Below are 106,278 nucleotides of genomic sequence, written 5' to 3'. Positions count from 1 at the left end.
AGGTTATAGACGAGGATGGAAACCCCTCCTGGCTCACTGCCTGCAATTGTTTTTGCTCCGTGGCACCTGAGGGTGGACATCTAGGAACCCAAACACACAGTATACCGGACCCGAATCCTGATCCGGACCCCGATCCACCATATGATCCAGGAGACTAAGCGTGTATCAGGAAAAACTACAGACCGTGTTTTGACACCGAACGAAAGCCCATTCCAGTCCAGGTTGGGCTTTCAGCGTTACCGGTCCGCAATTATTGGCAGAAGTGTGCCAAAGTCGGCTGCTTCAAGCCGCAACCTCCTGCTTAAGTGCCTGTTCATACCGCGCTCGGATAGCAGCAGCTGCAACTCGAAACGGGTTCGAACTTTGAGAGCCTCAATGGCGGCACCCCCAAAGAGCATCACGTGACCTGTCTTTAGCGATACGGCCATGTCCATCAGCCGCTTGATTATCGTCGCGCGCGGACACGTTTCATCTGCAATCCACGCGGTTTCTCCAATGAACGTGAGCGCAACGGCTTCATTCCGAACCTCGTGATCGACATCTAATCGCGTGTATCCTTGCAAATCCGGAGTTCATAAGGCCGCTGCCGCCTACTTTCTTCATCAAGCGCCCAGAGTAAGGCCGCTTCATAATCCGCCGGGCGAGGGGCATCAGGATCGTCGTAAAGGTCGATTCCGCCAGCCGTTCGAGCTGTCAGGGCTTCAATGATTGCACGCAGTTTTCGCTTTGTCAGACGTGATCGCATCGTGATCTCCTTCTATGCACATATGGCCAGCTTTGAAGGGTCATGTGCGGAGCGCGCTGCAGATTCTCCAAATCACGGTGAAATTCCTTGAAAACCTGAGCCTTCTCGATCAGCCTTTTCTGATCACCCGCTGGGAAATCTTCACCTTCATGACAGCAAAGCAAATTACCCGAGAGCAGTTTTTCGCCTGGATAGACACGACACACGGGGGTCGGCAGGCATTTGACGCGATTCTTCCAGTCAGCATGTTCCTTGACACTTCGACACTCTGCGCTGGCGAGGGACAGATCGAATTTCTAGCGGAGCTTCTTGAGTACCCTGGTGACCACAACTGGAAGCGATCCAATTCCCCTGATCCCTTGACTGAAAAGTCCGAGGCGGAACAGCAAGCCCAGGACCTGGCAATGATCGTGCGGAAGTTGCTGAAACATGTGCCCGACGATGTCCCGTTCAAGGCGAAGGCAACGGATTACTTGGTTCGTAAAGGCCTGACAGGATCGATCCTACGCGCTTCGGAGAACGAAGATTCGCAGTCGTGACCTACAAGGACGGCAACTACCCGTTCTATGGCCGTGTCGTCAGGCAGGTTGAGCCCGACAGCGTCTTATGGATTTGCAGCGGCCTTCACATTCATATTCCCCGGATCAGCGATCTTGCGGTGCAGGCCTGCAAGGGCAGGAGCGAGTACATGCCCGGCATGTCGATCACCTATTTCAACAGGCATCCGGACGGCACCCTCAACTTTTCCTCCATGAAGTTCCAGAGACCGGCCCGGTTTCTTCCGATGCCGTCCTTGCGGCGCATGAGGCAACTGGCGTCGTGCTTTCATGGGAGAGACCCCTGGAAAACGTCATTAGACTACCAGTTCATTCGACACGCGCCGACGCTGGATTATCCCGTCGGCAGCGCGCGCCGAACGCCGCGTTGATCCTTGCTGCCCGGCTTGTGAGCATCTTCGAAATAGTAGGATGTTGCCTATGCGAGCAGAACTCCAGGATACCGTAGCCGAATTTCGCCCGATCCTTCTCCAGCGTGTTGATTCACTGTTTCGAGGAACACGCGAACCTTCGGACACGACGGGCTGCTGCAGAAGCGGATCAGCAGCGCTGTTGCATACTTTGCGGCACGCTTTTCCGGATTGTGCCTGGGCGTTCACCGGAGGATACGGATCAGATGTCGGTCCTCTGAACGAACACGCTGGCGACTACCTCAACCTCGAATGCTATCCAGGCGGGCTGGTTGACCAGGAAGGTAAATGGCGAGCCCATTTCTGGGTCGAAGGAAAACTTCCGGATGGCAGCACTGTCATCGTCGATGCAACAGCGGACCAGTTCGGCCATGAACCCGTTGTGATCGCCGATGGGGCCGACCCTCGCTATCGGAAAAATATCCTGCCTCAGCACGACGAGAAGGTCTGGGTTGTTGAGCCGGAGACAACCTTTGCCCTCGGCGTATTCCATGAATGGCAAACTCTGCACACCGTGCCGCTTTGGACGCCGGGCAGATAAGCGGACACATCGCGAGGAATTCGGTCAATTCCTTTGACAGATCGATGCGGCACGGCGAAGGGCGGCAATCATTTATTGGGCAAACGCAGAGGCCCTCAGCACCAAAGGATCGCAGGCGATGGCAATCACCGATAAAACCGAAAACGAACTGCTCGCGGGGCAGCTTCGCGTCGTCCAGCAGTCCCCGGCTTTTCGGCCAATGCGCCCCCGCTCGGACAGGCAGCTAACCGAGTTTGACAGACGGTCTCTGGTCGACCCAGATCGAAGCACGCTTTGCGATATCCTCGACCACAAGATCAAGGAGCTGGGTATCGGCGAGTGTTCCTGCCAGTTCCTGACGAACGGCTTTCGCGTTGTCGACGATGGCGGCAGCCAATTCCTCAAGGCGACGAGTCACAAGAGCGGGATTCAGACCGCAATCATCGGCGAACTTTTCCCAGTTCTCCATAGTCAACGTATCTCTGTCGAAGTTTCCACCAATTGACATCGCCATGATCGGCTTCACGCTTTTGAAGTTGGTCCGGAACGCTTCCGCGTTGTTCAAATCATACAGCGGGGCGAGGCGAACCTCCCCAGACCGGCCATACAGGAGCGAATAGTTCTTGCCGTGTGCGTCAGGGTTACCGATCAGATATTGCAGGATGACGCGGTCAAGCAAGGTTTCCCGGGAGCGAACCGGATCGGAGGTCCTGCTCATCAGCTGAAAGCACAGTTGCCAGTTCGGACCGCCATGGCGCTCATATTTGCGCGAGGGCCGGAACCCGGTCGCCTGGCAAAAGTCCTCCTGGTGCAGCCGGTATAGGCGAGGCCCTGACTGTTCAGCAACCAGACGCCGGTCGTAGCGCCAGATCAACAGAAATGTCTGGTCTCCGGCGACCTTCACCTCGGATTTCGGAACATCCTGCCCGCATGACTCTGCTATACGTAAGCAAAAGTGCTCGACTTTGATGGAGTCCTTGAGGCCCGGAATATCGGTCTTGATAATGTGGGTCGAAGGGAAACCGTGCTTGGGAAGACCGATACGGTTCTTTGACGCGACGACCGCTGCCTTGTCGTTCACGCCAGCAAGTGACAGCATCACGCCATCTTCCTCGTCCACTAGCAATGGGCGGCGTGGCAACGCGGCAATGTAGGAAGCAAGCTGCTCTTCCCCGAGGTACTCCACCATTGGTTTGTGGCCGGTATCCAGGCTTTCACCAACAGGAACAATCGCCAGTGCGCCAGCGCAGTCTCGGCCGAGCTTCGCAAGAAGCTCCATATCACTTGGATCATTACCGAGATCAAGTTCAACAGCGAGAATTTCCCTGTGCTTCAGGCTATCAGGGAGGAGTCCAGCTATAAACGCCTCTGCCGCGCCAGGAGCTGGCTGCTCATTGAAAGGCAAGGATATGGACAGTGGATGGGCTTTGCCTGCTGCTGCGGCCTTGATCCATTCAGGTTTGTAGGCAAACCCAATCTGTCCGTCCTCACTTTGAGAAAAGCGGCCGGTTTCCACACCGTAGAGATAGACAGACAGTTCGGTCACGATTATTCCCCCTTCCATGCGGTCTCGATGTCCTCAATGCTATCGAGATCAATCTCCTCTCCGAGACCAATACCCTGGCTTTCGGCAGTCTGAGTTTGAATTTCGATATCGCGAGGAACCAGGGCCAGTTTGAACCCAAGGGCATCCGCAAGCTTGATAATCGTCGAGAGACGGGGATCGCTTTTGCCGCTTTCGAGATCAACAAGGGTATAGCGGCTGATGTTGACCACCGAGGCAAGCTGCTCCTGCTTGATCGCGCGGCTTGTTCTCCTCGTCTTCAAGGTGCTCCCGAGATCGGATGCAGACTGCAGATAAACCAAGTCGCTCATAAAGATCACGCTCAATGTTTGTTGCAACACACATTTAGCAAAGATGAGCCGCATTTTCAAGAGATGTTTGTTTAAACACACATTCCGCGTGGCAATAGCAACCAGAACGGTCTATGTTGCTTAAAACAAACATCAGAGACGTCTTGTCCATTTCAGGGCGTCGCATGATAAATCGACCGAGAAGCTTGTCAGGAAGAACAATATGTCGCTGCCCCATTACGACTTCGACCGCCTTGAAGCCCTGGAAGAACTGACCAAAATGCCAGGTTACGATGCCAGCTACGTACTGGCCTACTACAACGCCTGGTCCGATTTCGAAGACAACGGCTGGGTTGCCATTTTCGAACGGAATGGACAGTTCTTCCAATGTGATGGCGGCTACAGCCCGATGGTCGGGCATGTAGAAGAAAAGCTCCTCTACGAACCCATCACACTTGAGCAGGCTTTGGAGGAAATCGAGGCGATGGAGGAAACATGTGCGGAGATGGACCGAAAACACTCATTTTGACCGTTCACGCCAGTTCGTTTGAAGAATTCCCTTTAATCCGCCATTTGAGGTCCTCACATGTTTTTCGTTGGCCAGAAAATCTACTTCGCTATTAACGAAAACCTTGTGGCTGGCGTCTCTCGACTGACGCCGCAATGGTCCAGGTTTCAATTTCAGCCGGGCAGCGTTTTCCTTCAAATCGCTCATTTGGCCGATTTGCTCGGTCAGATTACACCGATGGGCCAGAGCGCATTTGAGCGTTACGATGGAACAGAGGCCTCCCAGGTGCTGGGAAAGCTTCAGGCATGGCTAGGTGCCGGATTTAAAAGCGGCGAGAACACCGATTGGATGGTCGGTCGACGCCTCGTCGCAGGCTGGAAACCCTCGGAAATGGTCGCTTTTGAAGGCTTGCAAGTGCCTCCATCCAAGTTTGGATTGAGCGCCGATGCAAACGGATCAGCCGTGTCGTATGAACTCTGGGAATTCGACGGCGTCCTGATGGAAATGTACCCGCAGAAGCTATTTCATATTCCGGAAAACGCGATCCCGAACATTGTCACAGACAGCCAGAATTGGCTCAACGATGAGAACGCCGACGGTTACGGCCGTCTCCTGGCCTCACCTGCCGGATAACGGATCAAGCTTATCGCTTGTAGCTGTGAACCGGCTGACGCATTTTCGCACCCGGGCAAGGAAATCGATGTGGAAACACTGGAGGAAATCTACACGCTTGTAAGATGGCTATTGTACTAAACATTGACACGAGCCGGGATTGCGGAAACGATTTTCCATCATTGAAAGGAAAAGTCGTCCATGAGCGCTGTTATCGAGTTTTTTGTCGAATGCCTCGAACTTCTTCTCGGAGGCAGGCGTAGACGCCATCAAAGTCAGATTGCGCGAAACGCCGATATTGGCTTCCGGCTTGTAGGGGCGGCGATGCTCATTGCCTTGGCAGTCGCGATCTTTGTGTTCTGGGCGACAATCGTCAGCTTTGCCATCATCGCCTTCTGGATCGCCGTGGTCCTTGGATTGGTGATTGGCGTCGTCAAGTTCTTTGCCGATTAGTCCTCATCGGCATATTTCAGCTTCAACGGGTTGCAGAAGCCACCTGGCTGGGAAAAAGGATCATAGTCCCAGTCAAGTGAACGTTTCACGCGGCGATAGGGTGAACGGATTCCCCGCTGCAGCGCTTCGGAATAGACGACACAAGCCTCGGCCGCTGCGAAAGCGATTGCGTGGGAACCAGCCGCCTTGGTCTCGTCTGACATGCCGCTAATGGCATCGACTGCAGCTTCCTCAAATTCCTCAACGGTGTAAGCCTTGGCCGCGTCTCCGAGACGCTCCATTAGGACGCCGCGTACCGCCCGACCCACCTCCTTGCAAAAGTCCATGCGCCGAACCGAGTTCACATGTTCATACACGCGGGCATGTGCTCCGTCGACGATGTAACGCATTTCTGCATCGAAGTGAGAGTGGGTGAGGTCTGAAGCTGGCATGACATCTCCGGCCGGTCTGGGGTTATCAACGATGGCATAACGTTGGGGCAAGTCCAAGAACTTCAAACGTTCAACCACATGAGAGTCCGCTATCACATGTATGTCAGCAATCGGCGTTGGACGTAGGCGGGTGTGCGTAGGAAGCTTGAACAATCGGCTCCTGGGTCTTCAGTCATGCATCAAAGCTCGTCACCTGAAACACGCGCTCCGCTGATCCTCCTCCACGGGCTGGGGTCCGGCGCTTGGTCAATGTACGTCCTTGCGACACGCCTTGGCCGTCTGGGCTTTGATGTCGAAGTCCTGAGTTACAGGTCCCACGGGCAGTCCTTGGCTCAAATGACTGATGAAATCCAGACCATCTTGCCCGAGCGCTTCAATGGCAGGTTTGATGTCGTGGCGCATTCGCTGGGCGGTCTCGTCGGCCATCAACTGGCGAAAAGGCTCGGCTCGACGGCCATTAGCAAGGTGGTGATGCTTGGTTCACCATTCCTTGGGACCCGCGTTGCAGGCGTTCTCGTCAAATCGTGTTTGGCTCGCTTCATCTACGGTCCCATTTGGAGCGATCTCCTCCCAGAAGAACGCCGCAGGCACGATATCCGCATCGAGGGGATCGAGATAGGGATGATTGCAGGCGTAATACCCGGCACGCAGTTCCTGCCGCGCGGCGCATCGGATGGATTGATCCCCCTGACTTCAACGAAAGGCGCGTGCTTCAACCACCATATCGCGATCCCGGCATCACACGCGACACTTCTGATCAGCAAGACAGCAGCCGACAATGTCGGTTCCTTCCTGAAGTTCGGTCACTTCCTACAGGCGAGCGAAGGAAGTCATTCCGACGGCTTTACACCAGAGCAATCTCCAGTCGCCTGCCAGCCTCAATCTTCTTTCTGAAGGCGTCGATTGCCTCTGATAGCTCTGGGCTTGTTTTTGCCTTGCTGGCCGAGAGAAGCTTGAAAAACGCGTCCTCGGCCTGGGTGAGGAAATAGACGTGGATCGTGTCCCAGTCCTGAGAGGATCGCCAAGCGACATCCGCTTCAGTTATCAGGCCTGCCTCATTGAGGACGATCTGAAACTTCACGCTATCTTTGAAATCCCACGCCGCTGTTGCAGCTGCAGTGTCCGAGCCGAAAACAGATTGAAATGCTGATGCACAATCGTCTGCGGCCGTACCCAGGTCCATGATGTTCACAACACGATTGAACGTGACAAAATCCTGTGCGGAGGGGAAGTTGTCCGCAGCCCGGTCATAATTCAGCATCTCAATCTCATCGGTATAGAATTTTCCATTCATTGTTTTCGACTCAAGGAGTTCGTTCGTCAACAATTTAATTGACCTGCAAGCCTTTTCGCGGCTAATTCCATTTTGAGAGCAAAACCCAAAGGAGTAGATGGTCGTGCAGTGGATTTTGCAACGGGGGCATACAGATTCGGAGAGACTCGGCGCGGTCTTGGAAGCGCTCGGCTTGCAGCATTCCTTCGAGCGGATGGCTCCTTTCATCGGTGACATTGATCCCGTTCCTCAGATCGACAATCCTGCAAACACGATCATCTTCGGCCTGCATTCCACGCGGAACTTTGCCAGGAAGCATGGGCTGTACCCAGGCATTATTGAATTGCGTCCGCATATTCAGGAAGTCGCATGGCAGGATTTCCTGTTGAACCCGCTCAAGACAACGATATTCGCTACGGCCGCTGAGATCGTTTCCAGACTTGCCGACGATCCGCGCGACCTGTTTTTCGTGCGCGCTTTTGACGACACGAAGGCCCTTGCGGGACAAGTCCTGACGAAGGAACAGATTGAAGCAACTGTCGCAGTGACATCAATCCTCACAAAAGAGGAATTCTTTGCGGAGAGCCTCAACCCGACCACCGAATTGATGGTAAGCAGCCCTGTCGATATCGTGGCGGAATGGCGGCTTTGGATCGTTGACGACAAGGTGGCGACGTACTCGCGCTACAAGCAAGGTGACGCGGTTCGCTGGACCTACGCCATCGACGACGACGTCATTCCCCTTGCCGACAGCTTGATCGCAAAGAACCCGGGCTATGCGCCTGCCTACGTCATGGACATCTGCAGGACCGACGAGGGGCTCAAGCTCCTGGAGACCAACAGCATTAACTCGGCTGGGCTCTACAAAGGCAATTTGACGGACCTCGTGCAGACTTTGGAAGAGAAATTCACATCTTAAGTCCTGACACAAGCGACCGTCGGCCCAAAATCAAAAGGCCCCGGATCGATCCAGGGCCTTGGCGTCACATCGAGAGACCGTTTCCGGGCTCGAAGGTCGGAAACGCGTCTAGAACCGGCGCATCATTGTCGAAGCGAAGGAGCAGGCCCCCTTCGGCCGCGCCATACTGTGCCAAGGCAATGAATTCATCCGAGAAGCCGTCGGCCTTCATCGCCGCGATCTTGTCCTCGACGATTTCAGCAGGATTGTCACCAACCAGAGACATCGTGGAAACGATATGGCCGGAGTGATAGTGAATGACTGACGTCCCGACCAGAGAGGCAATTCCTTCATCCTGCATGTCCTTGTGATCCTGCAGGATTTGGACGTCGGAGGGAGTGAGATGTGCGGTACTCACGTCGAGGAAGGTTTGGATTCCAGGCTTCATTGTCGTTTCCTTTCATAGAGGCTGTTGCCTCACGATGATGCGCAGGTCTGCAACCCGCAAGCTCACATCCGCAAACCAGCATTTTCCACTAACGGGCGCAGGGTGCCGGGCATGTCTTCAAGACTTTCGTAGGCGCAGGTCAGTTCGATCCGACCGCGCTCCGATTCAGTCTTCTGAAACCACCAGTATAGGCCATTGGAGAAGATAACCATCTCTTCCGACTTCTCGTCATCGTCCATTTCGTAGGTTGGCGTATATCCAAAGGCCTCCGAAGGAGAGCCGTCAGGTAACGAGCCATAAGCGATCACGTCGAGCTGTTCACGGTCGAAATGAACCACGTGAGGAAGTGCCTCCCGATCCTGTAGAAGCGCGGTCAGCTTTGCCTCCAGATCGGCGCGCTCGACAAAATACGGCTCTTTTACCGGTTGGTCCCAAAGCGCAACTAGCGCCTTGGCTGTGGCAATCGCGTGTTCCTTGACTTCAGCAGGGCCGAGAGGCGTCTGTTTCGGCTCCGGCTCGACAAACTGCCACGGTTCTCGACCTCCAAGCGGGTTCATCAGCGCATCGCGAGCATATGTCCGGAGGATCGGTCGTCCGACCCAGTCCAGTGCGGATACGACGAAACCGCGAGCATCCGCCCAATAGCCAATCCGAACACCGGTAAAAGAGCTGGCAAAGGGCAGGGGATCACCGGCTTCCGGCCGGAAGATCGGCTTGAGCATCGATCCCAGCCGTTCGACTTCGGCCTTCAATATCGCCTCAAGCTCGGGCTCATTCTCATGCGGATCAGCCAGCAGCACCCGCTGCACCAGCGTACGAAGCCTATCAAGGTTCATTGCCAACTCCGCCGCTGACAGGCCAGCGGCACCAATCGCCTGCTCCAAATGCTTATGCAGCAATTCCATGTTTACGCTTCCTTCTTTTTCCGACCGTAATAAGGTGCCGGTTCCAGCTTCTTGACGATGAACTCTTCCTCCTTTGGGGCCCCGTTGAGGGCGAGGAAGCTGTCCATCCGGGTGTAATCACTCCAAACTTCACCAGTGGTCGACACGACGCAGTTCTGGAATTTCAGCTGGCGCAGGAAGATGTAGCCGCCAACAGCAGTGTGATAGGAAATCCGACCATTCGGATACTGCGGGTAACGGATAATCAGATAATAATCGTGGTCGTCCTCTGCAAAGCCGATCAACCGGCCGAGGTCGAAGCCAAGGAGAACGGGCTCATTAAAGTGCTCGCGGCACATTTGTTCGATATGGTTCATGGAAACTCCTTGGTAGTGCATTCATGATACGGTCGCCTTGCAAAAACAGGCAAGCTAGATAAAAGGAAAACGAGGTTGCGCTTGCGCACAAACCTTGTGCTTTGCACGCTCTGACGATGAAGTCAGACAGCAATTAAAGGAGCCATCGATGTCAGCAGAGAAAATCAAGGTAAAGCAAATCACCCTCATCCATTCGAGTGGTGCCAATGACGTCGGACAGGGTTTGGCGAATGGGGTGATCGCTGGCACAAAGGAAATCGTTCACTCCTATGAGGAAGCCGACCAAGTGCTTGCCAAGTGGCTGGCTACTAACCTTCCAGGCCATTACAACGATGTGGACTGGGTCGTCACGTTCGAAGATGGGTTCCAAAAGTTCGGCAGTTACAATCTTGGCAAACCGCGCGATGCCGCGCCGGAAAAGCCAAACTTCATCGACGCCATCACTCACAACTCATTGCGCCTGATCAGCGACGACCCGGAGCATAAGGGCTACCAGAATTTCGTCGACAAGGACGGCAAGCATCGAGCCATGGCGCAACACGTCTTGGACACCTACGATCACGGCCTTGACGATCAACCGACGGTGGGCATGAAACTCTAATCCTGACGACTGGTGGGGCGAGGAATGTCGCCCCAACCCCGACGGGGTCTCTTCGTATGTCGGCTCCGACACTCTTTAGGCACCACTACTCTCCGGCAGTCTGCCCCGACGGGATCAGGGCATCCAGCGTACCCTGCAGTTCCCGCGCCTTTGCCTCATAGAAGATCGCTGTCTCAAGAAGGTTCTTGAACTTATGCATCGAGGGCTCCAGCGTGCCGTACTGGAACTGCAACATCATGTTCTGAAGCACTAACGGTGCAAGGCAACGCCCGCCGCCAACAACATTTTCCTCGTGAAACCACCATTGATCCCCCCTAAATGCCGAGAGGGCGGCGACCATTTTTTGAACGTCCTCCTCCCTTACCTGCGGGGGAACTTCTATCGTGAGGGATTTTACCATCGAATCCAACCTTAGTTACGGCATCTAGGCGACAAGCAACATGCCGTAGACAGGGACCAGGCAGACCAGCAGAGATGAGACGTAGTTGCGCTGCATGAGAACCCCGAACCAAGCTGCAGCGTAGCAAAGTGAAAACACAATGGCTGCGACAAGAACCTGCGCAACCGGTGCGCCAAGCGACCAAAGGTGAAAGCTAGCGAGGCCCACAGCAAAGAGAGACAGAATTGCATAAGCAATATGGGCTGTGACCATGAAGTGGTCGGAAATGGAGCGTATGTGGGATAAACTGGACAACACGGATATCTCCGAAGTTCTCGGGAATGAGCTTAAAGGTTCCTTTTGTTCTGGCGTAGTGTCAACAGTCTTTCGCCATTTCCGCCCAAGTTACGTTCCCACAACACTCGGTCATTTCAGACGGTTGACGCCATCATTGACATATACGTCGACTTTATCATCTTCGATGTCCGCTTTGAACACTTCAACCATCGAGGCAAAGCGCGCCGGATCGCGTGCTATCTCGCTTCCGATGGAATGCATTTCGAACACGGCTCGTGAGATTTCCTGGAAAGTGGACTTTCGATGCGGATTTTTCTCGTATTGAACTGAATGCTCCTGCTCCAGGGATGCATCGAGATACGAAGCCTCAGCGATGAGGCTCCTGAAGTTTTCAAGGTTCGGTTTTTCGATGAACATCTCCGCATATAAACTAATGCGACCGTAAACATCGCCAGCATCACGGCGTTTTGCCACTCGACTGAAGCCCTTTTGCAGGACGTTGACGATATCAGTCAAAGTAACGTCGGCCGTGTGCTCCCGCATGACGGACTTGGCAGCTTCCAGACCTCGATTGCTAAGAGCGATTAGGAAAGCGCTTTTGGAAGCCTCCGCGAGCGTCTGCCCGTGATCGGCACTGCCGATTTTTGCGTCGTAAGCTTCCGGAAGGATACGGCCGAGATCGACCATCGAGACATCGGCCGTTCTCAAGGCCTCCATGGCAAGAACATCGCTGACATATTTCAACTCGCTCATGACAAACAGGCGAGCATCGCGGCAAGCGCGGTCCTTGCGACCTGCTTTCGTCACAGCGATCAGCTCGGCTGCACGGGAGGCGACATCCGCCTGGAAAGCTTCGACGTTAAGAGTGCTCATCTGAAATTCCTTCGTGGTGTTGCCCGATCCTGGCAAACGCGTCGGCAAATGACAATCCGTTTCAGAGTCGTGAGCCGATCACCGCATACCGAATGCCGGAACATCTTCTTCGAGAGCCTTCAGTTTCTTTGCGGTCTTCCTGAATTCCTTCGCAAGAAAATCGTAAACACCCTGGTAATCGTCTTCGTCATAGCAGCCTTCACGGCGATCAGGCTTGTATTCTAACTCGTAAGCCGATGACGGCCGTACTTTCAATCGGTCCCGCATGATCTGCGTGCTGAACTCTCCAAGGGAGTCGAACATCTTGCCGTCCACTTGAACGACCTGATGATACCAGGTGCTGTCGACGGTCGCGCCACGATAGCAAGCTGTCACCATAGAGGGGGCAAAGCCGTTTTCGGCAAGCACGTCGTAAAGCGCCGCCGCGAAAGCAGCACAGCTGTCGATCTGCGCATCTTTGCGTTCCCTGCCGATCTTGGCCGTTTTGATGAGTTCGACGATATCCATATGGCACCTATGACACGATTTGTTCGTTCCAAGGAAGTGCAACGGCAAGCCTACGACAATGAATTCACTCAAATCGCTCACGGCGTCCAGAAATTCGGCGGCCAACACGAAATGAAAGTTTGTTGACCGACCTATGCAAATTCTTGTTGTCCAAATTGGAGATAAAGGAAATCCTTGTTCTTACGCTGAGAGATCGATGAGCTGGAAGCAGATTTCCAATCCAGCGGAGCCGACGAAAATGAACACTGGTGACACACTAAAGGGTTACGACGACAGCGCCTACCTGCAGGTCATGGCGGATGGCATCATTACGCGCAAATACAATAGCGTCGACGAAGCCGCCAAGGCCGCCCTCGGGGAAGAGGGCGGTTCGAACGTCGACCGTCTAAGAAGAAAGTATCGGGAGCAGAACTGGCACGAAAAGGGTCTTTCCGCCTATGTCGAAGCAGAGATCGCAAAGCGGGACCTGATCAAGGCCCCTGGGCATGTGAAACTGCTCACAAAATTGAGTGCACGGCTTGCAAACCCGGTGACCACCGTTCTTCAGGCATTCACGGCAACCCGGCGCGTGCTCGGCCACACCAAGCCGGACGGAAAGACTGCGCTGCCCATGGTCGTGGCAACACTCCTCCTGACCGGTGTTTCAGCGTCGGTAATCCCGATGGCATATGCCATGGCAGCATTCCTTGCCTTCACACTTTTCGCCCTGACGTCCTGGGCCGACCGGTCCTCGGAGAAATCGGACGGTCGAACAGCCGGTTTCGCCTTATCGGCTATGGCCGGGGTTATAGCCGCCCTTGTCGGAGCTTTCGGGTTGCTAAGTCCCAACTCCGCCTATTCGGTCGGATCAATGCATGGAGCGGTAACCCTCGCCATCGGACTGAGTATTATCGGCGTCTACGCCACAAGCTTCGTGTCCACCCGGGCGGTCGCGGCCGGTCGGCGAAAGACATTCGAGGTCTCAGCCTTGATCATCGCCCTGGCTATCATGAGCCAGACTGGCACCGCGATCTTGGCAAAAGATGCAGGCGTTTTCGCCACCATTCAAACGGCCCTTCAGGCTACGCACTGATTTTCAGCATTTAAAATCACACCATAGACTGAAGGAAAACGCTCATGACCTACTCCGAGCCACCCATGATCATTATCTTGACTACCTTCCTCCTGGCCGTTGCATTCATAGCCTTCGGCGAAACAGGCGACCAAGGCCGGTACAGGATATTCCACGAAGTAGCCGAGGCCACGAAAGGACTGAAGCTCACGCACACCTGCGACAACTATGGCTTCATCACCGCCCGGGCGGAGCCGAATTGCATTGAAAAGGAAGGCTTCCGCTACCTCAACACCGGCACCTCCATAGCCTTCTTCCGAATGGACGCGAATTCAGTCCCCCATCCAGTGTGGACCACCTCCCTCAACCCGTATTCGACGCAGGTTCCCGCTTCTTTGAGGGATTTGCGCATGATCCAGTCCGCATTTGTAGAACGGTGATCATCATGGGACACGACAATCTGATCGCTTTGGTCGCAGCAACGGTCGTCGGAGCCGGGATAATGATGGGATGGACCTATCTCAGCAAGCGGACTTCGGAGTACCGGCAATCAGTAGCCACCCTGACAGCACAGGTAGACAAACTTCAGTTCCCTATTTCCTGCACGCCGGAAGGTCGCCTGGACAACCTCAATCAGCGGAACTGCGTAGAACGAAACGGATATCGCATCGTCCGGTCCGGCCTCGATGCGATTGTCGTCAAAATGGACAAGGATGAGCCCGTTGTCGTCTACCATTCGTCACCGGACAGGCGGCGGATCGTCCCTGGCAATCGCGAGGAAATCATTGCAATCACGCGTGTGTTTTCAGATGAGCAACCGCTCGACTGAGACGAGATTTTAAACTGGTCGGGACCAGAGTTTAAATCAGCCACAGGACGAGCATCTGTCTATGGTCGCTTACTTGCCGCACGGCTATTCTGGTCCCGAACACGATCAAAAATGGGTTTTCATCATGAAACAAGGTATGACCGCTATCCTGGACGTAACGCCAATGCACCTCACGTTGAGCGACGTTCACTTGTTCCAGCGCATCCATGAAACATCCTTCATCCCGGACGGCGTGACGGTTTACCCATACCGAACCGGAACCATGGTGGTGACCGAAGTCCTGGCAACTGGGACGCCGGAAGAAAAAGAGGAAAAGATCAGGGCAATGAAGGCGGCTGGCTTCTCGAACGAACTGATCGCGGTCCTCCGGTACTGCGCAGAGCAGGGTGGCACGCTGGCGCGTTTTGACAACGGCTCTGCACTTGAACTCGATGATTTTCCGATCTTCGATCATGAGACAGGCCTGGAAGTGACAGCGGCTCGGCTTGGCATGTAGAACGCTTTTGGGGGGACTGGAGTGGACCGGCCCCGCCATATAATTCAGGCGAGCAATTTGGCGATTAAAGCAAGTTTTTCGTTAAAATCTTCGTAACCAAGTGAGAGGGGTTTGCTTGTATTCGACCCACTCGCCTTCTATGTGGTTTCCAATACCACTCCGTCGGCTATCGAGCTTCCGTCCCGATAGCCAGACAGGCCATTCTGAAGGATGGAGAATATGACTACGGATAATATCTGGAACGTGTCTCGGGTTCGTGTGCCAGCACGATCAGGTGAGACTGTCCAGATGATCAACGCGCATGATGAGGAAGTTCGACTGAACGCGGTCGAACTGACAGAGACGTGTGCAATCGATCTCGACACCTGCGTCGTCGACCTGGGTCAGTTTTCCGACAACATCACGGCGGGTTTGCCCCTCTTTGTTCCGGCGAAGCCGCATAGATCAGGCCTGCACGACAACGACAACGCCCCCGGTGACTACTAGCGTCGGCTCTCTACCGGCCATTTCGCTGACACTCTAACGCCCATTTCGTTTGGCTTTAACGAACATACGCGACCACATGGATCGCGGATGCACGTTGACATCACAAGCGAAAAGCGGCGCGTTCGGCCATTTTCTCTTCGAGGGTAGGGGTGGGCTCACCTTCCAGAGGGCGGCGAACACGCGCATTGAAGATCGTACCGCTATGGTTGACGTCCCAGACATGCCACGCATCGTCCTGCCCGCCCCAATACAAACGGTTGCCGCTCTCCAACTCGAAGAGCACGGCCGGATGGTTTGAATGATCAGGCGTGCCCGTATAGGGCAGTTCGCCAACAATGCGGTCTGCACAGTAGTCATGCTCTCGGTGCCAAACCATGACGGTGTCGCCAACCTTGTACATGCCGCCACGATGCGGGAAATCGTTCGCGTCGTCGATGATCTCGTAAGCACCGTTCACCATGACGTTGACATGCGGATATTTCGCAAGGAACGCGGTCATCTGGTCTTCCCACTTGACCTGGCCTTCACCGGTGCGCATCCACTGATGCCGGAAACATGTGTCGCCTGAGGGATAATGCGTGATCCGCGTGTCACGCGGATAGTCGATCATGAAATATTCAGGCGTCGTTTTGCGGTCGATTCTCGGTCTCACGGCGTCATCCTCCTGGTGGCGAGTATCTCGTCGCGGTTTTCCTCAAGCCAGTCGGCAAGCTCGCGCTGCGCTTTCACTCCAAGGACAGCGCTCTCATCTATCCCGAGCACACCTGCGGCTCGCTCGATCTCTGCTGCCGAATATTCCTCGTCAATCGTCGCCGAGAAAATCTCGAAATTGCTTGCATCGCCCAGGTTCATAGACGCTTTCCCTTGTCTGACTTCAGAAGAATAGATTTCTCAGGTCGCTTTCGACAAGCCGAAGCCGACATCAAAAGCTCGGTTTCGAAATCATCAGCCAGATAATTGCCAACACCGCCAGGAAGGCCGGGAAGCCGCAAGCAAACCAAATCCGATAGAGCCGATGATATCGCGCAGGCAACGGCTCATTCCGAGTTGCAGCCTCCCAGGCAAGTTTCTTCAGCTGCACCTGTATCCAGACAACAGGAAGCCAGAATGCCCCGGTGAACACGTAGAGGACGAGGGACCACAGAACCCAGCCTTCCCACAGATTCCAGCCGATTTCGTGCGCGAGGAGGGTTCCGGTGATGGGCTGAACCACAACGGCAGCTGCCGTGAACAGAAGGTCAGCCAGGACGACAATCGACGCGGTGTGCGCAATGACCAGGGCATTTCCCGCTCGCTGCGCCATGACCATGAAGAAGGCGATGCCTGCGCCGGTACCGAGCAGGACACAGGCCCCGATGATATGAAGCCACCGGACGAAGAAGACAAAATCGAATTCCATCAGCGCGACCTCACGAACGCACTGGCCACAAACGCCATGACGGAAGCAGGCAGTGTCTTCACGAACGGCCCGAGCGGATCAAGCCAAAGAGAAGGGGACAACAGCGAGCCAGCGACGAGATAGGATGCGGTCACCGCCACCATTCCTAGCAATGCCGGTCTCACATACGGTCGATAGACAACCGCTGCTCCGAGAACGATATCGACGAATGCACCCGCTGCGACAACCGCCATGGCAAGAGATTGGCCGATACCGGCGTCAGTCAGATGGGTTGCGGCGGCCGACACCTTCAGAAACCCGATCACGCCGGACGCGATCCAGAACAAGGATAAGGTGGCGATCATGGCCGGGAACAAAAGGAACATCCGGGCGAACCATCGCTCCTGAACGGTAGACGGCATCCCCCTCAGTGTCTCGGGCAGCGACTTGCAGGATTTCTGCATCACCTGCTTGTAGACAGTCGGATCGGCTATGACCCCTTCGGACATGACCTTCATCGAGGTCGAGCGCAGCGGCGACCGCCAGCCAAGTTCTCCGAGAATGTCAGCGCCGAAGCCAACGACACGGGCAATCCAACTTGGAAGCCGCAATGTCAGGGCAGGGCGACTTAAGCCCATCCATGAGCGGAACAGCCCCACGACTTCACTAAGCGGTCGAGCGTGCTCTTCGACAATGTCCATTTCCGTCCCAGGCGGCACTCGACCGTCGATGGCAGCCATGACGACATCCACAACATCGTCGATGCTGATTGTTCCAACCGGGCTATCCGGGTAAACGAGAGGCGTTACGAATGGGAACGAAGCAAGCATGCGAAGTAGGGCCGTGCCGCCATAGGCTGCCGGAGCAATCACGAGGCCGGGCTTGAGAATACACCAGTCGAGACCACTTTGACGCAAATAGTCGTCAGCTTCGCCCTTTGTCCGCAGAAACTCGAACTTTGCATCCCAATCGGCACCTGGAGCCGAAATCTGGATATACTTTGGGCTGTTCGCGCCTTTTCGACAGGAGTCGATCAATGCAGTGATCGACCGGCACTGCAAAGCTTTAAGGTCGTCTTTCTGTCCGGACTGCAAGGCACCGGAGGCGTTGATAATCACATCCGCACTGTCTGAATAAGGAACCCACTGTTCGGCCGTATGAAGCCTTGAGATGTCAACACTGTCCCACCGCGCACCCGGCTCCTGAACTTCAGCTTGCGAGGCGTCACGGCCGATTCCTCGAACGCTGTGACCTGCATCTAGCAATTTCTTCACTATAGCGAGCCCGATGAGACCGTAGCCGCCAACAACTAAAACTTTTGCCATTCATTCAACCTGATCTTCTTCGATACCTACATAGGGCATTGCGGTGGAACCCGGAAGGAAGTGCAACAAAATTCCTTATGAGAAACGTTTCCGGCGGTGCGGCACCAGTTTTCGGCGGGAAGCCTTCAGTCAGACGAAATCGCCATCGATCCACACAATGCACGGAAGGAAATCCAGCTTGCAGCCAATGTAATCGGCGATCAGAAACATCTATTCCCAGTGATCCGCCGGTCTGATAATCCATTTGTGGATTGCGGCAAAACGCTGATTAATTGGCCATCACATGATGTCGAGGCTACCCATGACCCCTTTTTCTAACGACGACCTCAAAGTCTTCATCCAGGCCCTTTTCGAGCGTTATTCACTTGGCAAGCTTGAGATCAAAGAGGGCTCGATAAAGCTGCACGAGCGGTGCATCGCCTTCGAGGGGAAGGGTGAACGGATGCGCAAAGACCATCACTTCGCCATCCCTTATGCTTCAACGACCTGGGGTGTCATTTCACCAAAATCGATACTTCATGCAACAAGCGCGAGCAACCTGTCATGGATGATCAACGGACAAGCCTTGGGCAAGACCGACACCCTGATCCACATCGGCAGCCACAGTGACCAGGCCACCTCGCTTCACGCCAACAAGGAAATGCTAAAGGCATGGACCCATGAAAGACTGCCAAGCGCTCCAGCCGAACGATACGAGGATTTCAAGGCTCATTACGACAAGAACTACCAAGCCGAGATTGCCAGGGGTCTTTTCCTTGACGAGGTCTCAATCGGCCATTACGTCCCGAGCGAAGAAACCGGCTACATGAAGCTCAAGTTGCAGCCGATCTCGTCGCCGAGCTTCTCATTCGATGCGGAAGAGACGCCTGCACCGGTTATGGGCCGGTAATGGCTCCGGGCCTTGAATTCGTCGCCAGTCCACCGAACAATGTGGGCTTCAGTAATTCGAGGCCCACAGATGCCAAGCACAGAAATCATGTCGAACCAGGAAATCCTGGCTGAGCTGAAGAGCGGGAGCCTGCTCAACCAGGCGCGACGAATCCTCAGCACAACCATGGCTGAAATCGACACCGGATTGAAACAGCGCAAGCCTCTGACGATATTCGAAGTTCAGAACCTCGAATTCTCAGCCGTGATCGAGATCGCTGCTCTTCTGGGTGTAGAACTGAAGACTGGACAAAAAAGTCTGACCGAGACGGCAAACTGACCTGTGGTGCCGTTGTTTCTAGCAACAAGCCTAGGGACAATTCATCACGCCTTCAGGAGCAGACTATGACGGGAAAGACGTTCGCAAAAATCGGCACGACGATTTACCAAGTCATCAAGGACGGTCACCCTGCCGAACTTGCAGACAGCTACGATACCGCCTTGAGAAGGATCGCGCTCGCTTTCACCTCCGAGAGTGAATTTGCGAGCTTGGGACGTATCAACGAGTTCCCGGAGTTAGCCACGGCAGAACTGTGCGGCACATTTCAGCAACGCCTCCGCTTTGCCATTGAGCAGACAGGCCGCCATTGTGAGGTGGCCGAACACAGGCTTACAGGCGCATATGAGAAGACTTCTCTTGTGCGCACCATTGGCGTGACCACCGAACTTGATCCGGGATACGAACTTCAGTCGGGACTCTATCGCGCAGCACTTGGCTCTGTTGACCGGGATGCCGTTGCCGACAAGCTTGCTTCGATTATCGCTGGCAAGATCGCTTTCGAACGGACCGGGAAGTCAGACGCCGAGGTCGTATCTGATATCATCGAGGCCAGCGGCCGGTTGGGCAGCGAAACTTTCGGAGCTGAAACAGCCAAGGACGCATCAGCCTTCTTGAAAGACCTGCCCAAGGTGGCGGCCGACCGCTACGAGGAACTGGCTGCCAAGGCCTTTCCGAAGCATGCGATGAGTATGTAAGACTAAGAGGAGCCAGGACATGCCAATCATCCCCGATCAGCTGAGCGAACACACCAAAGCGACGCTTGCCCTCAGTGAGCAGCCGCTCGACCCCTTCAAGTATCAACGCGAGGTATCACGAGCACACCATTTTGCTGAAGATATCCACCGCGACTTCGACAAGATCAAGTGGTTCAAGGGCCATATCAAGAAAGGATATGGCGCGCACGAGGACGGCGATTGCTACGTCGCCTGGCACAAGAAATGTGCCCTGACGGTCGTCGCGACACCGAGAGAAAACCGCAAGTACCGTGAGCCGGGCGAGCCAATCTTCGGTTATTCATTCCATTTCAGCGTCGGCGGCCATTTCTCCGGTTCATCAGCCACTTTGGCCGGAGCAATTCAGGAAGCCGCTCTGGCAGCGATCAAGCTCGATGGCGACAGCAGCGACAGTGATTGCCAATGGCTGAGAGGCAATGGCGGGAAGAAGGGCTTCTTCGAGTTCCATAGAGTGGATATCGAGCACGACACGCCCTTGACCTTCGCCGACCTGGCCACCGAGGAAAATCTCCGGCCGGTGCCGGTGCTCGAAGGTCCTTACGCTACGGAAGAGGCGACGCCCGCTCCCCGTATATAGGAGAACCGGGCCAGTGGCGGCGGGTGAACCCCGTCGCCATTCGCTACATGCCGGGTTTTGGTTGCGGTGCATTTGCCCGACGTACAATCTCCGGATCATCAGTGAGAGTAGCTCCGGTCAGTTCAAAGCCGAGCCTGACGTACCAGTTGAGCAACTCCGCGTTGCTCAGAGAGTTCTCATTCAGCCGGTCCCAGAGATCGATCTGTTCGGCAGAAAACATCCCGGAATCTTCCTGCATTTCCGTGTCGTAGAGCAGGGCATGCGGCTGGCCATAGATATCGATGTCGTACTTGTCCGCTATCTCCAACACCGCTCGCATTGCCTTGCTGGCATGGCCCTGTCCGCGTTCCTGTTCGGACCAGATCGATTCAAGCGTGACCGTGCCGCCTGCTTGCGAGAACATGATCGAAATCAGGCCCGACTTCATCTCGTGGACTTGCTGAACTTCTCGCTCAAACGCTTGATAATTTGCGGTCATTACAAACTCCGGAGCAACATGCCTGTGTAGCAAGAATGGCTTTGGCTTTGGCTTGCCACAAACTCGCATTGACCGGGTCGAAAGCCCGGACGTAGACTCACCTGAAAAGGAAAACCACATGTCATCTGATAGACCCAACCGACTTGAAAACGCTCTGGAAGCCGCTCGTGCCCGAGGCCGCATCGCGGCACAGGCCATCGTGAACTCTGACGAAATGCTGGGCGAAAAAGCAGCGGCTATGATGATGGATTGCCCGCTGGACAACCTCCTGGCTGCACACAAGGCCGGGTTTGTTCTCGGTCTTTCACATGACGGACAGCTGTTCTTCCCGGAATGGCAGTTTCGATATGATGGCCAGCCGTTTGACGAAATAGCAGAGATCATTGCCCTCTTCGATAAGAAGGCCTGGGAGGTCTACCGCTTCATGAAGGCTGAACATCCTGGGCTAAACGGACAGACCGGGATCGAGGTCATGCGGATCAGCCGCGAACCGAGGCTTCGTCCAGTTGCTGAAAACTGGATCGAAGGTGGCTTCTGCTAACACCCGGGTGTTAGCAGTGGTGCTCATGCCAAGACTTCGACGCTGCTCTGCTCATTGTAGTTGAGAAGAAATTCCCTGGAACAGCGGTGACACGTCACAAACTGCGTCGCGAACATCGTTGTCATCGGCTCTACCGAATGCCCACACTCCAACGAAATGCGCCACCGATTGGTGCGCCAGTCACTCGAAAGACCCAGGCAGGTAAACCTAACGGCATGCTTTGAGAGATCAGATGCCGCACCCGCTTCTTTTGCCATAATAACCTGCTGACGCCACTCAAAACGATTCCTGCTTATAGTTAGGTGAAGCGAGCAGGACTATCAACACGGTTCTAGAGTTTTGGCGACGCGACAGGTGTCAGATTACGCAGGACCTCAAGAACCTTTTCCGGGCCTCGATGTTGAAACAGAGCGAGCATCTCCATCTCCGCACCCTTCTTGTAGACGTTGTCGTAAAGCCACTTGTCCGTCGTCGGCCAGAAGTCGATGTATTCTTTATTATACACCGGCATCACTCGGCACGAGAAAGCGGTGTTAAAGTCGGCGTAGCTTTCCGAGATCATCTCGCCGTAGACGCCGCGACCATGCTCATTGACGAGGCCTAGCGCCTCATCGAGTTGCTCCCGCCAATCAGTCTTTTTGCCTTCAGCCCATTCGAGGAAAGCCGCACCGACTTCTTCAAGCTTCGCCTGAGGGTCATCGGGGTTCTTCGGCCGGAGCCGCTCATGGTTGAAGTGGTGGTCGCCAATCAGGTCGTTTGTCATATCTGGCCCTTACATCGTTCTCTCCGACGATAGCACCAAACGATGCAAGGGCGAATGGCTCACTCGGCTGGTGGGCCGACCCGGAGTGTCTTGAAAATAATCTCCGCTCGCACTTTGCCGATACCAGGGACTTTCAAGAGTTCAGCGACGGACGCCTGGCAAACCGCCTGGATCGATCCGAAGTGACGATGAAGCGCCAGAGCCGTTGTCGCCGATACACCTGGTATGCCTTCGAGCACAAAGGCGGCGGCAGGCGCAGGTTCTTTCGGCCCCGATCCCCGCAGGCCCAGGTCGTAGCCGAGCCCCTGAACCGCGTGCTTGATCATTGTGACCATTAGGTAAACGCTCTGGGTTTTCGACAGGGTCGGGATAATCGAGACGCCAAGTTCGACTGAAAGATATGAAAGGAGGCCGTTCAAAGCAGGTAACTGCATATTGGTCTGCTCATACATGTCCCCTTCGACCAATAAGACGGAACGCATTCCAGACCCAGCCATCCGATCTATTTGGCTAAAAATGCGCTTCTTATCCTCAATTACCGAGGCTACAAGATCGGCTGCGGTTTTTCGCTCAATGATCAGCTTCTCATGAACCAGGTAGTCACCGGTTTCCAAGGAGGCCACTTGAACATCGAGGTTCTTCACTTGCCTCAACATATCGACCATTTCAGCAGGCTCGCGGTCATCGACGTATACCGTGACCATCTGCTCCAGAGGATAGGACATGATGTTCGGATCGAGGATTTCAGTGTGCTTTGCGGTCCAGCCGCCATTCCTCGGAACAGGCTGGTCAGGAATACCTCTGCGAGCAGACGCCCTCGAACCCGGTTGCGCACCTCGACGGGCAATCGGCGCTGCTTGTACGGCCGCCACCACCTCCGCGAACACTCTCGCGTCGCAGCTCAGATGATCCGCAACCAAGTCGAGAACCTCCTGCGGAGTGAAGCCGTTGACGCCTTGCTCGAAGAAGACATTGGTCTGTCCCCGCTTTGACTGCAGCCAGATTTTCCCATCCTTGGACAGATCGTTGATATAGACGCGCTGAAAACCGTTATTTTCCCAGAAGTTCAACCGCACTGCGTGCTCTCCCCAAACAGCTTCACTGGACGGCTAAAGCCTTCCCGAGAACAATCTAGGGAACTGAACCTAACTATTGAAGTCCGTCAAGCGAAAGGAAGCGGCGACCGACAAGCCGCAGCATGGTTCACTGCTACTTGCCGTCGACCTTACGCTTCAAAACAAGCAACGCTTTTGAACACGAATTCCTGCTCGCCACTGAACGAACTGCTCATGAATTCATGATCAATCCAGCGAATGCCTAAACTGCGCGCGCCTAAGCAGTGACAGCGACAGGACATCCAGGCTCTTTCCAGAACCCATGACGACAAACTGACTTGGCGGCATCTCATCCAGGCAGACGCATAAGTGATCTGCGTTTCCACCCTTACGAACTTTCGGCATAATTGCCGGTGCCGCCGACTTCATCACCGGCCAGTTCCTGTGACCATGCGCGACAGCAACGATCTCGTAGGCTTGTCCGAGGGTCACTGTTAGACCCATGCGCTCCAAACGATCTTTGACCGCCTTCGCGCGGCTACGATTGATTTCAGTAAATTCAGGGGACACTTCGCCCATGACAACACCTTCCATCGGTGACGACATCCATTTTGAGGAACCCCACTGCTCAAAAAATCGCCACTCTGAAGAATGTTGATCTCCTACGCCGCTTTACCTGATCCTTTCGGACGGGGATGGAAGGCCCGGCAGCCCATGCATGTATAGGAAGGCAAGGAATTCTCCGCGTCAAGCGATTTTTGAATCTTGCGATGTTGGCGCATGCAGGCCAGGCTGTTCGGAGGAAAATCCACCTTTCTTCATAATACTGACATCGGTGTCGAAAACGCCCGGGTGGCTAAACGCTTTCTGATCGAGAATGGAACTCGCCTCGTCGGCAGCGATCTTGGCGGTGAAGTGGCGAGATGGGTGACATTCAATCCAACGACAGGCGAAACAAACCTTCCGAAGTCCGAGAACAACACAGAACAGGTTCTCACAATGCGGCGGTAACGCTAAGCGGTGAAACCAAGGCCTTCGTGAGAATGCCCCAATGCGCGCGACAAGCAGAATTGATGAATGTCGAGAGACGTACGCATCATCGAATATAGCTCGGCTTCAGTTGGACTTCGCAGCTGCGCCAGCCAGCCATCATTGAAAGCACTGATCGCCTTAACGAGGTCACTTGTGGTTCGCAAGTACGGGCTTGGACCTGGCGAAATGACGGCGCGATACAATTCGAAGACAGCCTGGAATTCGGAAATTGAGCCACGATCCGGCGACAATTCGACGGCAGCCTGAAGCGACTTGAGCAGATTTTGGACCATGACCTCGACCGCATGGGAACGCCCATGACGGCTTCGGTCAAGTTCCGTACCTGCTTTTAGAGCCAGTTCAGCCGTGTCCCAATAAAACTTGGCGGTTTGATAATCCATGAAGCGATAGCCCGAAGAAGGATTTCTCATATTGGATGGATGGAAATCGATAGGCAAGAGTGGCGATTAGGATTTCACAATAAAGAACTCCTTGACACCAGGCCGAATTTCCTCAGGATTCTTCTCACTTTCATCTTGCCAGGGTCTCTCGTGTCTGCTCCGCCTGTCTTCTCCAAAAACCATATGAAGAGACCATGCGCTTTTGCCATTACTGCACACGCAATGGTCCAGTACCTCGACCGGGGCACCAAGTTCGATCTCAGCGCGGCACGACATACGTTACACAAGAAACGCAAGAAGGCAGGTCAGATCGTCAAAATTACCGATAAGGATTTGCTACGGCATCTCGAAGAAGGGCAGGGCTATCTTGGCCACAAAGGGATTCTGGAGCACCGCCTGAAAAAATCATGGCGCGTGCATCAAAATGGAAATGGCTGCTTTCGTCTTCTGGAATCTGGGCTCGTCGCGGTAACAAATCCGGCAGATAAGACTGTCATCACTATCCTGACCCAGGAAATGGCGCAGAAAAAGGTTCCCTTCGACCTAACCCTGGCATTTGAAGTCTACACGGCATCTCTCACCGCACAATCTTTGAATTCGCAATCGACTAACATACCAATAGAAGGAACAGGCACTGGAGATGACGAAATGACAGGTATTTTCACGAATGTTACGAAGGACAGCTTCGACAGTTATCCGGGACAGAAACGCTGTGAGGGCGAAGGCAGCAACCTTGTCTATCAAGTTCGCAACGATGAAGATCGGCCTTTGAGCGCAAAGCAGCGTGAATTTACAGATAAGCTGCTGGAGCTGTTCAAAGAAACGGGGCTAAGCGACCAACTGGCCCTCGGCGGACTACAGGCACAGCTCGCGCTTTCAACCATCGCAGCGGCGACCGTTACGGCAACCGACGAAAGCCTCCCACAGTACGCGCGAGCCGCTGTCACAAGCCTTGCTCAGGAAGTCGGCAAACAGGCACACCATGCCAAATGCTGGAACGTTGGCGCTGTCGCCTCCATGCGAAACCACACTGTCGTTCAGGTGCGAGAAGCGGAAGCAGAAGCAACAATCTCGCTGAAAATGTAACCGAAGAAGCGGTCGATATGACGGATTACCGCCTCATCGACCGTTCGTTTGCCTGCAGATCAATCTGTTCCTGCCGATGGGCCTCATAGCCATCGCCAAGGTGTTGTATGAACCCATCGACAAGTCCGTTGACGTACCAGGTCGACACGCACGCATTCTCGCCTTCACCGGTAATGCTAAACTTCACACGGTTCTCCAGCGCAAATTCCTGGAATTGATCCGGATCGAAGAAGCGACTGGTTGCGACCTGTCTGACTGCTGTATGCATGTTTGACCTCCAAAGGTGAGCTTGAAACCTATGATGCCGACGAAATGCGCATCACACCAGCTCGTCACGGTTTCGGTGCCGATTTCAACTGCAAATCTTCGACCACGCGAGCGAACGACTTCCGATAGATTTCCTTGAACCATGAGGGCGACACCTCGAACATCGCCTCGACTTCACCTTCTTCGCAATCGAAGACTTTTTGATACGTGAATTCCTGCATTTGGGCAGCTTCCCACGGCACGCAAAAGCGAACGTCACGACGGTGCAAAGTCGCCATCAAAGCATGAAGACCCGCTTCCGGCTGCCCATCAGCAACCATGACCCACTGCCCCCGTTCCGCGAGGATCGATGCCGGAACCGCCCGATAATCCTCTTGCCAAGCCTTCCGACTGACTTCATCGACATCAGGATAGCTGCGGGCATAATGAAGCTCTCCATGGTGCAGAGCAGGGCGCTTCGGATTAAACCACGAGTATCCGGCGTAACCCCCGAAACTTCGCGCTACCAGCAGGTTCCACTCCGATTCCTCTTTTTCGGTCATGCTTGGAAGGTTCGGAGAAAACTGGAGATAGCATGTCAATGCGGTCCGACGCTCTCCAAATTCGCCTGCGACGAGAATGCCGGTCAAAGGATCAGCCCAAGCCTGATGGGTCCCGAACCTTTTCTCTTTGCGATATGCCTGCTTGAAGCCGATCTGCCGAAGAAGGGCTTCCGCGTCTGCAGCCGACAGACCTGAATGATAATCCCCCAGATGATCCCGACGGGCGTGCGCCTGTGCGCGCTTATACAGCATCGACGCCATCGCCTCTCCATCGGTGGCGCGTTCACCCTTGATATCTTCAACGACTTTGATTGCATCCCTAGCCTGGATGGTCCGGATTTCGTTCACAAGCGAAAATTCACCGGCAAGCGTCTGCTTCTCCGGGTGCTGCTCTTTCACGTCTCGACGAATGCGTTCACTGGTGAATTCATCGACACCGGGAAACTTCTTGCTCGACATGACTACCTCTGGAAAAGACCAGTCCACCTTAAGGAAGGACCACCTCCAACCATATAGCGTGTCGTCCCTCTTCTAAGGGCCGACGCACTCAAGGTCGACAGATTTTCTTCAACCTTCGTCAGTGCCTCTTTCAATTGCGTCGCAATTGCTTCGAGTGGCTCAGAGAACTCATCTTCATAGCCCGGCCCAAAGCATGGTTTGGAAGGAATTGACGAGACAGCAGCGACGACTTCATTGAGATGAAATTTAGTTACTTCAAGCGTGTTGTCGTAGTTGGCAAAAGCTGATGGCTCCAGTTTCTTCCCCAATGCATGGAGGCCCGATAGAAAAACCTGATAGCGGGCAAACATCTCATACATCGGCTCCGCGAGCTTTTCGTTACCTGAGCCGATCTCCTTGAAATAGGAACCCATCGCTCTCTTCAGCGCGTAGGCTGGGCTGGCAAAGCTGCGTGAAAACGCATTCGACACATCGGGCACGTCGATAGTCTCCCCGGCAAGGGTCTCATATGGACTGTTGACTTCCCCTCCCGTTGCGATGAAGAAATAGTCACGATCTCCCTCTCTCAGCCGCTGATGCGCATCGACCAAAATCTTGGCTGCCATCTTTACATCTTGCGCGACGTCGTGGCCTTCAAACGCCTGCTGCGATACGGCGAAGGCGGTGCTGGCATGCATGATCGCTATCCCAGGCGAAATGACTGTCTTTCCAAGGACAGGGTGCTCATCGAGCGCAACAGGCTTACCTGCGTTCAGCATATGGCGGACATCGGCCCAGGTATCAGCCTTCGCCACTTTAAGAAGGATGTCCAACGCCAGTTGCTTGCCTTTAGGAACGAAGAATCCGCCATCGTCGACGGTGCCGTTGATCATGTAGGATAGAGGCATAAAACGGTCGTGCGGATTGATGGGTGCTTTAGCGCTGTGCTCCCGGTCGCGCACGTCAACAATAATTGCGACGGCCGGTTCGCCTTCGAGGATTGATCGACCGGTCACGAAGTCAGATTCACAAGCTGGCATAACGGGCTCCACATCAGAATATCTCCATTTTGCCGGGCTGAAGGCAATCGACAAGACCGCACTTGTTGAGCAGACCGCCATCCCCTAAGTACGTGGTTCGATCTCGTGACCAGGACACTTCAATGGCATTGGCAGAACACCGTTTTCAGAAGACCATCAATCTCGCAGCTGTGTCGCTGATGAGCCAGCTCATGATCCGCCTCAAGGCAATGACTTTGAAATACCCGCACGGGCTTCCGTCAACGCGCAGTGCTGGCGTCGTCATCCGCAACGAATTGCTCTCTGACTTCTACGGCCTTGTCTCGGAGGCAGCGCTGCGACCGGTCCAGAACCTCGTTGCCGTCAACCAGGACCTCACGCCAACGACGATCAAGGAGGTCCCCGACCTCGTCATCGAGACATTCGTCGCACTTCTCGAAAATCAGAAAGCGCAGTGGCTCGAAAAGAGTGTTGCGTCGCCATTTCGTCAATTGGCGGATAATCTTCCTTACATCGTTTCCGAAATCCGCGAGATCGGCGAGCAAATCAGGCAGGCAACAGCTGGCCTTCCATTCGGCTACGGGCGATGACTCGGCCGGTCTTGCTTACGACTGCGAGATGGCGGCGTGGTTTCGACCAGAATCGTTTCTCACCCTGATCGAGAAGACGGCATTTACAGCGCCAGAGACCACGGAACCCGGCGCTGCACACTGCACAGCCTAAATTGACTGATCCGTTGGCTCGACATCGGTTTCAAGAGCAAGTTGCCGTGTCGCCGCATTCTCATGGAAACGGAAACGGCTTCGCACGAACTTTTTCGCGCCCCTGACCGATTTCGCCATGCCGCGATTACCATTGGTGAAATCGTTCGGGATGCTTGCACCCAACCGTTTGTCAGCAAGAACCGACGTCCGGCCCCACCCGTGCAAGGACTTGTCGATATAGCCGTATACCTTGCCGTTCCTTGGCCGATAACCGTTCCGAAGGCGACCGTCATACCCCACGTATTTGATGGTCTCTCCGTGATTGGAACGCCCTGGCGCGAAGATTACTTCTTCGACCATATGGAAATTCGGATACTTTTTCCTTTTCGTGCCACGGCGATGATTATGCTCTGTCATTCACTATTCCCAGATGACGTCTAGGCGAATGATGGGGCCATTATGGTCTGTTCTTCAAGTCCGAAATCTCCGGAAAGAGCGAGCAACGGGTCCTTCAGATATGTCTCGACGAACTCCCTTTGTCTCCGGATGAAGCGACGGTGACGCTGATAATACCGCGTCTGCCCAATCACCTCGGCCTCCAGCACCGCACATAGGTGATCAGCCTGATCGCCCGAAACCAGTTCCCTGATTTGCTGACATTGAAGTCGGCACGCATTCGTCTCGCCTTCGACACCAAAACCATACCCGCCATGAAGATGAGCCCAGTCGTGCCAGGCGCGAGACATGATGTTGATCGTGGGGCAGCCGTAGATCGTATCGTCAGAGTTGGCTGAATTGATCGTCACCCGACCGCGAGTGACCATCTCCGCCTTGAGAGCCTTGAAGGTCTCTGGCGCGACGGTGTCGGAAACGTCAAAGCCGTCCGGCCAGCATCGGCGACACAGATAGACGACGATCTGGTTCAGTGTCGGCGAAAAATTGGTTCTCGGCACCATCCAGAAGCGCTATGTCCGCCTGGGAAAAATGCCATGTTTGTATTGTGCGATCCGTCATGACCAATCTACCACCGCAACGCATCGCTCACATCGCGAGTGTTGGCTGATCCTCGGCTAAGTTCGCTGCCGTCCGTTTGACCCATGCCGCCGAATGAGCGGAAAGCACTTCCACCGCGTCTGCGCCGACGGGAACATCTAGCCAGCCACTGATCGTTCGCTCCAACTGCACGACCTCGGCCAGGCGAGACTTATCGGAAGCACCCGCAATCGAGGTGATGATCAGGATGCTGTGCGGCTGATCTTCGGAACGAATGGCAAAGCCTTCCACGGCAATGCTCTTCCCGAAATTCAGTTTGTCCGGGTCGAAATCGGCAGGAAGCTCAATGGACTTCAGCGGGACTGAGGCGAGCTTGTCTTCCGGGGCGCACGCCGCAAGCTGCGGATCGATGAACCTTCCGACGGCCGCGATAATCCGTTCATAGGCCTCATCAGCCTTGAACAGCTTTGTGTTGCGTTTCGCATTCCTGTCGACCAGGGACGCGTATTGATAGAGTTCCGCTTTGACGCCTTCTTCGACCGGCTTCCACCGAAGGCTGATTGCGCCCTCTGCTGTGTCACGGATAAGCCAGCTCGAACTGGCGCTAAAACCATTCCGGGATATCATTGATGGCCTCGTTCCTTTGAACGGATCATGGCCGGTAGAAAGGCAAGGGACACGCAGGCAGCGCGCCTCAGACAAAACAAAATACTGATACGGAATTTCACTCGGTATATCAAAGATATACGTTGACTTCCGAAACCATTTTTATAACCGCAAGCTCGGAGAGCAGCGGGCCCATCATGCTGCTAAGAAGGGTCACTCCAGGTCATCGATGAGGCGTAAATTACTTTAGCGATGCCTAAACATATAGATAAATCAAAGATTTACGTGATCATTATAATGCTTTTGATGACGTTGCCATTTTCGCAGGCTAGGCCGCAAACAATCGAAAAAAACTTGGATGAGGGTTTCGCTAAAAAGACCGTGTTTTCCGATGTAATTTGGCTCGGTATATCGCAACGAACGCATAGTTCATCGGCGACAACATCATGAAATCACTCAAACCCCGTTTCCGTTGATTTTCCAACATAATTGACGATTTTCGCGGCGTTCCGGTGCCGTTGACAGGACCATTGCGTTGCCAGATATACCGCCCATAGGCACTGCGCTGATCGCTTGCAAACGTGAGATTTCGGAATGGGAACTCTGGGAAAACTCAAGAAAACGGGCGTGACCTATAAGGGCTTGATTGAGGGCATCACCTTTGGTCCAGTACCCGTCGTCATTTCACCTATCGCCAAGGCAAACCCCGAGGCTCCGGACTATCGTGTCTATCGCGGCCAGTCAGAGGTCGGTGCCGCTTGGAAGAAAAGGACACAAGAAGGCAATCGCTACCTCATCGTCACATTGGACGATCCGGCATTCCCGGCATCGATCAAATGCAGGCTGGTGCCCGATGGTGAAGAGCATACTCTCTATTGGACCCGACCTTAGCGTTATACACGGCAACACTGAGCACGCCTCAACGGAAGCTGCCATGCCAAAAACCCTTGAAACCCTTCGTGCCATAGACGTTCGCAAAATCGATTTTGATGAGGCGCAACGTCATTTCGACCTTCCCATCGACGAGCAGTTCGCCTCCCGACGCGATCTGATCTCCGGCCTCTCCGCCACCAAATCTCAGCTCCTGTCACTCTTTAAGGGCAATGACACCATCGAGATTTGGCGGGGCATGTCATGTGATCGCGAATGGGCTTTGACGGTCGACCAGGGTGATGATGTCGGAGGCAGTTGGGCCTGGCGGGAGGAAGGAGCGCTCAAAGGTTCATCGCTCGACCGGACCGGAGCCACGGGCGTGATGGTCAAGGGTGTGGTGGATGAGTCCGACGTCGACTGGGAGAAGACGATTGCCGTCAGCACGTTCCATGAGGCCGAGTTCGAAATCGTCGTTGCCAACCCGTCAGCCGTGATCTTGACCGCCATCATTGAGTGGTCATCCGGAGAAACGATCCGCGATTTCACGCATGAACCGAGCGGCCCGTCCATGTGAGGTATGCTACTACTTGGTTCGCCGCTGTTTGCCTGCCGGAAGGATCGCGACGGCCTTGCCGGAGGCGCGGTCCTCGGCAACCAGCAATGTGCCCTGCTCATCGCAGGCAAACAGATCGTCGAGCGTAATCTCTGCCAAGCCGACATCCTCCCGGAGCCGGACACTATCCGATTTGCCGACGTTTGCGGTACCAGTTCTATTTCGCAGAGGCGCTTAATGGAGGCCGGGCATACCACCCATGTGTTCCCGAAGCTCTTTCATGGCGGCGACAAGTGACGGAAAAGGCTCACCTTCGTTATAGGGGTCATCATCGATCCAGATGACGTAGCCTCCCAGGAACGCGACATAGGCGATTTCAACATCGTATGACCGACCTTGCCAGTCATGCACTGTCTGGGGTCGACCTCGATTCACCGACATCCCTCAACCTCGACTTTCGGGACCAGACTGACCGCATCGGAAATCAGCTTCAAGGCAAGTCCTTTTGCTTCTTTGACACAATGTGCGACCTGCCCGGGATTATAATGCCATCTCGGGATAACCGGATTAGGCTCCACCCAAAACTGGTGTCCCTCGATCTTAACCGTCATCGTCTTATGGCGGCGATAGCGATTGATTCTGCCGATAGGGCGACCGTTCCACATGATCGCATAGCCAAGAGGTCCGCTGGCAAAGCTCACATCCTTCGTTTTCACGGTCTTGAGCATACGAATGGCCGCGTCCGTCCATTTACCGTATTCGCCGGTGACTTCTCCGGAACCGGGTGGTGACTGTTCTATCGCAGGCATGCGTCAGTCTCCCAGAATACGATAGATGCCGTCCAGGGCAAACGGCTTACCACAATCCATGTCTGGCACATCGTGCAGTTCAAGCGCACCCTCACCACGCAGGAAAGCACCAGATAGCGGGCTCGATCCCATCTTACCAGCCAAGAACTGCCGGTCGTCGCTGATATGCATGCTCCCGTTCAACCGGCACACCACGTTATCGGCATTTTGCCAGTCTGCAATCTTCAGTTCGAGGGTGTAGGCCTTGTCGACCATCTCGATTTTCAAATCGCATTGAACCAGGTCGCCGCAGTCTCCAGTCCAAGTGCCAACGAACGGATCGCGGACCGGTTCGGAAGACGAAGCGGCTTTGCTGACCCTTTGGACAACTGAGGCGACGGCGTCTTCTTGAACGGACACGATGGCCTGCTCATTGATGACAATCGGAACGTCCACAGCCTGATGCGCAGGAGCAGGCTGTGATAACCAGAACATTGCTCCGACAGCAGCGCCAGCAACCGCTAACAATCCCAATCTGAGATGCATGCCTCACTCCAAAAATGTCAACACTTAAGCTATAGCAATATATGTCAACATATGCAAGAGTATGCAGGGCGGCGCTGGAATTCCTTCTTAGTGGCGCTATATTCGACCAATATACCGGAGTGTGGAATTAGGCGATGCGTTTTGCTAGCGGAAGAGATTACTACGACAGAATCTTGGCTTTCGGCCGCGATGAGACTTTGTTCTTTGATCGCAGCCAATTTGCGAAGGCTCGATACGTCACGGGCAAGGAAGCTGGCTTCACCAAAGGCCCGCCTGGATCGCTCGACTTCAAGGGTGATATGAGCTGGCGGAAATACGCGGGTCTCACGATCAATAATCGCGAATACAAATACACGCCTTACGTCGTCTGGTTTGCCGGGGAACGGTTTGCCGGTGTTCGTTTGGAAATCCGTGAAAGCTGCTGGTATCCTCGCCCATCAGAGGAGCCGCAGTGGTTTTGGGGCAGGGATGCTTTCGTCGCGCATCTGAAGGCCCTGCACGAAGAAAATTTCAAAGAGGCCTGGGATCAGGATGCGGTCATCCGCGAGGAATCGCTGAACCGTCTTTTCGACTACGCACCAACCAAGACTGATATCGACTGGATGGTCGCAAACCGCGTGGCAATCGCAATTTCGAGCGATCATCACTATCACGGCGACCAATATTACGGGTCGACGGAGCCTGGCTGGTACCTGAATTCCGACGGCCTCAGCGCCATGGGATTTGCCAAAGCGCTTGAGCCCTACAGCGCGTTCCAGAAGCTGAGCCAATGGGTCGGTGGCGTACTGTCGGGCGACAACAAGCCGATGATCAAGATCACCGACGAAAAAGTGATCCTGAAGAAGCACGGTTTTGACAAACGGTCATTCAAGCACCGCTGATCAGTCCGCTTCCAATCTCATGCGCCTTCGACGACGGCTAGGTTCGTTCCGCCCCCATTGCTCGAAGGCTTACCGAAGAGAAAACCTTGGACTTCGGTGCAGCCTTCGTTGCGAAGGAAGTCGAGATGGGCTTCCGTCTCGACGCCTTCCGCGAGAACCGTGATGTTCAACGAGCGGCCCAGTGTGATCGCCGTTTTCACGATGGCCTGCGATTGCTGATCATCGATTAGGCCGGAGACAAACGTCTTGTCGATCTTGATCTTGTCAAACGGGAAGATACGGAGAGCAGAGAGAGACGAGTAGCCCGTCCCGAAATCGTCCATCGCGATATTGACGCCAAGCGCCTTCACCGCTCGTACAATCTCAAGCGCGTGAGAGAAATCGTTGATGATGCCGGATTCGGTGATTTCGATCTCCAGGAGATGCGGAGCCAAGCCACTCTTGTCCAGGGCACCTTTCACGATAGAAGGCAGCTTATCACCAGACAGCTGGCTTGACGCCACGTTTACCGCAACCTTGCGCGGGACGGCCCAGGAGGCTGCCTGACGGCAAGCTTCTTCGAGAACCCAGGCACCGATGACATTCACGTATCCGTCGCGTTCAGCGAGCGGGATGAAGACGTCAGGCATGATGAGTCCGCGTTCTGGGTGCTGCCATCGAAGCAGAACCTCGAAACCGATCAGGCTTCTATCATCGACCCTATTTTGAGGTTGAAATAGCAGCTGGAACTCGCCGTTGGAAATTGCATGACGTAAGTCGATTGCCAATGCACTCTTATAACGGTTGGCTTCATCGAGTTGCTCGTCGTAAAATGCGACAGAAATCTGCGGCTCCCGTTTACCGCGATACATGGCTAGATCGGCCTTGATGAGGAGTTCGTCCAAACCATGGCCATCTTTCGGATACAATGCGACGCCAATCGACGTACCGACATTAAGCGCGCGGCCTTCCCACTGGATGTCCTTAGTAATGTGATCGCGAAGCTCGCGCACAAATTCGTGCACTGAATTTTCGTTTTTGACATTCTTCTGCAAAGCAACAAATTCGTCGCCACCGATACGCACAACGATGACGTTCTCGTTCATCAACGTTTGCAAGCCAGTGGCAACCGTCTGCAAAACACGGTCGCCCGCTGCATGACCGTGAACATCATTGATGTCTTTAAATCTATTGAAGTCGAAACTGTAAACCGCGCATCGACCGCCACTGCCATCTTCAGGGAGAAACTCTCGGGCCTTCTCAATTAAAAATGTCCGGTTGGGAAGCAACGTTAGCTGATCATGATGAGCCATGAACCGATATCTCACCACCTCTTCGCGGTTCCTGAAATAATCGAGCATGTAGGTCATCAAGCCCAGCATCAGCACGACAATTACGGCGACCATCACCAGCCGGGTCAGATTCTCTTCTGAAAGCCCCTGCATCGGGACAACAATTGTTGGGTCAGGCTCGATCACGATACCCGACATAGAAACGAAATGAACCGAGCAGATTGCCAATACAAAGAACAGACCAGAAATGTAGATCGTCTTGCGATTACGACCAGAGGCGAGTACATACAAACATGCGACCGAAAACGCGGCACCCAAAGCCATTGCGATCAGTTTCGCCATAGCTTGATGGACAATGGTCCCCTCAACCAGGTAACCCGCCATCCCTGTAAAATGCATCAAGACGATTCCGGCAGCCATGATGACACCACCGACAATGGAAGCAACGCCGTTATGCAATACCGCAGCTAAAAACATGCCAGCAGACACAGCCAGGATCGCAGCAATTGACGACAGAATAGTCAAAGTCGGATCGAACGCATATTTTAGCCCCGGGTCAAACGCAACCATCGCCATAAAATGGGTTGCCCAAACAGTCGATCCACCGATCAGACCAGAATATCCAGACCATATAACGAGGCGACCTCCCCTTGCGGATCGGGTGGTCTCGAAGATGTTCATGGTCAGGAGCGATCCCAGCACGACAATGAGAATTGAAAAACTCAATCTGAGAGGGTCGTGACCTCCAGAAAGACAGGAAAGAACATCTATCATTATCGCCTCACGCGCCGGACAAGCAAAACGAGCCCATCCGAACGAAAACCTTCGGACTTGGTTAGATCAAGTGGATAGCTATAGGGAACGTGTCCGCTAAAACCTGGACCAAGAAGGAGAGCTGTCTAGCACCCCTTGCTCCGCGTGGCAACCTCCGACGGAATAGGTCAGACGAAAGGTAATCTTGAAGAAACATGCTTTGACAGGCGCTCCTTAAAAGACCGCAATTCTAGACATCCGCTGCCTTCAAGGGCGTAAAGCGAAGACCTTCACCATTGGAGCCTTCAAACTTCACCTTCTCTCGCAACCAGTTCAGGCCTTCTGCGTCGCCGTATACCGTGTAAACGGTCTGCGTTCCCGGCAAAATGACCTCGCCGAACCGTGCATAAAGCCCGCCCTTATAGTGCCTGTGCGTGGCTTTGAAATGTGACGGTGCTCTCACATTTGCATTCTGATCGCCCGTCAACGGGATGCAAACAAACGCACCAGGATAGGTTTCCGCAACCGCAAACCATTCCAAGGTCTCTTCGTGACGTGCTAACAATAACTTTGCCATCTGTTCTCCTTACGCGGCTATCGCCAGCTTGTCTTTCACCAAGGACTGAACATCAACACCATTGCGCTCAAGGACACTAATGGCGAGCTTGCGGATTCTTGACACGTCGTTTGTTACAGCTTGCGGTTGCAGGTAGGGGTTCATCACGCCGTGAGCTTGCGATGCCTTCACACCAAGAACTTCCACCATTGCAGGGTCTGAGCCGCCATCACAAATCATATAATGAGCATTCACGACATGATTCTGGCCATATCTCCTAAGACGCGCAATTAATTGCTTCAGGACCATAGGCGACCAGTCGAGTTCTCCTATGACAACGTCCGCGCAGCGATACTGAAGACCATCCAATCCCGCACCCGAACGATTTGAAATAATCATGAGATTGGTTTCGCCGTTGACGAAAGCATCCTTACTCTTCCGTTTCTGAAGTTTTGTTTCGGAGCCCGTGTAAAAGACCGGATTATATGCTCCTAATTCCTTCAAGAAGATGTCGTATACGTCTCTATGCCACCCGGAAAGAAGAACGGGCAATCCGGCTTCGAGAAGGATTTTCACGTAAGCGGTCACACCTCTGGCCTTGGCGACACCGGTTCTCAGGCGCTCCAAAGTGTCGAGCTTCATAGCCGCGTTCCCGCGCTCGATGTAGTCGGTCGCAGTAATGGCCTGAATCGCCAGCTGGACAGCCAACTCGTCACTTTTCCTTGCCTCGTCCTCATCGAACGGAATGTCGTGCGTCGTCACATTCGATGGAGGCATTGCACGATCAATATCCTCTTCAGTTCGCCGCAGCAGAACTTGCCGCTCACGCAGGTAAGCGCCAAGAGCATCAGGGTCTTTGACTGTTTTCCCGTCGCTCGTGCACCATTCTCGCTCGAACTCCGCCTGCGTTCCCAGATGGCCAGGCGCGAGATAGGACATGACAATCCACATCTCGATGCCGTAATTCATGATCGGGGTGGCAGTCAGACCAAGTGTCGCCTCGGCAGCGTTGCTGAATTTGCGAGCAGCGCCACCCTTATCGGTTCCATCACCTGTGCGCAGGTTTTGCGGCTCATCGTAGACAACAAGCTTGAAGAAGCCGCCTTTAGCGATGTCGGTCCAGCCCTTCAGCTTGGTATAACTGAAGATATAGACGTCAGCCTCTGGCAGGGTGTAGGCCGACACCGTCTTGACGATGTGAACACGCAGGTTCGAGAACTCCTCGATGCGCTCTTTCCACTGATCGGGCATATGAGCCTCGACCACGACCGCGCAGGGCAGCATTCCCGGCAACAGCATCGCGCCAATGGCCTGGTTGGTTTTCCCTAGACCATAATCGTCCCCGAGCAACATGTTCTTGACGATCCTGAACATCTCGACGAACTGGCACTGATAGTCCCAAAGCTCGCAGTCATCCTTCAGACCGACATATTCCGGCGGCTTGAAGTCAGGAACGAAGACGCCTTCGACATCCATGAGCCGCTTTTGAAAATGCTTGCACATTTTCTTCAGCTCTTTGCCGTCTGCCCTCGACATCTCCATCGGGTAGAGCTGCAGGAACCACGCGAGTCGGTTGGTCGTGTATGGCGACGTATCGAGCGTGAAGCGCTCGGTCTGAAGCAATGATATGCCTCTGAAAATATGCTTCAGCTCCAAATTGACATTCGGAGTGGTGTTGGTGATGATCCAGCGATTTCCGGCTTGGTCAAGCGTCAGCTTGCCATAGAACTTTGGCCTGAGTTGCACGAGACTTTTCCTTCGTTTTGGAAAAGTCTGTTGTCAAAATTTTCGATTGGCAAGGATTTCACAGGGCTTTGTTTCATTCATGCGTTTCTGCGATATACATGCATAACCGCGTATCGGGAGCCGACAATGAAGATCACACTAAACACCAAACCGCCTGTTGAAATCGAACTGCACGACGAGATCAGCACGGAAAGCCTGATTTCAACGTTGGCGGCTCACCCGGCAATCCAGGAAATAGCCAAGGACGTCGGCAAGGGTTCCTTTTACACCCGCTATGAGCCCTACAATGGAGTTTACGACCGCAGCCAGCTGGTGCCGATTGTCGACGCCTATCTGATAGGCGGCATCGAAGCGGCCGAGGAATACCTCGAAGAGAACTGGGCCAATAGCCCCGAGAGTGAATTCGAGCGGGCTGTCAAAGCAGACCTTGAAAGCGAGATGCGGAGTGTCGCTCAGCTCGTCACGGCCCACGAACGTTTCGACGATGCGGAAGACGAGATCACTGAAGGGCTAACTGAAGCTCTCGAAGAGTTCTGCATCGATGCAATGGTAGATGCAGACAAGAGCAAGATCACCAGTCTCTTCGGCTCCCATGACAAGTTTGAAATGAGCTTTGGCATCGATCTCGACAAGCTCGGCGTCGAAGACCTACACATGTATTACAGCCGCCAGAACTGGTTCAGCGTTGAGACACTGAACCCGGATGCCAAATTCATGCGCATGTTCAAACTGATGAACATTTCGCCGTCAGCATTCATCGAATACATCATTGAAGCGTACGGCCACGACCCTCGTAACACAGACTTGCCGGAAGGCATCAAAGCAGACGACTGGGCGGGTAGGGCGATCCTGGAGCAGGCCAATCGCTGGCAAGCTTTTTGTGATGTCGCATACGATGGCGTGGTCAGCCGAGAAACCCGCGCCAAATTCGAGGATCGCAGCGGCTTTGACCGTTTTTGCGATGACCTTGAGATTGAAGGTCGCACTGTTCATGACCTTGATCGGCCCGCAGCCATGTCGATGGAGCAACTGTGCGTGGTCATCGAGAACGCGGGCGGTGGCGGTGTGCCGGTCTATACAGCTCGTTACGAGATGAGGGACATCCTTTCCGGAAAACTTGATAAGCCTTTCATCGCCAAGAGAGGCCTGATCGGCATCCATGACTTCGTCAATGGATCGGGTTACATGGCGGACAACGATGTTGAGGTCCTCATCAATCCCGCAGTTGGCGGTTTCCGCACTATCTCGATCAATGGAACCTACGACTTCATCGGCTCGGCCTTCGATAACGAGATTACACCTGTTGATGGAGCCGACTGGGTCCACTTCGCTGATGACTGCTGGCGCACCGAGCCGGGCCTAGATGGCGCGTATGCTGAGATATGGGCAGAAGAGTCCGAGATCGGCGTGACCCACTGGCTTTCAACCTACGACAAGAACAGGGACGCTGCAGGCCTGTACGCCGAGAGCGAAGCATTCGACAGCCTGGAAGAGGCCAAGAAGGTCGGTCTCGATGTTACGCGCAAGTCTGCTGCCGAGCTTGAAGCAGTGGCCGACGCTGAATTTTCCGGCCCAACAATCTGATAGCAGGACATGGCCGACGCCGAAGACCACTTCATCAGGAATGGTCGAACGCCCCAGGACTCTGAGACCGGGCTAGAGCCAGCTCCGCCCCATGGAAACGTAATATGCGGGCTTCCCCTCGATCTCGGGTGGGAAGCCCATTATCGTTGCAGTCATCAAAACGATGATTTTCACCTGTTCATGCTCGCAGTAGCGCTTGCACTGCCTGTAAATTTCTCTCTTCTGGGCCTTTAACTTCACTTCGACGGCCACGCCTCCGGGCAGCATGAAGTCAACGATATCACTCTCAGATAACTTAACCTCACGCTTGTAATCGATGCCGTGACTATCGAGTACGACAGCTATCGCGGCCTGGACCGACTTCTCATCCTTCATCACGAACGGCGTCCGCCGCATCAAGGCCACAAATCTTTCTACGTCGGTCACGCTCTGCCCACCACTAATCGAGATCGACATTATTTCCTCAAAAATATCTGACCCTGTCAACGAAACGTGCTGACAGAAAGGAATTCTAAGGTTCTAATTTTCCCACCAGTGGTGCAAACCGCCAAATCCCGGGTTGATCTCCTTGTAGCCGAATGGTCCCAAATCGATGATCAAATGCAGGATAACGAAGGTGAATACATGCGAAGGATTTTCTCAGGTACGCAGCGCAACGCGATTATCAATCACGATGGGTGCTGCGTCAGTTGCGGCTTTATCGAACAAGGCCTTTTCGCAACCGAGACGAAGGATGGCTCCTTTGAAACGCTATGCGAAGAATGCCTTGCGCCAAAACACCTGGAAACTTTCTCCGACACCACGTTCCAGGCAGCTTATTTGCCCGAGCTTTCAGGTCCGGTGGTAGCTCATTTCTCCAGAGTAGCAGCCTGGTTCTACTTCGCATCGAGGATAGGCAAAAATATCGAAATGGAGTGCGGTTTCGACGGCCTTCTCCCTGCCGAAACCAGTCGCATAACCTGGTGGGAAAGCCCCCTTGCGGTTCAATCGTATAAAGCCGCCAAAGCTGACATGAAAGTGGAGGTAAGCAAAATCCGTCAGATGCGCAAGGGATCGGAAGCTTATGCGTTTCTAAGAAATCGGATCGACGCGACAAAAGCCCGATTTGGTGCAATGACGTTCCAGGGACTTGAACGCGCTGTCGGCTGCGATGTCTTCGCGAGAGATTTTCGCATGATACCGGTAGCCATTCCCCTATCGCGCGTTCGGTCCTGGAGCAAAGGAAGTACCTTTTCCAATCATCCCGTTGCCTCGAAAGACGTGGTTGAATCCCCTTCGTTTGACGATCTTTTCAACGGCAAAACGGAGGAATAAGATGAAAAAACGACATGAGATTGGCAACGTCAAAGACGCGGAATTCCTGAAATTTTCTGATGATTCATCCTGCTTCCTCGGGAAATCTGAAAGCGGGAAGGAAATCTGGCTGACAAAGCGCATGATGCGACAACATATGCTTGTTTCCGGGACAACGGGGTCCGGGAAAACAGAATTCCTGCTCACACTTCTTTTGAACAGCTTTGCCAACGGCGGCGGCGGCATCTTCGTAGACGGGAAAGGCGACTTGAATGTCCATGCCCGCGTTCTCGCAATGGCCGATCAATTCGGGCGCAGCGACGACGTCTATGTCTTGAATTTCATGAACCGGAGCAACGATCAATCTGTCTGCTCTAACACGATCAACCCATTCCAATACATGGCTTCCGACGCCATAACTAATCTATTGGTTTCACTTATGGATGATGTCGACGGCGACGCTCAGATGTGGAAAGGCCGAGCGGTGGCAATGTTCACCGGCGTGATCAGAGTTCTTGTATGGCTCCGGGATCACGAGGGACATCAGATGGATGTTGGGGTTGTCCGTGACAGCATTAGCCTGAGGCAAATCATCGATTTTTGCGATCCGTCGAAGTATCCAACCTTGCCTGTAGAAATTCGGAGATCAGTCCGAAGCTACCTCGGATCGCTGCCGGGTTATCAAGAAGACAAGCACTACAAACAGAGCCAGACCACCCTTGATCAACATGGGTACCTGGAAATGCAGTGGACCAAGGTCTTGGGGATGATGGCCGACGTCTATGGCGACATCTTCAATAGCGCCAATGTCGATATCGATATCAGGGATATCATTGAAAACCGCCGTATCCTCGTCGTTCTTCTCCCTGCACTGGAGAAGTCGGGCGACGAAGTTGCCAGCCTCGGGAAATTCATCGTCTCGATTGTGAAGGCGATGGCGTTCACAAGCCTTGGATCGGATGCGGCTTGCTCATGGGAGGAGGTCCTGAACAAACGTGGAAAGCGCCAGGCTTCACCGTTCATGTGCATCTTCGACGAGGTCAGCCATTACATGGTTGACGGGCTCGATTTGATGGCCGCGCAAGCACGATCCCTTAATTTTAACCTGGTGTTTTCGACACAGGAAATCGGGATGATGCACCGCAGAAACTACAACGTAGCCAACAACATAATAGCGAACTGCGCGACGAAAATCATGTTCCAGACCAATGAGCCGAGGGTAAATGCAGCTCTCGCGTTCCTTGATCTCTATAACAGTCGACATTTAACGCGCCACGGCGGTTTAGGGGGCAGAATTCTATCTGCTTTCCGCAATGGCTTCAGCGATCCCATACCCGTTCACGACCTGTTGCGTAACCTTTCGACTGGAGAATTCCTTATCACCCATCGGGATTGTGCGGTGTTTGGGAAAGGAGTTGCTTCCAATTTCGAACTTCGTCTACCTCTAGCTCCTGTCAGCTATTTCAACCATCGCACCGCCGGACAGAATATTGTTGCGGCGCTGCGACCCGACGAACCGGCTGAACTGTCCGAGCCCCTTGGAATGGCTCTGCCAGAGGAGTTCGCCCCTCTAGTGGCGATCAACGACCTGGAAGCGCTTCCCGGTGGGCATGCGTTCATGAGCGCGTCCCTTCAGGTTCTCGCCGCACTGACGGAGGGCAGCAGATTTGCTTTCCACAATCAGCGAAAGACAGACGAAATTATGGAAATTGGAGTGTAACGATGAACTTGTTTCCAAAGGAAATCATGGCCGTCGCCACGCGAAACCGAACTTTGGCGACCAATCGAAGAGACTACGGCGTTGCCCCCATCGTTCTGACGAATGAGATCGACGTCAGGGAAACCTTACGCGCGATTCCGGGGAGAGAAAAGTTTCTCCTGTTGCTAGCCTTGCTCGCGACGTCGAAGGACAGCGTTTTCCTGAGGTCGTCCGATCTGGAGAAGCTCGCAAAAGAACCCGCGACAGCTCAAATGAAGCCGTCCAGCGAGCAGGTCGCTTTTCTGGCGAAGATATCGGAACGTCATGGGCATTCGACCACCTTCACCATCGCGGCGATCCACGGGGCGTCCCGTTCCCCATATTTCGAGAAGTCCATCTTCAGTCCAGCGCGCGAACAAGACCCGCACTTGTGGTCGCTCATGTGGAATTTCGGTCGTCCCCGAATGCCAGCATCGGTGTTTGCTCCCTACGCACTGTTCGAGGCCGAGCGGCTTCTGGGAGAGCCTATCAGGGATTTAACCAAGATCGCGTCCTACCTGGTCCCGGCCGATGAAGCGGTGGATGGCGCATGATGAGTTTGGTTTGTGGTTGCGGACATCAAATGCATCGCCATGGCTCCAGAAATGTCCTGGTGACAGACCACCAGGATGGAACCTATTGCGAACATTTCGCCCGCATCCAGAGATTCAGGTGCCCGAACTGTCTTTCCACCGACGGCATCGAAACGCCGGAGATCGAACAAGGGTTTAAGCTTACGAAAGCAGCTGCCGATAAACTCGTCACAGCGGCACTATCCAATGACGTACAAGCCTGCTCCGACGCCAGCGGGGTCGACAAATCTACCATTTCTCGCCTCCTCACTTCCAAGGCAGACGCGGTCATGCTTCAGCACAGGGATATCAAGACCTGCAGACTGCAGCTTATCCGCCCAAGCGTCCTTGCCCTTCTTGATCAAAGGCACTCTTCTACCCTTGGATTTTTGCCCGGCATTGCAAGCAACGTGGTCGAGAACTGCCTTGAGCGAATGGGTGTGGAAACTGTGATACCGTGTCCGGAGACAGCTCCCTATTCGTTCCCCTGGATAAAGAAAATGTCAGTTACCCTCTCGGGAGCCGATTTCGCAGTCATGCTGAAGGGGTTGATCAAGAACGCCGCAAGAAAAGTAATCGAAATGACAAAGCTGCCCGAGAGCCTGTCGCCCAGCAGCGCCCTTCAATTGCTCACCTCTGATCTGACAACCTTGTCTGTAAACGATAACGTTGCCTTGTCACAACTGGCTCCGGCAGGGACGCCAGCACGCGGCTTTATGCGTATGCGCGACAGGCTACTTGCAGTCCATAAGGCGTCTGACCTAACAGCAGCACGCGCCCAGCTAGAGAAATGGAAAGAAGATTGCCGGGACCTGTGGGGCATCGTCTTCTCTGGTGTTGTTCGGTTCCTGGACACCTATAAGGACATGATCCTTACGAACCCTTACGCCCTTCAGGCTGCAGCAACCTACTCCGGCCCACCCGTAATGCGGCCAGCCAATGTCATGACGCTTCAGCTGCATCACGCTGGCTCAGCCTATCGAAATCAGTTGACCTTGCGCCAATAGCGATTGCTACGCGGTCTGACAGTTGTCGTTTGCAAACATCTCGCGATGGTTGATTGGAAAGGGCAAAGGCGGCGCATGAGCAAGTTTAGATATTCAGGCATCATTTTGAGGAGGGACGACGTCGGATACGGCGTTTTGTCCCGTGAACGTCAGATGAGCGTCGTCATCGCCGCGTTTCCAGATCGCTCGTATCACTGCCTCTCGGCCGTTCAAGTGATTGATTTCGAAAGTGAGACTACAAATCGATTGCTGGAGATAGCAGCATCGAGTCACTGCAACCAGGCCTTCAAGCTCTATTGCGAGAACATTGCCGTCCGCTTCGTTCCGGAGATGGTCGCCTACATCCGGAGCCTACCAGCCCCTTACAGGGCAGCCCAAATCGAACCAGAATGCGTGCGAAATGCAGTCATCAATGCACTCAAGCACGAGGACGCATTTCGAGCAGCTGTATCGTTCGAGACTTGCATCCCTTACCTTCTGGGCGATGAACGCCTTGTCGGCTCCATGCGAGACGTCCTGAAAGAAGCTCGCAGGGACTATGATCCTCAGAGTTGGCTCAAGGAAGCTGCTATCACGGCGGAGACTGACCTCATGTCCAAGAACGGCCCTATCGGCGGGATGATTCAGCAATATCGCCAGAGTGACGAGGCAGTCAAACAGACCGCATACGCTTAGGACTATTTTCCCAGATGCGGAAAAGCGCCCTTGCACCCTCAAACGGGATGTGCTTTAAGCATGTTCTCGTTTTGTTCTCATTTGGAGGGTTCATATGATCGCAAAAAATTTCGTTGATGAAATCATTCCAGACTGGCAGCTTCAGCTCGATGAAACGCATCGGATCACCGTTCACTCGACCATTATCTATCGGGTGCCCGTGAGTCAGGCACAGTTCAACAAGGCTCTGGCTTCATTGGAAGCTCGCCAGACCGCTTATGCGGACGAGCTTACACAGTTGGCCGGACGAAAGGGAAAACTGCGTGTAATTGACCATAACACAACGTTAGCGGCGCGGCAGGCGTTGTCGAAAAAGCACGGTGAAAACTTCCTCGACAAGTTCATCTATGACACGGAGCGAGCAATCGTTCCTGAATTGGGCGCTGCCGTCAGGCGCATTAACGATAGGGGCGTAAGGACTTCTCCCGAGCGGGCAGGAGCTGCTATCTCCATTTCCCCGGCTCGGTCCTTTCGCTCGGCAACCGACCTGGCGCGGTTTGAGCAGAAGAGAGGCAGCACGTGGTCTCCGACAGTACGGCTGGAGGTGATCATCAGCTTAGAGGGCCCGCGTGAACAGGTAGAGTTATCCGTTGAGGATGTCAGGACCGCAATGCTTTTCTGCGGCCCTGTAACAAGCTTTACCGAGATCGCTGGTGTGCCGCACCACCACGATGAGCCCGCGATGAAGCTCCCGCTGGCAGCGCCCTGATCTGCTGGCCCAGGCCCACTTTACGAGCCGCCGTGTAGATTACGGATGCGATAAGGGTTAAGGACGCTAGCTGCCAAGGAATTGTAGGGGGCAAGATGAAACCCAAGATGAATAAAAAAGCCGCCGCGACTAAAGCCACCTGATCCAAGCTGTGTTTCGCATTCAAAGTGGTGCGATGCGTTTTTAGACCCATGGGATAACTCCTTTGCCGGTAATCCACTACAAGAAGTTTTAACACCTTTGTGCGGATCAAAGAAGGAATTTAATTTCCCAACCGGAAATGTAAAGGAAACAAGCGGGCAAATGTGTGGCCGCCCACAATGTTTGCCAGAAAATTTGCGCAAGAAAAAAGGGCCGGAGAACCGACCCTTTCTGAAGTTTCTGAATTCAAGTTATTAGCTGAAAATCCAGACGATGGTGTTGGTTGCCGCAGCACAGGCCGTAGCGGCAGATGCCGGGTCGAACGGAGGAGGCGTACCAGAACCAGCGGTGCGGGTGGTGGAGCCGACGGTCACGCTGTAGACGCCACGACCGAAGTCCTGAGCAGCCAGTTTGGTGCAGGCATCCTGGGGTACAGCAGCGAAGCTCACCGAGAAGCCAGAAGCCGTGCCACCACCAGAGTTAGCCGGAACAACCGTGATTGCGCCAGAGAACGAGTTACGCAGGCCTGCGGTGCCGGAAACCATGCGGCCCGGAAGAGCCTTCGTATTGACCAGAATAGTGTTGGTCAGACCGGTGTAGGTCGACTGGCCGCCGTAGAGCGAACGTACTGCCTGCTGGATAGCACCGATTTCGATGACGGCGTTCTGCGTATTACGGCTGGTGTTCGCCTGGGTGTAAAACATCATGACGCCGACAGCGATCAAGACACCGAGAGCCAGAACCATTGCAAGTTCTAGAAGCGAAAAACCACGGCGACGGCGCTTCGCCACCATTCCACGATAGCCCAATTCACGGCTATCCTTGAGCATTTCCTTGACGTCCATAGTTCTTCTCCTGACACCAAAAATTTTGTTCGAGAATTCCATTGGCGGGCCGAATTACTGGCGCTGCCGCAGGACTGATACTAAAAATTAACGCTCGCGGAGAAATCCTTGTAAAGCGCCGAAACCGCGCTGCTTTCAAGGCTTTAGCCAAATACGTGGACGGCACCAGCAAAAGCGCGTGAATATATTTTTCTGTAATTTCGCATGTGGCTTTTTTACATCGTTTAAATGGCGAGATTGTCCGCCACGAGCCGCCGATGAAAAAGGGCGGCGTGATGCCACGCCGCCCTTTGAACAGTTACAGTTTGATGTGGAAATTACGCTTCAGCGCGGCGTTCAATCTGAGGCCTGGCCTGCTCACGTTTTGAGGCGGCTTCAGCGAGACCGGAGGCGACCTTCAGAAGGGCAACGGGATTCGGGACGATCACCATCGCATGAAGCGCCAGAAGCTCTTCGCCGAATACAACTCCTTTACCGAAGCAGCTCTCAATTTTCTCATCGATGAGCGGGCCGCGCTTTACAAGTTCCGTCTCTTTCAATTCCTTAAGTGCGCCGAAATACTCACTGATCGCCCGCGAAATTGCCAACCTTGCAACGGCGGCTTCCTTCGACAGGTAACTGACAGCACTGTCGAAATCCAAACCGCCTTCAAGAAGGGCTGCGAGAAGATTGTAGAGTGCGGCTCGCTCACTATCAGTGGGTTTCTTTACAAATTTTCCACGATTGATTGAACTGACGTTCGAACCAACAAAATCCTCGTCGTCACCAAAATTCACGGTATCACCCTTACGTTTGCCCGGCTTCATGTCGTTACCCCTTGTGAGTGAGAGCTATTGCTGTTGATATCAAGCCCAGAGCGATCAAAGGCACCGCGAGGTAGATAAAATCTTGTTCGGCGGGTGATCTAATGGCAATGACGAGCGACAACACGCCCGCAGTAACAGCGCCCAGGCAATCCCCAATACGGCGCGCAAAGAAGGCGGCGAGCTTATTCATCGTTATTCCGTTTATTCGAGACACATATTCGATGGTTTCTCGTGGCTCGGCGGAAATCAAGCGGCTCCATAGTTTACGACTTCGATTTTCCGTGCCTACAATTCCGTTCACAAGGAGTTCCCATGCGCCAATTTCTCACAGCATCCGCCTTCCTCTTGCTTCTAACAACTACAGCATCGGCCCAAAGCAGCGAGGCTGTCGGCGTCGAGTTTGCGGAGAAGGCAATCGCTAAAGGCTATGGCACCACCTGCGACCTTTCCATGCAACCATCCAAGCAAGATGGCTACTATCCGTGCATTGATTTCGGTCCTTATCGGTATGTCCGAGAATACCAGAAGGTTAGCGCATATGTCGTCGGCCCAGGGCGTGCGCCATTCAAAATCATGGCGGGGTCACCGCAATCACCAAGCTTCATCCTCGGCGGTCCCTGGGAGCAGGACTTTGCAGCGAGAGCTGTCATGTTTTGGAATGACGTCGTAGAGGGTGGCGAGGCCAAAGCAAAGGAACAGATGCAATCCTCGAAGGCACGCAAAGACGCGGAAAACTATGTGAAAGGCATCATTGGCCAGCCAGAAGCAGCCGAAACGAAGAAGGCAGATTCACCTTCTTCTCAGCCACAGAACCCCGATACGATCACGACTGAAGAGCTTCGCATGAGATCGGTCGGGCCGCGAGAGATGCTCGACGTAGACGAGAACGACATCCAACAAATCCTGTCTCAGCAAAAACCCTGAGAAACCCTGCGTTTTCTGCATTGCTGCAATGCACCAATTCCCCTTGTTGGCGGCGGACCCACCGCACACAATTTTATTGTGAACATAAGGAGAAAGAACGTGATCACTCAACTCAGAAACGCCATCAAGCGCCACGCCACCATTCGCCGCACAACCGCTGAGCTTTCGCGCCTCTCGGATCGTGAACTTAGCGATCTCGGTATTGCACGTTGCGATATCAATCGGGTAGCAAGAAGCGCATTTTAATCCGCTACGAACCATCCAGTAAAAAGCCGCCCACGGGCGGCTTTTGCTTTTCTTTTGAAGAACTCGATCTCAAAGAGTTGCGGTTGCCGTTGCTTCAGCGCGGATAGCTTCCAAAGTTTGATACTAGGCATCAGCACTCGAAACGATATCTGCCATCCCTCGTGACGGCGTCCCTTTGCACGGCAATTTGCGGCGACCAACTGGTGACGATGAGATCAGCTACCAAGGAACGGATGACTGGCTCATGCAGATGCGGAACACCGCTCAAAAAGGGTCCTCACGCCCTGATTAAGCTTCGTGCTCGGCAATGATGTCGAGCACATTCATTACATCTTCGATATCCATCCCGGAAATTGGCATGTATCTGGGAGAGAATGATCGGCACAGGCCGTTGCCTTGAACACGATAAACAAAGTCTGGCTTTAGGAAATGAACGTCATAGCCATTGATCTGTCCCATGCTTTCGACAGATGGGGCAGGGCGGTGAACATCATCGAAGCGCTCCATTCGCCTCAAAAGCTGTCGATAGAGGGCGGGTCCGACAATTTCAGCTGTTCCGCCGTCAAAGTCGCCACCCCAAATGCGAGATGCAGCTTTTGTCATGACGCGAATTTCTCGCCCGGCATCAACCATCGCCAATAAGAGTTTACACTCGGCGTCACTGAGGTTTTCGACATTGTTCCGGATTAAATCGCACCAGTTCTTGGCAACTTTTGTGGCCTCGACTGGAGAAATCTCAACCTGAGAAACGTTAGGGCGTGCACAAGCGGCAGACTCGTGGACTATCTGTTCTGCCTGCATTGTTGCTTTTCTCGCCTTTGAACGCTTCATTTTTCAACCAATTGCGGGGAATAATTCCTTACGTTTCAACGCATAAAAGGAATTATGGCTGTCACAGTCAATACGAATGTTGCGAAATGACAGAACCCGGGCCATATTTCATAAAAATTCCACCGAAGCCACGGATGGCAAATGCACGCCTCTCCTACACTCAAGGAAAAAATTGACGCGATTGCCAGCTGCATCATAGAGCGCTTGATCAAGTTTCACATTCGCGAATGTGCGAGCAAGCCGATCACCTATGAGTTCAAGGAACACTTCGACCGGCGCGACGCTGAACTACTCTTTGAACAGGCAATCGACCCATTAATTCCTGCCGCTCATGATGTCATCAATACCCTGGCACCTATACCAGACGTGCGCCTGGACGGTCGTGCTCTGAAGAACAATGGCATACGGCACCTCACCATCAAATGGTGGAACGTAGATGCGATCACCTTTGAAGGGGAGATGGAGGTATCCGCCCTCAGAAAGATGGTTGCCGACGCGAGATTGACCCGCATCGACAGCATTCAACAACTCGGCCTGACCTACCTTGATTTGATCACAGAGATCGAGGGCGTGCGGATTCCAGCCTACGGACCTATCTGCCTTCAAAATTCGGAAGGTGAGGCAACAGATAGCCGTTATTCAGGGCGACCCTTTGTCTCCCTCGGATTCCAATGGCCAAAAGATCAGGCCGCAAGGCCGATGAAGTTCCTTGCGCAATTCAGAGAAGACCAGTTACCCAAGGAAGTCCGTGAAACATACGGCCTCGGCACGAGCCTCATTTCGATCTTCACCTCTGTACAAACGCAAGATGACGAAGAATTCGACGCAGAGACACCCTCGCGCGACTTTGCGGTGTTTCGGTTTCCTTTGTCAGGCGAAGGTCATTTGGCAGAACAAACCGCTGAAGGACAGACGCCAGCTATGGCAATCGTAGGCTGGAAGGCGGTTCAGGACACCCCCAGTTGGCCCGACCTCCTGTCTGGAGAGCTTTCCCTGTCGGCCGCCGCCCAAGATGCGCTCCACGCCGTAAACGACGGCGTACTCGGATGCGTGAACGCCAGGAGGATTGGTATCGCCGTCGACGAAGCGGACCAAGCCTTCGTGGCCAGAAATGTCGATTACTTCTGGGGCGTTGGCAACTTGCCGCCTACAGCAGCTTTCAGAGGCGCGTCGCTCGAAACATTCGCAGAGAACAAGCTTTGCGGATGGCCGCTCTGGAGCAGAGAGCGCCTTTGGATGACCAGCGACGGTAAACGAATGCACCCGCTTCTTCATATCGCGGTCGGCGATGGAGATTTCGCAAATCTGGGTCTGAACGCCATCCGAACGGCCCACCTTTTCATAGACCCCAAGAATCCCGATATCATGAAGATCACACCATGGACCTTAAGCGCACTTTGACCCGACAAAAGACACCAATCAATGGCGAAATCGTCATCCTTCTGCATGGGATCGGCGCTACACCTCGAAGCATGCGCCCTTTGGAAGGGTTTCTGCGTGCCGAGGGCTACCTGGTGCGAAATTTGGCATATCCGTCGACAAAACATCGACTGGACACCCTTGCAGGTATCGTCATCGAGGCGATACGCGATGACATCAGGGAAACGGCTGGGCCTGTTCACTTTGTCGGTCACTCGATGGGAGGGTTAGTAACCCGAGCAATCATCAAACGAGACCGTCCCGCTAAACTCGGAAGGGTCGTCATGCTCGGCACTCCCAACCACGGAAGCGAGGTTGCTGATCTCTTAAAGAACCTGACAGCATTCAAGCGCATCTATGGCCCTGCTGGGCAGCAACTTCTGACTTCCACTTTAGCGGACGTTCAAAGACAAGACCCTACTATTGATTTCGAGCTGGGGATCATCGCCGGTACCCGAACAATCGACCCATTTGGTTCATATGTAATAGGCAAGCCCAGTGATGGACGTGTCTCGGTTGAAAGCACTAAATTGCCAGGAATGTCTGCCCACCTGATCCTGCCGGTGACCCACACGTTCATGCCAAGGAACCGGCTGGTAATTCGCGAAGTAGCCAGGTTCTTGAAGACGGGCAAATTTGAAGCGCTGGGTACCCCTAACTAACCCCGGGATGCTCCATGCCTTCCAGATTCCGACAGGTCGATCAAAGCTTTTTCCATCAGACTGGCTCGCGTTCACTGACCCGGATCGCGTAGACATCCTTGGCCCCTGGGCCGAAATGAGGGTGCTCCAGACTGATTTCCCGGTATCCTCGCCACGGCAAAAGAATTTCACGATCTGCATCACCTGCTTTGGGATAACCTTTGCGAATGATGACCGAATCGTAAATCTTGCCTTTAATCCGCTTCTCCCAATAAGGAGTTCTTAGCCGAAACTCCTCCAACTTAGACCCGTCACGGATCGCATCAAAATACTCAGCTTTGAGATTCAGCACCAAAGTCGACATGGCATCATTCCGGAAAATGTAATGGCTCTCAAGAACTGTTCAGCCATTACCTCAGGCTGTCAACCGTTAGCCGTACGCCCAGGCAAGCGCCTTGGCCGCATTCGGGGCGACGGGCTCAACCTTTGAAGACTCGATTATATCTGAGAAGTACGCTTCTAGTTCGCGGGCGATAATTGAATCGTTCACATATCCCGCTTGCCTGACAATTTTTTCGATTTCTAATCTAGCATTGATCAGCGCCAGGACATCGGCCTCATTGTCACAGATAAAGCCATTAAAGGGCTCCGAGCGCTTCAATAGGAGATCGTCCTTTCCACGGAGAACCCGCATAGTGTGGCAAGCACCAGCGTCATTGAAATGAAGCCTGATAGGCCACACTTGTATTTTCGACTTATCGTCGGCGGCATTTTCGACGTAAATAGGCGTTCCTGGAAACATGCTGCGATACGCGGTCATGGGCAGCGACATAACCATGTACTTCCCTTTGATAGCACTGGCGGTTATGGGGCGCTGCGAACGTACCATTTCTATCATTGCTTTGCTCCTCGGATGTTCTGCGAAGAGTCTAGCGCTTCTCAATGCAAGCCGTAAAAATGGCGATGCGACCGCCGATTACGTCGCTCGTCGCCAAACGCCCGACCAACACTTAAGGCTTGCACCATGCGCCTCGCTTTGATCTGATACTGAAGACGCTTGAAAGGACTTGCCGTGCACATCGAAGACCTCGGCTTCATCGCTAAAAATCAGGATCAAATCAAGGAATCTGTGAACACCCAGCAGCGCTACGGTGTGTTCCTGGACGCCTGGAAGCGCAAAGAAGGCTACAAGGGTTCGATGAGCTTCGGAAAGAAGGCAAATATCGAGTATCTCCTCCGCGACTACTACGATAACGGCGTGCGGAAGCAAAAGGTGCTAGGCCAGCGCTCACCTGAAACTGAAAAAGTGCTGGCAGACTATCTCGCGGGCAGAGAGGATGCCGAACAACGGCTGAAAGCAGCTCAAGCGAACGTTGCACGCCAAGCCGGTATCAATCGTGCACTTGGCCTCGGTCGCGTTCCCGCGATAGGCGCAAAGATCATCAGAGCGGTGGACAAGGCGGGCCTTCTCGGCAAGGGGGTCAAGGTTATCGGCACGAACGCGATGTTCGCTTATGAAGCCATCACTGAGGTCTATTTCCCCCAGTCCGTGACGTCGACAGAGGACATCGACATGATGTTCGACGCGCGGGCGAAGATCAGGTTCGCCTCTGCGGACGAAACAACTGCGCCGACCATCATCGGCCTTCTACAGCAGGTCGACAGGTCTTTCATCCGAGCCCCAAATCGCTTCTCTGCCAACAACAACGATGGATACATCGTCGATCTGGTCCGTCCGCAAATCAACCCACCGTGGAAAGACCTTCCTTCCAGCATCAGCAACAATTCAGACGACCTCGAAGCCATACAAATCGGCGGCCTGTCGTGGCATGAGAATGCTCCAAGCTTCGAAGCTGTCGCCATCGACACGCGAGGTGAGCCCGTCAGGATCGTGGCTCCCGATCCCAGAGCATTCGCGGTGCATAAGCATTGGCTTTCAAAGCAGCCAGACCGGCGGCCGGACAAACGCGCCCGAGACAGATGCCAAGCAGCGCTTGTCGCAGCAATGGTTGCTCAGCATATGCCGCATCTGCCATTTGATCCTGACCAGATGAAGTCTTTCCCCCGAAAGGTCGTCGAAGACGCCGCTCACCTCTTCGCGGCCTCGGCAGACCCTGCAGACCAGTTTTCATTCTAGGTTGTTTCAGCAATTTCGTTGAATATGCACTTTGATTGCTGAACTATCTGATTTTACACGATTGTACCGTGGATTATGGAACTTAAACGCTACCTTAGCGAGCTTTCCAGAGATTTTCAGCAAAACAAAGGCAACTGCCTCGCAACTGCTGAACTAATTGTTTTTGCTCGATAAGATGCATTGTTATGGAACTCGACCGGTAGCCGAACATGACCGGATTGACAGTTATTGAAACTGTCTTCCATCCTGTTTAGCACCATCCCCTCGCGCGAGGTCTTCCATGCACAAGCGAAACATCATCAATCTTACTGATCCCCGTCTGCGCCAAATCAGCGAACCGGTTTTAGTTTTCGATGCCGCTCTCCAGGAACTCGCCAAAGACATGATCACCGAAATGGAGCGGGCGAGGGGTATTGGACTTGCGGCTGTGCAACTTGGCGAACTCAGGCGCGTAATCGTTACCTGCGCTGCGAACAGCGATGGGAATGGGACGACACACGTGCTCGTCAATCCAGTGATCACAAGTCGTTCGGAAGACCGCACGGAAACAAGCGAAGGGTGCCTTTCAATTCCTGGGGTGAGGTTGGCCTTTAGCAGACCTTCAACCATCACTGTTGACTACGTCGATTTAACCGGGGCCCCACACACCCTCGTGGCGACAGGGATGCTTGCGACATGCATCCAGCATGAAATCGACCACTTGGATGGAATTCTGATCCTTGATCATGTGTCCAAGCTCAGGCGTGACCGTGCCATTACTGCGTTCAAAAAAGTCTCGCGAATGAGGTAATCTAATTTGTTGACATTATGCGTTTCGGTCATTAAATCCTTGGAAGAGAATTGGAACCAAGGAGTTCATGGTGGCGAATACCAACTTTGCAGAGCGCGTTTATTCTCACAATTGGAAGATCGATCCGATTGTGCGGTCGCTGTTCGATACGGATTTCTATAAACTCCTTATGCAGCAACTGATCCTCGCGAAATTTCCCACCACCAAGGTGAAATTCCGCCTGGTCAATCGCACGAAGGCCGTTCGCCTTGCCGATATCATTCCGATGGAAGAACTCCGCGCACAGCTTGACCATGCCCGCACGATCAGGTTTGAGAACAAAGAACTGATCTGGCTGCGAGGTAATACCTTCTACGGCCGCACCAACATGTTCAAGCAGGAATACATCGATTACCTGCGAACCTATCAGCTCCCGGAATATTCCTTGTCGGTCGAGGACGGCCAGTATGTCCTGGAGTTCTACGGCAACTGGGCTGATGCCATGCTCTGGGAAATCCATGCGCTGACCATCATCAATGAGCTTCGCGCTCGTGTCGCGATGGCGGGGATGTCGCGATTTGAACTCGATGTCCTCTACTCTCGCGCAAAGGCGAAGCTGTGGGGCAAGGTTGAGCGTCTGAGAACACTCAAAGCTGAAGGCCTCGGCCCGCTGAAGGTTACCGACTTCGGGACACGGCGCAGGCATGGCTTCCTCTGGCAGGAATGGTGCATCGAGGCTCTTCAGGAAGGCATCGGTGAATCCTTCACCGGAACGAGCAACGTAAAGCACGCTATGGAGCATAACCTGGAAGCAATCGGCACCAATGCCCATGAACTTCCGATGGTCATGGCTGCACTCGCCAACAGTGACGAAGAGCTGCTCCATTCCTCCTATAAGGTTCTGGACCTTTGGGAAGAGTTTTACGGCGGCAACCTCCTGATCGCGCTTCCTGACGCATACGGCACCACCGGATTCCTGCGACGGGCACCGAAGAAGCTCGCAGATTGGCTCGGCTTCCGACCGGACTCGAAGGAGCCCATGGAAGGCACGCAGGAAATCATCGACTGGTTCAAGAGCCAGGGCCGCGATCCTCGTGAAAAGCTGGTCATTCTGTCGGACGGGATGGAAATTGACAGCATCGAGGATACGTTCAGGCACTTCGCCGGTCAGGTTCGACTTAGCTACGGGTGGGGGACAAATTTGACCAATGATTTCAAGGGCTGTTCCCCTATCGGTAACGACGCCGACTTCCGCTCGATCTCGCTCGTCTGCAAAGTTGTCGAGGCGGATGGCAAACCGGCAGTGAAGCTCTCGGACAATCCTTCGAAGGCAATGGGGCCGGAAGCCGAGGTGGAGCGTTATCTCCGCGTATTCGGCACGGAAGGAATGGTACGACACAATGTCGTCGTCTAAAAACGGTTGAGCCGGAGGAACTGTCAAGTTCGCTCCGGCTCAAATTCAATCAAGCGCTGTCCAGGGCTTGTCGATTTACTTGTCTGAGAATGTCCAGACCATGGCTGCGATCCAGCCAATGACAGTCCAACCAACGACAACGTTGAGCAGACCGATTAGCCCCACCTTTTCGTGCTTGCGCACGATAGCTGTGAGCGTCGGAACCATATAGACGAGCAAGCCGCCGAAAATTGCGAGATACCAGAGAACGAGAGTCCCGAAATCCATTTTATTTTTCCTTAAGGTTATGGATGGCTGACCCTTATTCCAGCTCGATTTTTAAACGGCCGCTAGTCCCTTTTTCACAGGGACGTGAAGGAATTTCTTAAAATATTTTGACTCCGGGGTGGTTAAATCCATTGACTTTGCATTCTTCTTCAATGGACGGCTTCTGGTTCGCTAGCTTCAACCGCAGCAAGAGGCTTGCGCCAAGAATTGCGTGGGCCTCTGAACGATAACCATCGAAGCCCTCTGGCCCAACCACAGGCTTCGGGGGGACGACTTTATGCTGTTCATCAGCGAGATCGAAAACATACCCGAGTGACGATCCAGCGATTTTGCACCCGTCATCCCGCGAAATCTTGCGCGCAACTCTTAGCGCTGCTTCTTGATCATTCTGCCTGTAGGCAACCAGGAAATCCTTAGCTGCATCGACGCCGTATTCCTTCTTGATCTTCTCGAAAGCCGGTGAGACATGCAAACCAGCGCCCGGCGTAGGCAAAGCGGTCATGAAATCCTCAAGCGGATCGGTGGAAAATTTACTCATACACTCGCTCTCCATCTAGCGTGATGAGCAAATATGGACATCGGCGAACGCAAGACGCAAAAAGCGCCGCCTTTCGGCGACGCGCAACCTTTACCCGCACTGCTCGCTTGAGCTTACGACGACGCTTCGATGTCGGAAAGCTCTGCACCTGGGAACAAGCAGACTTCCTTGCTCCAGTCGCCGTCTTCTCGCGCTTGTCGCGTCCGGATCAGGTCAACCTGATCGTCTGCGACGGTCGCGCTGGCAATTCCAGCTCCCGCGACAATGTCCGCAGCATTCGCGGTCCATCTGCGATCTGCTGCGCCAACACTCGATAGGGCGGCACCGACTTCATCGTCTGCCAACTGCGTGTATATCTTCATATTCAACACCTCTCACGTGATAGAAGCTTCCATATGGCCTGCAAGGAGCCTTCATATCTAAGAACTCCTTTAACATGAAGATTGTTTACGAATTGTAAATCGGAGCAAGCCAGGAATTCCTTACATTGTTCGTTGCGGTTCTTTCGCCGAAAGTAGGTGAGCAAGGGGATAGCTCAATGGACATCCAATCTCGCCTTAGAAATCGCATATTGATCGCAACCCTGGGGGTATCAGTCGCTACGGGCGCAAACGCCTTTCCCCGAGTCAACATCAATGTAGCACATCAACCGATAGCGCCCTGGTCCGATCAGGCTAACCCGGTAAGCCTGCGGGAATGAGCGCTAAACCGGTTTCCAGGCTTGCATTCGTTTCGAACCCAGACGTCGAGGCGATCCTGGTCGAAACCGAGGTTCTTGACGCGGACGCGTTCCAGCTGACGTTCGATCTGGTGGAGATCGTCAGCAAGGATGGAACGATCACCGCACGCGGCGACCCCGGGATTTATGGCAGGAAACTTCTTGAGGGGCGCTCAGAAATTCGCATCGCCAGTCTCCCCATGTCATTCAGAAGAACCTACGAGATCATCCCCAAGCGCCTTTCAAGCACTCAGGCGTGAGACACCTTTGCATCTTCCCAGTCCATTAGTGCGCGCTTTACTGCTCGCAACCTTACGGCTGCCCGCGCATTCACATGTGATATGTGGGAAATGACCTCGTCGGCCCAGCACAGCATTTTCCAGATCACCATGAACCCGACATAGAGGCCGACAAACGCTGAAAACAGGGAGGCGAAAGGCGAGCCGAATCCCTTGTTGTACAAATCATAGGACACGGTTGCTGCGGCAATCAGTGGAAGGAAAAGCATAAGGCCGTTGAAAGCAGCTTTGGCAAAAAATCTCGAAATCTGCATGCGAATAATACCAGGAACAGTCATAACCTGGCACTCATGATGCAGACTTATACATGAACGCGAACTGAAGGGATTGTGGTGTTTTCAAGGAGTTATTGCGGCGCAGTGAGAAAACTATGCCGCAATTACATCAAATCAATTGCGTTGGAGACGCAAACGTTGGAATTTCAGATTCCCGGCGATGTACTGACGTTTGGACCGAAGAGAAGAAAGTCGCCATTGATAGCGCTTCCAGAGCTTCTTAATCCATCGCTCTGACCGGCCGAAATACAGGACATGAGCCTCAAGGTCGCTGTTCTCATCTTGAAATTCAGCAATTTCTCGCTCGACAGATGAAAGGTCTTCCTCCAACGAGACGATCTGCACTTCCGGATCGATCTTTGCCAATTCTGCGCTTGCGAGGAGAAATTCCATAGCGGCGACGAACTCAGCACGACTTTTCGGCAATGAAGTTTCCGCACCCACGGAATTCGCCCATCGATCAAAATAGCCGTCGCAAATCTGAAGAAGACCAAGGTGGGGCAGGGCGCGAAAATGCCTGACGGGACTTCCACAGCCTTTTTTCAGGTTTCTGCGAACACCGTATCCTGTCCCGCTCTGCGGATCGAAAGCGACGCCATATTCACGGAACCAGTGCACCATTGTCTTAGGCAGCCGAGCTTCCTCATCGACAGCGTCACGCGAGCCATAACGCACCTGGATGCGAAGGTTATTCTGCAAGTTGCTCATGCGGTGTTCCTGTTTTGCAATTCAATGATGGCATGCAGGTACTCCTGGGGCGTTCTATTTTCGATCAAGAGCATAAGGCAACCGCCACTTGCCGGGTCCACCGGATTGATGCCCTGGTAGATCAAGACATTTCCGACTTGAGCCTCACTCGCGATATCACGCAAGAACGAGACGCTTTCGGCGTCGCGAGCAGAGAGGATGAAGTTCTTCCGGTCCCAGGTGCCGTTGAGAGGTTTTTCGCGATCTGCCACTTCGGCAACGTAGCTAGGGCTCAAATCTGAGGGATCGCCGATAAGCAACGTCGCACGCAACTTCGTTTTCCGGCCGACACGCCATCCATAAACATAGCCTTCCTTTACCTGCAGGACCTGGTTATTACCAGGCGAAACCCGATAGCGTTCGAGACCAGCACTGTCCGGCTTGCCGCCTACGGAACGAAGAAGATCGTCGATACCCCACTGATGTTCTGCAACATAGTCAGCTCTCATCGAAACCGCATACGGGACGTCGAGCGTCCCTTTATAGAGGTTTACAAAAAAACTATCTTTCATGTCGGCGCGCTCTATTCAATGGCACAATTTCTACAGCTTCGAATTTACACTTACGCGGATTAATGTCAACATTAATGACGATTTGCAATGCCCCGGTTTTCCATCTAAATAGACAGGGACGAAGGAGTTGCTCAATGTCAGACGATATTTTCGGGATCACCCTATTGATCCTTTGTGCCGCGATAGTGTTCTGCCCACCAAAATACGACCCCGCTATCCGGCTTAAGGAGATGAATGAAAAGTGGTCTCGCCGAAAGCGCGACCACAACTGAAGACTACCGAAAGGCCGTCATGACGGCTTCTGCATCGTGTTCGGAGCGGACCGGGATAGCCTTCCGGTCCAGCTCGAAATGCGGATTTGTCGACCAGCTTCTTCCAGTTTCCGGCCCACTGGATCGGCACTCCCAGCGCGTTTGCAGCGGCCTCCATCGCATCGCGGATAGCATCAAACCCCTTCATGTCTTTGAAGTTTGGCCTACCGCGACTATCCGTCGGGACCAGGTCAATGGCCGGGTCCCGCACCGCATTCCTCCGTATCAGAAACTTTGAGCCTTGCGCCCTAACGTTCAAGTAGGCCGAACAGATAGCAGTTCCAATTCTCGATGGCCGCTTCGAAGAAAGCACGCCCTTCAGCTTCATCGTCAAAAATCCGGTCACTGACTTCAGCATCCGCAAACCTGACTAAAAACTTCGGCTGCGTACCATCGCCGTCGTAACACGGCTGGCAATATACAGGCCGACCATCAGAAACCCGCATGGAAGAACTGCTCGAACTGGGAGCTGCTTTTTTGATGATATCTCCTCTGATCAGGCCTCGCGACAGCAAATCCATGACCAGATCAGCGACCTCATCGACTTGTGAATCGTCAGTGAGGATGCAGCTCCGACGAAGCTCTTCTTCCAACAGCAATCGCCCGGTCATGAGGTCTTTCCATAATCAGTTTCCTTCAATTCTTGTCGATATTTCCCGTATTTCAAAATGCCAAATCGTCAATCCTGGACAGCTGTGACAACTCTCCTTAACTTGTTTGCGGAAACGGGCCAATCGTGCGTTTAATTCCACAACTGGTTTTTGCCGTCCGCAGCTAGGCTGCAAGAGGAAGGAACCTCACCTCCGGTTCCCAATCCTTGAAGTAGGGATTGGTCTCCCTTGGATCAGACGGCGACCCTCGTCTCCGTTTATTTCGCTCAATCTGCTCGTCAACGAGCATATTGAGGACAGCCTTTTATCTTTCGCTGGGAGAGCGCAGCCGCAACCCTTAGCTTGACCCTTTTAGGGAAGGGGAACGTGACAGATTTACCGGATGAGCGATAAGGACAGGCAGCCTGCCTGGAAGCTGCCTGTCGACGAGGAACACCGGCTGATGTGGCACCTGGTCTCGCCAGCCAACCTTGCCGTCACCGATAAACCTGACGAAGCACACCCCTAGCGTCGAGAGCGCTCGCGCGCTCGACGCTCATTCCGGGCCTGGGAATTTTCCCACTGCATGGACTGATGCGCCGCGTCCATCGGCATGATTTCCATCGTTTCAAACGAAAGACTGTCGAATGTTGCGGCTAAGGCATCGTCGAGGTGATCAGCTGCCAAGGGCGAGTATGCAAGATAAACGAAGCTCTTCTCGCCACCACTTTCCTTTACACACCTCTTGTAAACCGCATCCTCCATTGCGACGAAAAGCTGGTCACACTCAGGATCATCGATCTCCGCACCACGCTGTCTATAGGCCAGCACAAGAGCATCGTCGCCTTGTCCAAATTTCAGGAATGGAATGCCTCCCTGGAAAGAAGAAATAATTGCTCTGACTGCTTTAAACCTTTGTTCCTGGGTTGCCATCTACATCTCGCTAGAATTTTGGTTTGGCATATGCTCGCCGCAAGGATCGACAATTACAAGTAAGCGAGCAAAGAAAATGGGCCGTCTCAGCGGCCCATTAAACCTTACCCCAAAGCCTCACAACGAAGTTGGGAGGTTCCAGCCTCATACCGCCGCAGGTTCCCCATCCGCATATCCTTATGCCTGGGGCAATTACCGTTCGCCTTATGCGGTTTACACATCAGGCAGCCGCTGCGGCGGTTTTTAGGTCGTTTACGCTTATGATGCATTTCAGCCTCCGAAAAACCGGTGCGCCCCTATGGCGCACGCGTATCTTTCGGAATTCCTGATTTCTCTTCATGGAAGTCGCTCCATTCCCTGCGCTGAACAATATAGACCCGTTAAACGTGAACGCGCAATGCTCACATTTTATTGATGTATGCAGCCCGACATTCCACCAAAAATCCAGGTTTGTTCCATTTCCGTTCGTGTCAGTTTTAGGATACGCTAATTCAGTCGCTCACCCTAAAGCTTATTAAATATCTCTGGGTGCACCTGTCTGAAATAGGACATCACCTTCGCGACAGAATTCGAATTTAGACCAAAGGAGACGCCGATCTTCCCGTTCTTGATCCATCTTACCGAACCTTCGATAGCCCCGATCTGGGCACAACGAATTATCAAGGTCGCTCCAACCGGGGGGATGAAAATCTCTCGAACTTCCAGGCGCAAGCCAGTTTTCGAAATATCCAGAATCTTACCCTCAACCCTGCGACCCTGCAGCTCAACGGTCACCAGCACACGCGAATTGATCCTCACGGCGCGTCGGTGCTCACCCTTTGGAATTGCTACTTGGGAAGATGCCTGCATAAATCACCTGTCACCGCACCTGCGGTTCTTTGGCTCCAAGGAGTGCCGTTGAAAACTCATTGCTCTTGGGTCAGAAAACTCATTTTTCCTGGTGAGCACAAACAAAAATAAGTTGTCGCAAGGAGTTTTCAACCAAAGGGAATCCGAGTGGTTACTAAGTCTTTAACCAGTTTCAGGCCGCTCTGAAACGCGAATTCCTTTGTTCAAATGCCGCCGCTGTTGTCAGGCTCAATTCGAAGCAAACCCAAAAGGAATTTCAATGTCTCTCTCCCACGAAAAAGCTCATGGACCTGGCCTCGGCCGTCTTCCAATGGTATTCGCTTCCCGATTATATTGTTGTCGAAGACACAAGTGGTTTTTCATCAGAGACCACGTCTACGACCGTCGATCTCAGCAAGCCGGTATTCTACTACAACAAAGAAGGTGACCACTTGCTCCACACCGACGACTACAATACGTCAACCGCCGATTTCAACATCAAGATTGAACTCGAAACCGGCGAGATCACCGACGCCTACTTCATCACGCAGAGTGGTGGTAACATTCTGGGCGAGTTCACTGAGGATAACCGGCGCGAGGCTTACGAAGGTGCTGGACTTGCAGACCTCTTGCGGCTCACCTGCGGCTCAAAACGGGTCGTAATAAAGATGAACAAAGAGAGGGGGCACAAACGGTTGCCCCCTCAAGAAATTCTCATCGAATTTATTCAACCGGCTCCGGCGTCTGATTTCGAACCTTGAGGACTTCAATGGCTCGACCGTTTGTTTGAACGATTTCGAACTCGATACCATTATCGTCCACCACCTTTTCCCCCACCTGCGGCTGATGCCCAAGGTGATGGAGAATGTAGCCTGCCAGCGTATCGTAGCGATTTTCGTCGTCGACCAGGTCTGCGCCACCAAATGCTTTGGTGAACTGCCTGATCTCGATCCAGCCGCTCACTGTCCAGCTGCCGTCCGAATGCTGTTCCAGCTGAGGCTGCTCATCATCCTCGTCGGGAAACTCACCGGCGATGCTCTCCAGGATGTCCGTGAGCGTCACGATACCTTCCAGAGCGCCATACTCATCAAGAATAAAGGCGACCTGTTCAGCCTTGCTCTGCATAGCGTTTTTCAGCTTGAGAACACTCATGCGCTCATGAGCGACGAACGGCGGAGACATTACAGATTCGATATCCAGCGCCCGACCAGAAGCGATAAGACGCAACACATCCATGGTTTCGGCGATGCCGACAAAGTTGTCGATGCTACCGTTCGCAATCGGCATTCGCGAATATTCAAATGCCAACACCTTTTCCCTGATTTGCTCTTCGGAATCTGTGAGATCGATAAAAGCAATTTCCGTGCGATGGGTCATGATCGATGTGGACGGACGCTCAGCAAGTTGCAGAACTTCCTGGATCATCGACTTTTCCTGATCACTGAAGAGTGCGTCCTCGCCATTCTGTTCGGCAATCATCGCGGCACCTTCGCCAAGAGGGACCTGAGTGTTTTGTCCCCCGAGCATCGCAAGGACGACATCCATGGTGCTTTCGCGCATGTCCCGCTTCTTAATAAAGCGAGCCTGCCCACGCTTGGCGAGCTGATTGAACACCTCGATCAACACCGAGAACGCAATTGCAGCGTAGAGGTAACCCTTCGGAATGTGGAATCCGAACCCTTCGACAACGAGCGAGAAGCCGATCATCATCAAGAAGCCCAGGCAGAGCACGACAACGGAAGGATGACGGTTCACGAATACCATCAGCGGACGGGCAGCAAGCATCATGACGCCCATGGCAACAATGACACCCAGCATCATGACCGGCAAATGGTGGACCATGCCTACAGCAGTGATAACGCTATCGAGTGAGAACACGGCGTCGAGCACAATAATCTGGATAATCACCTGCCAAAAGATCGCATGTCGAAGCCCCTTAGCCTCATGGTGATGCGCTGGCTCCAGGCGTTCATGCAGTTCCATGGTCCCCTTAAACAGCAAAAAGAAGCCACCAAGGAGCATGATGAGGTCCCTGGTTGAAAAGTCGTGCCCAAAAACTGAGAACAAAGGATTCGTCAGCGCGACAATGTAAGACATCAGCGACAACAGGCCGAGACGCATCAAGAGAGCGAGGGTCAGGCCGAGGTTGCGAGCCTTTGCACGCTGCTCTGGCGGAAGCTTTTCCGCGAGAATTGCAATGAAAACGAGATTGTCGATACCAAGGACAATTTCGAGAAGTATAAGGGTCGACAAACCGACCCAAACAGTGGGATCGGAAATCCACTCAAACATTTATGTTCCAAAGACGGCCCAATGCCGTTCCTTTCCAGATTGCCTATGTTACACGGGAATTCCATGTCGCCAAGACATTTTGCGATTATTTCCTTTCCATCCCTTATCGGGTCAACTAAATCGACGCAACGCCTTATGCGAAACTCACGGGACAAAAGGTGTTCTTATGCGAAACTGACGGACAAAATCGGCTGAGCGACCCTTCTTATGCGAAATTTCTTCACAAAATTCCTCGGCCGAGCGGATATCTCCTTGCAATTTCGAGAAACAAGCATTTTTTAGAAGGTAAGGCTCATCCGCGCGCAAGGAGTTCAAGGTGAACAAACCGCAGTCTTCGATCTATCGTATCGGTCTTTGGGTATTCCATGCCCTGGTCGCCACCATCCTTGTTGCGGATGCTATCGCCAAGCCGATCTACAAACCCGTAATTGCTTGGGCTGCCAACCTAAAGGTCATGGCAGCGCTAGAAGCCCAGATTCGACGAATGCCGCGTTTCGCGGTTCTTTTGCTTTTCGCCGTTCCCTTTGCCGTGGCCGAGCCGCTGAAGCTTTACGCCCTAGTCCTGATGGCCAGCGGCTATTTTCTCGTTGGTCTCGTGCTTCTGGTCTTATCCTACCTGATCACGTTCATTCTCGTGGAACGCATCTATCATGCGGGCAGGGACAAGCTTCTCACCTATGGCTGGTTCAGCTGGTGTATGAGCCATGTCTCATTTGTTCGGGAAAAAGCCATCGCTATTCGCGATCAGGTCTCAGCAGAAGCAAAGCGTGTATTCGGCTCTTTCTGGAAGTCACCGCCTCGCCAGTGAACGTGAGGTCTGCACAGGCCTCATCTCCCACCGGTCCACGATACGTTTACCAAGCTCCAGAGTCTCCCGCTCTGGGGCTTCCAATTTTTTGACGGCGTCATTATTCACGGAATCCAGAAACCTCTGAATAAACGTGCACATGCTTGTTGCGACATGGGGCGACATCTTACCCCTCGCAGCCTTCAAGCCATCCCTGAGATCGTACCACGCATCTGCAGTCGGCCTGGAAACGAGGGGCAGCAACTTGCCCGCATCCTCTGTGAACTGCTTCACACCCCGCTTGACTTCTTCCAAATCTGTAGAAGGCGTGAGAGCCTCTGGCTTGAAAACGCGGAGGTCCGAAAGGGTCACTGTGATGGCTTTGGGCTTCCAATTCGCAGCCATAAACTCCAGCGCGCTCTCATATTCACAGAAGCTGAAGATCATTTCGTAATCCGCCGTGCGGTATTCGGCCTTGCGACCTAAACATAGCCGAGAACCAGTAGGCTTATTGCGAACAACCAGACACGGCTCCGATATTTCGCTCCACAGCATCCCGTCTACGAACAGGAAAGGGGCCACTAAATCGCGGACCCGCCTCAACTGAATATCGAGATCATCACTCTGCAACGCGAAACCATCCGGAGGCAATACCGCCTGCACCGCATATCCGTTCCAGCCTTTGGCGGCGCTCACGGCACGGTTGTAGCCGTCGAACATATGATCCAGGTTTTCACCCAGAATGGTTTGGCGAGAACCCCGACCCAGCATCTGGTAATAAAGGTCCTTAGCGACTATGGGATGAGTGAAATCCCGGGAGGAGGGTGCCTCCTTCTGGCGCATGGGACTGTAGAATTTGCCGTCAACCATGATCAATCTGGCGAGCGACGGACTCTGCGCGAAATCATCAAGCCAGGTTTTCGCCGCTTTGTAGGGGACGATTTCCACTGCCGCGCTCGCCGAACGCCAATTCTGATGCCATTCGGCGATCAGGTGCACATCCTGTGAGCTGCACTCCTCAATTTCCACCTCCAGCAGATGACACCCGCTGAATGGGCGCGGGTCTGCGGTCCTTGCGTTCTGGCGATAAATTTTTCCCGAGTACCCAACAGGCAATGTGATTTTCATGCTCTCACCCCAAACTCCTAGACGGATCGTATGTGGGAAAGCTGCAACCTACACCGCGCAGTACGATCCGTCTCCGGTCAAATTCATGTAGAAGTGGATGTCGGCACAATCGAATTCGCCTTCCGGGCCGGTATAGAAACTGTCATCACCCACGCCATCCCAGAGCTTGCGCAGGTCCTCCTTGGAAAAACCCCGAAACAGGTCCTTTACACGCTGTGTTGCGAGTTCTGCGCGGATCACGTCACCTAAAGCCTGGCTCAGCGGGTGGCCCATTATCAATCTCCTCATCAGGAATAAGTCTGACAAGAGTTGTGTTGCGCACGCTCGCTGTCAATCGACATTTTTCTCGATTTCCGCCTTGCGGCCCTTGCCAGAGAGAATTCCTTCGCTCACCATGGGATACGAGATGCAGGCATGCTCTCTTTTTCGGGGCGCGAATGCGCCGCCAAGTAGACCCTCGGACAGGCAGTGCAGTGCCGGTTCCACCTCTGCACAGGAATGGGGTCTTGATTACGGGTGATAGGCGTAACCAGATGCCTCTGTCTGAATGCAGGACATGCGCTGGGAGGCGATACGGAGTCCGGTCGGCAAAGATCGGCCGGACTACCAACTCCCTAAGAGACTGTGATCTTCTCCGTTCCCAACACACCGATGTTCTTAACACGCCTCAGCGCTGAGGTGATCGCACTCTTCACCCGGACAACGCCGATGCGGAAGGGCTTATCCTTCCACCTTGCGTGTTTGGTGACCCAAGTCATTCCCATCAGCGGGTTGCCGTCCTTATCAAACCCATGCCCGTTCGGAGCCAGGCGGCGATAGTATCCGTCAACTTCCACTCTAAACCTTGGTGGCGTGAAGCTCTTTGGCTTTGATCCGCCGGTAGGCCCGTAATCAAGCGTCGAGACCACCCTGGTCTGGATGCGCATGATCGGCGGAGCCTTCAAGGCATATTTAGCTCTCTGGTCTTTCGGGTTTGCGAGCTGCGTCTTCATTTCCTGTTTCTTGACGAACTGGACCCTGGCAGCGAAATAGGCAGGCAACGCAAAGGCAACCTCAGCGACTTCGAAAAGCAGCTTGTCTCGTTCAATATGAGCCATTGCCTTATCAACCAAACGTCGTGCCGCGTCATCGACGTCATATAGATCGGCCAAGCGTTCCTCGAACTGGTCGGTGAAGACCGCCTGAGTGATCGTCCAGTCCCGCGTACTGGCTCTTATCTCATGTGACTGCGTTGATAGATCGAACATTCCAAAGGAAGAACAGTCCCAGACGCCTGGCGCTCCCGGCAGTGCGCGAGCCGTCGGGTTCAAGATGTCGCGGATCATCTCATCGGGAGCAGTCGGGTTGGCAGCACGAACTTTCTTTTCACCTTTCGCAAGTTCAGCGCGCCGAGCCGCCGTCACTTCCGCAAGGTCTACGACATATCCGCCACAGGACTGCCAGTAGAGATGGTTACCATGACGAATGAGCGCGATACCGAGCAGGATGATCGGATCACCGTCCTCCTGCTCGAATACCACGTCCTTCGGATCGGTCAGTATGCTATAATTATGGATGACGCCTTCAGGGAGCGCCTGCAGCTTTGCGATGGTGGCTTCCTTGATGGCGGGGTCGGAAGCAAATGCAAAGAAGTCATTCGCATCGAATGCGTGATCCCGCTCTGGCCTCAGACGCAGGATTGTCCCAATGGCGCATTCCTCTGGGAGAACAAAGGCGCGGAAAACATCCCATAGATTGCGAAGCGGATAGTCCGAGCCCCGGATGGCGTCGTCGTTAGCCATTTCCAGAATGCGGCGTAATTGCTGGTCCATCGGATAACCAGCTCCGGACAGCTGATCCGCTGCCATCATGTTGTCGACGCGCTTCTTGTCTTCCTGCAAAAGCTTCAGGGCAGCTTTTCGCTGGCGCTGGTCCAGATGACCATCAGAACTACGCAGTAACCGGTCTAATTTTGCCTTCGACATTCAAGCCTCCGTTGCCCTTCACATACACCGAAAGGCAAAAGAGGTCGAGAAGGTCAGGCCGTTTTCACCCGACTAACGCGGCCGAACTTGAACGAACGCTTTGTCATCCGGGTGCCGAATAATCACCTCATAGTCAATGCAGGTTTCCCCATTGAGCTTGAAGTACCAGGATGACTGATCTTCGTTACTAACTTTGTCCTTCACAGGCTCGTAACCGGAGCCTTGCATCCGCTCAATGAACTTCAAGGCAACGTCTGGTGTAACCTCCAAAGGAAGCGCCAGCTTCGGCATTAGGTCGAAAATCCTATAATCATCGAAAATAGCCGCAAACGCTGCTTTCCATCCCTCGACGAAGGCTTCAGATGCACCCTCCGGAACAGCATTATCTCGAATTTCTTTGACTGCAGCGATTTGCGAACGAACGGACATATCGACCTCTAAAATTTTCTCCTCATCAGATAGAGAACGGCGTTGGACTTTGTAAGAGCCAAATTGCTGGATCGAGTGTCCGGCAAGACCATCTGGCGGCATACATGACACGTTGTTGATGGAGATGTAATCGATGGACATTGTCAAACAGCTTCGAACCAGAGCCGAATACGAAGAGAACGGTGCTGTGATCGGCGAGGCCATAACCAGGATGAATGATGATATTGCCGGGTTGCTCCGACACGCGGCTGACCTTATCGAGGAATTTGTCCCGGATATCAGGCGGGAAGTAGATCAGTGGGTCCATTGCGGGCAATAAAAAACCCGCAGACCGGGACCTGCGGGGTGCCAAGTGACTACTTGACGCGTATCAATAGGTTGCGCCGCCCCGACTGACGGCGCAACCCCTTTCATGCAGCTTATTCAGCTATCGCCCAATTGTGCGGCTGATCCAATCACACGCAAGGAATTACAAATCCTGGCGAACGAATGAAATTCCGACGTCGATCAACGCAAGATTTTGCAGCCGCACCAGGGCTTGCGGTTTATCGGCTAGGCGCGACTTGAGAACCGATCCATGATACGAACGATGAAATATTCCTTGAGCAGATGATCACCTTACCTTTCCCCGATAACTTGGTGACGATCCCTTCACCACTGATGGCGCTGTTGAACATTGAGCCAAGCAATCCGCTCGATTTATTGGTGCTTAGTGCAAGCTCGTAGCGCAGATTCGAGTCCCACGCGACAACATGCGTGTTATCAATCGTGGTCGGACTATCAGGGGGAGTGTCGACGTCCAAGGTGAAAGTTGTGCCGAAACCCGAGACGGCCAACAGACCTTCCCCTTCGGTCTGCCCAATGAAAAAACCACCAGTCCCGCCGAACAACGCCCGGCCAACAGACTGCATACGCATCTTCACTGAGACCGCCGAAGCTGACGCCAGGAAGGCACCGTCGTTCAGGAAATACTGTCTCTGTCTGTCGCATTCCAGAACTTCGATATTCCCAGGAAGCGTCGGAGACAGAAGAGTCTCTCCGTTCCCGCGATTTGCTTTAATCGACTGCGTAAAGAAGGACTCGCCATTTGTCAGCTTTCGCCCGATGGCTGAGAAAAAGCCGCCCTTCATCTCACCCTTGAGGTCGAGATTGCTTTCCATCATGACCATCGCACCAGATTCGCAGTTAATTTCTTCGTCAAGGCCCAGCGACACGTGAAGGAGATTATCTCCGTCACCTACAACATTAAACTTCATTGCGATCTTGCTCAGATTTCCTTACCAACAAGGCTGAGCCAAATTTCTTTCTCCATCAAGGCCTTTTAGACGGGCCATGTAAACGACCCACGGGTCAAGGCGGAATTCTTCAGAGGACTTTGGAAAACTCCGCTTTGGCCTGGAAGCAGTTTTTGGTATGTTGCCAACAACATCGCCAGAATGACCTTATAGTTGTTTTATCCGCAGGAACCGCCATGACCACCTCAGCCGCACCACAATCGATGGAAGAAATTAAGGAGCGAGCCCTCAGTATATTTGAGGCAGCGTTCGATAACGCCGAGTGGCTGACCTTACGGGAAGCGCGCGACACGCTCAGAAATGCCGTAAGCGATGTTGCCGCGCAAATCGACGTTACCAGCTTCATGATCGCAAACCCGGACGTATGGGAACTCCCCAGCCTGTCGATGAGTGGCTTCAAGCCGTCGTTGCGAGGCGCTGTCATCGAGGCGATAGCGACAAATATTGTCCGCGAGATGCCTGGATATGCTCAGGACCGGTTCAACAGTCAGTTCGATACCAAACTTGAAGTCGTACTGAAGTCTCTCGTCGATACCGCCCTGACCAGCTTTGATCGTCGACCCGGCAGCGGGGAGAACGGCCACGACCTGTACAACAGCTTGTGCGGCCTTAAAGTCTCGCTGAGCGACGGCCTAGATCGCCAATTGGTCCGGGATTCGATCAGGATTCTGTCTGAGTTTCGCGACGAACTGCCCGGTTCAGCCTTCCTATCGGCAGGGGTCAGCAATTCCGTCATGAGCACCGTCGACAGCCTGAAAACCGTTCTTGACGACGAGAACAAGGTCGACGAGCTGTTCCCTCCATTTGCACCGTCCATGTAAGAGAAAAGCCCGCTGGCATCATGCCGAGCGGGCTTTTCTCAGGGTCCCATTAATCGTTACATCGAAGGAGCGAGCGTTTCGCGCTTGAGATCGATGCCGACCTGCTCCATTGCCTGCAGCGAGGCCTTTCTCGGCCTGGTGTGACCTGGCAGGGTAACGTCTAACTCGACTTCAACAGCCGAGATGTGAGACATAAACTCATCATTCTCGGCGACCTCTGCCTCGTCGTCGCTCTCCGTCTTGAACCATTCCATCGCGTTATCTTCATCACCAAAAGCATGGGCTCCTTTGGCTAGCCGATCCTCGTCTGCGTTGCTCGACCAGATGTAAACCGGGCCCGCTTGCCACCCCATGAAGGCACCCAGCTCATCATGAACAAGAACCCAGCCAACGGGCACTGGTTCGCGGACAACGCGGTTTTCAGGATCGAAACGGCCCAGATGCTTAGCATACTCGAAGGCGCTCTCCTTAAGGACCTGATCCTCATCCTTCATCCAGCGAGCCTTCAAGAAGCCATCTTCGAAAGCCTGGCGAGCATCTTCATCCCAGATGGAGAGAAGGGGATCGTTCCGGGCTTCGTCCGATTTCAGATACAATGCGACGTGCAGCCGGTCGCGCTCTGCCCAGACTGTGAGCGTGGTGTCTTCGAGGCGGATATCCTGTTCGGCCATGTCTTTCTCCCGAATTATCTCATAGACGATGACGCATGCGCTTGCATTACACCAAATAGCGCCCACACGCACTTCACTTCAAATCACCTCGGAGTTCCCAAGGTGATCCATGACACTTTTCCATCGCCGCCGCCAAATTTCCTTGTCTGCCATTTGGAGGATGGGTTTCCGAGTACAGAATCAGCTCACGAATGAAGGTTTCACGCGTTAGACCCGGTCACTGCCATCGATTGATTCTTAAAAGTAGATTTTCATGCAGCTTTTCTAGTCTTTGCTCGCCTGTACCGCGAGAAATACACGCAGTGGTCGATGTAAATTAACCGTTCCCAAATTTTCCAGCTGACTGCTTCGCTAGGAACTTTATAAATCAAGAACCTTCTAATATACATTTGCCCTCCAAAATTCAATACGTTAACCCCTCCATCAACCTATTCGCCATATTAATTCCGCATTCGCCGCACAAAAATCAAACCCTTGCCAAAACGTAAAAAGCCGATAGAAACCACCCCTAAGAATGTTGGGGTATTTATGAGAAGAAGGCCAGAAATGCTGATTCCGTTCCGCATACGGACATTTGCGGTTCGCATCCCTCGAATCTGTTTGCGGCCGTATGCCGCACGACATCTGTATAACTCTGTGTAGAAACCATATTGTGCTGTGCCACTGACGACTACGAGCGACATCGAGCTTGAAAATGAAACCAGCCGTCGGCTGACGGCAGCCCTGTACCAGGGGCAAAAGACCTCGGGATTCGGCTTTATTTGCCATGCGTTTGGCTGCGTCGCCGCTTGGTTCGCGACCGACGACCCGATTTACTTTGCGTTATTGGCTTTCATCACAGTTGTCTTTGCTGTTCGGATGAGCGAATTTCGCCGTTTTCACAAAGCCTACAAAGCATTCGACGGTTTGAATGAACGCAATCCCGCGAAACACTGGGAGTTTCGCTTCCTGCTCGCGGTATCGCTGATGGCGGTCTGGATCGGCCTTCTGAGCGCTTACTCAGCACTTTATCATACCTACAACGCTGCGACGATGATCGCCATCGGCATAAGTTTCGGCACGCTGATTTCCATTGTGGCTCGAAATTCGGGTTCCAAGGTTCTCATCGACGTGTTCATGTGGGTTGGCTCGCTCCCTCTGGGCATTGCCCTTGCCGGGATGGGCATAGCTCGGGAAGACATCGCCCTCGTCCTGACGGGCGCGCTCTTCATTCCCTTCGTCCTATCGACGCGGACGATGGCACAAACGGTACGAGAAATATTCTCACGCAGCGTCAGCTCGGGTTTGATGTACGAATCAATGGCGGGCGCGTTTGAAGCCGCCATTCGGAATCAGCCGAACGGCATGATTATGTTCAATGCAGATGATCGCATTTCAGTTATTAACCCGCGAGCCTTATCTCTTCTCTCGATAGATAACGTCGAAGAGGTGAGGGGGATTTCCTTCCGACAGCTATTGGACCTTGTTTATGAAAAGAAGGAATTCGATTTCGCTGCATTTTCGCCGATCCGCGATCAGCTCACGCAGTTCTACATGGAAGCAAATCAGTCTCTGCTCGTCGGTTTTCCGGACAGTACACATCTAGAATTCAACCTCGGTAACGCTGCTGGCGGAGAAGAACACATCCAGTTCGTCGGCAAAGTGGTGACGCTCCAAGATGTCACTGAGCGTGAAAAAGCCAGCCAAAAAGTCCAGACACTCGCCAATTATGATGGACTGTCAAACATCCCCAGCCGACGCCATTGGAACGAGCAAGTTCTCCAGGCAGCAGGTTCGCTTACAGCAGGTGAATCCATCGCGATCTCAGTCTTCGACATCGACCGGTTCAAGCTCATCAATGACACGATGGGCCACAGCACCGGCGACGTGGCAATTCGCTTGGTTGCCAGCAAACTCCAGGAAATCAAAGACCCGCGTGCATTGTTCGGCAGATATGGTGGTGACGAATTCGTGTTGGCGTTCTGCGGTCTGAAAAAAGAGGACGATGTCTCTGAGTTGTTCGATGATGCTTTCAACCGCATCAATTCCACCTATGTGATTGGCGGTCAGAAGGTCGAGATAACCGTATCCGGTGGCGTCTACATCCACAAGGAAGGCGACTTCTCACTTACAGAGGCGATTTCTAAGGCCGACGATGCGCTTCGGAAAGTGAAGCAGAACCCAGTGAAGGCTTGGTCGCTCTTCACCCGGGACATGGAACTAGAGCATTCGCGCAGTGTCACCATGAAGGCTGCAATCAAGGACGCTATCGCTGGTGGCGAATTCAAAGTCGTCTATCAACCAATGTTCTCTCCTGACGGTTTGATGTTCGATTGCTGCGAAGCTTTGGCTCGATGGGAACACCCAGAACTTGGAACGATCAGCCCAGGCGAATTCATCAAGATTGCGGAAGATGTCGGCGCAATCCACGCTGTTTCGCAGGCGATCCTTCTCCAAGCTTGCATTGATTGCAAAACCTGGCCGTCTGACACCGCAGTCTCGGTGAACCTTTCCACGCTTGACCTGGCTCATCCAGAAGTGCTGCCGATGGTGAAAAACTGCCTTACGGTGACAGGACTGGAGCCAAGCAGGCTCCACATCGAGGTAACCGAAACCGTTCTCCCGATGGACTTTGATCGGATCGCGAAGACGCTTCACTCGCTACGCAGCCTGGGGATCAAAATCGCTCTGGACGACTTTGGCACCGGGTATTCGAGCCTGAGTTATCTGAATGAACTGAAGCTCGATAAAGTAAAGATCGACCAGTCATTCGTTCGAAATGTGCATGTGGACCCCCAGGCCCGAAAGCTCTTTAATGCAATCGTGAGCCTGTCCGCAGAAATGGAGTTCGACATTGTAGTTGAAGGCGTTGAAACGACCGAACAACTCGATGTCGTCAGAGAATCCGGCGCAATTGACCGGGTTCAGGGATACATCTTCAGCCGACCCGAGACGTCGGAAAAGATCATCGAAAGACTAAACGTTAGCGGCCCCACACCAACGCCTCTGGGCAATGGCAAGTTCGTCAAGCTTGATCACTTTCGAAAAAAACGCAGATAGGAGAACACGGCGGCCCGGTAGGCTCCGCCGTGTTGATGTCAAGCAGCCTCGGCGAGTTCACGCAAAGCCTTCGCATCTCGCGCGGAAACGTCGGGATAATCGGCATCAGACCCCACATCCTCTGTGATCATCCAAGATCGAGCGCAACGTACCCCTTGAGCGTGACGGAACTTCACCGCCACGCCCGGCATTGCCTCATCGACAAAAGTGCCATCAGGGGCGTCTCCGACTTCGACAACAGCGCCGGAGGTGCCAAAAACCTCGGCCAGCGGCAGGCCCTCCAGGGCATGGACAATCGTCTCATCGGCCACATACACCACCGGCGAAGCTTCCAAGGCCTTGCCCAGACGCTTTCCTTTACGCTCCACTTCCAAGCAAGCATTCACAAGGGAGCGTACTGACATCACAACCCGCCACCGAGCAGCCAGCTCTTCGTCGCACCACGCTGTCGGCACCACCGGGAACTGACGAAGGTGAACTGAGCCCCGATCCTTATGGATCGAGAGCCAGGCCTCTTCCGCAAGGAACGGCAAGACAGGTGCCAGCCAGGCTGTCAGATGGTCAAACAGTTGAGCCATCACGAAAAGCGAGGCCTGGCGACGCTGGCTCGATTGCGGATCGCAGTAAAGTACGTCCTTTCTGACGTCGAAGTAGAAGGCCGAAAGCTCCACATTCATGAAATCCGCCAATGCCCGCACAACCTTCTTGAAGTCGTGGGCATCGTAGGCCGACCTGACGACTTCATCGAGTTCGTACAGTCTATGCAGCATGAGCCTTTCGAGTTCCGGAAGATCATGAACGGATGGCTGCATCCCACTGTAATAAGGCAACATTCCAGTGAGCCACTTCAGGGTATTTCGGACTTTCCTGAAGGCATCCTGCGTCGACTGCAGCGTGTTCGCACCGATCCGGACGTCTCCCTGATAATCAGCCGTCAAAGCCCAAAGGCGCAGCACTTCAGCCCCGTGCTTCTCCATGACCTTCTGCGGCGATACGCCGTTATTCTTGGACTTGGCCATCTTCAGGCCGTCTTCACCCAGCACGAAACCGTGTGTCACGACGACCTTGAACGGAGCCCGCCCACGCGTAGCGCAGGCTTCGAGCAATGAAGATTGAAACCAGCCACGATGCTGATCGGAGCCCTCCAGGTAGACATCCGCCGGTGACGCCAGTTCGGCCCGGGCCTCCGTCGTGAAGGCATGAGTGCAGCCGCTATCAAACCAGACATCGAGAATGTCGGTCACCATGTGCCATTGATCCATGTCCGAGCGATGACCAAGGAACCTTTCCTTTGCCCCATCGGCAAACCATGCGTCAGCTCCTTCGAGTGAGAAGGCTTCGAACACCTTTGCATTCGCTTCAGCGTCGACAAGAGGCTCGCCGAGCGCATTGCAGAACACCGTGACTGGTACGCCCCAACGGCGCTGGCGGGACAGAACCCAGTCCGGCCGGTCCTCAACCATGCTCTCCAGGCGCTTTCGGCCGCCTTCCGGGACAAACTTGGTCTCGGCGACTGCGGCGAGAGCGCGGGCTCGCAGAGTTCGACCATCAGACAAAACCTTGTCCATGTGAACGAACCACTGCGGGGTGTTCCGGTAAAACACCGGCTTGCCAGAGCGCCAGGAATGAGGATAGCTGTGCTTCACCTTGCCATAAGCGACCAGGGCATCCGCTGCCATCAACGCCTTCACGACACGCTGATTGGCGTCACCCTTCTTCCCGGCATCATCGAGAACCCTTGCAGCGCCCTCAGCACTACCTGGACCGAAACCTGGCGCTTCGTCGGTAAGATATCCGCCATCATCGACTGTGAAGGGGATACGGGTATTTAACCCCATGGCAGCCAGACGATCTACGTTGCGCGTCCAAACCTCAAAATCATCGACGCCGTGCCCCGGAGCGGTATGCACAAAACCGGTACCGGCACTGTCGGTGACATGATCCGCTTCCAGCAACGGCACACGATAGTCGTAGCCGAGCCCCTGAAGCGGATGAGCACAGGTCAGGCCTGCAAGCTCTTCATTACTGACCGAGCGGAGGAGCGACAATTCCAGACGACCCTTGGCGGCAAGCTGGCCAACAAGAGCATCCGCGACCAGGAAACGCTCACCCGGACGCGGTCCGTAATCACGCTCGGCCGCCACAACCTCATACAAGCCATAGGCGACGCGCTGTGAATAGGCCACAGCTCTGTTTGCAGGCATGGTCCAAGGTGTCGTCGTCCAGATTACGACAGACGCGCCGTCGAGGCCTTTACCCCCGTCCACGACCGGGAACTTCACCCACACCGCATCGCTTTCATATTCCTGATGCTCGACCTCAGCCTCAGCCAGGGCTGTCCGCTCGACCACAGACCACATGACCGGCTTCGACCCCTGATAGACCTGACCGGAGACCACGAGCTTCATCAATTCCGAGGCGATGGTCGCCTCAGCCTCGAACTTCATCGTCGTGTATGGGTTCTCAAAGTCGCCAAGGACGCCAAGCCTTTCGAACTCTGCGGACTGGACAGACAGCCAGTGAGAAGCGAATTCTCGGCATTCCTGGCGAAACTCGTTCACCGGGACATCATCCTTCGAGCGGCCGGAGTTGCGATATTGCTCCTCGACCTTCCACTCGATGGGCAAACCATGGCAATCCCATCCTGGCACATAGGCGGCATCATATCCACGCATCTGGAACGAGCGGACCATCGCGTCCTTCAAAACCTTGTTGAGGGCGTGACCGAGATGGATGTTGCCATTCGCATAAGGAGGACCGTCATGAAGGACGAACTTGGGACGACCGGCTGAGGCTTCGCGGAGATGGCGGTAGAGATTGGTTTCCTGCCAGCCTGCAAGGAGTTCTTTTTCCAGATCGGGCTGGTTGACCTTCATGGCCATCAGGTTTTTCGGCAGGGCAAGGGTGTGCGCATAGTCATGCGACTTGTCGGACTGAGACATAGCAATATCTTTCGAGTACGTACGTAGACGTGATTAGGGAGATTTGTGGAGAAGATGCGCGATCACGCGCGAAAACCTGGATACAACGTCGATTATATCGAGCGCTGGCCCAGGCCAATAATTCGGATTGCTATGTTCGACCGAAATTTCCACATTCCTTCAATATGTCCGAAACAGAGATTAATTCAAGCGCTTTTGCTCTATGCAAATCAAAATTCGAGTCTTTTGCTGTCCAACTAGAGAATTCCTACAATGACAACACCAGAAGCACTGCTCCCAAAATTCGAAGAGGTCGTTACTAAAGACTGGTTGGATTCCGTCATTGAAAATGGCGCATGGGACCCTGTGCATGGCTCCCCACTGGATCGCTGGATCGATGACCTGAGAGACGGCTCCTTAGGGGCGAAGTTTGAAATGCCTTCGCATCTCGCGGCGAATGATGACGCGGAGGTGCTAGATGATCCGGAATTTCGGGCGACGATGGTTCACTGGTTGGCTCACCGTTTCCGATATGTCCTGTCAGAGCTTGAAACTACAGATGTCACTCAACTTGGACGCAGGATGTCTGTCGATCCCGAATGGAAGACAGCGATTGACAGGCATGAAGCGACCGTTGGCGTCTACTGGGGCGACCTTCCGCTGGACAGCGGAGCTTTCTGGCATGACGAAAACAAGCCGGTCGACGTCTACATGGAAGCGTCTGTCTCGCATGATGATATCGACTGGATCGGAACAATCCGAGCGAGGCTTGACTACCTTACCGGTGACGAGGAACGCGAAATTCGTTTAAAGGAAGACGTAAAAGTCCTAGTCACCCGCCTCGAAGTTGATGCTCAACCGTATGAGGAGATGAGCGGTCTCACGGTCTCGACTGGCAAGGCATGGTATCGCCCCGAAAACACCAGTTCTCCTTCACCATAGGCGTCTCTAAATATTCAACCAAGCGCACGTTTTGATATCGTATTGAATATCAAACCCTCGTTTTGATGCCGCATTCGACATCATCCATGCAACCGAAGATTATATATTATTCTATATCTAAATGCGGTTTTGATATAAGATAATAGATCAAAACTCCTCAAAATTCCCGCTTCAAGCCCCACTCGCGCTCGAACTCTTCCTCTGGGTCCAACTTCGAGCGCTTCACGATGTTCTTTGCCATCAAGCTTTGCGCAGAAACCGGCGACGGAGCTGGTGCCAGGATCGAAAGTTTCTCGGCAGCAACGCGAGCCTCGCGTTTTGAAATCTCGTAGGAAAGCTTGGCACGTGCCCGTCGCCATTATCTTCCTTTCCGGTGTATTTCATGTGGTTCCCCAATCAGCTAGGTTTCAAGCCGATGTATGGCAACCATCCTCCAGAAAAAGTTTTCCTAGTAGCCAAGGCAATCCGTGTATCGGCGCGTCTTTTCCATGGCCTCAAGACCGCCTTCCAGCATGAACTCGACAGGTGTCTTCCCCCGGAAAATGGGACCCGTATTCGGGAGCTTTGGCCATCGCTTCGCCGTATCATCGCTGAAGACCTGGAGCCCTGAATATATGCCAATGAGATAACTCGCCCGCAGCAGCTGGTCCTGACTCAGCAAATACTCGAAGTCGCCTCTGGAAACGCCAATCCAGTGATCCGGCTCGACACCGAAAAGCCGAGCGGCTTCATCATCGGTACAGTTCCAGGACTTCAGCACCCGGGAGACGGCCTTCTGTGCGACAGGACTTAGCAGCTTTTCATCAAGCGCCGGATACTGATCGACGGCGGGATCGGAGAGTTTCATTGGAAGCCACAAATGCTAGTCGAATTGACATCAGCATGAGAGGCTTCCGTCGGGACGTCAACGCATAGACGGGGCAGCAACGCTCTGCGCGTCGATTCCTTCCTGACAGATACCGAGCATCTTCTTGGCGGCTCGACCGTCAAAATCAGATCGGTCTTTGCCGAAATCGCTGATCGCCCTCAGCGTGTCGAAAAACATGTCGTCTGGCTTCACAAAGGAGAGGCCCTGGTTAGCCAGGCGAAGAATTTCCTTCGCGTCGGAACCGTCGAGATCGAGCTTGGAGATGTCATCCAGAACCTTACCGTTCGGGCTCCCCAGAGCTTTCAGGGTCATGATCTCATCCACGAAATACTGGCCATCGCGCTCTTCCGCGAGTGGTTTCAGCCCCATCTTCGCCCGTTCTTCATCGACGTCGTAACGAACATCAAGAACCTCGGCTGCAAGCTTCATCTGAAAGTCGCCAACCTGATTCCAGTCATTTACCGCATCAATCGCAGCCTGCTGACTTTCAAAGTCGCTACGAAGCGCCTTCTGACGGCTATCGTAGACAACAGAAAAACCTTCATTGTGGCGCATGATCTGAACGTCTTTGGCTGCTTCTTTCTCGGTCATGTTTCGATCCATATCTATTCTGACGCTCTCTTATCACATCAAGATTTGCATGGAAGAACGGGCTTGCGTGTCCGCACTCCATCGGCAAGGCTAATTTCAGCGACATCTGGGCGACAGCATGAACCCCTCCTTCCACCTTTATATGTCCGCATGGCTCTTCGCGTGCGGCATCGCAATCGGCATCGTGTCGAGGAACCCCGTGAAGTATGGCTTCAATCGCTCATACCTATCGTTCATCACGGTGCCCTGGAAACTTGCTGTATTTGTTCCGGCGTTCATGTTCGTGACGTTTGCCGGTCAGTTTTCCTTTGACGACACCTGGGACGTCGTTAACGGGGCAGGGATGTCCGTCCTGACATACGTAACGGCTCCATGGGCAGTAGGAATGCTCTTCAAGGCCTCGCAACGTGCGGCCTCAAAGCAACAGCTAACCGTCGCCATTATCGCGATGATGTTTTCCAGTTCCTGGTTCTACGACGGATGGCTCGTGATACGAGACGGGTACTATCCTTCAACCTGGTTGCCAAACCTGTTGCTATCGCCGGTTCTCTATCTCGCAGCAGGCCTTTTGTGGAACCTGGAGATCGGCGAGGATGGAAAAGCATCCTTCAGCTTTTTCCGTAAAAACTGGCCGGAAACTTCATCGCATCGATTGAGTAAGGCTCTACTCATCAAGACAGCTCCGTTCATAGCGATAGCAGCCTTCATTCTGCTTTTCTCTGTGAGATGGCAGTTCCTGGATTGGTCGCTTATCGATTTGCTTCCGGAAACGGTAAAAGTCAGGTTGTTTGAGGCCTTTTAAACCGGCAAGGTGCGATAACCATGATTATCGGGCTATCCTAATGGACGATATAAAGAAGACTGACAGCGGATTTGACGATGAGGTATTCTCCAAGGCTGCAGTCACCGACTTCATCGAACGCTTCACCCCTTACAAAGACCATTGGGTGCATTTCCGAAGCGATGAAAATTTCGGTTTATCATCTGACTACAGCAACGAGATCACACCTCATGCCATATACGGTCTCGATGTGAACCGTCTTTTATTGATGGCAGAAGGTCAGCTAAAGTCTCGCTCACCAAACAGGACCAACTTCCACTATATGGGCTTCAACCGCCGTCCAGTAGCAGCCATTTTTAAAGCACACGGCACCACAGTGAGTGGCAACCCCTATAAGGATTACCCAGCTCACTGGCAAAATTTGCTCGACTACGTGAAAGAGAACCATCCGGCAGCTGAGAACCGCGTCCAGGGTTTTTATCCCCGGGATCATTACGTCGACGGTGTCGCGTTCACCGCGATCCTCTACGCAACAGAATTCGCCTGCGATCAAATTCTCAAACTGGGCGGCGAAGGCCCCTATAGACCCCACCCATCGAAGCCCGCTCTATGGCGAGAGCTTCTACTGGCATCAGGAATTGATGCCATCGAAGATCGATCCAACACACTGACGGGAGACTGTGATCACCAGATCGCTGTCGTGAACCCAGCCGCCGCGACCCTGATTTCAGTGCTCGACAATCCCCTTGCACCTGCAAGAGTGGCAGAGTTCAAGGCCCGCTGATACGGTAGCGGAGCGTCCGGGGTTGCCGTCTGAAGCCATCATGGCGCAGCTCACTTCAGCTTGATGATCGCCAAGACTGGAAGCAACTTCCTTCGCAACGTCAGGTCAGAATGCCGGGGAGGGCGACGACTCTGAAGGCATGATGTGATAGGTCGTCTCCTCACGCATATCACCTTGGAAGCGCTGCACGAGATGGAAACCTGGATTTTCCTTCACCCACGCCTTTGCAACGTCAGCAGCCTCGTTGCGCAGGAGATCGTTCTTCTTGAGCCCCCAAGGGTCAAGGTCCGTCCCGAAGATCGAGATGCCGTTTTTTACGACATCAATGCCGAGGAACCATGGGTCAGGAAGCTCGAACGGCGCAATCGTTCCGATATCAACGAAGGCTTCATTCTTGAACGCCATCACCAGCTTGCCATCGACATCGACAACGAGCATCTCATCTTCATCGTCAACATATGGCTGCGGATCATCATCATGTCCGCCCCACCATTTCGACATCGTGAGTACCAGCTCCCTGGCCTCCTGCAGGCTGTCAGCGACTTCAGAGAATTGAATCTCATTTCTCACATCATAGCGAACGAAAATACGGTATGGCTTCACGAGCATACTCCTCAGGGACTGCTAAGTCAGATTGCCTGGAGGGCCAGCATAACGCAATTGCGGTGGAGCCGGACCCCTCCCGACACTGAGCATCCTTCAATTCATCGCGAGAATTTTCCGCAGCGGGCGATATCGATCAATATGAAGCAGGGTGATTTCAGTCTCCGCCAGGCGCGAAGCAACCTCAAGGGGAGTGACCTGGTAGCTCTCATATCTTTCGTTGAACGGAGCAGCATCAACCTTGGCGCGGTATTTCACCCCAAGGTCTTCAGAAGTTTCAAAAACTTCTGTGAGTGTTTTTGCGACCACTCGCCAGTACGCATCGATGAACTCGTCCGTGATAGGAAATTCCGGCTCGACTTGAGCAATGCCACGCTCGTCGATGTTTAGCGCCCTTCGAACTCGCGCCACAATCGCCGCCCTTTCATCAACAGATGGCTCACGCGGCTCGACAACTGGCCACGGCGGGCCACCCCAATTGGCGTCATCGGTGTAACGAGGAATGATATGCCAGTGAAGCTGTTCAACGACGTTCCCGAGAGACGCGTAGTTCATCCGCGCCGCAGAGAACTCGCTTTTCAATCGTCCGCCCACATAAACGACCTCAGCCATCAGGAGAGCTACGTCTCTCGCCGGAAGGCTTTCGAGATCAGGGCTTTCTTGCTTCGGCACCAGGATTACGCGGCCGAGGTATGACTGATCGAAATTCAGCACCAGATAAGAATCCGGCATTTCGCCGATGAACCAAGGATTATTGAGGTTGAAAATCGACGGGTCAAACTTCATTGAATACTCCACACACGACGCACTCACTGAGCGCTTTATTCTGTTTTCGTCGATATAGGAGACGGAAGGTGCCCTGATAAGAGCGATACGGACAGTTTAGGTCTGGACGAAAGCTTGCTCCCATTTCAAGCTAACTCCACTGGATTAGCGGACAACACCATGAACAGCCTTTACGACGAATACGCCCAGCAACTGGCGACAATCCCAGAAGGGCCAAACCCACTGGACGTGGCTTGCCCGCATTGCAATGCCAAGGCAGATTTCCGCTGCGGACACGGCCAAATCGCCACGCACAAGGCTCGTTACAAGGCCGTCGGGATCAACAAACCAACGATCCACGACACGCGACGCGAGTTTTACGACGGTGAGCTTCGAAGGATGAGACGGGAAACGGCGCTCAACGATGCCAGTGTAGAAGCACCAAGCCCGAAGTTCTGACGCAGACCAAAACCCTTGTAACTTGCCCTCCTAGCGCAGACCCTGGGGCGGAAAGCAGACGAGGTGGCACATGGAACTCAATTCCCAGGAACAACAACTTCTGAATGCTGGCATGACGTTCCTAGTCGATCCGACGTCCGCAGAAATTCCAGAGGCCCAACGCGATGCCACTCTTCGAGGCTTTGGCGGGCAGGGCTTCAACACCGTTAAAGGCCTTGCCTGTACCATCGCTCGCGATGACCAAAGTGACGCTCATCGTCACAAACGAATCGTTAGATCGGGAAACCATCCGGCATGAGTTCATCCACTGCGCCCAGGTCTATGCATCGCAGGAAACTATGTCAGCATGCCTGGCTGCGGCAGAGGCTATCGGTCGCCAAATCGTCGTTGCGGTGCGCGCGGCAATTGAAATTGATCCCACACTAGAAACCAAAGGCCACAGAGACCTGCTCCGGCTGACGACAGCGTGGCAATTCGTGAAAGAACAGGGTGCGAATGCAGTTCCTCCTCCACATGCCCTGTTTGACGATCTGCATAGCTATTATCCGACGCCGGACACCCGCAGCCTCTCGGCATCACTCGGTTTTGGCGACCCTGACTGCGTTTACGCGGCAATGACGGCTGCCATCTTGAAGGAAATCGATTTCTCTATCGAACCCACATCCGATCTCGCCCGTGAAATCGTTGCCCACGCGTTTCAGGCAACGGAACATGCTTCAGTGGACAGCTTGTTCGCCGAAGCCACTGAACGCGCCGAGACGCTTGCCGAGGAACTTAGAGCCGAGGTCGCGTTAAGACGCTGACAAATGGCTCGCTGCTTAGGCTTTTCGTCACGAGTGGTTGAACCCGATTCAGTGTTGACATTGAAAGTCCACGAGATACTATGAACATATCGGGAACGTTTTTGAGTATTGCGTTTGCAGGTTTCAGTTCAGACAAGGCTGGATTTATCGGGAGGCAATCATCGTTTCGATCATCTTTTCCACGATTATGCCGAGCTGATGAACAAGGTCGAGCGCACGATCCATGCCAAACTCAAGGCAGGTCGGGAATGGCGAGGAGACCTAGCTATTTCCCTGTACAAGGAGTTCGGGATTTCCGCAAAGCTCATCGAAAGTGCCTATTTCTCGCTTCAAGGGAAGCTGCAGTCAGCGTCCGAACTGGCGAAACTCCATGCGACGGAGCTAGGCGATAAGATCAAGGCCAAGGAAAGCCAGATCGAGAAGAAAACGAAAAAGCGGAAAAAGAACAGGCAAGACCTGTCCAAGGCTTTGCTGAAGTTCGATGGGTGTATGGCTAAGTCGAAAGTCCTGAAAGATGAGCTTGACATCGCGAAGCTCGATAAACGCATCAAAACTTTGCAGCGATACAAGTCCGAACTCGGCAAACTGCATGGTTTGAGGAAGAAGATTTCCGAGCTTCGCCATAACATATTTCAGCTCGGCGCTGATCTTCATCAGCATAAGCGGCGTCTGGAGACGCTGCGACATAAGCTGAAAAAGGCCTTCGCCAGGATCAAAAATCCTTCGATCTGTTTCGGATCGAAGGCGCTGTTCAAAGCGCAGTTCAATCTGGAAAAGAACGGGTTTGCATCGCATAAGGAATGGCGTGCGGCGTGGGTCGAGGCCCGCAACTCGACATTCATCATCGAAGGTCTGGCGTCGGCAGAGTTTGGAAACGAGTATGCGAGGCTGAAGCCTCGCGAAGACGGCCTGTTCGATCTGGAGCTTCGACTGCCGGAGGCGCTGAAGCAGCATGCCACCAAAGTCAAGAAAGTTCGAAAGAGAGACGTCTACCTCACGGCTATCGAAGGTCTGTCGTTCACACACAACGTGGACCTTCTACGGGAATCGCTGATAGAGGAAACGTCCGTCGCCGTCCGCTTCAAGCATGACGATAAAGGCTGGCGGGTCTACGCTTCGTTCAAGGTAAATCATAACGAAGCAGCTGAGGATTATTCCTGCGGAGCCATCGGTGTAGACCTGAATGCAGGCTTTGTCTCCGTTGCCCGGACAGACCGATTTGGCAATGTCGTCGAGACCTTTGACATTCCAATGGTCACCTACGGCAAAAGCCAAGGCCAGTCCGCCACGATCATCAAGCAGGTCGTGGTGCAGATCGTCGAGTATGCGAAGAGGCATAACCTGCCCATTGTTTCGGAATCCCTGGACTTCGCGAAGAAGAAGCGCACCTTGTGCGACGAGAACCCGAGCTACGCGCGTATGCTCTCCTCGTTCGTCTACAGCTCCTTTGACACTGCCCTGGTCTCTGCCTGCGCACGCCACACCGTCTTCCATCGCAGGGTAAACCCAGCTTACACCTCCATCATCGGCCGCACGAAGTTCGCCTCACGTTATGGCTTGAGCATCCATGCCGCCGCAGCACTTGTCATTGCCCGGAGGGCGATGAAACTGAGCGAGAAGCTCCCTCTGTCGTTCAAGGAAAGGGTTGTCACCCTTCCCTTGAACGACGCCCACCATGCCACCCTCGAACTACCTGTAAGGAAGAAGCCCGGCGAACAAGGCGTCGGAACGAGGCATGTATGGTCGGATTGGAATGAGGTGAACAAGACGCTCAGACGTGCGCTTGCAGCGCGCAGACCGTCGAGGCGGAAACGTCGTCGATCCATCCCTGTGGTGGGACGGAATGACCTTCATTCCATGGTCTGCAGGAGCAGACGTGATGTTCTCGAAAGCTCCTCCGAGTCATCAGGCCCACGGGTTGGACCTGGTGCGATGGTGTCAACCGTTAAACGTTGACATTCATGGCGTTGCAGAATGGAGTTCCAACCATTCGTGACGAATACCCGTTGCTTATTGCACTTGCCTGGATCACTCTCAAATGAGTATAGCCGTCAGGAATCCACATCATGCCATCTATCGAAGAGATATCGCTGGTCAGCAAAACCATTCGCTTCCAATTGACGGATAAGGCTTCGTCTCTAGCAGGGCATGGCACACCTTACCCCATGGCACCTGCTGAGAATAAGATCGCCGCACAGAAAGGGGTGTCGGAAGTTGAAGTGCGCCGCTGGGGCGAGCCTTTTGTGATCGACGTCACCATCGACAGCGAACTTGCAGCCGACCACAACTGGACCGTTGAACAGGTTGAAGATCACGTCCGCACTCTCTTGAACAACCACTGCTCCGACTTTGCACGACTCACAAAATTCACCCGTGAAAGCGGCATCTACCCTCACCACGAACGCCTGATAGTCTCGGATGACGAATACATCGTTCTTCAGAATAGGAACGATAAGACATTCACAGTCTGCTACGAAAACGGAGCCGACATAACGAGGGCCAAGGTCGAGAACGATGATGCCCTAGCCGAAACACTGCAGGAAATCGTCGACGAGACGGCGCACGATCCAACGTTCGTTTCACGCGGCAACTTACACGTAGAACAGTGGACTTCCCGGCATCGTCGCGGAATCGTCTGGCGATAACCCACCAAACCGAACAGGCAGCTCGCATCAAGGCGCATTCTTCCTAGTCTTGACATCGAAGAGATGAGGAAAGGCCTACCCTCCGAGAGCCTCACGAGACACGGGTGAGAAGTCCTTCAACAAGCGCACGGTAGCGTGTGCGATTTTGGACAGCTAACTCAGTTTGCAACAGTTTTTCCACGAGACCTATCGTTTTTTGACGATCAAGGCCTCGGAACACGCACTTTTCAACGAGCCGCGTTTTCTCTTTGCACGGATACTTGTGAAGCGCATCGCCCGACCGTAGCCTTGAAAGATCATTTTCGAGGTTGAAGAAATGGCTGAAGTCCACGTCATATCCAAGGGGCCGGAAGGTCAGAAGCTTTATTTCGACGGCGAGGGGAACTGGACCCCCGAACGCATCGACGCCGAGGAATACCCCAACCAGACTAAAGCGGCTGAAGCCATTCTCAAGTACCGTCTCGCTGAAGGTGACATGGTTCAGGAATTTGCTTTTCCGTCTCAATCCCTGAAACCATTCGGCTGAGAGAACCGCCATGCAGAACTTCGCACGCTTACTGTCCAATCAGGAAATTATTGACGTCATCCAGGCGCTTGATCGTATCAACAACCCCTTGGTACGCCGCATGGAGGGCGACGATGACGCCATCGTTAACCTCATGAAAAAGCTCAGCATGCCGCAGACGCTCGCTGAAAAGCTTCTTGTTGGCTACGTCGTCGCCAGAGAAGCAGCCAGTCGTGGCCTGCAGATTGCCCGCCCTAACGACCCGGCTTCGACGACCGAGCATGAAGAAGATTTCTCACCTGGCCTCGGCCGCCGCTAATTCGGAAACAACGCCGTGACCATCTCAGACGCTAAAATCACCTCGCACATGGAGAAGGCTGAAGTCGCCCTTAGGGAAGCTCGCGCCCTTTATGACCTCGGTTACAACGATGGCGCACGCAGCAGAGCTACCGTCTCTTCCATCCAGGCGTTTACAGCCATCAGCATCGCCGACAGACGCCCGAACGACCCTCAAGACATTATCGAGCGGGTAAAGGTATTCGTGGCCAGCAATCGCCTGCCAGAAGGCTCGGACATATATTTTACTGCCGCGATGTTCGCTCGTATCGATGCCGACGAAAGCGATACCAAGACGCCACAATCTGGTGCTGCAAAAGGCATTTCAACCGCGTATGCGTTCTTTCAGGCTGTGCAGGGGCAACTGTTGGCACTCCGGACGGAGGCAGATAACGAGTCGGAAATGCCCGCCCCGGGACGGTAACGACGCTTCCATAAAGAAAAAAGGCATCCACTGGATGCCTTTTCCTTTTTACATGCCCAGTTCTGACGCGCTCGGACCTAAATCGACATCTACACGCGCGGCGGCGATTTCCAATTGCTCGCGCTTCGCATCGGGGTCGATAACGTTCTCGCCCCATTCGCCGACCTCTATCCCGCCAAGCAGAGCCAGACGCTCATCTTGTGAGAGATGCGGAAAATCACTGGATGCGAATTCTTCGCCGTACCAGTCAGTGATCCTCAGCCGACCTTGCAACGCGCTTTCAAGAGCCAGGATGAAGCTGGCATCATTGAGTCTACCTTGGGCATCGTAGGTGAGGGGAATAGTGATCGATTTTGGCTGTTCCATTGGTCTTTCCTTGAGAATTCCTGGCCACAGACTGTCGACCGCTCACGCATTAGACAAGCAGACAAAACAGAAACGGGAGCGCTGACGTGGCGCTCCCGTTCGTTCCCTAATCGCCTACGACGATCTCGTATCACCCACGGGACAAAGGTGGGTCGGGACAAGCCCGCCATTCCGGTAGAAGGTAGGCATGCGCCCAGTAAAAAACCTTCCTTGACCATCCGTCGCACACGTCCGCAGTCGATGATCGTTTATAGCTCCATTGCCGTCCCCGGAACACCGGCAGTGGGTCCTACCGGTCCCTCAACATCAGAGCGAGGCTATCTTGGAGTGTGTTTTGCCTATGCGTCAAGCAGAAACTCCTTGCTCCAATCGGTTTCGCGACCGATAACGTGCTAAGCTCCTGACCATACAAATCCTTGAAAGCCCGTACCCATGAACCGAAACCTTCCCGGCGATATGACGGAAGCCGATTGGACGAGCTGGAATGCGTTGATCGCAAAGATCGAAGAACTCATCGGGCAGGAAAGTCTCTGGCATACAATCGTATTTCACGGGACCACCGACCACTTCATCTCCGACATCATCCAGAAGGGCCTAAGACCAACCATCGTTTCCCACGCACGATTTAAAGACGAAAGCTTGATCGAGGATCAGAAGACCTTTCGCCACTACGGTTCATTCTGGGCAACAGCGAAGACGGCAGCCTGGTATGCGCACAGTGGCGTTACAGAACGTTTTGGCTACGGCAAGCCGGTCTTAGTCGCTGCTCTGACGTCCGAATTTGGCAACGATTTTCCGCTCATGCCGGATAAATCTAGTGCGGAATCCCCCGTCGACCCCAGTGCCCGCATCAATCATCGCAACATTGCAGAAAGATGGTTTATGGATGGGCACCAGCGGGACTGGCGGGAGGCTATCGATGATATCGGCGCAGTTTATGCCATCCACCACGAGCGATTGCCGACGAATATGCTCCGCGTCATTTCCAGCATGGACGATCTCATATCCATACTGAAGGAGAAGCTCGCACTAGAGATCGGCAGTTCGCCTACAAGGTGAGACCAGAGGCTTCTGCCTCAAGTTCAGCACGGCATTCTGCCGAGGCGATACCCAACACGTCGTATTGAGCGAGGAGATCGTAGGAGCGAAAGTGGACAAACTTCGCTTGCGCACCTTTTTCAGCAGCGCTAGCCAACAGCTTGTCCCAGCTTTCTTTTGTCGGCCGCCAAATTATTGACAGGCCATATCTGGTCGGCTCATCTGGGTCTCCATAGTTCGGCACAAACTGCTTTTCTTTGCCGTACTGGTCCTGAAGAACCTCAACCTCCGGGTTCTCCTTCAATATTCCCAGGACGCGATCAAGATCATAATACTCGCTGTGAAGACCTTCCAGATATGAGAACTTGGACGGCATGATGATCGGCGTTCCACGCAAATCAACGATGGAACTGTCCTTAACGGAGGCGAAGAAAACGTTCTTTGCCGTTAAACCTTTCTCGAAGAGATCGATGAAAGATTTCCCTTCCCCTTTCCGTACCAGGTCGCCGCTCTGAGCAAGCTTTTCGAGTACCTTATGGTGAACAAAGGGGTGTCCTTCCGTTCTGATCACTTCCAGCCCCCGATCCGAGATCATCATTGGAACGTAATCCGCACCCGGCTTAGAGCCTAGCGTGGGATCGAAAGGGACAACATCGTCGAACCTTCCGAGCTTCACAGATTCAATGGACGACCAGTCAGCGACGCCCTGCACAAATGCCATGACTGGCTGCTCTGGGACCTTTCCGTTGATCGGCTTCGTTATCTCACGACGCTCGTAGAGATAGACCTGGTCGGCGAATTCTAGGACCCGAATATCCGTTTTTCTTTCAAGATTTGTTTTCCAGGAAATGTACTCGACACTCATGAAGCTACCCCTCTAAATTCACGTCGATATTGCCATCTGCACATGCAAGGGCCAAGGGCCAACCTATTGACGCGCCCGCACGTTGATCCTCATACTTGGTTCAGAAATATTTTCTCTCGACCCTGCATCAACCCCAGGGTCGCAAAATATGAAGCAGGGCCTGAAAACCTTGTGGGGCCGCGCTAGCACCGTTCACCGAGGTCAAATCCATAAGGGAAAAGTATCGGGATGCCGCGAAGCGGGCGGCAACTAATATTCGGGAGAATGGCTATATTTGCTGCGCAGTGAATAAGGCCATTTTCCTGAATATCGATCTACTCCAAACGCACGCGCACTTCGAGATCAAGAAATGACACAAAGCACTGCCGCAACAACAATCCTCGATGAAATTACCCAGACAATCTCCAATCTTCCAAAGGGGAAAATCCTTTGCAGCGGCGAAGCTTTCAAGATTGCGCAACGCATCGCTGATAAAGCGGTATCAAACGAAATGCCCGACCTTCCCGAAACGGAGAAGAAGCGGGCTGTCCTTGCAATTCTCCATGAAGCATACCCGACGGCAAGGGAGATTATCGCCACTCAGTTCATCGGCATGACCTTCGAGCAGATTGTCGACATCATCAAACAAGCCAGGGAACGTTTTCAGGGAACTCGCGAGTTGGCCATCACGCCAAAACCAACGCTCGCATATACGGGAGAATGCGAACCTTTGGACCCCTGGAATCTGATTTCCAATGCAATCCATGCCGACCTCGCGGCAAAGGAGGCGCAAGCAAAAGGTGACTGGAACGATGCCGACGAGGAATTGGCGAACGAGATCGAGCGGACCCAACAAATGCTCCATTTCATCTGCCAGCGTGAGGTTAATGTGGGTGACATCACCGGCAAACCATTTAACGGCACGATCACGCGCCACACGCGAGTTATACCGTTGTCATGAATGAGCAAACATTACTGGTCAAAAGGCAGGACCACATGAAAGATATTCAACCCCAGACTTTCCGGCAACGACCAGTAAGGGCGATAGCAGCAAGCTGGCCCGACGGCGATACTATGACCGTTGCATGTCCACATTGCGGAGCCAACAACCAGGTGCAGATTAGTGTGGTCAGGGAAATTGGTGAGGACATCCGGCATGCGGTGTGTGACAGATGCCTGAGGGATTTCGAACTAGCTTATGATGGCTCGGTGCGGAGGCTCAGATGGGGCAAAGGAAATTTCGGTTCGCAAATGGAATACGACAGTTGAGCATGACCATATAATCCAGAATGTCCGTGGAACATACGCATGTCCCCGCAGCCATTTTTCGGTTTTTTTGGCACTTATCGCTGATCAGACCGTTTAACTGGCCGCATGCAGTGCATAAGAATTTCCGTGAACGTAGCCTCCGGAGGGCATTCTTTAGCTAGGCTGAGGTCGACCACGCTTCTTTTGACCGGAACAGGCGCGACAATTCCGAAACGCTCACGCTTATAGCGCTCGGGTTTGAGCATGAAAGTGATGTCTTTCAGTGTAGCGGCCATGGAAATCCTCCTGACTTACTGTCACCGATACAAATCGCCCGCACAAGCGACCATTCCGGCAATTATCAGCCACGCCCCATTTTACGAACGGGCTCCTCATCCGTCTCGTAAAGGGCGTCGCTTCTGTTGCCCCACCGAACGAGAGGAGAGGTGCCGTGTTCGACGTAACCGGCGGCTTTCAGTTTCTTCACTTCAGGTGTCCTCGCCAAAGTCCGGACAGCCTCCGTGGGATCACTGACACCCTTAATATCAACCCACTCAACACCTGGTCTGCCTGGCCTCTTGTAACCAACGCTCATTCCGACCAGTTCGGAGTCCTTCTTGGTCAGCGGCTTCTTCAGCTGCTCGATAGCCCGCAGGACAAAATCCGATGAAATCTGATTTGCCATGAACCGCACCCTCAGCTGACGCATGATAACCTTGGTTTCACTGCGCCGCCCGATATCGTCGTGATCCTTGCTGGTCCACCACGCTTCAGCTTCAAAGTCTTCCTGTAGCGCGTCCAAGCGGGCAAAAATTGCGGACTTCTTCGACTGTTCCATATCGGTCACTCAGTGCAGCGATAAGGAAACGATAGAACTCCCAATTGAAAGGAAGAACGGCCGACGACTATAGGAATTCCGACAGCATTCGCTGTATTCGGCTCAAACAGGATGCGTGACCCATGCAGCTACTGACATTCGAAGAATTCAAGAAGCTCTCAAGCTCCGAAATCGCCGAGTATGTCCGTAGCGTCGGCCGAGAGAATTTGACCAGGAACAGCGAGCCCATATCTTCGGGGACTGCAATCCGGATTGTAAACTTGAAAGCCACATGGCTCAACGCGCCATGCTGATCGACCGCCTGGAGAAAGGCTTGCCGCCCTCCAACGCTGACAAGGCCACCGCTCGCCGGTACAAGCAGGGCGACCTGTTCTAAAAGCTCAGCCACGCCTTACGCTGGTAACCAACCCGGTCGATTTATCGTAACGAACCCTAAGACGGTCCAGTCGGTGGTCCATGGTGACCATGGCGTCACTCGACACCGCGTGAACGGTCGAGTTAGACTCTTTCAATTCAGCGACGACATCCTGATATGGACGTCCACGATACGCACTGTCATCTAGCTGTCTGAATGGATCGAAAGACATGAATTCACTCCCGGGCTACTGCAATAAGCCTGCAGGAGAGAAACCCTCGGCGCAAACGCCGATGAGTGGTCGGATCAGGTTTTCGGACCCGGCAGCGGCTCAGGCTCCTCGCGCAAGTTCTTCAGGAACTCCTTGGCCTTTGGCATGAGGAACCACGTAGCAGTGCTCCATTGATCCCGGGGCGCAATGCGGCCGATGAACCCCTCACGCTCCAATTTGCGCAAGGTGCCTGTTACGGCGAGACGGCCTGAGCGGGCAGGGCGGTACTTCATCCTATGAGCAACATCGTCCGCGCTGGCTTGACCATTCAGACCTCGGCTAACCGAAATCAAAATCGCGACGTTTCGCTCGTCGAGTTCGACATCCCGTTCGCCATGCTTTGCAATGATCTCTCGGGCCTCTTCCATGGCCGCGCGGGTTCTCGCATTAGGCTCTTTATCGGACGAATTGTTTTCCATAAGGAGTTCTCTATCTAAGCGATCACAATATGCGTGAATTATATTACAAGCTCAAGGTTCGCAGGGTATTGCCTTAAAATCCGCTTTGGCGAATCCTTGTGCACCGCAACAGAAACAACAAAAATGACAAAGACCTCTGCTCTCGAAGCCCTATCACGTCTCGGACCTATCTCGAAGCTGTTTTGGAAGATCGACAACCTCGCGCGATCCGAACGCTTCGCTCTTTATGTCCGCGACGATCAGATCATCGCATTTCTCTACAGTCTGTCGAATGGAGTGCCAACCGGGGTCGTCAGCGTCGAACGGGTAACTGCGACGGATGTCATCACGGCTGACGCCCAAACCAACGGAGGGGACATCGAAGATGCGCTCCAACGCCTGGGCGCTGCGAACGACCGGACGTACAAGGTGATCAAGACATTCCATTTCGGGATCGTCATTCATCTCCTCCTCGAACAGACGACCGACCGGCCTGATGCAATTGTCGTCGGCGAGGTCTCGGAGGACGGCAGGGGAAAGTCTGTCGTCCTGAAGGCTCGTGTGGAGCCCCGACAACTCGTCAAGCCAATGCAAATCGCGAGTTGATCGAAACGCATCTTTGCGCGAAGCAATTTGAGCGAATATGATTCCGGGGAAAAGGAGCCTGCGATGAACATTTCAGACATGACACCGGACGAACTTTGCGCCCACTACACATCTGAGGTCAAGCGCACCGAAGAACCAGGCTTCCACTACGAGTGCTGGTATGACCGGGGCTGGTATCGTACAAGTAAAGGCAACGCCTACCGTCGGGACAAGATTGAAGCCTTCGTCACACGACTTTCGAAAATGCCAGACTTCGACCCCAACAATCTTGAGACAGAGGAAGAACCCAGCTCCCTGTTCAAGATTTAACTCATTTGAGGACAAAGCCGATGTTCGACCTTGAACGCGAACTTGAGGACAAGCTCAAGGCTCTGCCGGATGGACCGAAGCCGCGTGACGTCGAATGCAGTTTTTGCGGAGCGAAATCAGGCCGACACTGCACGTCAACCACATCTTCGTACCCTGCTAGAACGCACGTTGCACGCTGGGAAGCTGTCGGGATCAAAAAACCCACTTATCTTGACAGGGATCGCGACACCGTTGACGGCGAGCTTCGTGACCTAAGGCGGAAGCTCGAAAACCTTCCCGACATGTCCTGGCTCCACAGCCAACGACAGCCTTAGGGTTTGGATACGAGGCCCAATGCCACCTCTTCGTCGACCAGGCCACTGACCGCATACTCGTGGTGGACTGCGAAAACTGCGTCACACCATTTGCGGATCGGCTCGCGATTATACGCGACCGCACCGACAATCTCAGCATAAGACGCAAACATGGCCAGTTCTGTTGAAGCGTGATGCATGCGGTCGAGGAGGTCCAGCGCCTTCGCTTCGTCCTTGCCCGGGATTTCCGCAAGCGAACTGATGATCCGGTACCGATGATGGTCCTGGGCGATCTGCTGCACGTCCGACCGCTTTGAGGCGGCCGAAATAAGTTCACCATGAAAGAACAGACCGAAGAGGCCGTCCTTGTGCTTCGGAAACTTGATGTAGTAACCGTCGGACAGCGGCAGGCAGAACTCACCTTCGCTGTCGGTCCAGCCGTCCTTCTTGCTCACATCGAGAGGCTTCACCTTCACGTGGTCCCATGCTTCGGGGACTTTCCAGACGGAACCACTCACACGACACCTCCAGACCTTATCGGCTCACCCGCGTCCTGCAGGGCGTACTCGCCCTCACGAATGTTGGACATTTTCACGAGTGCCATGCCATCGTGATCAAGGGCATCGTCCGGGGGAGATGCGCCGTTCACCAAGCTTTTCAGCGCAGAGATGAGCGACATGCGGCTCCGCTCATTTCTCCGCGCCTTATCCCGCCAGTAGCTCCAGAGACTTTCGTCATCTTTCGCGACGTACCGCCCGACGCCGAAGCTCTGAGCCAAGTTCGCGTGCCGGTTTGCTTCGATGCCCTTGTATCGCAGAATCCAAAGCAACGTGTCTGCGAACTCCGGGAATTTTTCCCTGGCATCGGCGTAGATTTTACGGAGATGAGCCCGGCTCTCAGCTTGATATTGGCCAACCTTTGGCTTGACGGTATCAACGTCAAAGACAACGGCCCTGTATTTGTCCCACGAATAGTCTACCAACTCGTTGAAATACGTCTCCGCATCCCACCCCGCCTTCTCCGCTGCCTTACTCTTGTCGACCGGGAAAAGCTTTTGAGGCGGCGGCGGCGCTTTAGCGATCATTGCGTCATAAGCGGAGGACAACCCACACCACGCCCCCGTTTCAGCCTTTTCAAAAGCAGCCAAGGCATCATACGCCGCATCTTCCATATCTGACGTGAGTTTGTCCGGGAGGATTTTCCAGCCGTCCGGCACATAGGCGAGTTGCCGGTGGCGGCGGGCTAGGAGAAGCCATTCGAACTCCTTTGGCAACTCATCTTCAACGGCTTCCATGAGCGCGGCCGTCAGCGACTTCCGCGTGCGGACTAGTTCCCGTTCCTGACCGTCATCGCCGTAGTCGTCTGCTGTCTCGATAATCCAACCACCGCCAACCTGTGGCGTAATCGCCCATCTGTGTTGCTCCGCAATCGAAAGGAGGCTTACTCCCTCAGGCGACATTGGCAGCGCTTCTACTTTCGACAGCCGTCGGAAAGCTTGATCGGCCGTCCGGAGAGCAATCTTGTGATGGTCACTGCAATCCCCCTCCATCGAGACGATGCAGGTCTGCAGGGCTTCTTTGGCCTGATCCACGAGATCGACACTTTTGTTCGTCGCAGCAGACAAAAAATCTATCTTCTGCTCCAGGCGCGAGACTTGCTGCTCCAAAAACACAATCCTCTTTGCAGCGGCAGCCATATCGGCTTCCATCGAAGCGAATTCGTGTTCGAGGCCTACGTGAAGGCCGACCAGAACGTTCGTCAGACGCTCAGAGACCGGGGTCTCAAGCCTCGTTACGAGATCATCCTTCATCTCCGGGGAATTTTCAGCGTTTATCTCAGACATCAGCAATCTCCTCAAAAGCGCCTTCGCGGAACTGATCGACATTCTCAACGCCGCCATCTTCTCGAATGACACACCAGTCGAGCGCCCTGATTTCTTCCGCGCTCAGGCGCAGTCCTTCGCCAAGCTTGCTGGCGCGCTTGATTTTGCTGACCGCCTCGCTCAACACGGCTTCGTATGGCATCGCCGTACCGTCGGCGAGCTTCATGTGATTGCGAACTTTCTTCATGCTTCACCTCCGACGGCGCAATATCATTCAAGGAATTCGCCTAACTTTCCAACCTATGCCTGGGTCGCGTCAGATTAATTCCTTACAAGTCGGCTAAAAAGAGATATGCAAAAGGAGTTTTGGTCAAGCGGTCATTTTTCAAACACACACGCACAACCCTGTCCTTGGAACGAAAACGGCGGCACAACGGCCGCCGGGGGCTGTCAGTGAACTGACAGCGGAGAAGCTAATGATGAGGCTACCGATATTCCGGGGCAAGAGAAATAATCGGACCGGCCGACAGAAACTCGCCGCCTTCAATCCAGAACCCGGCAAAATCCATAGCATCCTGCAGATATCCCGGAGCGATTTCGATATTGCCCTTTGCATCTACGACCGTGAGCGATTTCACCATGGGCGATTCCAACTGCTTTGCCACTCGCTCCCGACTTTCCTCACCGAGCAAACGAGTAAGATGAGCGAAGTTTCCGCCCAGCTCCTTGCCATCCCGCCGCCAGTCGACGATGAGCAGCAAATCTTCAACGATTGCCATCTGCAGCTCTTCGTCACTCATATTTTTCGTGGAATACCCGAACCCGTCATCGTCCTTCAGGTTCCAGCAGTCTCGCACACCCAAAATGACTCCTTCAGGCAGCTGCCGCAGCGCTTCTGCTTCCACCTGCACTCCATCGACGATGTGGCGGAGGTCCTCTGGTGAAATCGATGTCAAGGCCTGGTCGTTCATCATGGTTCCCGCTTTACATTGCGTTACAGATATAAAGAGCCGATACCTGATCATCAAGTTCGCATAAAGCTGAAAGAGTTGCATGAACTGGTTAAAACGACCGCGCTTCAGAGCGAATTCCTTGCGGATTTATAAAAAGTCTGTGAGCCTTTTAAGCATCGCAAATTTTCATGGTACTCCTATGTACGAACTCAGACCTGATGGCATGGTCCCCCAAATATCTCTGCCTTCACACGAATCCAGCAATGTTCTCAACGTACTGAAATTTCGCTTACGTTGCATGCGGGAGGGCAAAACAGGCGCTGTCATGCTGCCGTTCGGCCAAGCCTTTTATCTCGACGCGCAAGGCAACTATCTGGATGGCAAAATCCCGCCAGGTGAACTGGAACTCGCACAACTGCTGAAAGAACTGAACGCGGTTGCCGACGGTGGTCCTGCCCATAATGCCGCCTCCGGCCAAGGAGCGACCAATGGAACACTATAAGATCACGATATTCGGCAAGCTCGACGACCTTGATGCGTTCGACGAAATCCTCTTTGAGCTTCAGAACGAGATCGAGCCGGAAGATCGAGCCCGAGCTTTCGAAAAATTGCTGCAGGAGAATGAAGGGGAGCCGTCCTTTATAAGGCACTCAAGACGAGGAAGCCCATTCGGGGACCTCAAAACGCATTTGAAGGCTGCCAATCTCGGCTGGCAGGAAATGGCTGCCGATGACGATAACCGATACTACCAGGCATTTGTCGCAACGCCTGGCGACTACGAAGAGATTACCATCGACCTGATTAATGGCGAACCTGCCATCGAACTGTCGGTGCTGCAGCGTGCACGAGAGCAAGGTCCTGAAGCTTTGGACAAGTTGATCTCGACCGTGGAAAAGGCCAGCCGCTACGGAGAAGACTTGATCCTCACACTCGGGGACAACCTGGTCGAAAGATATATCGCGTGGTGACACCCTGATCAGAACGTATTGGCCTGCCGATCACGAACAGCAGGCCAATTATCCCCTTAGCGGAATTTCAGATTGGACTGATCAACCGGAGCCTTAGACATGAAATAGGTCGCAAGCTCATCGTATGAGTCACCGAACACCTGCTTCACGATCCCGACGTCAAGTTTCGGAAGTTCCGCATCATAATAGGCGCTTATGATCGACTGCTTGTCAGAAACGCCCTCAGGGATGAAAACGGACAGACAAACACGTCCGCCACCAGTGCTCCAGGTGTCACGCCCCTCTATGACGTGAAACTTTGCCTCTGGGTAGCTGCCTTGCAGCTGAATAGCCGCAAAAGCCGCCTGAGCAATCAACATTTCGGAAGTGGGAGCGTCCTCCATCTTTCCGTGAAAGCCCAGGACGATGTCCTCGAAGTCACTGCTGGCTGAGACATATTCCTTTTCGATCCAGATACCGAACTCACCATCTTTTTTAGCGGCAAAGCCTTCCTTTGCATGCTTTCCAGCACCTTTGGACAGCCTGCCGATCAAATCTTCGGTGACCACATCCTCGTAGCTCGTGTTGATATCGGTCCAGTCGTCCCGACCGGTCATGTACTCGATGTTTCCGGCGGGAAGGAAAATCGGAACCTTTGACTGAATCAGGGCGTGCATGCGGTCTTCAAGGGCTTCGTCTACCATGGTAACTCCTCAGGGCGGCAGGGCTTTCCCATAGGGTAACTGGCAGCCTTGCAAGCCCCAAGAGAGCCAGAAGCCAACTCAGTGAATGGAAACGACGCCAGCGTCTTTTGCAAAATCAAAAGCACGCTTGAACTGAAGATAGAGGCCGTAGAAGGAAGAACCTAGCGCCTGTGCCTGCGCATCGTACCGCTCAAAATCGTCCGCGAGCTTTCTGGCAGCTGTATTGCCGATTACACCTTGCAAGTCAGCGAAACTGATCAGCTCGACAAAGGGACCGCTTGCCACGTCACCCGCCAGTACATCCTGTTGCCTATAGCCACCAAGCTGCGCCAATTGTTCTCGCCACCACATGTAGCTCATGAGATGCCCGACCCGAAGCTCGAATTCAGGACCAGTTGACTTGTACACGCCAGGCGTCAATCCCACCGAAGTCAACGGCCTTCGAGAAATCGCTTCTTCATCAACGACAAATGCAGCGTTCTCACGCTTACCACGCGGCACCAATTGCACTTGTGTATAGGCCGTTACATCCAGTCCCATTCGACGCTTCCATTAGATCGACTATGGAATGCTTCTAGGCTCAGCCTAGTAAATGATCAATGAACAGCCAGCCTCAGCTGCTTTAAAGAGCCGGGGAAGGAGCCTGAGCGCTCTTTACAGCCTCAACGAAGGCTTGAACCGCGTCTGGATTGCTTTCGCTATCTTCGAGCTTGTCAGCCAACTCCCGCAGTTCGGGACTGGCCCCCACAATCCGCTCGTAAGCCTCATCAAAGTCAGACGAGATTTCCTCCTGCAGAGCGTGACCCGAGGTGGCCGAGGACGGGACCGTCAATACGAGAAGCCCGAGGTTCTTGCGGAGGTCGTCATCAGCGGTTTCTCTCCACAAATTCGAGAAGCCTTGTTTCTTCACCTCATCCCAACCGGTTCGAATGAGCGTCAGCACCGCACCATCGGCGTCTTGGACCTCTTCTGCAGTCAGGGCATTCTCGATGAACACATCACGCGGAATCCCAACGACACGTTCGCTGAAATCAGCGACGGCATCGAAGACAACCATGTTGGCGTCGACGTAGTCGTGAGAACCGCAAACCAGAGGGTCTTCGTCGTAAATGAAGGTGTTGAGATAATCGATCCCAACCAGTTCACGCTCGGTCAGATTTTCCGCCATCCGGCGACGAACGTCTGACGCCAGCGTCTCGGCGATGCTTGAAACCTGACCATTTCGCTGCAGATCAGCGACGTAGTTCTTCAAATCGGTCATCGTCTTCGTCATCACACACCTCCAATTTTGACGACACAGTATCAGCCAGGCGAGAAAACTCAAAAACTTTCCGCGCACCGGAGGCGATATGGGCGCTTCAGCATCTACAAAACACGGTCGCGACTTGTAGCTTGTCTCCTCGTGAACCACATTTGGGTCACGGAAATGCTTCATCAAGGAATTCTTTCATGCCCAAGTTCAGCCTACCACAGGTCCTCGATGAAATTTTGGTCCTACATTCGACAATCGCCACCAGGCTGCTGAACGATTTTCCCGATGCTTACGGTGTCACGTTTACACTGACCAACGAGCGATCCTATGCGATGCCGCGCATGGATGTTCCTGAGGGCTACGCCGACGGATATCGGGAACCAAAGCTCGAAGCATTGGCAAAAGACCTGATGGATGAGATCGCCCCTCGAATGGGTGAACTCTACGGCCTGATGTCGCCCATCTTTGGCAAGACCGACACCGTCTTCCTGTCCGCAGTCCGGAACACGAAGAAGAACGGCCTGGAAGCAATGGGCGGGATTGAAATCCTCGGCTCCATTGTCGGTGGCCTCGGCGCGCAGTCTATCCGGCGACAGATAGTCGCGAGCGAGGACAGAATTTTCGCGCTCAGTAAGACACGTTTTGAACTCACCGGCATCATTGAAGACCCTTCGGCCGTCAAACGCATACAAGATTGCACGGCCAAAGGGTTTGCCGCGACCTGGGACGCTCTTGAATCTGAAAAACTGTTCGTAAATAGCCTGGTCGCGAGAAAGGCTGAAGTGTCACGGCTCCGTAAGTGGCTAAACCACTTTCCGAAACCAAGTGGCGACCTCAAGTTTCGCATGGACGAACAGGTCTGCCACGTATCAACTTCCTCTGGTGAGAGACGCGCCTTCCTCGCAGTGAAGACTGACGATGTTCTTGCAAGCGATCATAAAGCTAAGACCGTGAACGACGCCGGAATAGAAGTTCTTGTCTTCGATCCTATTCGGGGATTTGCCCAGGATGAACAACCAACGTTCAAGCCGCGATAAGCTACCCGCATTCCCACAATTTGAGATATCTCACTGCGAGAAGAGCGAGGGATACTGCTGAGCGCCAGGAAGCCGCGACTTCCGTCTAAGTTCAATTTGTTGGTTGCCTATGACCGTGACCCAATTGCCAAAAGGAATTCTGTAGAGAACAAAAGCAATGACGAATGACGGCTGGATGCACTTATCGAAAGACGGAATGGCGACCAATCCCGATCCGATCACAGGCGGCATCATCGACAGCGAAATTGTTTCCGGAAAATGGTTTGTCATTCCCAACAATAACGACCTCCTTCCAGGCGACGGATTCGCGTCGAAGGATGACGCGTTTGCGTTCCTCAATGACCAGATCGCCAAGCTGAACCTGGAGCCTGAGATGGCTGAAGAGTTTCGGCCGCGATAAGCCTACGCCGTCTCCCTCGTTGCGCTTCAAAGAAAAACAAGTCAGCATTTTCATATTGACGTTTCAAGGGGCAGGCCGTGGAATTCTTGGTTGAAGTTCGCAAATATGGTGGCCGGAACCACGACAGGGTAGGGCCAGTGCCAACGTTGCTGGACGACGTTATCCAAACCTTGCAGGAAACGCGTCTCGAAATTCCACCCGAACATCGAGCAGACGCCCGCGTAGATGTTGGCGAAGAGAGCGGCATGGATTGCCTCTCGATCTATTATTACAGGCCGCGCACGGCCGAGGAGATCGCCGCAGACGAAGCCGCTGTCAAGGCGAACTGGGAAAAGCAGCTTCGGGACGCTGAAGAACGCGCTCGATATTGTCGCGAGCAGTTGGAAATTTTGCAGAGCCCGGCCGCGTAAACCACCCTAGAACCCTTTTAGGGGTTGCAAAAAGCTAGTTTCGGTGAAGGTACTTCCGACAATTCTCTACTCCACACGTCCCTGCAGCACTGAGGGATAATAATCCGGTCCGGAGCCAACTGCAGTCAAGGAGATAAAACAGAGATAACGTCGATAACTCCTTGGCGAGCGTCGTTTTCGCCTCTATCTTGGCGGCACCAGATAAGGATATCCGCATGAACAACTCTTCGACTGCAGTCAACCTTGTAACCGCTTCTTGGGGCCGCATAGCTCAAGCTATCAAGGAAACTGTAGAGGCGAACCCTTGGGACCGCTTGCCGACTGTTTTTCTGGAGACGTTTCAAGCCCAGTGCAAGCGCGAAGGCGAGTTGATGATCGCAGACGGAACGGTTTTTGATATCTTCCCGAAAACGAAACCGTCCGACCTGCTGGACGCTAATTTCCCGGCGAAATTGTTCAAGAAGATCGAGAAGCTTCACGGTGCTGAGAAGGACGAACTCCTCATGAGTTACCTCTTCACCGTAGATCGTGAAGGCCTGGAAGGAGAGGTCGCCAGCACCATTTCGGACGCACTTTCCGTACTCCATGCGCTTCATTCCAAATGGACGGGTGAGGGGAGCTATTCCGCTCCTCAAATCGCCTACACACTCTGGCACCTCGATGACGAACTAGATGAGTTGCTCCCTGACGTCGCACAGCTGGTCTACGCCCACCTCAGCAGCATCAGAGCGTACTATGACCACTCGAAAGGGGAGAAACAAGCCGAGGAAATCTGGATCAAACACTCCATATCGAAGAAGCCTGGTCTCATGGCCCGAATGGAGACGTTAGGACAGCTTGCCCGGACCGAGCCAAAACCGGTTATCGAGGCGTTCCTGAAAGAACGCATTAGCGTCGACATCTCTGTCTTGGAGGCGATTGCGCTGGCAGATGCTGCTAAGCCCGAGGAAGAGTCGGGTCCGAGCCCAGGCTGACGAATACTTCAACACGCTTGTGCAATTCAAACACCGACGATTTCTGGAATGATGATGGACGATCAAATCAAAAAACCGCGTGCATACTGGCATCCTGTTGCCCTTTCGAAATCCCTCAAACGCGCGAAACCGCTCCGCATCATGCTGGGCGGGATGGCATACGCTCTTTTCCGTACTACTGCAGGCGGAATTGGCTGCGTGAAGGACATCTGCCCCCATCGATTTGCTAGGTTCTCCGAAGGCAAGGTCGTCGGTGGCGAGGTGCAGTGCCCCTATCACGGTTGTAAATTCAACGCCCAAGGTCGATGCACCGAGATTCCGGTTCACAATGGAGAGGTGCCAAATCGCTTCGTCAAGAACCTCGCTGCGAGAGAGCAGGATGGCCTCATCTACGTCACGGATGACAAGGACAGCGCAGGCGAGCCCCACCAGTTGAAATGGGACGATCAGCCCTATGTCCGACGCATTATCGAAAACAAGGTCGGGACCAGCCTCGTGAACGTCGCTGAAAACGTGCTGGACCCCACTCACACCCTATTCGTCCACAAGGGCTTGATGCGCGGCCTGACCGACAAGACATCACGGGTCACAATTGACGTGAATGGCAACCAGGAACGGATCGATATCAAATTCTCAGGCGAAGACGTCCAGAATGGCATCGTCTCCAGGCTTCTCGAAGGCAAACGAAGCTACTCGACCGGGAGCTTCGAGCTTCCTGGCATCGTGGAGATCGAATACTGGGCGAATGGCAAAATGAAGCTCGCCAACACGCTTATGTTCTCAAAGATCGACGAGAACACGACCCGGGGCTTTGCGGTCCTTACCGCTCCACGTCAATTCGGCCTCGGGTTTGTGAAAGCAGCCGTGTTCATCCCGTTGTTGAAGCACATTATCAAACAAGATCGAGTCATGATGGACATGTCGCACGAGAACTGGGAAGCAAACGGAAGGCCGAACCGGGCGATGTCACCTACAGATTTCGTTCGACCGAACATCGAAGCAATAATGAGCGGCATCACGCCACCGGCAGCAATTAACCCTGTCAGGATCGTTTATGAACTTTAATGGAGGAGCCCTGCGAATGCGACGCAACGAAGATGTAGAGTTCGATTTCCCAAAAACTGAAACTTGGCAAAAGATCGGCCAAGAGCTGGTCGAGCGCGACATCCTGATTTTCGAACTCCAGGCGTTTGAAAGTAAGAACCGGATCACCCTTACCGGCGCTATCGGCTCAATAAGAGAGAACGAAGCCCTCGATGAGGTGGTCAAACGACATTTCCCGCACCTCAAGCTCTTCAATAAGACCATCGTCACAGCACCCTTCCGGTCCGCGAACCATTCGCATTTCGACGTCTGGCCTGACGATATTCAGGATACCCACCCTTAAGTTTGACTGCGCGCAAGTATGACTGCGCGCAAGTATGCAGCCAAACAGATATGCAGCTAACAACATAAGAGACCGATCAATGCAGGTGCGAGCGATCTCCACGCTCTTCGTCCGTACCTGCATATAGGAGTTCCACCTCCATATCACCCGCCAAAATCATCTGAGCCATTGCACGGATGGTCGCCACCTGTCCGGTGGTCGCATCTTTAAGTTCCTTGAACAGGGCTGAAACCTCTTCTCCAGCCTCTACTCTCTGCCGGAAGCGCGTCCGAATATCTTCATGGCGAGCTGCCTGCGAACCCTGGGCATGCACAGCCTCTCTAGCGTCGTTACTGACCATCTGACTACGCACATCAAGCAGGAATGAGACCAACGCGTCTAGGCTCGGCACATCCAGATTCATCCTGCGCGTACCCGGCGAATATCGCTTGCCGCCCGGCTGACGAAAGGAAATATCGACCGTCGAGTTCACCTTTGGCTCCCACCAATCTATTATCGTGTCGTTTACGACATCAAGGCCCCCAACACGGATGCACTTAGAGGTCTGCGCCTTTCCCCTGGCCGCCAAAGCTTTATCAGCGGGAACGAGGAGATACAGCGGGATGTATTCGCACCGTGGCAGACGCGAAGTATGCCGTTCCATGACCTCACAGTCAGCTTGTGTGAATGACGAGCCCGAACGTGCAGCCTTTGACAGCTTCATCCTGAACCAGCCCGCGCGGCGCATGGCGGCTTCCCAGGACTTCATTTCCTTTGTGATAGTCTCTAGTTCGTCGAACGCACCGTGCCAAGGGCCCCACCGATCCTCGAAAGGGCTCTTTCCACGGCGCACGGAGAACCACCATTCCTGTTTGGCAGGACTGAAGATCATATAGCCCTCACCAAAAGGAATGTAGTAATAACCAGCTGGATGCGCTCTCTTCCAGGGAGCGGGCATGTTTCGAATTTTGGCCATCTTGGTCTCGCGTTATTCAGGTCTCTTTGGATTATGGGAGACACAAATTCGAAGGTAAACACCAAAAGGCGATGGCATTTTGAACGTGATCCACTTCTCCGCAACAGAACTTACAAGATTGAAGTATCGAAGTTTCAGCACTTTGCAGTTAACCAATGACAGAAAATCAAAAACGTTCATTTGACTTCCTGAGACCTTTCGCTAAATAGAGCCAAACAAAGGGAATTCCTATGATCCTCACTTCTATCGTCACTGCAGCCGTCGTCGCGAAGCTCAGCTCCGCTGGAATCATCAAGGAGCCAGCTTTCCTAAAGACAATGCGTCGCGCACGCCCGACCGAACAGGAAAACACGGACAAGGCTGAGTGATTTTACGCGACCTCCGGCAACCATCATTGGTCACCATCGGCAGCAGACTACGCTGCTTGCGAAACATCAGGAGCAACCCAGGTCCGAGTATCAGGAGCCAGGATGTAGACAGAGCCCATTCGCTCGATCACTCGCGTCCGATGGCGTTCCCACCGAGCTACGAAATAAAGCATCGAACAGACCGCAGCCAAGATACCCATGAGGGATACCGCTGCCCAGATCGAGAGACACGCAATCAGC

At 53.6% G+C, this 106,278-nt stretch carries 143 protein-coding genes (2 of these 143 cut by a window edge); 70 read left to right on the top strand and 73 right to left on the bottom strand.

Going from position 1 to position 106,278, the window contains the following annotated elements; genetic code table 11:
* The 4 genes from FFR93_RS02645 to FFR93_RS02630 all read left to right on the top strand — a co-directional run.
* A protein-coding gene (locus FFR93_RS02645) for a hypothetical protein (RefSeq protein WP_138391814.1) crosses the window boundary here: on the top strand, positions 1-158 show its end. 598 nt of this gene lie to the left of the window's left edge; 158 of the gene's 756 nt are visible here — the last part of the coding sequence; the start codon falls outside the window, past its left edge; it ends in the stop codon at positions 156-158.
* A gap of 631 nt (positions 159-789) precedes the next feature.
* A complete protein-coding gene (locus FFR93_RS02640) occupies positions 790-1,284 on the top strand; it encodes a RecX family transcriptional regulator (protein WP_138391813.1) in 495 nt (164 codons plus the stop codon).
* Complete coding sequence (locus tag FFR93_RS02635) at positions 1,281-1,673, top strand: hypothetical protein (RefSeq protein ID WP_138391812.1); 393 nt, start codon at positions 1,281-1,283, stop codon at positions 1,671-1,673. Before FFR93_RS02640 ends, FFR93_RS02635 begins: the two co-directional genes overlap by 4 nt.
* Positions 1,674-1,722: 49 nt before the next feature.
* The gene (locus tag FFR93_RS02630) at positions 1,723-2,253 is read left to right on the top strand and encodes a hypothetical protein (protein WP_138391811.1); all 531 of its coding nucleotides are present in this window, start codon (positions 1,723-1,725) and stop codon (positions 2,251-2,253) included.
* Positions 2,254-2,476: 223 nt separating this feature from the next.
* On the opposite strand, the gene FFR93_RS02625 is transcribed toward FFR93_RS02630, so the two are convergent.
* Both FFR93_RS02625 and FFR93_RS02620 read right to left on the bottom strand, forming a co-directional pair.
* Positions 2,477-3,778 carry a type II toxin-antitoxin system HipA family toxin gene (locus FFR93_RS02625; protein WP_171049037.1) on the bottom strand — a complete coding sequence of 434 codons (1,302 nt, stop codon included), beginning with the start codon at positions 3,776-3,778 and terminating at the stop codon, positions 2,477-2,479.
* Positions 3,779-3,780: 2 nt separating this feature from the next.
* Complete coding sequence (locus FFR93_RS02620) at positions 3,781-4,161, bottom strand: helix-turn-helix domain-containing protein (RefSeq protein WP_246661282.1); 381 nt, start codon at positions 4,159-4,161, stop codon at positions 3,781-3,783.
* A gap of 148 nt (positions 4,162-4,309) precedes the next feature.
* On the opposite strand from FFR93_RS02620, the gene FFR93_RS02615 reads away from it, so the two are divergent.
* The 3 genes from FFR93_RS02615 (at position 4,310) to FFR93_RS02605 (ending at position 5,659) form a co-directional block, all read left to right on the top strand.
* Complete coding sequence (locus tag FFR93_RS02615; RefSeq protein WP_138391809.1) at positions 4,310-4,615, top strand: hypothetical protein; 306 nt, start codon at positions 4,310-4,312, stop codon at positions 4,613-4,615.
* Positions 4,616-4,672: 57 nt separating this feature from the next.
* Positions 4,673-5,227: a hypothetical protein gene (locus FFR93_RS02610; RefSeq protein ID WP_138391808.1), complete on the top strand. Its 555-nt coding sequence runs from the start codon at positions 4,673-4,675 to the stop codon at positions 5,225-5,227.
* Between the two features lie 180 nt (positions 5,228-5,407).
* On the top strand, positions 5,408-5,659 hold the full coding sequence (locus tag FFR93_RS02605) for a hypothetical protein (protein ID WP_138391807.1): 252 nt from the start codon (positions 5,408-5,410) through the stop codon (positions 5,657-5,659).
* Here FFR93_RS02605 and FFR93_RS02600 read toward each other — a convergent pair.
* A complete protein-coding gene (locus FFR93_RS02600) occupies positions 5,656-6,090 on the bottom strand; it encodes a hypothetical protein (RefSeq protein WP_138391806.1) in 435 nt (144 codons plus the stop codon). The genes FFR93_RS02605 and FFR93_RS02600 overlap by 4 nt on opposite strands.
* A 174-nt stretch (positions 6,091-6,264) precedes the next feature.
* Here FFR93_RS02600 and FFR93_RS02595 point away from each other — a divergent pair, with 174 nt between their 5' ends.
* Entirely contained in the window at positions 6,265-6,984 is a 720-nt protein-coding gene (locus FFR93_RS02595; RefSeq protein ID WP_138391805.1) for an alpha/beta fold hydrolase, read from the top strand.
* On the opposite strand, the gene FFR93_RS02590 is transcribed toward FFR93_RS02595, so the two are convergent.
* Positions 6,935-7,351, bottom strand: coding sequence for a hypothetical protein (locus FFR93_RS02590; protein ID WP_171049035.1), 417 nt, complete (start codon positions 7,349-7,351; stop codon positions 6,935-6,937). The two genes, FFR93_RS02595 and FFR93_RS02590, sit on opposite strands and share 50 nt — an antisense overlap.
* A 136-nt stretch (positions 7,352-7,487) precedes the next feature.
* On the opposite strand from FFR93_RS02590, the gene FFR93_RS02585 reads away from it, so the two are divergent.
* Entirely contained in the window at positions 7,488-8,282 is a 795-nt protein-coding gene (locus FFR93_RS02585; RefSeq protein WP_171049034.1) for an ATP-grasp domain-containing protein, read from the top strand.
* Between the two features lie 64 nt (positions 8,283-8,346).
* Here FFR93_RS02585 and FFR93_RS02580 read toward each other — a convergent pair whose 3' ends face one another.
* The 3 genes from FFR93_RS02580 to FFR93_RS02570 form a co-directional block, all read right to left on the bottom strand.
* Positions 8,347-8,709 (bottom strand): hypothetical protein, encoded by a 363-nt coding sequence (locus FFR93_RS02580; RefSeq protein ID WP_138391802.1) that lies wholly within the window; start codon positions 8,707-8,709, stop codon positions 8,347-8,349.
* A 62-nt stretch (positions 8,710-8,771) separates the two neighbouring features.
* Positions 8,772-9,614 (bottom strand): hypothetical protein, encoded by an 843-nt coding sequence (locus tag FFR93_RS02575; protein ID WP_138391801.1) that lies wholly within the window; start codon positions 9,612-9,614, stop codon positions 8,772-8,774.
* A 2-nt stretch (positions 9,615-9,616) separates the two neighbouring features.
* Positions 9,617-9,970 carry a hypothetical protein gene (locus tag FFR93_RS02570; RefSeq protein WP_138391800.1) on the bottom strand — a complete coding sequence of 118 codons (354 nt, stop codon included), beginning with the start codon at positions 9,968-9,970 and terminating at the stop codon, positions 9,617-9,619.
* Between the two features lie 148 nt (positions 9,971-10,118).
* Between FFR93_RS02570 and FFR93_RS02565 the strand changes: the two genes are divergently transcribed.
* A complete protein-coding gene (locus FFR93_RS02565; protein ID WP_138391799.1) occupies positions 10,119-10,571 on the top strand; it encodes a hypothetical protein in 453 nt (150 codons plus the stop codon).
* An 85-nt stretch (positions 10,572-10,656) separates the two neighbouring features.
* Here FFR93_RS02565 and FFR93_RS02560 read toward each other — a convergent pair whose 3' ends face one another.
* The 3 genes from FFR93_RS02560 to FFR93_RS02550 form a co-directional block, all read right to left on the bottom strand.
* Complete coding sequence (locus FFR93_RS02560) at positions 10,657-10,971, bottom strand: hypothetical protein (protein ID WP_138391798.1); 315 nt, start codon at positions 10,969-10,971, stop codon at positions 10,657-10,659.
* 405 nt (positions 10,972-11,376) lie between these two features.
* Positions 11,377-12,000, bottom strand: coding sequence for a hypothetical protein (locus FFR93_RS02555; protein ID WP_138391797.1), 624 nt, complete (start codon positions 11,998-12,000; stop codon positions 11,377-11,379).
* A gap of 198 nt (positions 12,001-12,198) precedes the next feature.
* Positions 12,199-12,735: a hypothetical protein gene (locus FFR93_RS02550; protein ID WP_138391796.1), complete on the bottom strand. Its 537-nt coding sequence runs from the start codon at positions 12,733-12,735 to the stop codon at positions 12,199-12,201.
* 88 nt (positions 12,736-12,823) lie between these two features.
* Between FFR93_RS02550 and FFR93_RS02545 the strand changes: the two genes are divergently transcribed.
* The 5 genes from FFR93_RS02545 to FFR93_RS02525 all read left to right on the top strand — a co-directional run bounded on the left by FFR93_RS02545 (position 12,824) and on the right by FFR93_RS02525 (position 15,489).
* Positions 12,824-13,699 carry a hypothetical protein gene (locus tag FFR93_RS02545; protein ID WP_138391795.1) on the top strand — a complete coding sequence of 292 codons (876 nt, stop codon included), beginning with the start codon at positions 12,824-12,826 and terminating at the stop codon, positions 13,697-13,699.
* Positions 13,700-13,743: 44 nt separating this feature from the next.
* Positions 13,744-14,118, top strand: coding sequence for a hypothetical protein (locus FFR93_RS02540; RefSeq protein WP_138391794.1), 375 nt, complete (start codon positions 13,744-13,746; stop codon positions 14,116-14,118).
* Between the two features lie 5 nt (positions 14,119-14,123).
* The gene (locus tag FFR93_RS02535) at positions 14,124-14,507 is read left to right on the top strand and encodes a hypothetical protein (protein ID WP_138391793.1); all 384 of its coding nucleotides are present in this window, start codon (positions 14,124-14,126) and stop codon (positions 14,505-14,507) included.
* 61 nt (positions 14,508-14,568) lie between these two features.
* The gene (locus FFR93_RS02530) at positions 14,569-15,003 is read left to right on the top strand and encodes a hypothetical protein (RefSeq protein WP_138391792.1); all 435 of its coding nucleotides are present in this window, start codon (positions 14,569-14,571) and stop codon (positions 15,001-15,003) included.
* A gap of 219 nt (positions 15,004-15,222) precedes the next feature.
* Positions 15,223-15,489 (top strand): hypothetical protein, encoded by a 267-nt coding sequence (locus FFR93_RS02525; RefSeq protein WP_138391791.1) that lies wholly within the window; start codon positions 15,223-15,225, stop codon positions 15,487-15,489.
* Between the two features lie 100 nt (positions 15,490-15,589).
* Here FFR93_RS02525 and FFR93_RS02520 read toward each other — a convergent pair whose 3' ends face one another.
* The 4 genes from FFR93_RS02520 to FFR93_RS02505 form a co-directional block, all read right to left on the bottom strand.
* On the bottom strand, positions 15,590-16,141 hold the full coding sequence (locus FFR93_RS02520; protein ID WP_138391790.1) for a hypothetical protein: 552 nt from the start codon (positions 16,139-16,141) through the stop codon (positions 15,590-15,592).
* Positions 16,138-16,341, bottom strand: a complete 204-nt coding sequence (locus tag FFR93_RS02515) for a hypothetical protein (protein ID WP_138391789.1) — start codon at positions 16,339-16,341, stop codon at positions 16,138-16,140. Before FFR93_RS02515 ends, FFR93_RS02520 begins: the two co-directional genes overlap by 4 nt.
* Before the next feature lie 70 nt (positions 16,342-16,411).
* Entirely contained in the window at positions 16,412-16,888 is a 477-nt protein-coding gene (locus tag FFR93_RS02510; protein ID WP_138391788.1) for a DUF2269 domain-containing protein, read from the bottom strand.
* Positions 16,888-18,192, bottom strand: a complete 1,305-nt coding sequence (locus FFR93_RS02505; RefSeq protein WP_138391787.1) for an SDR family oxidoreductase — start codon at positions 18,190-18,192, stop codon at positions 16,888-16,890. Before FFR93_RS02505 ends, FFR93_RS02510 begins: the two co-directional genes overlap by 1 nt.
* Positions 18,193-18,493: 301 nt before the next feature.
* On the opposite strand from FFR93_RS02505, the gene FFR93_RS02500 reads away from it, so the two are divergent.
* The 4 genes from FFR93_RS02500 (at position 18,494) to FFR93_RS02485 (ending at position 20,710) form a co-directional block, all read left to right on the top strand.
* Complete coding sequence (locus FFR93_RS02500) at positions 18,494-19,081, top strand: hypothetical protein (RefSeq protein WP_138391786.1); 588 nt, start codon at positions 18,494-18,496, stop codon at positions 19,079-19,081.
* 69 nt (positions 19,082-19,150) lie between these two features.
* A complete protein-coding gene (locus FFR93_RS02495; protein ID WP_138391785.1) occupies positions 19,151-19,399 on the top strand; it encodes a hypothetical protein in 249 nt (82 codons plus the stop codon).
* 65 nt (positions 19,400-19,464) lie between these two features.
* Positions 19,465-20,094, top strand: coding sequence for a hypothetical protein (locus FFR93_RS02490; RefSeq protein WP_138391784.1), 630 nt, complete (start codon positions 19,465-19,467; stop codon positions 20,092-20,094).
* A gap of 19 nt (positions 20,095-20,113) precedes the next feature.
* Positions 20,114-20,710, top strand: a complete 597-nt coding sequence (locus tag FFR93_RS02485; RefSeq protein ID WP_138391783.1) for a hypothetical protein — start codon at positions 20,114-20,116, stop codon at positions 20,708-20,710.
* Between the two features lie 43 nt (positions 20,711-20,753).
* Here the strand turns inward: FFR93_RS02485 and FFR93_RS02480 are convergent, their stop codons facing one another.
* On the bottom strand, positions 20,754-21,188 hold the full coding sequence (locus FFR93_RS02480; RefSeq protein ID WP_138391782.1) for a hypothetical protein: 435 nt from the start codon (positions 21,186-21,188) through the stop codon (positions 20,754-20,756).
* 52 nt (positions 21,189-21,240) lie between these two features.
* Here FFR93_RS02480 and FFR93_RS02475 point away from each other — a divergent pair, with 52 nt between their 5' ends.
* Positions 21,241-21,729, top strand: a complete 489-nt coding sequence (locus FFR93_RS02475) for a hypothetical protein (RefSeq protein ID WP_138391781.1) — start codon at positions 21,241-21,243, stop codon at positions 21,727-21,729.
* Between the two features lie 331 nt (positions 21,730-22,060).
* Here FFR93_RS02475 and FFR93_RS02465 read toward each other — a convergent pair whose 3' ends face one another.
* The 3 genes from FFR93_RS02465 to FFR93_RS02455 form a co-directional block, all read right to left on the bottom strand.
* Positions 22,061-22,492, bottom strand: a complete 432-nt coding sequence (locus FFR93_RS02465; RefSeq protein WP_138391779.1) for a hypothetical protein — start codon at positions 22,490-22,492, stop codon at positions 22,061-22,063.
* A 59-nt stretch (positions 22,493-22,551) separates the two neighbouring features.
* Positions 22,552-23,568 carry an ERCC4 domain-containing protein gene (locus tag FFR93_RS02460; protein WP_138391778.1) on the bottom strand — a complete coding sequence of 339 codons (1,017 nt, stop codon included), beginning with the start codon at positions 23,566-23,568 and terminating at the stop codon, positions 22,552-22,554.
* Between the two features lie 225 nt (positions 23,569-23,793).
* Entirely contained in the window at positions 23,794-24,141 is a 348-nt protein-coding gene (locus FFR93_RS02455) for a hypothetical protein (RefSeq protein WP_138391777.1), read from the bottom strand.
* 186 nt (positions 24,142-24,327) lie between these two features.
* Between FFR93_RS02455 and FFR93_RS02450 the strand changes: the two genes are divergently transcribed.
* Complete coding sequence (locus FFR93_RS02450) at positions 24,328-24,558, top strand: hypothetical protein (protein ID WP_138391776.1); 231 nt, start codon at positions 24,328-24,330, stop codon at positions 24,556-24,558.
* Positions 24,559-24,560: 2 nt separating this feature from the next.
* Here FFR93_RS02450 and FFR93_RS02445 read toward each other — a convergent pair whose 3' ends face one another.
* Positions 24,561-24,980: a hypothetical protein gene (locus FFR93_RS02445; protein WP_138391775.1), complete on the bottom strand. Its 420-nt coding sequence runs from the start codon at positions 24,978-24,980 to the stop codon at positions 24,561-24,563.
* 222 nt (positions 24,981-25,202) lie between these two features.
* On the opposite strand from FFR93_RS02445, the gene FFR93_RS02440 reads away from it, so the two are divergent.
* On the top strand, positions 25,203-26,066 hold the full coding sequence (locus tag FFR93_RS02440; RefSeq protein ID WP_138391774.1) for a hypothetical protein: 864 nt from the start codon (positions 25,203-25,205) through the stop codon (positions 26,064-26,066).
* A 25-nt stretch (positions 26,067-26,091) separates the two neighbouring features.
* Here FFR93_RS02440 and FFR93_RS02435 read toward each other — a convergent pair whose 3' ends face one another.
* The 3 genes from FFR93_RS02435 to FFR93_RS02425 form a co-directional block, all read right to left on the bottom strand.
* On the bottom strand, positions 26,092-26,334 hold the full coding sequence (locus FFR93_RS02435; protein ID WP_138391773.1) for a hypothetical protein: 243 nt from the start codon (positions 26,332-26,334) through the stop codon (positions 26,092-26,094).
* Positions 26,335-26,398: 64 nt separating this feature from the next.
* Positions 26,399-27,334 carry a hypothetical protein gene (locus tag FFR93_RS02430; protein ID WP_138391772.1) on the bottom strand — a complete coding sequence of 312 codons (936 nt, stop codon included), beginning with the start codon at positions 27,332-27,334 and terminating at the stop codon, positions 26,399-26,401.
* A gap of 2 nt (positions 27,335-27,336) precedes the next feature.
* Positions 27,337-28,407 (bottom strand): hypothetical protein, encoded by a 1,071-nt coding sequence (locus FFR93_RS02425; RefSeq protein ID WP_138391771.1) that lies wholly within the window; start codon positions 28,405-28,407, stop codon positions 27,337-27,339.
* Between the two features lie 68 nt (positions 28,408-28,475).
* On the opposite strand from FFR93_RS02425, the gene FFR93_RS02420 reads away from it, so the two are divergent.
* Positions 28,476-28,922, top strand: a complete 447-nt coding sequence (locus FFR93_RS02420) for a hypothetical protein (protein ID WP_138391770.1) — start codon at positions 28,476-28,478, stop codon at positions 28,920-28,922.
* Between the two features lie 129 nt (positions 28,923-29,051).
* Here the strand turns inward: FFR93_RS02420 and FFR93_RS02415 are convergent, their stop codons facing one another.
* From FFR93_RS02415 to FFR93_RS02405, 3 genes are all read right to left on the bottom strand, one after another.
* Positions 29,052-29,453, bottom strand: coding sequence for a hypothetical protein (locus FFR93_RS02415; protein WP_138391769.1), 402 nt, complete (start codon positions 29,451-29,453; stop codon positions 29,052-29,054).
* A gap of 20 nt (positions 29,454-29,473) precedes the next feature.
* Complete coding sequence (locus tag FFR93_RS02410; RefSeq protein ID WP_138391768.1) at positions 29,474-29,992, bottom strand: hypothetical protein; 519 nt, start codon at positions 29,990-29,992, stop codon at positions 29,474-29,476.
* An 85-nt stretch (positions 29,993-30,077) separates the two neighbouring features.
* Positions 30,078-30,656 (bottom strand): hypothetical protein, encoded by a 579-nt coding sequence (locus FFR93_RS02405; RefSeq protein ID WP_138391767.1) that lies wholly within the window; start codon positions 30,654-30,656, stop codon positions 30,078-30,080.
* A 573-nt stretch (positions 30,657-31,229) separates the two neighbouring features.
* Here FFR93_RS02405 and FFR93_RS02400 point away from each other — a divergent pair.
* Both FFR93_RS02400 and FFR93_RS02395 read left to right on the top strand, forming a co-directional pair.
* On the top strand, positions 31,230-31,526 hold the full coding sequence (locus FFR93_RS02400) for a DUF736 family protein (RefSeq protein WP_138391766.1): 297 nt from the start codon (positions 31,230-31,232) through the stop codon (positions 31,524-31,526).
* Positions 31,489-32,082, top strand: coding sequence for a hypothetical protein (locus FFR93_RS02395; RefSeq protein WP_171049033.1), 594 nt, complete (start codon positions 31,489-31,491; stop codon positions 32,080-32,082). Before FFR93_RS02400 ends, FFR93_RS02395 begins: the two co-directional genes overlap by 38 nt.
* A gap of 9 nt (positions 32,083-32,091) precedes the next feature.
* Here FFR93_RS02395 and FFR93_RS41880 read toward each other — a convergent pair whose 3' ends face one another.
* The 4 genes from FFR93_RS41880 to FFR93_RS02380 all read right to left on the bottom strand — a co-directional run bounded on the left by FFR93_RS41880 (position 32,092) and on the right by FFR93_RS02380 (position 33,395).
* The gene (locus FFR93_RS41880; protein WP_281407897.1) at positions 32,092-32,220 is read right to left on the bottom strand and encodes a hypothetical protein; all 129 of its coding nucleotides are present in this window, start codon (positions 32,218-32,220) and stop codon (positions 32,092-32,094) included.
* Positions 32,221-32,295: 75 nt separating this feature from the next.
* Positions 32,296-32,502, bottom strand: coding sequence for a hypothetical protein (locus FFR93_RS02390; protein ID WP_138391764.1), 207 nt, complete (start codon positions 32,500-32,502; stop codon positions 32,296-32,298).
* Positions 32,493-32,870 carry a hypothetical protein gene (locus FFR93_RS02385; RefSeq protein WP_138391763.1) on the bottom strand — a complete coding sequence of 126 codons (378 nt, stop codon included), beginning with the start codon at positions 32,868-32,870 and terminating at the stop codon, positions 32,493-32,495. The genes FFR93_RS02390 and FFR93_RS02385 overlap by 10 nt, the downstream gene beginning before the upstream one ends.
* Positions 32,871-32,873: 3 nt before the next feature.
* Positions 32,874-33,395 carry a hypothetical protein gene (locus FFR93_RS02380; RefSeq protein WP_138391762.1) on the bottom strand — a complete coding sequence of 174 codons (522 nt, stop codon included), beginning with the start codon at positions 33,393-33,395 and terminating at the stop codon, positions 32,874-32,876.
* A gap of 134 nt (positions 33,396-33,529) precedes the next feature.
* Here FFR93_RS02380 and FFR93_RS02375 point away from each other — a divergent pair, with 134 nt between their 5' ends.
* Complete coding sequence (locus FFR93_RS02375; protein WP_138391761.1) at positions 33,530-34,276, top strand: hypothetical protein; 747 nt, start codon at positions 33,530-33,532, stop codon at positions 34,274-34,276.
* 17 nt (positions 34,277-34,293) lie between these two features.
* On the opposite strand, the gene FFR93_RS02370 is transcribed toward FFR93_RS02375, so the two are convergent.
* The 3 genes from FFR93_RS02370 to FFR93_RS02360 form a co-directional block, all read right to left on the bottom strand.
* Positions 34,294-36,321: an EAL domain-containing protein gene (locus FFR93_RS02370; RefSeq protein WP_138391760.1), complete on the bottom strand. Its 2,028-nt coding sequence runs from the start codon at positions 36,319-36,321 to the stop codon at positions 34,294-34,296.
* Positions 36,322-36,550: 229 nt separating this feature from the next.
* Positions 36,551-36,877 (bottom strand): hypothetical protein, encoded by a 327-nt coding sequence (locus FFR93_RS02365; RefSeq protein WP_205910720.1) that lies wholly within the window; start codon positions 36,875-36,877, stop codon positions 36,551-36,553.
* Positions 36,878-36,886: 9 nt separating this feature from the next.
* On the bottom strand, positions 36,887-38,602 hold the full coding sequence (locus tag FFR93_RS02360) for a DEAD/DEAH box helicase (RefSeq protein WP_138391759.1): 1,716 nt from the start codon (positions 38,600-38,602) through the stop codon (positions 36,887-36,889).
* A 30-nt stretch (positions 38,603-38,632) separates the two neighbouring features.
* Here FFR93_RS02360 and FFR93_RS02355 point away from each other — a divergent pair, with 30 nt between their 5' ends.
* Positions 38,633-40,186 (top strand): hypothetical protein, encoded by a 1,554-nt coding sequence (locus FFR93_RS02355; RefSeq protein WP_138391758.1) that lies wholly within the window; start codon positions 38,633-38,635, stop codon positions 40,184-40,186.
* Positions 40,187-40,258: 72 nt separating this feature from the next.
* Here FFR93_RS02355 and FFR93_RS02350 read toward each other — a convergent pair whose 3' ends face one another.
* Positions 40,259-40,642 carry a hypothetical protein gene (locus FFR93_RS02350; protein WP_138391757.1) on the bottom strand — a complete coding sequence of 128 codons (384 nt, stop codon included), beginning with the start codon at positions 40,640-40,642 and terminating at the stop codon, positions 40,259-40,261.
* Positions 40,643-40,786: 144 nt separating this feature from the next.
* Between FFR93_RS02350 and FFR93_RS02345 the strand changes: the two genes are divergently transcribed.
* The 6 genes from FFR93_RS02345 (at position 40,787) to FFR93_RS02320 (ending at position 46,219) form a co-directional block, all read left to right on the top strand.
* A complete protein-coding gene (locus FFR93_RS02345; RefSeq protein ID WP_138391756.1) occupies positions 40,787-41,500 on the top strand; it encodes a hypothetical protein in 714 nt (237 codons plus the stop codon).
* Position 41,501: 1 nt separating this feature from the next.
* A complete protein-coding gene (locus FFR93_RS02340) occupies positions 41,502-43,199 on the top strand; it encodes a helicase HerA-like domain-containing protein (protein WP_138391755.1) in 1,698 nt (565 codons plus the stop codon).
* Between the two features lie 2 nt (positions 43,200-43,201).
* Positions 43,202-43,771, top strand: coding sequence for a hypothetical protein (locus FFR93_RS02335; protein ID WP_138391754.1), 570 nt, complete (start codon positions 43,202-43,204; stop codon positions 43,769-43,771).
* Entirely contained in the window at positions 43,768-44,796 is a 1,029-nt protein-coding gene (locus tag FFR93_RS02330; protein WP_138391753.1) for a hypothetical protein, read from the top strand. Before FFR93_RS02335 ends, FFR93_RS02330 begins: the two co-directional genes overlap by 4 nt.
* A 153-nt stretch (positions 44,797-44,949) precedes the next feature.
* Complete coding sequence (locus FFR93_RS02325) at positions 44,950-45,471, top strand: hypothetical protein (protein WP_138391752.1); 522 nt, start codon at positions 44,950-44,952, stop codon at positions 45,469-45,471.
* A 94-nt stretch (positions 45,472-45,565) separates the two neighbouring features.
* Positions 45,566-46,219: a hypothetical protein gene (locus FFR93_RS02320; protein ID WP_138391751.1), complete on the top strand. Its 654-nt coding sequence runs from the start codon at positions 45,566-45,568 to the stop codon at positions 46,217-46,219.
* 395 nt (positions 46,220-46,614) lie between these two features.
* On the opposite strand, the gene FFR93_RS02315 is transcribed toward FFR93_RS02320, so the two are convergent.
* The 3 genes from FFR93_RS02315 to FFR93_RS02305 all read right to left on the bottom strand — a co-directional run bounded on the left by FFR93_RS02315 (position 46,615) and on the right by FFR93_RS02305 (position 48,201).
* A complete protein-coding gene (locus FFR93_RS02315) occupies positions 46,615-47,205 on the bottom strand; it encodes a type 4 pilus major pilin (RefSeq protein WP_171049032.1) in 591 nt (196 codons plus the stop codon).
* Between the two features lie 317 nt (positions 47,206-47,522).
* On the bottom strand, positions 47,523-48,011 hold the full coding sequence (locus FFR93_RS02310; RefSeq protein WP_138391749.1) for a hypothetical protein: 489 nt from the start codon (positions 48,009-48,011) through the stop codon (positions 47,523-47,525).
* 4 nt (positions 48,012-48,015) lie between these two features.
* Positions 48,016-48,201 (bottom strand): hypothetical protein, encoded by a 186-nt coding sequence (locus FFR93_RS02305; RefSeq protein WP_138391748.1) that lies wholly within the window; start codon positions 48,199-48,201, stop codon positions 48,016-48,018.
* Positions 48,202-48,323: 122 nt separating this feature from the next.
* On the opposite strand from FFR93_RS02305, the gene FFR93_RS02300 reads away from it, so the two are divergent.
* Entirely contained in the window at positions 48,324-48,935 is a 612-nt protein-coding gene (locus FFR93_RS02300) for a hypothetical protein (RefSeq protein WP_138391747.1), read from the top strand.
* Between the two features lie 99 nt (positions 48,936-49,034).
* Positions 49,035-49,181 (top strand): DUF1127 domain-containing protein, encoded by a 147-nt coding sequence (locus FFR93_RS02295; protein WP_246661272.1) that lies wholly within the window; start codon positions 49,035-49,037, stop codon positions 49,179-49,181.
* A gap of 288 nt (positions 49,182-49,469) precedes the next feature.
* On the opposite strand, the gene FFR93_RS02290 is transcribed toward FFR93_RS02295, so the two are convergent.
* Positions 49,470-49,982, bottom strand: a complete 513-nt coding sequence (locus tag FFR93_RS02290) for a hypothetical protein (RefSeq protein ID WP_138391745.1) — start codon at positions 49,980-49,982, stop codon at positions 49,470-49,472.
* A 171-nt stretch (positions 49,983-50,153) separates the two neighbouring features.
* Here FFR93_RS02290 and FFR93_RS02285 point away from each other — a divergent pair, with 171 nt between their 5' ends.
* Positions 50,154-51,413, top strand: a complete 1,260-nt coding sequence (locus FFR93_RS02285) for a DUF1963 domain-containing protein (protein ID WP_138391744.1) — start codon at positions 50,154-50,156, stop codon at positions 51,411-51,413.
* The gene (locus FFR93_RS02280; protein WP_138391743.1) at positions 51,392-52,093 is read left to right on the top strand and encodes an alpha/beta fold hydrolase; all 702 of its coding nucleotides are present in this window, start codon (positions 51,392-51,394) and stop codon (positions 52,091-52,093) included. Before FFR93_RS02285 ends, FFR93_RS02280 begins: the two co-directional genes overlap by 22 nt.
* Positions 52,094-52,148: 55 nt before the next feature.
* On the opposite strand, the gene FFR93_RS02275 is transcribed toward FFR93_RS02280, so the two are convergent.
* Both FFR93_RS02275 and FFR93_RS02270 read right to left on the bottom strand, forming a co-directional pair.
* On the bottom strand, positions 52,149-52,436 hold the full coding sequence (locus tag FFR93_RS02275) for an ASCH domain-containing protein (RefSeq protein WP_138391742.1): 288 nt from the start codon (positions 52,434-52,436) through the stop codon (positions 52,149-52,151).
* 66 nt (positions 52,437-52,502) lie between these two features.
* Positions 52,503-52,970 carry a hypothetical protein gene (locus FFR93_RS02270; RefSeq protein ID WP_138391741.1) on the bottom strand — a complete coding sequence of 156 codons (468 nt, stop codon included), beginning with the start codon at positions 52,968-52,970 and terminating at the stop codon, positions 52,503-52,505.
* A gap of 174 nt (positions 52,971-53,144) precedes the next feature.
* Here FFR93_RS02270 and FFR93_RS02265 point away from each other — a divergent pair, with 174 nt between their 5' ends.
* The 3 genes from FFR93_RS02265 to pncB all read left to right on the top strand — a co-directional run bounded on the left by FFR93_RS02265 (position 53,145) and on the right by pncB (position 56,392).
* Positions 53,145-54,209, top strand: a complete 1,065-nt coding sequence (locus tag FFR93_RS02265) for a nucleotidyltransferase domain-containing protein (protein WP_246661271.1) — start codon at positions 53,145-53,147, stop codon at positions 54,207-54,209.
* A 280-nt stretch (positions 54,210-54,489) separates the two neighbouring features.
* A complete protein-coding gene (gene def / locus FFR93_RS02260) occupies positions 54,490-54,999 on the top strand; it encodes a peptide deformylase (RefSeq protein WP_138391740.1) in 510 nt (169 codons plus the stop codon).
* Positions 55,000-55,069: 70 nt separating this feature from the next.
* Entirely contained in the window at positions 55,070-56,392 is a 1,323-nt protein-coding gene (pncB, locus tag FFR93_RS02255; protein WP_138391739.1) for a nicotinate phosphoribosyltransferase, read from the top strand.
* A gap of 75 nt (positions 56,393-56,467) precedes the next feature.
* On the opposite strand, the gene FFR93_RS02250 is transcribed toward pncB, so the two are convergent.
* The 3 genes from FFR93_RS02250 to FFR93_RS02240 form a co-directional block, all read right to left on the bottom strand.
* Complete coding sequence (locus FFR93_RS02250) at positions 56,468-56,659, bottom strand: superinfection immunity protein (protein WP_138391738.1); 192 nt, start codon at positions 56,657-56,659, stop codon at positions 56,468-56,470.
* 97 nt (positions 56,660-56,756) lie between these two features.
* Entirely contained in the window at positions 56,757-57,197 is a 441-nt protein-coding gene (locus FFR93_RS02245; protein WP_138391737.1) for a hypothetical protein, read from the bottom strand.
* Positions 57,198-57,310: 113 nt separating this feature from the next.
* Complete coding sequence (locus FFR93_RS02240; RefSeq protein ID WP_138391736.1) at positions 57,311-57,559, bottom strand: hypothetical protein; 249 nt, start codon at positions 57,557-57,559, stop codon at positions 57,311-57,313.
* Between the two features lie 334 nt (positions 57,560-57,893).
* On the opposite strand from FFR93_RS02240, the gene FFR93_RS02235 reads away from it, so the two are divergent.
* Positions 57,894-58,175 carry a hypothetical protein gene (locus FFR93_RS02235; protein ID WP_138391735.1) on the top strand — a complete coding sequence of 94 codons (282 nt, stop codon included), beginning with the start codon at positions 57,894-57,896 and terminating at the stop codon, positions 58,173-58,175.
* Here FFR93_RS02235 and FFR93_RS02230 read toward each other — a convergent pair.
* From FFR93_RS02230 to FFR93_RS02215, 4 genes are all read right to left on the bottom strand, one after another.
* Positions 58,166-58,492, bottom strand: coding sequence for a hypothetical protein (locus FFR93_RS02230; RefSeq protein ID WP_138391734.1), 327 nt, complete (start codon positions 58,490-58,492; stop codon positions 58,166-58,168). The two genes, FFR93_RS02235 and FFR93_RS02230, sit on opposite strands and share 10 nt — an antisense overlap.
* A gap of 111 nt (positions 58,493-58,603) precedes the next feature.
* Positions 58,604-59,197: a hypothetical protein gene (locus tag FFR93_RS02225; protein WP_138391733.1), complete on the bottom strand. Its 594-nt coding sequence runs from the start codon at positions 59,195-59,197 to the stop codon at positions 58,604-58,606.
* Positions 59,194-59,748 carry a hypothetical protein gene (locus FFR93_RS02220; protein WP_138391732.1) on the bottom strand — a complete coding sequence of 185 codons (555 nt, stop codon included), beginning with the start codon at positions 59,746-59,748 and terminating at the stop codon, positions 59,194-59,196. Before FFR93_RS02220 ends, FFR93_RS02225 begins: the two co-directional genes overlap by 4 nt.
* A 559-nt stretch (positions 59,749-60,307) precedes the next feature.
* A complete protein-coding gene (locus FFR93_RS02215) occupies positions 60,308-60,670 on the bottom strand; it encodes a hypothetical protein (RefSeq protein ID WP_138391731.1) in 363 nt (120 codons plus the stop codon).
* Positions 60,671-61,052: 382 nt separating this feature from the next.
* Between FFR93_RS02215 and FFR93_RS41875 the strand changes: the two genes are divergently transcribed.
* Entirely contained in the window at positions 61,053-61,178 is a 126-nt protein-coding gene (locus FFR93_RS41875) for a hypothetical protein (RefSeq protein WP_281407896.1), read from the top strand.
* Here the strand turns inward: FFR93_RS41875 and FFR93_RS02210 are convergent.
* The gene (locus FFR93_RS02210) at positions 61,175-61,582 is read right to left on the bottom strand and encodes a hypothetical protein (protein WP_138391730.1); all 408 of its coding nucleotides are present in this window, start codon (positions 61,580-61,582) and stop codon (positions 61,175-61,177) included. The two genes, FFR93_RS41875 and FFR93_RS02210, sit on opposite strands and share 4 nt — an antisense overlap.
* A 1,133-nt stretch (positions 61,583-62,715) precedes the next feature.
* On the opposite strand from FFR93_RS02210, the gene FFR93_RS02200 reads away from it, so the two are divergent.
* Entirely contained in the window at positions 62,716-63,171 is a 456-nt protein-coding gene (locus tag FFR93_RS02200) for a hypothetical protein (protein WP_138391728.1), read from the top strand.
* Here FFR93_RS02200 and FFR93_RS02195 read toward each other — a convergent pair.
* Positions 63,134-64,702 carry a TerC family protein gene (locus tag FFR93_RS02195; protein ID WP_138391727.1) on the bottom strand — a complete coding sequence of 523 codons (1,569 nt, stop codon included), beginning with the start codon at positions 64,700-64,702 and terminating at the stop codon, positions 63,134-63,136. The genes FFR93_RS02200 and FFR93_RS02195 overlap by 38 nt on opposite strands.
* Before the next feature lie 316 nt (positions 64,703-65,018).
* On the opposite strand from FFR93_RS02195, the gene FFR93_RS02190 reads away from it, so the two are divergent.
* The gene (locus tag FFR93_RS02190; RefSeq protein ID WP_138391726.1) at positions 65,019-65,510 is read left to right on the top strand and encodes a hypothetical protein; all 492 of its coding nucleotides are present in this window, start codon (positions 65,019-65,021) and stop codon (positions 65,508-65,510) included.
* Here FFR93_RS02190 and FFR93_RS02185 read toward each other — a convergent pair.
* The 4 genes from FFR93_RS02185 to FFR93_RS02170 all read right to left on the bottom strand — a co-directional run bounded on the left by FFR93_RS02185 (position 65,493) and on the right by FFR93_RS02170 (position 69,151).
* Positions 65,493-66,617, bottom strand: a complete 1,125-nt coding sequence (locus FFR93_RS02185; protein WP_138391725.1) for a hypothetical protein — start codon at positions 66,615-66,617, stop codon at positions 65,493-65,495. The genes FFR93_RS02190 and FFR93_RS02185 overlap by 18 nt on opposite strands.
* A gap of 48 nt (positions 66,618-66,665) precedes the next feature.
* The gene (locus FFR93_RS02180) at positions 66,666-66,890 is read right to left on the bottom strand and encodes a hypothetical protein (protein WP_138391724.1); all 225 of its coding nucleotides are present in this window, start codon (positions 66,888-66,890) and stop codon (positions 66,666-66,668) included.
* 341 nt (positions 66,891-67,231) lie between these two features.
* Positions 67,232-68,581: a hypothetical protein gene (locus tag FFR93_RS02175; protein WP_138391723.1), complete on the bottom strand. Its 1,350-nt coding sequence runs from the start codon at positions 68,579-68,581 to the stop codon at positions 67,232-67,234.
* A 72-nt stretch (positions 68,582-68,653) separates the two neighbouring features.
* Complete coding sequence (locus tag FFR93_RS02170) at positions 68,654-69,151, bottom strand: hypothetical protein (RefSeq protein WP_138391722.1); 498 nt, start codon at positions 69,149-69,151, stop codon at positions 68,654-68,656.
* Between FFR93_RS02170 and FFR93_RS02165 the strand changes: the two genes are divergently transcribed.
* Entirely contained in the window at positions 69,144-69,329 is a 186-nt protein-coding gene (locus FFR93_RS02165; RefSeq protein WP_138391721.1) for a hypothetical protein, read from the top strand. The two genes, FFR93_RS02170 and FFR93_RS02165, sit on opposite strands and share 8 nt — an antisense overlap.
* A 226-nt stretch (positions 69,330-69,555) precedes the next feature.
* On the opposite strand, the gene FFR93_RS02160 is transcribed toward FFR93_RS02165, so the two are convergent.
* Complete coding sequence (locus FFR93_RS02160) at positions 69,556-70,266, bottom strand: TIGR00266 family protein (protein ID WP_138391720.1); 711 nt, start codon at positions 70,264-70,266, stop codon at positions 69,556-69,558.
* Positions 70,267-70,481: 215 nt separating this feature from the next.
* Between FFR93_RS02160 and FFR93_RS02155 the strand changes: the two genes are divergently transcribed.
* Positions 70,482-71,126 (top strand): hypothetical protein, encoded by a 645-nt coding sequence (locus FFR93_RS02155; RefSeq protein WP_138391719.1) that lies wholly within the window; start codon positions 70,482-70,484, stop codon positions 71,124-71,126.
* A 56-nt stretch (positions 71,127-71,182) separates the two neighbouring features.
* Here the strand turns inward: FFR93_RS02155 and FFR93_RS02150 are convergent, their stop codons facing one another.
* Positions 71,183-71,797, bottom strand: coding sequence for a hypothetical protein (locus FFR93_RS02150; RefSeq protein ID WP_138391718.1), 615 nt, complete (start codon positions 71,795-71,797; stop codon positions 71,183-71,185).
* Positions 71,798-72,454: 657 nt separating this feature from the next.
* On the opposite strand from FFR93_RS02150, the gene FFR93_RS02145 reads away from it, so the two are divergent.
* Complete coding sequence (locus FFR93_RS02145; RefSeq protein ID WP_138391717.1) at positions 72,455-74,836, top strand: EAL domain-containing protein; 2,382 nt, start codon at positions 72,455-72,457, stop codon at positions 74,834-74,836.
* 38 nt (positions 74,837-74,874) lie between these two features.
* Here FFR93_RS02145 and ileS read toward each other — a convergent pair whose 3' ends face one another.
* A complete protein-coding gene (gene ileS, locus FFR93_RS02140) occupies positions 74,875-77,778 on the bottom strand; it encodes an isoleucine--tRNA ligase (RefSeq protein WP_138391716.1) in 2,904 nt (967 codons plus the stop codon).
* 252 nt (positions 77,779-78,030) lie between these two features.
* On the opposite strand from ileS, the gene FFR93_RS02135 reads away from it, so the two are divergent.
* Positions 78,031-78,699, top strand: a complete 669-nt coding sequence (locus FFR93_RS02135) for a hypothetical protein (RefSeq protein WP_138391715.1) — start codon at positions 78,031-78,033, stop codon at positions 78,697-78,699.
* Positions 78,700-79,147: 448 nt separating this feature from the next.
* Here FFR93_RS02135 and FFR93_RS41310 read toward each other — a convergent pair whose 3' ends face one another.
* A complete protein-coding gene (locus FFR93_RS41310; RefSeq protein WP_138391714.1) occupies positions 79,148-79,546 on the bottom strand; it encodes a DUF2384 domain-containing protein in 399 nt (132 codons plus the stop codon).
* A gap of 57 nt (positions 79,547-79,603) precedes the next feature.
* Entirely contained in the window at positions 79,604-80,158 is a 555-nt protein-coding gene (locus tag FFR93_RS02125; protein WP_138391713.1) for a hypothetical protein, read from the bottom strand.
* Positions 80,159-80,276: 118 nt separating this feature from the next.
* Between FFR93_RS02125 and FFR93_RS02120 the strand changes: the two genes are divergently transcribed.
* Both FFR93_RS02120 and FFR93_RS02115 read left to right on the top strand, forming a co-directional pair.
* Positions 80,277-80,960: a hypothetical protein gene (locus FFR93_RS02120; protein ID WP_138391712.1), complete on the top strand. Its 684-nt coding sequence runs from the start codon at positions 80,277-80,279 to the stop codon at positions 80,958-80,960.
* A gap of 40 nt (positions 80,961-81,000) precedes the next feature.
* Positions 81,001-81,723 (top strand): hypothetical protein, encoded by a 723-nt coding sequence (locus tag FFR93_RS02115; RefSeq protein ID WP_138391711.1) that lies wholly within the window; start codon positions 81,001-81,003, stop codon positions 81,721-81,723.
* A gap of 105 nt (positions 81,724-81,828) precedes the next feature.
* On the opposite strand, the gene FFR93_RS02110 is transcribed toward FFR93_RS02115, so the two are convergent.
* The gene (locus tag FFR93_RS02110) at positions 81,829-82,326 is read right to left on the bottom strand and encodes a hypothetical protein (protein WP_138391710.1); all 498 of its coding nucleotides are present in this window, start codon (positions 82,324-82,326) and stop codon (positions 81,829-81,831) included.
* A 96-nt stretch (positions 82,327-82,422) separates the two neighbouring features.
* Positions 82,423-83,112, bottom strand: coding sequence for an HIT family protein (locus tag FFR93_RS02105; RefSeq protein WP_138391709.1), 690 nt, complete (start codon positions 83,110-83,112; stop codon positions 82,423-82,425).
* A gap of 159 nt (positions 83,113-83,271) precedes the next feature.
* On the opposite strand from FFR93_RS02105, the gene FFR93_RS02100 reads away from it, so the two are divergent.
* The 7 genes from FFR93_RS02100 to FFR93_RS02070 all read left to right on the top strand — a co-directional run bounded on the left by FFR93_RS02100 (position 83,272) and on the right by FFR93_RS02070 (position 88,263).
* Positions 83,272-83,550 carry a hypothetical protein gene (locus FFR93_RS02100; protein WP_138391708.1) on the top strand — a complete coding sequence of 93 codons (279 nt, stop codon included), beginning with the start codon at positions 83,272-83,274 and terminating at the stop codon, positions 83,548-83,550.
* A 164-nt stretch (positions 83,551-83,714) separates the two neighbouring features.
* The gene (locus FFR93_RS02095) at positions 83,715-84,353 is read left to right on the top strand and encodes a hypothetical protein (protein WP_138391707.1); all 639 of its coding nucleotides are present in this window, start codon (positions 83,715-83,717) and stop codon (positions 84,351-84,353) included.
* 114 nt (positions 84,354-84,467) lie between these two features.
* Complete coding sequence (locus tag FFR93_RS02090) at positions 84,468-86,309, top strand: IS200/IS605 family element transposase accessory protein TnpB (protein WP_138391706.1); 1,842 nt, start codon at positions 84,468-84,470, stop codon at positions 86,307-86,309.
* A 110-nt stretch (positions 86,310-86,419) separates the two neighbouring features.
* Positions 86,420-86,998 carry a hypothetical protein gene (locus tag FFR93_RS02085; RefSeq protein WP_138391705.1) on the top strand — a complete coding sequence of 193 codons (579 nt, stop codon included), beginning with the start codon at positions 86,420-86,422 and terminating at the stop codon, positions 86,996-86,998.
* Between the two features lie 316 nt (positions 86,999-87,314).
* A complete protein-coding gene (locus tag FFR93_RS02080) occupies positions 87,315-87,524 on the top strand; it encodes a hypothetical protein (protein ID WP_138391704.1) in 210 nt (69 codons plus the stop codon).
* Between the two features lie 10 nt (positions 87,525-87,534).
* The gene (locus tag FFR93_RS02075) at positions 87,535-87,822 is read left to right on the top strand and encodes a hypothetical protein (RefSeq protein WP_138391703.1); all 288 of its coding nucleotides are present in this window, start codon (positions 87,535-87,537) and stop codon (positions 87,820-87,822) included.
* A 15-nt stretch (positions 87,823-87,837) separates the two neighbouring features.
* Entirely contained in the window at positions 87,838-88,263 is a 426-nt protein-coding gene (locus tag FFR93_RS02070; RefSeq protein ID WP_138391702.1) for a hypothetical protein, read from the top strand.
* A gap of 48 nt (positions 88,264-88,311) precedes the next feature.
* On the opposite strand, the gene FFR93_RS02065 is transcribed toward FFR93_RS02070, so the two are convergent.
* The gene (locus FFR93_RS02065) at positions 88,312-88,629 is read right to left on the bottom strand and encodes a hypothetical protein (RefSeq protein ID WP_138391701.1); all 318 of its coding nucleotides are present in this window, start codon (positions 88,627-88,629) and stop codon (positions 88,312-88,314) included.
* A 432-nt stretch (positions 88,630-89,061) separates the two neighbouring features.
* Here FFR93_RS02065 and FFR93_RS02060 point away from each other — a divergent pair, with 432 nt between their 5' ends.
* A complete protein-coding gene (locus FFR93_RS02060) occupies positions 89,062-89,688 on the top strand; it encodes a hypothetical protein (protein WP_138391700.1) in 627 nt (208 codons plus the stop codon).
* On the opposite strand, the gene FFR93_RS02055 is transcribed toward FFR93_RS02060, so the two are convergent.
* Positions 89,678-90,532 carry a hypothetical protein gene (locus FFR93_RS02055; RefSeq protein WP_138391699.1) on the bottom strand — a complete coding sequence of 285 codons (855 nt, stop codon included), beginning with the start codon at positions 90,530-90,532 and terminating at the stop codon, positions 89,678-89,680. The two genes, FFR93_RS02060 and FFR93_RS02055, sit on opposite strands and share 11 nt — an antisense overlap.
* A 349-nt stretch (positions 90,533-90,881) precedes the next feature.
* Here FFR93_RS02055 and FFR93_RS02050 point away from each other — a divergent pair, with 349 nt between their 5' ends.
* Positions 90,882-91,472: a hypothetical protein gene (locus FFR93_RS02050; RefSeq protein WP_138391698.1), complete on the top strand. Its 591-nt coding sequence runs from the start codon at positions 90,882-90,884 to the stop codon at positions 91,470-91,472.
* 382 nt (positions 91,473-91,854) lie between these two features.
* Here the strand turns inward: FFR93_RS02050 and FFR93_RS02045 are convergent, their stop codons facing one another.
* The 3 genes from FFR93_RS02045 to FFR93_RS02035 all read right to left on the bottom strand — a co-directional run bounded on the left by FFR93_RS02045 (position 91,855) and on the right by FFR93_RS02035 (position 93,642).
* Positions 91,855-92,055, bottom strand: coding sequence for a hypothetical protein (locus FFR93_RS02045; RefSeq protein WP_138391697.1), 201 nt, complete (start codon positions 92,053-92,055; stop codon positions 91,855-91,857).
* A 65-nt stretch (positions 92,056-92,120) separates the two neighbouring features.
* Positions 92,121-92,597 carry a hypothetical protein gene (locus FFR93_RS02040; protein ID WP_138391696.1) on the bottom strand — a complete coding sequence of 159 codons (477 nt, stop codon included), beginning with the start codon at positions 92,595-92,597 and terminating at the stop codon, positions 92,121-92,123.
* A gap of 661 nt (positions 92,598-93,258) precedes the next feature.
* The gene (locus tag FFR93_RS02035) at positions 93,259-93,642 is read right to left on the bottom strand and encodes a hypothetical protein (protein WP_138391695.1); all 384 of its coding nucleotides are present in this window, start codon (positions 93,640-93,642) and stop codon (positions 93,259-93,261) included.
* A 123-nt stretch (positions 93,643-93,765) separates the two neighbouring features.
* Between FFR93_RS02035 and FFR93_RS02030 the strand changes: the two genes are divergently transcribed.
* Both FFR93_RS02030 and FFR93_RS02025 read left to right on the top strand, forming a co-directional pair.
* Positions 93,766-94,227: a hypothetical protein gene (locus tag FFR93_RS02030; RefSeq protein ID WP_138391694.1), complete on the top strand. Its 462-nt coding sequence runs from the start codon at positions 93,766-93,768 to the stop codon at positions 94,225-94,227.
* 63 nt (positions 94,228-94,290) lie between these two features.
* Entirely contained in the window at positions 94,291-94,536 is a 246-nt protein-coding gene (locus FFR93_RS02025; RefSeq protein ID WP_138391693.1) for a hypothetical protein, read from the top strand.
* 310 nt (positions 94,537-94,846) lie between these two features.
* On the opposite strand, the gene FFR93_RS02020 is transcribed toward FFR93_RS02025, so the two are convergent.
* From FFR93_RS02020 to FFR93_RS02005, 4 genes are all read right to left on the bottom strand, one after another.
* Positions 94,847-95,347 (bottom strand): hypothetical protein, encoded by a 501-nt coding sequence (locus FFR93_RS02020; protein ID WP_138391691.1) that lies wholly within the window; start codon positions 95,345-95,347, stop codon positions 94,847-94,849.
* Entirely contained in the window at positions 95,344-96,672 is a 1,329-nt protein-coding gene (locus FFR93_RS02015) for a hypothetical protein (protein ID WP_138391690.1), read from the bottom strand. Before FFR93_RS02015 ends, FFR93_RS02020 begins: the two co-directional genes overlap by 4 nt.
* The gene (locus FFR93_RS02010) at positions 96,665-96,898 is read right to left on the bottom strand and encodes a hypothetical protein (protein ID WP_138391688.1); all 234 of its coding nucleotides are present in this window, start codon (positions 96,896-96,898) and stop codon (positions 96,665-96,667) included. The genes FFR93_RS02015 and FFR93_RS02010 overlap by 8 nt, the downstream gene beginning before the upstream one ends.
* Before the next feature lie 238 nt (positions 96,899-97,136).
* Positions 97,137-97,625, bottom strand: coding sequence for a hypothetical protein (locus tag FFR93_RS02005; RefSeq protein ID WP_138391687.1), 489 nt, complete (start codon positions 97,623-97,625; stop codon positions 97,137-97,139).
* Between the two features lie 79 nt (positions 97,626-97,704).
* Here FFR93_RS02005 and FFR93_RS02000 point away from each other — a divergent pair, with 79 nt between their 5' ends.
* Together FFR93_RS02000 and FFR93_RS01995 are read left to right on the top strand one after the other, a co-directional pair.
* Positions 97,705-98,106: a hypothetical protein gene (locus FFR93_RS02000; RefSeq protein WP_138391684.1), complete on the top strand. Its 402-nt coding sequence runs from the start codon at positions 97,705-97,707 to the stop codon at positions 98,104-98,106.
* Positions 98,093-98,572, top strand: coding sequence for a hypothetical protein (locus tag FFR93_RS01995; RefSeq protein WP_138391682.1), 480 nt, complete (start codon positions 98,093-98,095; stop codon positions 98,570-98,572). The genes FFR93_RS02000 and FFR93_RS01995 overlap by 14 nt, the downstream gene beginning before the upstream one ends.
* A 56-nt stretch (positions 98,573-98,628) precedes the next feature.
* On the opposite strand, the gene FFR93_RS01990 is transcribed toward FFR93_RS01995, so the two are convergent.
* From FFR93_RS01990 to FFR93_RS01980, 3 genes are all read right to left on the bottom strand, one after another.
* On the bottom strand, positions 98,629-99,255 hold the full coding sequence (locus FFR93_RS01990) for a hypothetical protein (RefSeq protein WP_138391681.1): 627 nt from the start codon (positions 99,253-99,255) through the stop codon (positions 98,629-98,631).
* Positions 99,256-99,333: 78 nt separating this feature from the next.
* Positions 99,334-99,795 (bottom strand): hypothetical protein, encoded by a 462-nt coding sequence (locus tag FFR93_RS01985; protein ID WP_138391679.1) that lies wholly within the window; start codon positions 99,793-99,795, stop codon positions 99,334-99,336.
* An 82-nt stretch (positions 99,796-99,877) separates the two neighbouring features.
* On the bottom strand, positions 99,878-100,528 hold the full coding sequence (locus FFR93_RS01980; RefSeq protein WP_138391677.1) for a hypothetical protein: 651 nt from the start codon (positions 100,526-100,528) through the stop codon (positions 99,878-99,880).
* A 176-nt stretch (positions 100,529-100,704) separates the two neighbouring features.
* On the opposite strand from FFR93_RS01980, the gene FFR93_RS01975 reads away from it, so the two are divergent.
* The 6 genes from FFR93_RS01975 to FFR93_RS01950 all read left to right on the top strand — a co-directional run bounded on the left by FFR93_RS01975 (position 100,705) and on the right by FFR93_RS01950 (position 104,715).
* Positions 100,705-101,544, top strand: a complete 840-nt coding sequence (locus FFR93_RS01975) for a hypothetical protein (protein ID WP_138391675.1) — start codon at positions 100,705-100,707, stop codon at positions 101,542-101,544.
* 196 nt (positions 101,545-101,740) lie between these two features.
* The gene (locus FFR93_RS01970) at positions 101,741-101,944 is read left to right on the top strand and encodes a hypothetical protein (protein WP_138391673.1); all 204 of its coding nucleotides are present in this window, start codon (positions 101,741-101,743) and stop codon (positions 101,942-101,944) included.
* A gap of 77 nt (positions 101,945-102,021) precedes the next feature.
* Entirely contained in the window at positions 102,022-102,354 is a 333-nt protein-coding gene (locus tag FFR93_RS01965) for a hypothetical protein (RefSeq protein ID WP_171049030.1), read from the top strand.
* Between the two features lie 215 nt (positions 102,355-102,569).
* Positions 102,570-103,328 carry a hypothetical protein gene (locus FFR93_RS01960; protein ID WP_138391671.1) on the top strand — a complete coding sequence of 253 codons (759 nt, stop codon included), beginning with the start codon at positions 102,570-102,572 and terminating at the stop codon, positions 103,326-103,328.
* 54 nt (positions 103,329-103,382) lie between these two features.
* The gene (locus FFR93_RS01955) at positions 103,383-104,393 is read left to right on the top strand and encodes a Rieske 2Fe-2S domain-containing protein (protein ID WP_171049029.1); all 1,011 of its coding nucleotides are present in this window, start codon (positions 103,383-103,385) and stop codon (positions 104,391-104,393) included.
* Between the two features lie 16 nt (positions 104,394-104,409).
* The gene (locus FFR93_RS01950; protein WP_138391667.1) at positions 104,410-104,715 is read left to right on the top strand and encodes a hypothetical protein; all 306 of its coding nucleotides are present in this window, start codon (positions 104,410-104,412) and stop codon (positions 104,713-104,715) included.
* Between the two features lie 76 nt (positions 104,716-104,791).
* Here FFR93_RS01950 and FFR93_RS01945 read toward each other — a convergent pair whose 3' ends face one another.
* On the bottom strand, positions 104,792-105,670 hold the full coding sequence (locus FFR93_RS01945; protein ID WP_138391666.1) for a hypothetical protein: 879 nt from the start codon (positions 105,668-105,670) through the stop codon (positions 104,792-104,794).
* A gap of 230 nt (positions 105,671-105,900) precedes the next feature.
* On the opposite strand from FFR93_RS01945, the gene FFR93_RS40640 reads away from it, so the two are divergent.
* A complete protein-coding gene (locus tag FFR93_RS40640) occupies positions 105,901-106,038 on the top strand; it encodes a hypothetical protein (RefSeq protein ID WP_171049028.1) in 138 nt (45 codons plus the stop codon).
* Between the two features lie 47 nt (positions 106,039-106,085).
* Here the strand turns inward: FFR93_RS40640 and FFR93_RS01940 are convergent, their stop codons facing one another.
* Positions 106,086-106,278: the final stretch of a hypothetical protein gene (locus FFR93_RS01940; RefSeq protein ID WP_138391665.1), read on the bottom strand. Its footprint extends 401 nt past the window's final position; only the last 193 of its 594 coding nucleotides appear in the window; its start codon lies beyond the right edge, outside the window; the stop codon is at positions 106,086-106,088.

The organism is Rhizobium sp. MHM7A (assembly GCF_005862215.1).
Taxonomy (GTDB): Bacteria; Pseudomonadota; Alphaproteobacteria; order Rhizobiales; family Rhizobiaceae; genus Rhizobium; species Rhizobium bangladeshense.
The sequence above is the reverse complement of the archived record's forward strand: the minus strand, read 5'-3'. Positions and strand labels throughout refer to the sequence as shown.

Bases quoted from the DNA above. Each gene is read 5' to 3' on its own strand.
- FFR93_RS02630 (WP_138391811.1), top strand. From the start codon at position 1,723: ATGCGAGCAGAACTCCAGGATACCGTAGCCGAATTTCGCCCGATCCTT.
- FFR93_RS02620 (WP_246661282.1), bottom strand. From the start codon at position 4,161: ATGCGGCTCATCTTTGCTAAATGTGTGTTGCAACAAACATTGAGCGTG.
- FFR93_RS02615 (WP_138391809.1), top strand. From the start codon at position 4,310: ATGTCGCTGCCCCATTACGACTTCGACCGCCTTGAAGCCCTGGAAGAA.
- FFR93_RS02610 (WP_138391808.1), top strand. From the start codon at position 4,673: ATGTTTTTCGTTGGCCAGAAAATCTACTTCGCTATTAACGAAAACCTT.
- FFR93_RS02605 (WP_138391807.1), top strand. From the start codon at position 5,408: ATGAGCGCTGTTATCGAGTTTTTTGTCGAATGCCTCGAACTTCTTCTC.
- FFR93_RS02600 (WP_138391806.1), bottom strand. From the start codon at position 6,090: ATGCCAGCTTCAGACCTCACCCACTCTCACTTCGATGCAGAAATGCGT.
- FFR93_RS02595 (WP_138391805.1), top strand. From the start codon at position 6,265: ATGCATCAAAGCTCGTCACCTGAAACACGCGCTCCGCTGATCCTCCTC.
- FFR93_RS02590 (WP_171049035.1), bottom strand. From the start codon at position 7,351: ATGCTGAATTATGACCGGGCTGCGGACAACTTCCCCTCCGCACAGGAT.
- FFR93_RS02580 (WP_138391802.1), bottom strand. From the start codon at position 8,709: ATGAAGCCTGGAATCCAAACCTTCCTCGACGTGAGTACCGCACATCTC.
- FFR93_RS02575 (WP_138391801.1), bottom strand. From the start codon at position 9,614: ATGGAATTGCTGCATAAGCATTTGGAGCAGGCGATTGGTGCCGCTGGC.
- FFR93_RS02570 (WP_138391800.1), bottom strand. From the start codon at position 9,970: ATGAACCATATCGAACAAATGTGCCGCGAGCACTTTAATGAGCCCGTT.
- FFR93_RS02565 (WP_138391799.1), top strand. From the start codon at position 10,119: ATGTCAGCAGAGAAAATCAAGGTAAAGCAAATCACCCTCATCCATTCG.
- FFR93_RS02560 (WP_138391798.1), bottom strand. From the start codon at position 10,971: ATGGTAAAATCCCTCACGATAGAAGTTCCCCCGCAGGTAAGGGAGGAG.
- FFR93_RS02555 (WP_138391797.1), bottom strand. From the start codon at position 12,000: ATGAGCGAGTTGAAATATGTCAGCGATGTTCTTGCCATGGAGGCCTTG.
- FFR93_RS02545 (WP_138391795.1), top strand. From the start codon at position 12,824: ATGAGCTGGAAGCAGATTTCCAATCCAGCGGAGCCGACGAAAATGAAC.
- FFR93_RS02540 (WP_138391794.1), top strand. From the start codon at position 13,744: ATGACCTACTCCGAGCCACCCATGATCATTATCTTGACTACCTTCCTC.
- FFR93_RS02535 (WP_138391793.1), top strand. From the start codon at position 14,124: ATGGGACACGACAATCTGATCGCTTTGGTCGCAGCAACGGTCGTCGGA.
- FFR93_RS02530 (WP_138391792.1), top strand. From the start codon at position 14,569: ATGGTCGCTTACTTGCCGCACGGCTATTCTGGTCCCGAACACGATCAA.
- FFR93_RS02525 (WP_138391791.1), top strand. From the start codon at position 15,223: ATGACTACGGATAATATCTGGAACGTGTCTCGGGTTCGTGTGCCAGCA.
- FFR93_RS02515 (WP_138391789.1), bottom strand. From the start codon at position 16,341: ATGAACCTGGGCGATGCAAGCAATTTCGAGATTTTCTCGGCGACGATT.
- FFR93_RS02510 (WP_138391788.1), bottom strand. From the start codon at position 16,888: ATGGAATTCGATTTTGTCTTCTTCGTCCGGTGGCTTCATATCATCGGG.
- FFR93_RS02505 (WP_138391787.1), bottom strand. From the start codon at position 18,192: ATGGCAAAAGTTTTAGTTGTTGGCGGCTACGGTCTCATCGGGCTCGCT.
- FFR93_RS02500 (WP_138391786.1), top strand. From the start codon at position 18,494: ATGACCCCTTTTTCTAACGACGACCTCAAAGTCTTCATCCAGGCCCTT.
- FFR93_RS02495 (WP_138391785.1), top strand. From the start codon at position 19,151: ATGCCAAGCACAGAAATCATGTCGAACCAGGAAATCCTGGCTGAGCTG.
- FFR93_RS02490 (WP_138391784.1), top strand. From the start codon at position 19,465: ATGACGGGAAAGACGTTCGCAAAAATCGGCACGACGATTTACCAAGTC.
- FFR93_RS02485 (WP_138391783.1), top strand. From the start codon at position 20,114: ATGCCAATCATCCCCGATCAGCTGAGCGAACACACCAAAGCGACGCTT.
- FFR93_RS02480 (WP_138391782.1), bottom strand. From the start codon at position 21,188: ATGACCGCAAATTATCAAGCGTTTGAGCGAGAAGTTCAGCAAGTCCAC.
- FFR93_RS02465 (WP_138391779.1), bottom strand. From the start codon at position 22,492: ATGACAAACGACCTGATTGGCGACCACCACTTCAACCATGAGCGGCTC.
- FFR93_RS02455 (WP_138391777.1), bottom strand. From the start codon at position 24,141: ATGGAAGGTGTTGTCATGGGCGAAGTGTCCCCTGAATTTACTGAAATC.
- FFR93_RS02450 (WP_138391776.1), top strand. From the start codon at position 24,328: ATGCAGGCCAGGCTGTTCGGAGGAAAATCCACCTTTCTTCATAATACT.
- FFR93_RS02445 (WP_138391775.1), bottom strand. From the start codon at position 24,980: ATGGATTATCAAACCGCCAAGTTTTATTGGGACACGGCTGAACTGGCT.
- FFR93_RS02440 (WP_138391774.1), top strand. From the start codon at position 25,203: ATGGTCCAGTACCTCGACCGGGGCACCAAGTTCGATCTCAGCGCGGCA.
- FFR93_RS02435 (WP_138391773.1), bottom strand. From the start codon at position 26,334: ATGCATACAGCAGTCAGACAGGTCGCAACCAGTCGCTTCTTCGATCCG.
- FFR93_RS02430 (WP_138391772.1), bottom strand. From the start codon at position 27,334: ATGTCGAGCAAGAAGTTTCCCGGTGTCGATGAATTCACCAGTGAACGC.
- FFR93_RS02420 (WP_138391770.1), top strand. From the start codon at position 28,476: ATGGCATTGGCAGAACACCGTTTTCAGAAGACCATCAATCTCGCAGCT.
- FFR93_RS02415 (WP_138391769.1), bottom strand. From the start codon at position 29,453: ATGACAGAGCATAATCATCGCCGTGGCACGAAAAGGAAAAAGTATCCG.
- FFR93_RS02410 (WP_138391768.1), bottom strand. From the start codon at position 29,992: ATGGTGCCGAGAACCAATTTTTCGCCGACACTGAACCAGATCGTCGTC.
- FFR93_RS02405 (WP_138391767.1), bottom strand. From the start codon at position 30,656: ATGATATCCCGGAATGGTTTTAGCGCCAGTTCGAGCTGGCTTATCCGT.
- FFR93_RS02400 (WP_138391766.1), top strand. From the start codon at position 31,230: ATGGGAACTCTGGGAAAACTCAAGAAAACGGGCGTGACCTATAAGGGC.
- FFR93_RS02395 (WP_171049033.1), top strand. From the start codon at position 31,489: ATGGTGAAGAGCATACTCTCTATTGGACCCGACCTTAGCGTTATACAC.
- FFR93_RS02390 (WP_138391764.1), bottom strand. From the start codon at position 32,502: ATGTCGGTGAATCGAGGTCGACCCCAGACAGTGCATGACTGGCAAGGT.
- FFR93_RS02385 (WP_138391763.1), bottom strand. From the start codon at position 32,870: ATGCCTGCGATAGAACAGTCACCACCCGGTTCCGGAGAAGTCACCGGC.
- FFR93_RS02380 (WP_138391762.1), bottom strand. From the start codon at position 33,395: ATGCATCTCAGATTGGGATTGTTAGCGGTTGCTGGCGCTGCTGTCGGA.
- FFR93_RS02375 (WP_138391761.1), top strand. From the start codon at position 33,530: ATGCGTTTTGCTAGCGGAAGAGATTACTACGACAGAATCTTGGCTTTC.
- FFR93_RS02370 (WP_138391760.1), bottom strand. From the start codon at position 36,321: ATGATAGATGTTCTTTCCTGTCTTTCTGGAGGTCACGACCCTCTCAGA.
- FFR93_RS02365 (WP_205910720.1), bottom strand. From the start codon at position 36,877: ATGGCAAAGTTATTGTTAGCACGTCACGAAGAGACCTTGGAATGGTTT.
- FFR93_RS02350 (WP_138391757.1), bottom strand. From the start codon at position 40,642: ATGTCGATCTCGATTAGTGGTGGGCAGAGCGTGACCGACGTAGAAAGA.
- FFR93_RS02345 (WP_138391756.1), top strand. From the start codon at position 40,787: ATGCAGGATAACGAAGGTGAATACATGCGAAGGATTTTCTCAGGTACG.
- FFR93_RS02340 (WP_138391755.1), top strand. From the start codon at position 41,502: ATGAAAAAACGACATGAGATTGGCAACGTCAAAGACGCGGAATTCCTG.
- FFR93_RS02335 (WP_138391754.1), top strand. From the start codon at position 43,202: ATGAACTTGTTTCCAAAGGAAATCATGGCCGTCGCCACGCGAAACCGA.
- FFR93_RS02330 (WP_138391753.1), top strand. From the start codon at position 43,768: ATGATGAGTTTGGTTTGTGGTTGCGGACATCAAATGCATCGCCATGGC.
- FFR93_RS02325 (WP_138391752.1), top strand. From the start codon at position 44,950: ATGAGCGTCGTCATCGCCGCGTTTCCAGATCGCTCGTATCACTGCCTC.
- FFR93_RS02320 (WP_138391751.1), top strand. From the start codon at position 45,566: ATGATCGCAAAAAATTTCGTTGATGAAATCATTCCAGACTGGCAGCTT.
- FFR93_RS02315 (WP_171049032.1), bottom strand. From the start codon at position 47,205: ATGGACGTCAAGGAAATGCTCAAGGATAGCCGTGAATTGGGCTATCGT.
- FFR93_RS02310 (WP_138391749.1), bottom strand. From the start codon at position 48,011: ATGAAGCCGGGCAAACGTAAGGGTGATACCGTGAATTTTGGTGACGAC.
- FFR93_RS02305 (WP_138391748.1), bottom strand. From the start codon at position 48,201: ATGAATAAGCTCGCCGCCTTCTTTGCGCGCCGTATTGGGGATTGCCTG.
- FFR93_RS02300 (WP_138391747.1), top strand. From the start codon at position 48,324: ATGCGCCAATTTCTCACAGCATCCGCCTTCCTCTTGCTTCTAACAACT.
- FFR93_RS02290 (WP_138391745.1), bottom strand. From the start codon at position 49,982: ATGCAGGCAGAACAGATAGTCCACGAGTCTGCCGCTTGTGCACGCCCT.
- FFR93_RS02285 (WP_138391744.1), top strand. From the start codon at position 50,154: ATGCACGCCTCTCCTACACTCAAGGAAAAAATTGACGCGATTGCCAGC.
- FFR93_RS02280 (WP_138391743.1), top strand. From the start codon at position 51,392: ATGGACCTTAAGCGCACTTTGACCCGACAAAAGACACCAATCAATGGC.
- FFR93_RS02275 (WP_138391742.1), bottom strand. From the start codon at position 52,436: ATGTCGACTTTGGTGCTGAATCTCAAAGCTGAGTATTTTGATGCGATC.
- FFR93_RS02270 (WP_138391741.1), bottom strand. From the start codon at position 52,970: ATGATAGAAATGGTACGTTCGCAGCGCCCCATAACCGCCAGTGCTATC.
- def (WP_138391740.1), top strand. From the start codon at position 54,490: ATGCACAAGCGAAACATCATCAATCTTACTGATCCCCGTCTGCGCCAA.
- FFR93_RS02250 (WP_138391738.1), bottom strand. From the start codon at position 56,659: ATGGATTTCGGGACTCTCGTTCTCTGGTATCTCGCAATTTTCGGCGGC.
- FFR93_RS02245 (WP_138391737.1), bottom strand. From the start codon at position 57,197: ATGAGTAAATTTTCCACCGATCCGCTTGAGGATTTCATGACCGCTTTG.
- FFR93_RS02240 (WP_138391736.1), bottom strand. From the start codon at position 57,559: ATGAAGATATACACGCAGTTGGCAGACGATGAAGTCGGTGCCGCCCTA.
- FFR93_RS02235 (WP_138391735.1), top strand. From the start codon at position 57,894: ATGAGCGCTAAACCGGTTTCCAGGCTTGCATTCGTTTCGAACCCAGAC.
- FFR93_RS02230 (WP_138391734.1), bottom strand. From the start codon at position 58,492: ATGACTGTTCCTGGTATTATTCGCATGCAGATTTCGAGATTTTTTGCC.
- FFR93_RS02225 (WP_138391733.1), bottom strand. From the start codon at position 59,197: ATGAGCAACTTGCAGAATAACCTTCGCATCCAGGTGCGTTATGGCTCG.
- FFR93_RS02220 (WP_138391732.1), bottom strand. From the start codon at position 59,748: ATGAAAGATAGTTTTTTTGTAAACCTCTATAAAGGGACGCTCGACGTC.
- FFR93_RS02215 (WP_138391731.1), bottom strand. From the start codon at position 60,670: ATGACCGGGCGATTGCTGTTGGAAGAAGAGCTTCGTCGGAGCTGCATC.
- FFR93_RS41875 (WP_281407896.1), top strand. From the start codon at position 61,053: ATGAGCGATAAGGACAGGCAGCCTGCCTGGAAGCTGCCTGTCGACGAG.
- FFR93_RS02210 (WP_138391730.1), bottom strand. From the start codon at position 61,582: ATGGCAACCCAGGAACAAAGGTTTAAAGCAGTCAGAGCAATTATTTCT.
- FFR93_RS02200 (WP_138391728.1), top strand. From the start codon at position 62,716: ATGGACCTGGCCTCGGCCGTCTTCCAATGGTATTCGCTTCCCGATTAT.
- FFR93_RS02195 (WP_138391727.1), bottom strand. From the start codon at position 64,702: ATGTTTGAGTGGATTTCCGATCCCACTGTTTGGGTCGGTTTGTCGACC.
- FFR93_RS02185 (WP_138391725.1), bottom strand. From the start codon at position 66,617: ATGAAAATCACATTGCCTGTTGGGTACTCGGGAAAAATTTATCGCCAG.
- FFR93_RS02180 (WP_138391724.1), bottom strand. From the start codon at position 66,890: ATGGGCCACCCGCTGAGCCAGGCTTTAGGTGACGTGATCCGCGCAGAA.
- FFR93_RS02175 (WP_138391723.1), bottom strand. From the start codon at position 68,581: ATGTCGAAGGCAAAATTAGACCGGTTACTGCGTAGTTCTGATGGTCAT.
- FFR93_RS02165 (WP_138391721.1), top strand. From the start codon at position 69,144: ATGGACATTGTCAAACAGCTTCGAACCAGAGCCGAATACGAAGAGAAC.
- FFR93_RS02170 (WP_138391722.1), bottom strand. From the start codon at position 69,151: ATGTCCATCGATTACATCTCCATCAACAACGTGTCATGTATGCCGCCA.
- FFR93_RS02160 (WP_138391720.1), bottom strand. From the start codon at position 70,266: ATGAAGTTTAATGTTGTAGGTGACGGAGATAATCTCCTTCACGTGTCG.
- FFR93_RS02155 (WP_138391719.1), top strand. From the start codon at position 70,482: ATGACCACCTCAGCCGCACCACAATCGATGGAAGAAATTAAGGAGCGA.
- FFR93_RS02150 (WP_138391718.1), bottom strand. From the start codon at position 71,797: ATGGCCGAACAGGATATCCGCCTCGAAGACACCACGCTCACAGTCTGG.
- ileS (WP_138391716.1), bottom strand. From the start codon at position 77,778: ATGTCTCAGTCCGACAAGTCGCATGACTATGCGCACACCCTTGCCCTG.
- FFR93_RS02135 (WP_138391715.1), top strand. From the start codon at position 78,031: ATGACAACACCAGAAGCACTGCTCCCAAAATTCGAAGAGGTCGTTACT.
- FFR93_RS41310 (WP_138391714.1), bottom strand. From the start codon at position 79,546: ATGAAACTCTCCGATCCCGCCGTCGATCAGTATCCGGCGCTTGATGAA.
- FFR93_RS02125 (WP_138391713.1), bottom strand. From the start codon at position 80,158: ATGACCGAGAAAGAAGCAGCCAAAGACGTTCAGATCATGCGCCACAAT.
- FFR93_RS02120 (WP_138391712.1), top strand. From the start codon at position 80,277: ATGAACCCCTCCTTCCACCTTTATATGTCCGCATGGCTCTTCGCGTGC.
- FFR93_RS02115 (WP_138391711.1), top strand. From the start codon at position 81,001: ATGGACGATATAAAGAAGACTGACAGCGGATTTGACGATGAGGTATTC.
- FFR93_RS02105 (WP_138391709.1), bottom strand. From the start codon at position 83,112: ATGAAGTTTGACCCGTCGATTTTCAACCTCAATAATCCTTGGTTCATC.
- FFR93_RS02100 (WP_138391708.1), top strand. From the start codon at position 83,272: ATGAACAGCCTTTACGACGAATACGCCCAGCAACTGGCGACAATCCCA.
- FFR93_RS02095 (WP_138391707.1), top strand. From the start codon at position 83,715: ATGCCACTCTTCGAGGCTTTGGCGGGCAGGGCTTCAACACCGTTAAAG.
- FFR93_RS02085 (WP_138391705.1), top strand. From the start codon at position 86,420: ATGCCATCTATCGAAGAGATATCGCTGGTCAGCAAAACCATTCGCTTC.
- FFR93_RS02080 (WP_138391704.1), top strand. From the start codon at position 87,315: ATGGCTGAAGTCCACGTCATATCCAAGGGGCCGGAAGGTCAGAAGCTT.
- FFR93_RS02075 (WP_138391703.1), top strand. From the start codon at position 87,535: ATGCAGAACTTCGCACGCTTACTGTCCAATCAGGAAATTATTGACGTC.
- FFR93_RS02065 (WP_138391701.1), bottom strand. From the start codon at position 88,629: ATGGAACAGCCAAAATCGATCACTATTCCCCTCACCTACGATGCCCAA.
- FFR93_RS02060 (WP_138391700.1), top strand. From the start codon at position 89,062: ATGAACCGAAACCTTCCCGGCGATATGACGGAAGCCGATTGGACGAGC.
- FFR93_RS02055 (WP_138391699.1), bottom strand. From the start codon at position 90,532: ATGAGTGTCGAGTACATTTCCTGGAAAACAAATCTTGAAAGAAAAACG.
- FFR93_RS02050 (WP_138391698.1), top strand. From the start codon at position 90,882: ATGACACAAAGCACTGCCGCAACAACAATCCTCGATGAAATTACCCAG.
- FFR93_RS02045 (WP_138391697.1), bottom strand. From the start codon at position 92,055: ATGGCCGCTACACTGAAAGACATCACTTTCATGCTCAAACCCGAGCGC.
- FFR93_RS02040 (WP_138391696.1), bottom strand. From the start codon at position 92,597: ATGGAACAGTCGAAGAAGTCCGCAATTTTTGCCCGCTTGGACGCGCTA.
- FFR93_RS02035 (WP_138391695.1), bottom strand. From the start codon at position 93,642: ATGGAAAACAATTCGTCCGATAAAGAGCCTAATGCGAGAACCCGCGCG.
- FFR93_RS02030 (WP_138391694.1), top strand. From the start codon at position 93,766: ATGACAAAGACCTCTGCTCTCGAAGCCCTATCACGTCTCGGACCTATC.
- FFR93_RS02025 (WP_138391693.1), top strand. From the start codon at position 94,291: ATGAACATTTCAGACATGACACCGGACGAACTTTGCGCCCACTACACA.
- FFR93_RS02015 (WP_138391690.1), bottom strand. From the start codon at position 96,672: ATGTCTGAGATAAACGCTGAAAATTCCCCGGAGATGAAGGATGATCTC.
- FFR93_RS02010 (WP_138391688.1), bottom strand. From the start codon at position 96,898: ATGAAGAAAGTTCGCAATCACATGAAGCTCGCCGACGGTACGGCGATG.
- FFR93_RS02005 (WP_138391687.1), bottom strand. From the start codon at position 97,625: ATGATGAACGACCAGGCCTTGACATCGATTTCACCAGAGGACCTCCGC.
- FFR93_RS02000 (WP_138391684.1), top strand. From the start codon at position 97,705: ATGAACTGGTTAAAACGACCGCGCTTCAGAGCGAATTCCTTGCGGATT.
- FFR93_RS01995 (WP_138391682.1), top strand. From the start codon at position 98,093: ATGGAACACTATAAGATCACGATATTCGGCAAGCTCGACGACCTTGAT.
- FFR93_RS01990 (WP_138391681.1), bottom strand. From the start codon at position 99,255: ATGGTAGACGAAGCCCTTGAAGACCGCATGCACGCCCTGATTCAGTCA.
- FFR93_RS01985 (WP_138391679.1), bottom strand. From the start codon at position 99,795: ATGGGACTGGATGTAACGGCCTATACACAAGTGCAATTGGTGCCGCGT.
- FFR93_RS01980 (WP_138391677.1), bottom strand. From the start codon at position 100,528: ATGACGAAGACGATGACCGATTTGAAGAACTACGTCGCTGATCTGCAG.
- FFR93_RS01975 (WP_138391675.1), top strand. From the start codon at position 100,705: ATGCCCAAGTTCAGCCTACCACAGGTCCTCGATGAAATTTTGGTCCTA.
- FFR93_RS01970 (WP_138391673.1), top strand. From the start codon at position 101,741: ATGGCGACCAATCCCGATCCGATCACAGGCGGCATCATCGACAGCGAA.
- FFR93_RS01960 (WP_138391671.1), top strand. From the start codon at position 102,570: ATGAACAACTCTTCGACTGCAGTCAACCTTGTAACCGCTTCTTGGGGC.
- FFR93_RS01955 (WP_171049029.1), top strand. From the start codon at position 103,383: ATGGACGATCAAATCAAAAAACCGCGTGCATACTGGCATCCTGTTGCC.
- FFR93_RS01950 (WP_138391667.1), top strand. From the start codon at position 104,410: ATGCGACGCAACGAAGATGTAGAGTTCGATTTCCCAAAAACTGAAACT.
- FFR93_RS01945 (WP_138391666.1), bottom strand. From the start codon at position 105,670: ATGGCCAAAATTCGAAACATGCCCGCTCCCTGGAAGAGAGCGCATCCA.
- FFR93_RS40640 (WP_171049028.1), top strand. From the start codon at position 105,901: ATGATCCTCACTTCTATCGTCACTGCAGCCGTCGTCGCGAAGCTCAGC.